The sequence below is a fragment of the Streptomyces sp. NPDC047017 genome, assembly GCF_040644175.1.
Classification (GTDB): Bacteria; Actinomycetota; Actinomycetes; order Streptomycetales; family Streptomycetaceae; genus Streptomyces.
The window spans coordinates 144,893-258,633 of sequence record NZ_JBEYVW010000008.1 but is presented as its reverse complement, the minus strand read 5'-3'; the positions used below and the strand labels follow the sequence as shown (position 1 = coordinate 258,633).

Sequence of the window (113,741 nt, the reverse complement as noted above, 5' to 3'; positions counted from 1 at the left end):
CCGCCCCCTCGGGTGTGAACCGGGTGGCTCACAGTGAGCCGAAGGCTCAGGAGACGCCCAGCTCCTTGGCGTTGTTCTTGAGGTCCTCAAGACCACCGCACATGAAGAACGCCTGCTCCGGGAAGTGGTCGTACTCGCCGTCGCAGATCGCGTTGAACGCCGCGATCGACTCCTCCAGCGGGACGTCCGACCCGTCGACGCCGGTGAACTGCTTGGCGACGTGGGTGTTCTGGGACAGGAAGCGCTCCACGCGACGGGCACGGTGGACGACGAGCTTGTCCTCCTCGCCCAGCTCGTCGATACCGAGGATCGCGATGATGTCCTGCAGGTCCTTGTACTTCTGCAGGATGTTCTTCACCCGCATGGCCGCGTTGTAGTGGTCCGCCGCGATGTAGCGGGGGTCCAGGATCCGGGACGTCGAGTCCAGCGGGTCCACGGCCGGGTAGATGCCCTTCTCGGAGATCGGACGGGAGAGCACCGTCGTCGCGTCGAGGTGGGCGAAGGTGGTCGCCGGGGCCGGGTCGGTCAGGTCGTCGGCGGGGACGTAGATCGCCTGCATCGAGGTGATCGAGTGACCGCGGGTCGAGGTGATGCGCTCCTGGAGGAGGCCCATCTCGTCGGCCAGGTTCGGCTGGTAGCCCACCGCGGACGGCATGCGGCCGAGCAGCGTGGAGACCTCGGAACCGGCCTGCGTGAAGCGGAAGATGTTGTCGATGAAGAACAGCACGTCCTGCTTCTGGACGTCACGGAAGTACTCGGCCATGGTGAGGCCGGCCAGCGCGACGCGCAGACGGGTGCCCGGGGGCTCGTCCATCTGGCCGAAGACCAGCGCGGTCTTGTCGATGACGCCCGAGTCGGACATCTCCTCGATGAGGTCGTTGCCCTCACGGGTGCGCTCACCGACACCGGCGAACACGGAGACACCGTCGTGGTTGTTGGCGACGCGGTAGATCATCTCCTGGATGAGCACCGTCTTGCCGACGCCGGCGCCGCCGAACAGACCGATCTTGCCGCCCTTGACGTACGGGGTCAGCAGGTCGATGACCTTGACGCCGGTCTCGAACATCTCGGTCTTCGACTCTAGCTCGTCGAAGCGCGGGGCCTTGCGGTGGATGGACCAGCGCTCGCCCGTGTACTGCTCGTCGACGTTCAGCACCTCACCGAGGGTGTTGAACACCTTGCCCTTGGTGAAGTCACCGACCGGGACGGTGATGCCGTCGCCGGTGTCCGTGACGGTGGCCTGGCGGACCAGGCCGTCGGTGGGCTGCATGGAGATCGTCCGGACCAGGCCGTCACCCAGGTGCTGGGCGACCTCCAGGGTCAGGGTCTTCTTCTCGCCCGCGTTCGCCGGGTCGGAGACCTCGACGTGCAGCGCGTTGTAGATGTCCGGCATCGCGTCGACGGGGAACTCCACGTCGACGACCGGGCCGATGACCCGCGCGACGCGGCCGGTGGCCACGCCCGACGCAGCGGTCGGCTCAACAGTGGTGGTCATTAGTTGTCACTCCCCGCGGTCGCGTCGGCCAGTGCGCTCGCGCCACCGACGATCTCGCTGATTTCCTGGGTGATTTCGGCCTGGCGGGCCGCGTTGGCAAGACGGGAGAGCGTGTTGATCAGCTCGCCCGCGTTGTCGGTGGCCGACTTCATCGCGCGCCGCGTGGCGGCGTGCTTCGAAGCGGCCGACTGGAGCAGCGCGTTGTAGATGCGGCTCTCCACATAGCGCGGCAGCAGGGCGTCGAGGACGTCCTCCGCCGAGGGCTCGAAGTCGTACAGCGGCAGGATCTCGCCCTTCGGCGCCGCCTCGGCCGCGACCTCTTCGAGGCGCAGCGGAAGCAGCCGGGGGTCGATCGCCGTCTGCGTCATCATCGAGACGAATTCGGTGTAGACGATGTGGAGTTCGTCCACACCACCCTCGTCCGTGTCCTTCTCGATGGCCTCGATCAGCGGTGCCGCCACCTTCTTGGCGTCCGCGTACGTCGGCTCGTCCGTGAAGCCCGTGAACGACTCCACGATCGTGCGCTCGCGGAAGTTGTAGTGGGCGACACCGCGCCGGCCGACGATGTACGTGTCGACCTGCTTGCCCTCGCGCTCCAGGCGCTCGGTCAGCTGCTCCGCCGCCTTGATGGCGTTGGAGTTGAAGGCGCCGGCCAGACCGCGGTCGCTCGTCAGGAGCAGGACCGCGGCACGGGTCGGGTTCTCCGCCTCCGTGGTCAGCGGGTGCTTCGTGTTCGAACCGGTGCCGACCGCCGTGACCGCGCGGGTCAGTTCCTGCGCGTACGGCGTGGAGGCCGCCACCTTGCGCTGCGCCTTGACGACGCGCGAGGCGGCGATCATCTCCATCGCCTTGGTGATCTTCTTGGTCGCGGTGACGGATCGGATGCGACGCTTGTAGACCCGGAGCTGGGCTCCCATGAGTCAGGTCCCTTCCTTACGTCACTTGGCGGCAGCGGCCGGAGTGTCCTCGCCGAGCAGCTTGCCGTCCGAAGTCTCGAACTGCTTCTTGAACTCGGCGACGGCGTCGTCGATCGCCTGGATCGTGTCGTTCGACATCTTGGCGCCCTCCTTGATGGAGGTCATCAGGCCCTGCTCCTTGCGGTGCAGGTACTCGATCAGCTCCTTCTCGAAGCGGCGGATGTCGGCGACCGGCACCTCGTCCATCTTGCCGTTGGTGCCGGCCCACACGGAGACGACCTGGTCCTCGGTGGCCATCGGCTGGTACTGGTTCTGCTTCAGCAGCTCGACCATGCGCTGGCCGCGCTCCAGCTGGGACTTGGAGGCCGCGTCCAGGTCGGAACCGAAGGCGGCGAACGCCTCCAGCTCACGGAACTGGGCGAGGTCCACGCGCAGCCGGCCGGAGACCTGGCGCATCGCCTTGTGCTGGGCGGAGCCACCGACTCGGGAGACCGAGATACCGACGTTCAGCGCGGGGCGCTGACCGGCGTTGAACAGGTCCGACTCCAGGAAGCACTGGCCGTCGGTGATGGAGATGACGTTGGTCGGGATGAACGCCGAGACGTCGTTGGCCTTGGTCTCGACGATCGGCAGACCGGTCATCGAACCGGCGCCCATGTCGTCGGAGAGCTTGGCGCAGCGCTCCAGCAGACGCGAGTGCAGGTAGAAGACGTCGCCCGGGTACGCCTCGCGGCCCGGCGGGCGGCGCAGCAGCAGGGAGACGGCACGGTAGGCGTCGGCCTGCTTCGACAGGTCGTCGAAGATGATCAGGACGTGCTTGCCCTGGTACATCCAGTGCTGGCCGATGGCGGAGCCGGTGTAGGGCGCCAGGTACTTGAAGCCGGCCGGGTCGGACGCCGGGGCGGCGACGATGGTCGTGTACTCCAGCGCGCCGTTCTCCTCCAGCGCGCGGCGGACCGACGCGATGGTGGAGCCCTTCTGGCCGATGGCGACGTAGATGCAGCGGACCTGCTTGTTCGGGTCGCCGGTGCGCCAGTTGTCGCGCTGGTTGATGATCGTGTCGACGGCCAGGGCGGTCTTGCCGGTCTGGCGGTCACCGATGATCAGCTGGCGCTGGCCGCGGCCGATCGGGGTCATGGCGTCGACGGCCTTGTAGCCGGTCTCCATCGGCTCGTGCACCGACTTGCGCTGCATGACCGTGGGAGCCTGCAGCTCCAGGGCGCGGCGGCCCTCGGTGTCGATCTCGCCGAGGCCGTCGATCGGGTTGCCGAGGGGGTCGACGACGCGGCCGAGGTAGCCCTCGCCCACGGCGACCGACAGGACCTCGCCGGTGCGGGTGACCGGCTGGCCCTCCTCGATGCCGCTGAACTCACCGAGGACGATGGCACCGATCTCGCGCTCCTCAAGGTTGAGGGCGAGGCCGAGGGTGCCGTCCTCGAACTTCAGCAGCTCGTTGGCCATGGCCGAGGGCAGGCCCTCGACCTTCGCGATGCCGTCGCCGGCAAGGGTGACCGTACCGACCTCCTCGCGCGAGGCCGCGTCCGGCTTGTACGACTGGACGAAGTTCTCCAGCGCGTCCCGGATCTCCTCCGGCCGGATCGTGAGCTCCGCCATCTGGGTTCCCTGCTCTCCTTGTTGGGCCCGAAGTTTCACTTGGGGGGTTTCCACGAGTTCGGGACTCCCCCCAATAAGAGGTGAATCCTCTGCACGGCCCAACCAGGGCCGTCGTGTACGTCTTGCGTGTTGAGTTGCTGCTAGCTCGCCATGCGGCGGGCGGCGTCGTCGAGCCGGTCCGCGAGCGAGCCGTTGATGATCTCGTCACCGACCTGCACCTGGAGACCGCCGACCAGCTCGGGGTCGACATCCAGGTTGAGGTGCATCTGGCGGCCGTAGAGCTTGCCGAGGGCGGCGCCGAGGCGTCGCTTCTGGGTGTCGCTCAGCGGGACCGCCGAGGTGACGACGGCGACCATGCGGTTGCGGCGGTCGGCGGCGAGCTTGGACAGGGACTCCAGTCCCGCTTCCAGGCTACGTCCGCGCGGCGCGGTCACCAGACGCGTCACAAGACGCTCGGTGACCGGCTTCGCCCGTCCGCCGAGCAGCCGGTGCAGCAGCTCGACCTTGGCCGAGGTGCTCGCGGCCCGGTCGGTCAGCGCGGCGCGCAGCTCGGTGCTGGAGGAGACGATCCGGCCGAAGCGGAACAGCTCGTCCTCGACGTCGTCCAGGGTGCCGGACCGCTCCGCGGTGGTGAGGTCGGCGATGTTCGCCAGCTCCTCCAGCGCGTCGACCAGATCCCGGGACTGCGACCAGCGCGAGCGGACCGTGCCGGACACCAGATCCGCGGTGGTGCCGCCGACCTGGCCGCCGAGCAGGCGCTGGACCAGCGCCGCCTTGGCGTCGCCGGACTGCGCCGGGTCGGTGAGGACCCGGCGCAGGCCGACCTCGCGGTGGAGCAGCGCGGTGACGGCCGCCAGCTCGTCGGCGAGCCGCGCGGCGTCGGCGGACGTGGAGTCCGTCAGCGCGTCGAGTCGCTCGCGTGCGGCGGTCAGGGCCTCGCGGCTCGCTCCGTTCATCGCGCGGCCTCGGCCTTCTCCTCAAGCTCGTCGAGGAAGCGGTCGATCACACGGCTCTGCCGGGCGTGGTCCTCAAGGGACTCGCCGACGAGCTTGCCGGCCAGCTCGGTGGCGAGCTTGCCGACGTCCTGGCGGAGCGAGGACGCGGCGGCCTTGCGGTCGGCGTCGATCTGGGCGTGGCCGGCGGCGACGATCTCCTCGCGCTGGCGCTGGCCCTCGGCCCGCATCTCGGCGATGAGCGTGGCGCCCTGCTCCTGCGCCTCCTGGCGCAGCCGCGCGGCCTCGTGCCGGGCTTCGGCGAGCTGGGCCTTGTACTGCTCAAGGACGCTCTGGGCCTCGGTCTGCGCGGCCTCGGCCTTTTCGATACCGCCCTCGATGGCCTCGCGACGCTCTTCCAGAACCTTGTTGATGTTCGGGAGGAGCTTCTTGGCGAGGAAGCCGAAGACGATGACGAAGGCGATCAGGCCGATGACGAGCTCCGGCCACGGCGGAATGAGAGGGTTCTCCTTCTCCGCCGCAAACTGAACCCATGAGTGGGTCATCTCAGTGCCTTTCGTCGAATGGGCTGTCGCTGTCGTTCGACTCAGGAGTAGACGAACGGCATGACGAGGCCGATGAGGGCCAGCGCCTCACAGAACGCGAAGCCGAGGATCTGGTTGGAGCGGATCAGGCCCGCAGCCTCGGGCTGACGCGCGAGAGCCTGCGTGCCGTTACCGAAGATGATGCCGACGCCGACGCCGGGGCCGATGGCCGAAAGGCCGTAACCGACGGAGCTGAGCGAACCAGTGACAGCGGCAAGGGTCTGGGACATGCCAGTTCTTCCTTTTCTTTACGGACCGGTGGGGGGTTGGCCACCGGACGACCAGGGGTTTCGGGGCGGAGTGGCTCAGTGGTGCTCGGCGAGCGCGCCCTGGATGTAGGAGCAGGTCAGCAGGACGAAGACGTACGCCTGGACGGCCTGGATGAACAGCTCGAAGGCGGTCATGACGATCGTCATCACGAACGAGACGCCGGCGTAGGCGATACCGATGCCGTTCAGCATGTACCAGCTCGCGATCGTGAAGAGCACGATCAGCGTGTGGCCGGCGAACATGTTCGCGAACAGTCGGACGGCGTGGGTGAAGGGGCGGACCAGCAGGTTCGAGAACAGCTCGATGACCATGGCCAGCGGCAGCACCGCGCCGAGCGACTTGTCGTAGCCCGTGAAGTTCTTGAAGGCGCCGACGAAACCGTGCCGCTTGAAGGTGAGCGAGACCCAGAGGACGTAGACGATCGCGGCCAGCGCTGCCGGGTAGGCGATGATCGCCGTCACCGGGAACTGGGCGACCGGGATGATCGACCAGATGTTCATCATCCAGACGAAGAAGAAGAGAGAGACGATCAGAGGTACGTACTTCTCTCCTTCCTTCTTGCCGATGGTCTCGTAGACGACACCGCGGCGCACGAAGTCGTAGCCGGCCTCGCCGACCATCTGGAGCTTGCCCGGAACGACCTTGGCCTTGCCGAAGGCGGCCCAGAAGAAGCCCACGACGATGATGGAGCCGAGCAGGGCGAGGAGCATCGGCTTGTTGAAGTACAGGCCGTTCGTGTCCCCCCAGATCGGCTCGAAGAGGAACGAATGCAGGCCCGGAGCGACGGTCCCGAAGCCGCACCCGCTGAACAGGTGGCAGCTCGAGTCGAAAGCGAGCGTCTGCGTCGGATCAGCACTCACCGCGGGCTCCTTCATCGTGGCGCATAGGTACGGCAACCTCGTTGTGTCGGCGCGGCGTGCGGCCGCGGGTCGGCACGGGACTGGTGTGACGGATGTGAGGGCGGCTGGGGGGCATCTCGCCTCGCGATCGAACAGGCGTCAGCTCAGATGCCCGCGCCCGCGATGCCGCAGTTGGCACCGGACGATAGCAGGAGATCTCACAAGCCTTTATCCCGCCCCTACCCCTCACGAGGACGGCCCCGTCTTCTCGCGCTTCTCGTCCTTCGCGTGGTCCGGATCGATATAGAAGATCTTGGCCTTCATGTGCGCACGGGCCTGCGCGCCCATCCACACGACGGTGGTGGCCACGAGTGCGGCGGCGAACGCCTTCGCGTTGAAGGCGGAGGTGTTCTTGAAGACGGCGACGAAGACGAGGAGGAGCAGCAATTGGGCCATGTACAGCATCAGGCCCATCGCCTGGAACAACTGCGGAAGCGTTTTCGCCGTCCACTGGAGCACGTAGAGGCCGATTCCCATGAACAGGACGGCCAGCACCGTGCCGATGACCGCGCCGAGCGCGCCCTGGCCCCCCGCGACCGCGGCGCTCACGGCGACAGCGATCACACCCGCAGCGGCTGCGGGCGCAGCGATCTGCAGAAGGTTGCGGACGTCATTGGACGGCATGGCGGCAACTCCGCTTTCACAGGGGGCAGGGTGTCGTCATGGACGAGCGTAGTCCCGGTCCCAGAGAGGGATCTCATCACCAAGGGACCTGTGCGTTCGGGTCCTTCGGCTCTGTCCGGGGTTCTCGTGAACGGTATCACAAACTATTTGATGCGGTCTTTACCAAGTGGGTGTGCTTGCTGTCACACATGAGAGTGACGGCGCCCGTCTGTGCAAATACCGAGGTGAGTTGTCTGGTATTTAGGCGCTTTGCTCCCCCATGAACGAGCAACGCTTTAGTCAGATTCTTACCTTGGGCGTCAGCGCGACGTTCCGGCCCTGCGCCTTTCCGGGAGGCGCGAACGGGGGCCCACGGCGGTCGCGCCGTTGACTCCGGACACTCCGGCCGCCACCGGCGCGGAGCACTCGCGGCTCTCGTGCGCCGGGGTGGAGGCGGCCGGCGCGGTGGCCGTCCGGCGCCGGTAGCGCGGCGGCACGAACTGCTGGGCCCAGCGCGGGGCGCGCGGGGTGAACCGCGGCAGCAGGAGCAGCACGAGCCCGAGGGAGCTGAGCAGCACGATGCCCAGCACGATCCACATCGAGGCGGAGCTGACCGAGTAGCCGAGCGCGCCGAAGCCGATCAGCGCCGCCCAGAAGTACATGATCAGCACGGCCCGGCTGTGCGAGTGCCCGATCTGCAGCAGCCGGTGGTGCAGATGGCCGCGGTCGGCGGCGAACGGCGACTGGCCGCGCCAGGTGCGCCGCACCACGGCGAAGACGAAGTCGGCGGCCGGGATCGCGATGATCGTCAGCGGCATCAGCAGCGGGATGTAGATCGGCACCATCTGGTGCACGGTGTTGCGCTCGGAACCGGAGAACAGGTTCATCACGTCCGGGTCGACCTGCCCGGTCACCGAGATCGCGCCGGCCGCCAGCACCAGGCCGATCAGCATCGAGCCGGAGTCGCCCATGAAGATCCGCGCCGGATGCATGTTGTGCGGCAGGAAGCCCAGGCACATGCCCATCAGGACGGCCGCGAAGAGGGTGGCGGGGGCGGCGGCCTCGATGCCGTACGAGTACCAGATCCGGTAGGCGTACATGAAGAACGCGGCGGCGGCGATGCACACCATGCCGGCCGCCAGGCCGTCCAGGCCGTCCACGAAGTTGACCGCGTTGATGGTGATGACGACCAGCGCCACCGTCAGCAGGGTGCCCTGCCACTGGGTCAGCGCGACCGTGCCGACGCCGGGCACCGGCAGCCACAGGATCGTCAGACCCTGCATGACCATCACACCGGCGGCGATCATCTGGCCGCCGAGCTTGATCAGGGCGTCGATCTCGAACTTGTCGTCCAGGACGCCGATCAGCCAGATCAGGGCGGCGCCGGAGAGCAGCGCGCGCGGTTCGTTGGACTTCTCGAAGACCTCGTTGAGATTGGTGAGGTGGTCGGCGGTCAGCAGCCCGGCGCACATGCCGAAGAACATCGCGATCCCGCCGAGCCGTGGAGTGGGTTCCCGGTGCACGTCCCGGGCCCGGATCTCCGGCATCGCCCCCGCCACGATCGCGAACTTCCGCACCGGCCCGGTCAGCAGGTACGTCACCGCGGCCGTGACGCAGAGCGTCAGCAGATATTCACGCACGGGCATTCCCCACAGGTCTCGCTGGCCATCTCAGCCCCACACCCTAGCGACGCGAGCATATGTATGGGGACTTCCGGGTAGCGACGATGGTTGCACGTGTGGCTGTGTACGGGTCTCGCACGTCCGTGCCCGTGCCCCTTCTCATCCCGGATAGGGCGGAAACGCCCCGGTGAGTTCGCGCACATCCTCACGTGCCCGCGCACCGTCCACCTCGCCGCGCAGCACCTTGCCGAACAGCACCGCGATCCGTGCCATCTCCTCCTGGCCCATGCCCTGCGTGGTCACCGCGGCGGTGCCCAGGCGCAGCCCGCGGGCGGCGGAGTGCGGCAGCGCGCAGCAGTCCAGCACGATCCCGGCGGCGGCCAGCCGGCCGCGCGCGGTGCGCCCCTCGACGCCGAGCGGCGCCGGGTCGACGGCGATCAGATGGGTGTCGGTGCCGCCGGTGACCACGGCCAGGCCCTCGGCGGCCAGGTGGGCGGCGAACACGCGCGCGTTGGCGACCACCTGATGGGCGTAGGCGGCGAACGCCGGGGTGGCCGCCTCGCCGAAGGCCACGGCCTTCGCGGCGATGGTGTGCATCTGCGCGCCGCCCTGGGTGAACGGGAAGACCGCCCGGTCCACCCGCTCGGCCAGCTCGCCCCGGCACAGGATCATCCCGCCGCGCGGACCGCGCAGCACCTTGTGGGTGGTGGCGCACACCACGTCCGCGTACGGCACGGGGCTGGGCGCCGCTCCCCCGGCGACGAGCCCCATCGGGTGCGCGGCGTCCGCGATCAGATAGGCGCCCACCTCGTCGGCGACCGCCCGGAAGAAGGCGTGGTCGAGGTGGCGGGGATAGGCGATCGAGCCGCACACGATCGCCTTGGGCCGGTGCGCGCGGGCCAGGGCGCGCACCTGGATGTGGTCGATGAGCCCGCTCTCCGCGTCCACCCCGTAGCCGACGAAGTCGAACCAGCGGCCGGAGAAGTTGGCGGGCGAGCCGTGCGTGAGGTGCCCGCCGTGCGGCAGGCCGAGGGCGAGGACGGTGTCGCCGGGCCGCAGCAGCGCCGCGTAGGCGGCGAGCACCGCGGAGGAGCCCGAGTGGGACTGCACATTGGCGTGCTCGGCGCCGAAGAGCGCCCGCGCGCGGTCCACGGCGAGCCGTTCGGCGGCGTCGACGAGTTCGCAGCCGCCGTGGTGCCGGGCGCCCGGATAGCCCTCGGCGTACTTGTTCGCCAGCGGCGAGCCGAGCGCGGCCAGCACCGCGGGCGAGGTGAAGTTCTCCGCGGCGGTCAGCTGGAGCGTCGTCGACTGCCGCGCCAGCTCGCCCAGCATGATGTCGGCCACTTCGGGGTCCTGCCGGCGCAGGACTTCGGCCTCTGGGGCGGGCAGGACCGACATGGCGGGCTCCGGGCGGTCGACGGTGACGTACGTCCAATGTAGGCCCGGTACGGGCGGTATGCGCGGTTGTCACGTCCGCCCGGGTACGGCACCGGGCCCGCGCCGCGCCGCCCGGTCAGGCGCGCGCGGCGACCCCCGTGAGCGCCGTGACCACCGGGTCCAGCGCCTCGTGTATCTCGTCGCCGATCGACCGGAAGAACGGCAGCGGTGCCCCGTACGGGTCGTACACCTCGTCCGCCTCCACGCTCGGGGCCAGCAGCCAGCCGCGCAGCGCGGCGGCCGCGCGGACCAGGGCGCGGGCGCGTTCGACCACGCCGTCCTCCAGGGGCGGCAGCGTCGCCGGGTCTATCGCCTTGACCAGGCGGGTGAACTCCTTGAGCGTGAAGGTGCGCAGGCCGGCCGAGTGCCCCATGGAGATGACCTGGGCGCGGTGGTCGCGGGTCGCGGTGAGGACCAGATCGGCCGTGATGACGTGCTCGTCCAGGAGTTCGCGGCCCACGAACCCGGAGGCGTCCGCGCCGAAGTCCGCGAGGACCGTCTCGGCGTTGGTCTCCATGGACGCGCCCTCGTGGCCCCAGGTGCCCGCGCTCTCCACGATCAGCCCGCCGCCGGCCGGATCACCGAGCCGGTCCGCCAGGAAATGCCGGGTCAGCCGCTCGGTGATGGGCGAGCGGCACACGTTGCCGGTGCTGACGTGGAGGATGCGGAAGGCACCGCCGGGCGGCCCCGGCTGCGCCGGGAGCCCCGTCATGTCCTCCTCGCCTATGCCACGCATGGGGGTCCCCCCTGCTGGAGCGCGACCGGGAGCGCGGAGGTGTCAGGGGCCGTCAATTCGCCACCTCAAGGTCGGGTACGACCTTGCGCAGCTCCTCCGCCGACAGGGCACCCGCCCGCAGCAGCACCGGCACCTCGCGGGTGACGTCGACGATGGACGACGGCACGTTGCCCGGGGTCGGGCCGCCGTCGAGGTAGACGGAGACGGAGTCGCCCAGCATCTCCTGCGCGGCCTCGCAGGTCTCCGGCGCCGGGTGGCCGGAGAGGTTCGCCGAGGACACGGCCATCGGGCCGAACTCGTTGAGCAGTTCGATGGCGACCGGGTGCAGCGGCATGCGCACGGCCACCGTGCCCCGGGTCTCGCCCAGGTCCCACTGGAGGGACGGCTGGTGCCGGGCGACCAGCGTCAGCGCGCCCGGCCAGAACGCGTCCACCAGCTCCCAGGCCGGCTCCGAGAAGTCCGTGACCAGGCCGTGCAGGGTGTTCGGGGAGCCGATCAGGACGGGAGAGGGCATGTTGCGGCCCCGGCCCTTGGCCGCGAGCAGCTCGCCCACGGCCTCCGCGGAGAACGCGTCGGCGCCGATGCCGTACACCGTGTCGGTCGGCAGCACCACGAGTTCGCCCCGGCGGACGGCGGACGCGGCCTCGCGCAGACCCGTCGTGCGGTCGGTCGCGTCGTTGGTGTCGTATCGCCGTGCCATTGTCAGCGGGCCTCCTCGTACACGTACTGCTGGTCGATGGTCCTGGTGGACGGCTGCGCGTGGGTCACGGCAGCGCCTTGCGGGCGGTGGCGAACCGCGGGCGGTTGTTGAGGTCGGGGTGGTCGGCCGCGTCCGCCCAGCCGCGTTCCTCGGTGAAGATCCACGGCACCTGGCCGCCCTGGGTGTCGGCGTGTTCGATCACGACGACCCCGCCGGGGCGCAGCAGCCGGTGCGCGGTGCGCTCGATGCCGCGGATCAGGTGGAGGCCGTCCTCACCGGAGAACAACGCCAGTTCCGGGTCGTAGTCGCGGGCCTCGGGGGCGACGTACTCCCATTCGGTGAGCGGGATGTACGGCGGGTTGGAGATGACGAGGTCGACCTGGCCGTCCAGGTCAGGGAAGGCGGTCAGGGCGTCGCCCTGGCGCAGGTCCACCCGGGAGCCCTCGACGTTCTTGCGGGTCCAGCGCAGCGCGTCCTCACTCAGCTCCACGGCGTGCACCCGCGAGCGGGGCACCTCCTGGGCGAGGGCGAGCGCGATGGCGCCCGAGCCGGTGCACAGGTCGACGATGCACGGCTCGACCACGTCCATGGCGCGCACGGCGTCTATGGCCCAGCCGACCACGGACTCGGTCTCCGGGCGCGGCACGAAGACCCCGGGCCCGACCTGCAGCTCCAGATAGCGGAAGTAGGCCCGCCCGGTGATGTGCTGGAGCGGCTCGCGCTGCTCGCGCCGGGCGATCACCTCCCAGTACCGGGCGTCGAAGTCCGAGTCCTTCACGGAGTGCAGCTGGCCGCGCTTGACGCCGTGCACGAACGCGGCCAGTTCCTCCGCGTCGTTGCGCGGCGAGGGCACACCGGCGGCGGCGAGGCGCTGAGTGGCCTGTGCCACCTCCGCGAGCAGCACGCTGCGGGGGCTTGGGGGTCGCCCCCCAAAATCTTGCTGCACGCTGGTCCTCCGGGGCTGAGCTGTGGTTTCGGTGCTGTTCTGGGGCCCGGGCGGGCGTCGCCGTCCGCGCCGGGCCGCGTCAGGCGGCCGCGAGCTTGGCGGCCGAGTCCGCGTCGACGCAGGCCTGGATCACCGCGGCGAGGTCGCCGTCCAGGACCTGGTCGAGGTTGTACGCCTTGAAGCCGACGCGGTGGTCCGAGATGCGGTTCTCCGGGAAGTTGTAGGTGCGGATCTTCTCGGAGCGGTCGACGGTGCGGACCTGGCTGCGGCGGGCGTCCGCGGCCTCCCGCTCCGCCTCCTCCTGCGCGGCCGCGAGCAGCCTGGAGCGCAGGATACGCATCGCCTGTTCCTTGTTCTGGAGCTGGCTCTTCTCGTTCTGGCAGGAGGCGACGACTCCGGTGGGCAGGTGCGTGATGCGCACCGCGGAGTCGGTGGTGTTGACGGACTGGCCGCCGGGGCCGGAGGAGCGGTAGACGTCGATGCGCAGGTCGTTCGGGTTGATCTCGACGTCGACCTCCTCGGCCTCGGGGGTCACCAGGACACCGGCCGCGGAGGTGTGGATACGGCCCTGGGACTCGGTGGCCGGCACCCGCTGCACGCGGTGCACGCCGCCCTCGTACTTCAGCCGGGCCCACACGCCCTGGCCGGGCTCGGTGGCGCCCTGGCCGCCCTTGGTCTTCACCGCGACCTGGACGTCCTTGTAGCCGCCCAGCTCGGACTCGGTGGCGTCGATGATCTCGGTCTTCCAGCCGACGCGCTCGGCGTAGCGCAGGTACATGCGCAGCAGGTCACCGGCGAACAGCGCGGACTCGTCGCCGCCCGCGCCCGCCTTGATCTCCAGGATGACGTCCTTGTCGTCGCTGGGATCGCGCGGGACGAGCAGCAGCCGCAGCTTCTCGGTCAGCTCCTCGCGCTGCTTGTCCAGCACCTTGACCTCGGCGGCGAAGTCGGGGTCGTCGGCGGCCAGTTCGCGCGCGGTGTCGATGTCGTCGCCGGTCTGCTTCCAGGAGCGGTACGTGGCGACGATCGGGGTCAGCTCGGCGTAGCGCTTGTTGAGCCTGCGCGCGTTGGCCTGGTCGGAGTGGACCGACGGGTCGGCGAGCTTCTTCTCCAGGTCGGCGTGCTCGGCGACGAGCTCCTCGACGGCCTCGAACATCTTTCGGCTCCTGTACTGCCTGTACTGCTGGGAAGGGGAAGGGCGGGCGACCAAAAACGCCGGTCCCGGACACACCCCGGGCGGGGGCGTGGCCGAGGACCGGCGGATGGGGGCTCGCTACTTCTTGGAGCCGGCGGCAGCCTTGCCGAAGCGGGCCTCGAAGCGGGCCACACGGCCACCGGTGTCGAGGATCTTCTGCTTGCCCGTGTAGAACGGGTGGCACTCGGAGCAGACCTCGGCACGGATGGTGCCGGAGTCGATGGTGCTGCGGGTCGTGAACGACGCGCCGCAGGTGCAGCTGACCTGCGTCTCGACGTACTCGGGGTGGATCTCGCGCTTCAAGGTGTCTCCTAGGTTCCGGGAGGGCGCCGGGTCGCCGCCGCGGGGTGCGGGAGCGTGAACCGGAGCCGACGTACCAGTCTGCCAGGACTGGCGCCATCTCCCAAAACCGGGGGGTGCGGTCGTTTGTTCCCGGGGGCGCCCAGGAACCTACCGGGTGCTCACCACGTTCTTGGCCTCGCCGGTGGCCGTGCCCTCGGTGGCCGTCGCCGGGACCGGCCGGTCGTCCTTGAGGGCCGTCCAGACCTGCCGGGCCTTGGACTGCTCGATGACGACCCGGTTGGGGTTGGCGGGGTCGTACCGCACGGGCATCGTGACCATGTCCATGTGGGTGGAGCTGATGCCCTTGAGGCCGTCGGCGAAGGAGATCAGGGAGTTCACCGAGCCGAGGTCGGAGTCGGTGGTGACCGCCTTGGTGGCGGTGTCGGCGAGGTCGTACAGCTTCTTCGGGTCGGTGAACACCCCGACGTGCTTGACCTGGTCGAGCAGTGCCTTGACGAACGCCTGCTGGAGCTGGATGCGGCCCAGGTCGGAGCCGTCGCCGACGCCGTGCCGGGTGCGGACCAGGCCGAGCGCCTGCTGCCCGTCCAGGGTGTGGGCGCCCGCGGTGAGGTCCAGGTGGCTGTCCGGGTCGTGGATGGCCTTCGTGGTGGTGACCTGGACGCCGCCGAGGTCGTCGATGAGCTTCTGGAAGCCGCTGAAGTCGACCTCCAGGTAGTGGTCCATCCGCAGGCCGGTGAGCGACTCGACGGTCTTGACCGCGCAGGTGGCGCCGCCGGTGCCGTACGACTCGTTGAACATCGCGTCGTGCGCGGCGGGATGCGTGCCGCCCTTGGGGTCGCTGCACTCGGGGCGGTCCACCAGGGTGTCGCGGGGTATGGAGACCACGCTGGCCTTCTTGTGGCCCTCGTACACGTGCACGATCATCGCCGTGTCGGAGCGGGCGCTGCCGTCGTCGGTGCCGCCGCCCAGCTTCTTGTTGCCGCCGGCGCGGGTGTCGGAGCCGAGGACCAGGATGTTCTCGGAGCCGTTGCCGGCCTTGGAGGGCCGGTCGGCGCCCAGGGCCTGGTTGATGTCGACGGTCTTCAGGTTGTCGTTGAGCTTGAAGTACAGGTACCCGGCGCCGGTACCGCCGAGCACGACGATTCCCGCGGCGGTCCAGGCCGTGACCAGCAGCGCCTTGCGCCGCCCGGTGGGCGGCTTGCGGCGGCGGCCCTTCGCGCCTCTTCGGCGGGCGCTCGTGCTGCTGGTCTCCCCGGGTATGCCGGGGTCGGGCGTGCTCTCGGCGGACATGCGCTCCTCAGCTCTCGTATCCGGTCGGTTACCCCCTGTTTCCGGGGTCGGGCCCCGGTACCGGGCCCGGTCTGTCCGTCCTCGGTGGCGAGTACCCCTATCGGGCCATCGTCGCTCTTCCCGGTCAGACGAAGTAACCCGCCGGACGGTTGCACAGGCAACTGTGGCAAAGCTCTCGCCGGGGGGGGTGGGGGCTGCACGGGGGCCTTGAGGGGGCTGCGCGGGGTCGCCGCGCGGCCGAGGGCCGTTCGCGATCATGGCGTCGCCGGCGGGGTGCGGGCGGGCCTCCTGCGAACCGGCCCGGCGGCTGGGCCAGGGGCCGGGGGCCCGGATACCGGCCGGCGGGACCGAGCGCAGCCGGCCGGCCCGGCGGCGGCATCGTACGGCCGGGCGGCCGCGACCGAGCGGCCAGGCCGCGCCCGGCCGGCGTGGCCGGGTACGGCCGGCGTGGCCGGGTACGGCCGGCGTGGCCGGGTACGCCGGAGGGCCGCCCCCGCGATGGGAGCGGCCCTCGTCGTCGGTCCGGGGTGGGTCAGTCGCCGTTGCCCGGGGTCGGCGTCGTCTTCTGGATCTGCATCAGGAACTCGACGTTCGACTTCGTCTGCTTCATCTTGTCGAGCAGCAGCTCGATCGCCTGCTGCTGGTCGAGCGCGTGCAGCACCCGGCGCAGCTTCCAGACGATGCCCAGCTCCTCGGAGTTCAGCAGGATCTCCTCCTTGCGGGTGCCGGACGCGTCCACGTCCACCGCCGGGAAGATGCGCTTGTCGGCGAGCTTCCGGTCGAGCTTCAGCTCCATGTTGCCGGTGCCCTTGAACTCCTCGAAGATCACCTCGTCCATGCGGGACCCGGTGTCCACCAGCGCGGTGGCGAGGATGGTCAGCGAGCCGCCGTCCTCGATGTTGCGCGCCGCGCCGAAGAACCGCTTCGGCGGGTACAGGGCGGTCGAGTCGACACCACCGGAGAGGATGCGGCCGGAGGCCGGGGCGGCGAGGTTGTACGCACGGCCCAGACGGGTGATCGAGTCGAGCAGGACGACCACGTCGTGACCCAGCTCGACGAGGCGCTTGGCGCGCTCGATGGCCAGCTCGGCGACGGTGGTGTGGTCCTCGGCCGGGCGGTCGAAGGTCGAGGAGATGACCTCGCCCTTGACCGACCGCTGCATGTCGGTGACCTCTTCCGGACGCTCGTCGACCAGGACGACCATCAGGTGGCACTCGGGGTTGTTGTGCGTGATCGCGTTCGCGATCGCCTGCATGATCATGGTCTTGCCGGTCTTCGGCGGGGCCACGATGAGACCGCGCTGGCCCTTGCCGATCGGCGACACCAGGTCGATGATCCGGGTGGTCAGCACGCCCGCCTCGGTCTCCAGGCGGAGCCGGTCCTGCGGGTACAGCGGCGTCAGCTTGTTGAACTCCGGCCGTCCGCGGCCGTGTTCGGGCGCCATGCCGTTGACCGAGTCGAGGCGGACCAGCGCGTTGAACTTCTCGCGGCGCTCGCCCTCCTTGGGCTGGCGCACGGCACCGGTGACGTGGTCGCCCTTGCGCAGGCCGTTCTTGCGGACCTGGGCGAGGGAGACGTACACGTCGTTCGGGCCGGGCAGGTAGCCGGAGGTGCGGATGAACGCGTAGTTGTCGAGGATGTCCAGGATGCCCGCGACCGGGATCAGGACGTCGTCCTCGGCGAGCTGCGGCTCCTGCACCTCGTCGCGGCCACGGCGGCCACGGCGGTCGCGGTAGCGCCCGCGACGGCCCCGGCGGCCGCCGTCGAAGTCGTCGTCGTCCTGCGGGCCGTTGTTGCGGTCCTGCCGGCCGCCGCCCTGCTGCTGGCCCTGGCCGCCCTGGCCCTGGCCCGGCTGCTGACGCCGGCCGTCCTGGCCGCCGCCCTGCTGGTCGTCGCCCTTGCGGCGGTCAGCGCCGCGGTCACGGTCGCGGTCGCGGTCACGACCGCGCTCGCGGCGGTCGCGGCGGCGGCCCTCGCCGCCCTCGCCCGCGTCGCCCTTGGCGTCGCCCTGCTGCTGGCCCTGGCCCTGCTGCGCGGCGGTCTCGGCCTTCGCGTCGGCCTTCGGCTCGCTCTTCGCCTCGGCGGCGGCCGTCTCGGGGCTGCCCGCCTCGGCGGTGGCCCGGCGCCGGCGCCGCTCCACGGGAGCGTCGTCACTGGCGGGCTGGCCGGGAATCTCGATCTGCTGCTGGGCCACGGCCTTGTCGGCCGGCGCGTCGGCCGCCTTCTTGCCCGCGGCGGCGCTGTCGTCGCCCGTACGGGTGCGGGAGGTGGCGCGGCGCTTCGGCTTGGCCTCGGTGGCGTCGGCGGCGGTCGCGGCCTTCGCGGGGGCGGCGCCCCCGCCGGCCTGCGCCTCCTTGATGACCTCGATCAGCTGGCTCTTGCGCATACGCGCCGTGCCCCTGATCCCGAGGCCCGAGGCGACCTGCTGCAGCTCGGCCAGCACCATGGCCTCAAGGCCGGTGCCACGGCGACGCCGGGAGCCGGCACCGGTGGCAGGCGCGGAGGCGTCCGTGGCGGGCGCGGCAGCGGTCTCCTCGACACGTGCGCCCATCAGATCGGTGGTGTCGCTCACGAAGGGTCCTTCCCTGGAGCGGACGTCGGCCTGTCTGGCTCGGCGACCGGTTGTGCTGTCCGGCTTCGGTCCTTGCTGTGTGGACCGTGCCGGGGCGGTGGTCCGCCCAAAGCGGCGGAAGAGATATCTGGTGACTGGCGCTGCCGCGACGAGCCGTGGCACCGAGTGTCACAGTGTCACGTGGCGTGGTAGCACCGATTCCGGAGCGTGCCCTGTGGACCGCTCAGCGTCCGCGTACGACGTACTGCCCAGGTACGGCATACGGAACACAGAGTGTCTTGGGGAGCTCCCGGAAGAATGGTGGTCCCGGACGGGGACGCGAAGCACCTCGCCATGGTGAGGTCGGGTGCAGACTTGAGATTAACACTACCGGATCCAACAAACATTCCCCCTCTCCACATCCGGCAATCGCGTGTCAGCCCGACAGCGGCAGCACGCTCGCGCCGTACTGGTCGAGCCGCAGCCGGTTGGCGGCCCAGCCGGTGCCGGCCAGCCGCTCGACCTTGTCGGCGCTGGCGGCGTCGGCCAGCGCCATCACCGTGGGCCCCGCGCCGGAGATGACCGCGGGCACGCCGTCCTGGCGCAGCCGCTCCACCAGCGCCGCGCTCTCCGGCATGGCCGGGGCGCGGTACTCCTGGTGGAGGCGGTCCTCGGTGGCGGGCAGCAGCAGCTCGGGGCGCCGGGTGAGGGCCTCGACGAGCAGGGCGGCACGGCCCGCGTTGACGGCCGCGTCGACGTGCGGCACGGTGCGCGGGAGCAGGCCGCGCGCGGTCTCGGTCAGGACCGGCTTCCCGGGGACGAAAACCACCGGAACGATGGAATCGGAGGGCTCCATCCTGATCGCCCGGGCGGCCCCGGACTCCATCCAGGACAGGGTGAACCCGCCCAGCAGGCAGGCCGCCACGTTGTCCGGGTGGCCCTCGATCTCGGTGGCCAGCTCCAGCAGCGCGGTGTCGTCGAGGCGGACCTCGCCGCCTATGGTCACGGCGCGGGCGGCGACGATACCGGCGCAGATGGCGGCGGAGGAGGAGCCGAGGCCGCGGCCGTGCGGGATGCGGTTGGCGCAGACGATCTCCAGGCCGCGCGGCTGGCCGCCCAGCACGTCGAAGGCGGTGCGCAGCGAGCGGACGAGCAGATGCTTCTCGTCGCGCGGCAGCGTCTCGCTGCCCTCGCCCGCGATGTCGATGTGCAGCCCGGAGTCGGCCACCCGGACCACGACGTCGTCATAGAGCCCCAGCGCGAGGCCGAGGGCGTCGAAGCCCGGGCCGAGGTTGGCGCTGGTGGCAGGGACGCGCACCCGGACGGCGGCGGCGCGGAACGCTGGACCGGCCATCGCTCGTTGACTCTCCTTGAGCTGCGTGATGGTCGAGGGACTTTCGACCGACCTTCGACACGTAAGTCTCGACACGTATGTGAGGACCCTCGGGCCGCGGGGACTGCGCGGCACCGCACATGCGAGGGCATATGCGGCGGGCGGGTTCCCTACAGCCTATCGAAGGAAGGTTCTGTGGCGACATAGGGCGCACAGGAGGCGCACGATGCGTGTCGCGGACCTGCCCGTGCACCCTCGCGGGGGCTCACTGGAGAAGGACGCCCCGGGTGGTCGCGGGGTTGCGCGGGCGCGGGACGCGCCGCGCGCGGGACGTGGACCGGGCCGCACGCGGGACGCGGACCGGCGGCGGTGCGGGAGGGCCGGACCCGTGCCCGTACCGGTTCCCGTGCCGCCGCCGGCGCGAGGGGATCAGGCCAGGCCCAGCCGCTCGGCCGCGGTGGCCGCGTCGACCGGGACGGTGACCGGCTGCGGGGCGCCCGCGACGGCCCAGTCGGGGTCCTTGAGGCCGTTGCCGGTGACGGTGCACACGATCCGCTGGCCCGGGTCCACCTTGCCCTGCTCGGCGGCCTTCAGCAGGCCGGCGACGGACGCGGCGGACGCCGGCTCCACGAAGACACCCTCCTGCGCGGCCAACAGCCGGTAGGCGCGCAGGATCTCACGGTCCGTCACCTCGTCGATGGCACCGCCGGACTCGTCGCGCGCGGCCAGCGCGTACGACCAGGAGGCCGGGTTGCCGATGCGGATCGCGGTGGCGATGGTGGAGGGGTCCTTGACGACCTCGCCGCGCACGATCGGGGCGCTGCCGGACGCCTGGAAGCCCCACATCCGGGGGGTGCGGGTGGCGATGCCGTCGGCGGCGTACTCCTGGTAGCCCTTCCAGTACGCGGTGATGTTGCCCGCGTTGCCGACCGGCAGGACATGGATGTCGGGGGCGTCGCCGAGCATGTCGACGATCTCGAAGGCGGCCGTCTTCTGCCCCTCGATACGCACCGGGTTGACCGAATTGACCAGCGCCACCGGGTAGTTGTCGCTGAGCGCGCGGGCGAGCGTGAGGCAGTCGTCGAAGTTCCCGTCGACCTGGAGGATCTTCGCGCCGTGCACGAGCGCCTGGCCCATCTTGCCGAGCGCGATCTTGCCCTGCGGCACGAGCACGGCGGAGACCATCCCGGCCCGCACGCCGTAGGCGGCCGCCGAGGCGGAGGTGTTGCCGGTGGAGGCGCAGATGACGGCCTTGGCCCCCTCCTCCTTCGCCTTGGAGATGGCCATGGTCATGCCGCGGTCCTTGAAGGACCCGGTCGGGTTCGCGCCCTCGACCTTGAGGTGGACCTCGCAGCCGGTGCGCTCGGAGAGCACCTGCGCGGGCACGAGGGGCGTACCGCCCTCGCGGAGCGTCACGACCGGCGTGCTGCCGGACACCGGCAGCCGGTCCCGGTACTCCTCGATGATTCCGCGCCACTGGTGGGTCATTGCTGGTTACTCTCCTTCAACCCGCATGATGCTGGCGACACCCCGCACGGTGTCGAGGCTGCGCAGCGCCTCGACGGTCCCGGTGAGGGCGGCGTCGGACGCTCGGTGGGTGACGACGACGAGGGAGGCCTCGCCGTCCTTGCCCTGCTGTCGGACCGTGTCGATCGACACGCCGTGCTCGGCGAACACGGTGGCGACCTGGGCCAGGACGCCCGGTTTGTCGGCGACGTCCAGGCTGATGTGGTAACGCGTGACCACCTCGCCCATGGGCGAGACGGGCAGCGCCGCGTACGCCGACTCGCCGGGCCCGGTGGCCCCGCCCCGCAGGTTGCGGCACACGGCGACCAGATCGCCGAGGACCGCGGAGGCGGTGGGCGCGCCGCCCGCGCCGGGGCCGTAGAACATCAGCTGCCCGGCGGCCTCCGACTCGACGAAGACGGCGTTGTACGCGCCGCGCACCGAGGCGAGCGGATGGCTGAGCGGGATCATCGCGGGGTGCACGCGCGCGGTGACGGAGGCGCCGTCGGCGGCCCGCTCGCAGATGGCGAGCAGTTTGATGGTGCAGCCCATCTCCTTGGCGGAGGCGAAGTCGGCGGCGGTGACCTCGGTCATGCCCTCGCGGTAGACGTCGTCGAGGCGTACGCGCGTGTGGAAGGCGATCCCGGCGAGGATGGCGGCCTTGGCGGCGGCGTCGAAGCCCTCGACGTCGGCGGTCGGGTCGGCTTCCGCGTACCCGAGGGCGGTGGCCTCGTCCAGGGCCTCCTGGTAGCCGGCGCCGGTCGAGTCCATCTTGTCGAGGATGAAGTTGGTGGTGCCGTTGACGATGCCGAGGACGCGGTTGACCTTGTCGCCGGCGAGGGACTCGCGCAGCGGCCGGATCAGCGGGATCGCGCCGGCCACCGCGGCTTCGTAGTACAGGTCCCGGCCTTGCTGCTCGGCGGCGGCGTGCAGGGCGGCCCCGTCCTGGGCGAGCAGGGCCTTGTTCGCGGAGACGACCGAGGCGCCGTGCTCGAACGCGGTGGTGATGAGGGCGCGGGCCGGCTCGATACCGCCGATGACCTCGACGACCACGTCGATGTCGCCGCGTTTGACGAGGGCGGTGGCGTCGGTGGTGACGAGGGCCGGGTCGATGCCCTCGCGGACCTTGGCGGGCCGGCGGACGGCGACCCCGGCGAGTTCGACCGGGGCCCCGATGCGCGCGGCGAGGTCGTCGGCGTGCGTCGTCATGATGCGCGCCACCTCTGAGCCGACGACCCCACAGCCCAGCAGCGCCACCTTCAGCGGACGCGTACGCATCATCCGACCTCGTTTCCTCATACCGTCTACGGTGGGACCAGTCTCACTCACCGGACCGGAGTTTCTGCCCTTTGTCCGGATCGTGAGACGTTTATTTCATTTCCGCGGGCCCGGGACGCGGAGATCTTCCGGTCCCCCGGCGCACCTCCCCGCCCCGGTCACCCGGTGCCGTCACCCGACGTCGAGGCGGAGGAGGTCGTCCTCCGTCTCCCGGCGGACGATGACGCGCGCCTCACCGCCGGCGACGGCCACCACCGGCGGCCGCAGCGCGTGGTTGTAGTTGCTGGCCATGGACCGGCAGTACGCGCCCGTGGCGGGCACGGCGATCAGGTCGCCCGGGGCCAGGTCGGCCGGCAGGAACGCGTCCTTCACCACGATGTCGCCGCTCTCGCAGTGCTTGCCGACGACGCGGACGAGCATCGGCTCGGCGTCGGAGGTGCGGGAGACGAGGGCGACGGTGTACTCGGCGTCGTAGAGCGCGGTGCGGATGTTGTCGGACATGCCGCCGTCCACCGAGACGTACGTGCGCAGCCCCGCCAGCGGCTTGATGGTGCCGACCTCGTACAGCGTGAACGCGGTGGGGCCGACGACGGCGCGGCCCGGCTCGACGGAGATCCGGGGCGTACGCAGCCGGGCGGCCTCGCACTCGCGGACCACGATCTCGGTGAGCGCCTTGGCGATCTCGTGCGGCTCGCGCGGGTCGTCGTCGCTGGTGTAGGCGATGCCGAGGCCGCCGCCGAGGTCGATCTCGGGCAGCTCGACGCCGTGCTCGTCGCGGACGTCCTTGAGCAGTCCCACCACCCGGTGGGCGGCGACCTCGAAGCCGGACATGTCGAAGATCTGCGAGCCGATGTGGCTGTGGATGCCGACCAGTTCGAGACCGTCGAGCTGGAGCGCCCGCCGCACGGCCTCGGCGGCCTGCCCGCCGGCCAGCGGGATGCCGAACTTCTGGTCCTCGTGGGCCGTGGCGATGAACTCGTGCGTGTGCGCCTCGACGCCCACGGTGATACGGATCTGGACCCGCTGCCGCTTGCCGAGCGACTGCGCGATGTGCGCGACCCGGACGATCTCCTGGAACGAGTCGAGCACGATCCGCCCGACGCCCTCGCTGACGGCGCGCTCGATCTCCGCGACGGTCTTGTTGTTCCCGTGGAAGGCGATGCGGTCCGCCGGCATGCCCGCGGACAGGGCGGTGGCCAGCTCGGTCCCGGAGCACACGTCGAGATTGAGCCCCTCCTCGTCCAGCCACCGCACCACGGCCCGGGACAGGAACGCCTTCCCCGCGTAGAACACGTCGGCGTCCGGCCCGAAGGCGGTGCGCCAGGCGCGGGCGCGGGCCCGGAAGTCGGTCTCGTCCAGGATGTACGCGGGCGTGCCGAACTCCTCGGCGAGCCGGGTGACGGGGACCCCGCCGACGCTCACGGCCCCCTCCGGGCCGCGCTCCACCGTCTGCGCCCACACCTTGGGGTCGAGGGCGTTGAGGTCGGCGGGCGGGGCGGCGTAGTGGCCCTCGGGCAGGACGTCGGCGTGCCGGGGCCCGGCGGGATGTGCGGAACGGCTCATGGCTGGCTCTCGGTGACTCTCTCAGAGGTGGTCGGGTGCGTCGATGCCGAGCAGGGTCAGGCCGCCGGCCAGCACCGTCCCGGCGGCTTCGGCAAGAGCGAGCCGGGCACGGTGGGCGGCCGAGGGTTTCTCCTCCCCGGCCGGCAGCACACCGGGCAGCAGCGGCAGCAAGTGGTCGGCGACGGTGAGGAGGTGCCGGGCGAGCCGGTCGGGGGCACGGTCGGCGGCGGCGCGGGCGAGGATGCGGGGGTGGTCGGCGAGGGCGGTGAGGAGGGGGCGGACGGCGTCGGTGCCGGCACGGCCGGGCTGTCCGGGCCGGGGGGTGAAGCCGAGGTCGGCGGCGTTGCGGCGCAGCGCCCGGGTGCGGGCGTGGGCGTAACGCACCCGGAAGAGCGGGTTGCTCTCGCGCTGGGCGAGGTGCTCCGCCCCGAGGCGTACCCGGTCGCGGCCGGCGGGATACAGCAGCGCCCAGCGTCCGGCGTCCCGGCCGAGGGAGAGCAGACGGCCGGTGTCGGCAGGGGGGACGGGGAGGGGGCGGATGTGGAGGTCGAGGGGTGCCTTGCCCGGGGAGGTGCCGGCGGCGCTGACGGCACCGGCGGTGATGGTGTCGCCGTCGGCCCGGCACGCGTCGCCGTCGGTCCGGCACCCGAGGACGGCTTCCCACCGCGGCGGGAGCGGCCGGTCGACGCTGATGCCGCGGACCGACGCGCCCTGGGAACGCAGCAGCCGGGCGAGGGCGTCACCGACGACGAGGGCGCGGGGTTCGGCGGCGCAGCGCAGCCGGACGACCTGCCCGGCGGCCGAGTCCCCGTACCCGTAGCGCGTGCCGGTGCGCAGGATGTCGGCCACCAGCCGTTCGAAGCCCGCCCCGGCGTCGGCGCCGCCGAGGCTGATGTTGAGGAAGCCGGGCCCGGTGACGAAGGCGTCGTCGATCCCGTCGAGACCGAGGAGCTGTCCGCGCAGGACTTCGGCGACCCGCTGGGCGGGCTGTCCGGCGGGCCGGGCGAGTTGCAGGGCGACGTTGGTGGCGTAGTCACCGCGCCCACCGGGCCCCGGCGGCACGACCACCGCCCGCTCCGGGACCGGCACGCTCAGCTCCCCCGCGTCGACGGCGCGACGCACCGCGCACAGCACGGTACGGGACAGCTCGACGGGGGTCACGGGACAAGCGTAGGGGAGGAGGGGGGTGGGGAGGCGAGCTGATACGGGCGGGTATCGGGATGTGGACGGTACGTGACGCGGGTCACGTGCGTCGGGCGCATCCGGCGGGGATCAGCCCGTCCCGCGCCGGGCCCGCTCATTCCCTCCGGAACCGGCCCCACCGGAGTCACCGGCGCCGCCGTCCCCACTGGGTCCGGCCCCCTGCTCCCCGGCCGGCCCGGACTGCCGCCCCCTGCCCCGCCCCTGAACCAGCCGGAGCACCATGCGCACCAGCTCGTCCGGCTCGAACGGCTTGGCGAGGAAGGCGTCGACGCCGGCGTCGAGACCGGCCTCGACCTCTCCCCGGGAGCAGGCGCTGACGATGGCGAGGGGAAGGTCACGGGTCCGGGGATCGGCGCGGAGCCGCGCGGCGGTCGAGAGCCCGTCGAGCCGGGGCATCACGACATCGAGGGTGACGACATCCGGCCGGACCTGGTGCACGACGTCCAGGCACTCGGCACCATCGGCCGCGGTCACGACCTCAAGCCCCTCAAGCTCAAGATTGACCCTGATCAGCTGTCGGATGACCTTGTTGTCGTCCACAACAAGCACCCGCCCCGTAGCGCCTGGCACAACTCGAGAGTAGGTCCGCCCCCGCCACCGCGTCCGGGTTTTCCCCACTTCCGCCCCGTCCGGGGGACGCGGCCCCTCCGGGTGGACGGCACCACGCACCACGGCGCCCACGGAAAACGTTCATGACCACCCCACCGGAGCTGGTAGTGTTCTACCCGTCGCCGGGCGCGGACAACGCACCCGACCAGCCCCCGTAGCTCAGGGGATAGAGCAACGGCCTCCGGAGCCGTGTGCGCAGGTTCGAATCCTGCCGGGGGCACTCGCCGGTCAAAAGTTGAAGTAGTGACTTGGCCAGGGCGGATGCCGACAGAAGGAGTGGGACCCGATATCACCGGGTCCCGCTCCTTCTCGTATGAGAATTTTCTCCCGACTCCCACGGGGTCACGAGCCTTCGGTTCGGATGCGTCTCGCGATCTCGATGTCGTCCTTGAGCGCGCTCAGGCGGGGCGGGGTTCTGGAGTCGTCCAGTACGACGGCGTGCAGTCGGTCGCCGACCTCGGGGGGAGCCGTGTCGTCCCACCAAGAGGGATGCTTTCTGAGACCGATGAACCCCTCGGCGTCCCCCGTGTCCACCACCACACCGACCGGGCTGACCAGGGTGAGGGTGACGTCAAGCTCTTCGTGGTCCCGAACCGGCTTGTCGCCCACTCCCGCACTCTCCTTGACGGCGATCCCTGTCCTGGTGCCTCTACCCCACCATCCCCGTCACGATGATGCGAGTGATCTCCACCCGGGACTTCGCGCCGAGTTTGCGGTAGGTGCGGGTGAGGGCTGCTTCTACTGTTTTTACGCTCAGGGTGAGGGCCGTGGCTATTTCGCGGTTGGTGGCGCCCCGGGCGGCTCGGGTGGCTACGTCGCGTTCGGTGGGGGTGAGGTGTTGGGCCCAGGGGGCGGTTTCGGGGCGGGGGTGCTGGGTGTGGTCGCGTTCGGTGCGTACTGCTGTGGCCCAGGAGCGGGCGCCTGTCCTGGTGAAGAGGCGCAGGGCGTCGGCGTACGCGGCGCGGGAGGCCGGTTCGTCGGACAGGTGGCGGTGCAACCGTGCCAGTGCCACGGTGGTGTGGGCTTCCTCCAACGGGTAGCCGGTTGCGCGTAGTCGGGTCGCTGACCTCTCGTAGCCCCGTGCTGCCTGTGCGAGTTCGCCGCGGGCGGCGCTGAGCGTTGCTGCCGCTCGGTCCAGTGTGGCCAGGACGCCGGGGCGGCCCAGGTGTTCGGCCTGGTGGCGGGCGCGGGTGAGGACGGCTTCCGCCTCGTGGGTCGCGCCGGTGCGGGCGAGGGCCTCGGCGAGGTCGGCGTGCCAGCGGCGGGTGGCCGGGTCCCGCTGGCCCTGTGCGGTCTCCAGGCGTGCGGTGCGGGTGAGCAGTTCGGCGGCTCGTCCGTGGTCGCCGCTGAGCAGGGCGATGCGGCCTTCGGCGTGCAGCGCGCGGGGCAGGAAGAGCCGGTCGTCGTCGTCCTCGCTGTGCCGGCGGGCGGTCTCGGCCGCGGTGAGTGCCTGGTCGAGGTTGCCGCCCGCCGTCTCGGCGAGGGAGAGGGCGTACCAGGCGGGGCCCTCGCTCAGGCCCGCCTCCTCGACGATGCGCAGGGCCTGGCGGGCGAGGCTCAGGGCCGGCCGGCAGCGGCCGCGCGCGATCTCGACCTGGGCGAGGCCGATCAGGCACTGGCTGAGGCTGTCCGCCGAGCCGCGTTGGCGCAGAGTGTAGACGAGGGTGCGCAGTTCGGCCCGGGCCTCGTCCAGTTCGTCGCGTGCCAGGTGGAAGCGGTGCTTGAGGTAGAGGGGGCCGTTGTGGTGGGTCATGGCGTGTACGTCGTGGGGTGCGGCGAGGGCGGCGGTCAGGGTCGCCGCCGCCTGCGGCAGGCCCAGGAAGAGTTCCAGGGCGGCCTGCTGGGTCAGCGCCATGAGTTCGGTGCGCCGGTCGCCCGTACGGGCCGCGAGGACGGCGGCGCGGACGGCGTGGCCGTGGGCGCGGGACGCGGAGCCGCCCACCATCCACGCGCGCCAGCTCATCCGGTAGTGCAGCTGGGCCAGGAGGCCGGGGTCCTGGCCGGCGTCGTGCACCGCCTGGTCGAAGACGGCGGAGATCTCGGCCATCGCCTGGCCGCAGGAGTCGATGACCACGTTCCAGGCGCGTACCCGGTCGGCGGGCCGGTCGGCGTCGCCCAGTACCTCGTGGGCGAGTTGTCGCGCGAAGTCGAGGTCACCGGCCTCCAGGCCGTCCTCGGCCGCGGTGAGGCGGCGGTCGATGTCGATGTGCGTCTGGTCGGCCGGGGTGTGCTCGGCGGCCATGCGGCCCAGCCGGGCGGCGGTGCGAGGGGCGCCTCGGCGGCGGGCGGCGCGGGCGGCGTCGGCCAGGCGGGCCGCCACGGCCGGGTCCGGGCCGGCCGTGAGCCGGGCGATGTGGTGGGCGCGTTCGACCGGGTCGGGGGAGGCGTCGGCCAGTGCCCGGTGGGCGTCGGCCAGGAGGTCGTACGGGGTCTCCGTCCGCAGCACCGTGGGGGTCAGCGGGTCGAGGAATCTGATGGTGCCGTGGTCGGGGGCTTCGAGGATGCCGTGGCGTACACAGGTGTCGATGTCCGCGGCGGCACGGTGCCGGCCCGCGCGGCGCAGCAGTTCCACCGTGGGGCGGGCGGCGGCGCCCGCGGTGACCAGGGTGCGCCGGGCTTCCGGGGGCAGGGCGTCGATCCGGTCGAGGATGGGCCGGCGCAGGGAGTCGGGGACGGGCAGCGGTTCCGTGGCGGCGGGCAGGCCGGTGCCGTCGGTGCGGGCGCGCTCGTCGAGGGCGGAGCTGAGTTCCAGTGCCGTACGCGGGTTGCCGCCGCTCGCCTGGTGCAGGCGGGCGAGGAGCGGGCGTGGCCAGGTGGGCTGGTCGTGCGCCTCCAGGAGTTCCGCGACCTCGTGGGCGGTCATCGGCGGTACCGGCACCCTGCGGACCGGCGGCGGGCACAGGTCCGGGGCGCCGGCCGGTCCCGTGGCGTCCGTCCGCAGCGCCATCAGCATCACGGGGGCGGGGGTGGGGGCGGTTCGGCGGGCGAGGAAGGCGAGGAGGTCCGCTGTCGGCCGGTCCAGCCACTGGGCGTCGTCGATGACCAGCAGGAGGGGGGCGCTGTCGCTCAGCCGGGTGAGGACCTTGCGGACGGCGATCCGCAGGACCAACGCGTCGCGGCCGGTCGGCGGTTCGGGGCCGGCGGGCTGCGGGTCGCGCAGCAGGGCGGCTTCGAGTACGGCGCGTTCGTGGGCGGCCAGTGCGGTGAGGGTGTCGTCGCCGATCGTGGCCAGCAGGTCGATGAGGCCGAGGTAGGGGCTGTCCCGTTCGGACGGGGAGGGCGCGCAGCGCAGGACCCGGTGGCCGTGGGCGCCCAGTTCGGCCGCCAGGCGGGACAGGACCGTGGTTCTGCCGATGCCGGCCGGGCCGGTGAGGAGGACGCCGCCGCCCCGGCCGGTCAGGTGGGTCCGTACGGCGTCGTGGAGGGCGGCGCGGGCCACGGCGAGTGGTCGGGGGTGCGGCGCCGGGGCGTCCGTGGGGAGGACCGGGAGGGTCGGGAGGGTGGTCGGCTCGGTCATCGCAAGACCTTTCGGACGCCTTCGGACACCGCTTCGTCCACGGTCCATGGCACGGGTCCCGATCGTCGCGTGAACTGATCATGAACCTGCCATTACGGGGCTGCGGCGCCGAATGTAGGACCGTACGCGAGGAAAGGTCAAGACCAATGGGACGTCAGGGACCCAGACCCGGGAGGGACCGGGGCCGGGGCCGGGCGCTGTCCTCCGTTGCCGGGCGTGTGGACCGGGCCGCCGGTGGGAAACCGACGACCCGGACCCGCAAGTACCGCAAGTCCCGCGAATCCCGCGGAGTGTTGCCTGGTTCAGCAGGCGCCCTGGTCCGTCCACACCGCCCAGGAACCCGGTGCGCCCGGCTCGGCGCCGGTCGAGTACCACTGGGAGAGCCACTTGTGGCCGTTGTACGAGACCTTGTCACCGGGCGCGTAACCGGTGGTCGCGCTCCAGGCCGGCAGGTCGCCGCAGCCGCCCGGCGGGGTGCCGCCGCCGGTGACGGTCCAGGTGAAGGAGGCCGTGCCGGAGGCGTTGTCGGTGTTCTTCGCGGTGACGGTCACGGACGAGGTGCCCGCGGTGGTCGGCGTGCCCGTGACGCGGCCGGTGGCGGAGTCGATCGCCAGCCCGGCGGGCAGGCCGGTGGCGCTGTACGTGAGGGTCTTGCCGGCCGGGTCGCTCGCCTGGATCTGCAGCGAGACGGGGGTGCCGACCGTGCTGTTCTGGTTGCCCGGGCTGGTCACCGAGGGTGCGCCCGGCTGGCTGGTGCAGGTGCCGGGGACCGGGTCGGTGCCGGTGACGCTGATCGCCGCCCAGGCCGCGGCGACGGTGTCGTACTCGGCACAGTGCGCGCCGTACAGGTCGGCGGCGGCGCGCAGCGAGTCGGTGCGGGCCTGGTGGTAGTTCTCGCCGCTGTTGGCGTAGGAGGCCAGCGCCTTGTACCAGATCTTGGCGGCCTTGTCGTTGCCGATGCCGGTGACCGTGGAGTTGTCGCAGGTGGGGCTGTTGCCGTAGCCGTGGTCGCCGCTGCCGACGGCCAGCAGGAAGAACCAGTGGTTCAGCGGGCCCATCGAGTAGTGCGGGTCGAGGCTGCCGTTGCCGCTGTTCCAGCAGTTGGGCGAGTGGCCGTCGAGGGAGGGGTTGTACATGTAACGCAGGGGGCGGTTGTCGCCGTTGATGTTGATGAGTTCGCCCATGGTGTAATCCGGGGTGTCCACGGGGTTGTTGGCGTAGAACTCGACCATGGTGCCGAAGATGTCGCTGGTGCCCTCGTTCATGCCGCCGGTCTCGCCGGTCTCGTCCCAGCCGGTGAGGGCGCCGCTGACGCCGTGGCTCATCTCGTGCCCGGCGACGTCGAGTTCGACCAGCGGGCGGGCGTTGCCCTGGCCGTCGCCGTACGTCATCTGGGTGCCGTCCCAGAAGGCGTTGACGTACGCGTTGCCGTAGTGCGTCCGTGAGGGTACGCCCCGGCCGTCGCCGAAGATGCCGTTGCGGCCCTGGACGTTCTTGTAGTAGTCGAACGTCTTCGCCGCGCCGTAGTGCGCGTCGGCGCCGGCGGAGGCGGGGTCGCTGGTGGAGCCGTTGCCGAAGGTACCGCTGGAGCTGGTGAAGACGGTGCCGGTGCCGTTGGTGGCGTGGTTGAGGTTGGTCGTGTAGCCGTTGCCGTGCGCGGGGTCCTGCAACGTGTAGCCGCTGCCGGACTGGGTGACGTCGAGGGAGACACGGCCGCTGTAGATCGACTGGCCGGTGCCGGTGGCGGCGGGGGCGGCCGTGGTGGGGGCGGCCGGGCGGGTCGTGGGCGCGGGGGTGGCTGCCGGTGCCGGTGGTGGTGCCGGTGCCGGTGCCGCGAAGGTGTCGATCTCGTCGCTGGTCCGTACGACCTTGCCGGTACCGGCGTCCACCAGCACGTGCAGGCGGCTCGGGGTCTGGTCCGGGCGTACGCCGCTGACGACGGTCTCCCAGACCAGGGTGGCGCCGGTGCCCCGCAGCTGGACGGCGAGGTGCGGGGCGGAGACCGAGTCGGCGCGGCCGGTGAACGCGGCCCTGGACACGGCGGCGGCGCGGGCGGCGGCCAGCCGGGGCCGGGTGGAGACGGCCCCGGACGCCTGCGAGCCGGTGGCCAGCGAGTCGTACGAACCGTCCTTGCGCAGGCGCACGACGACATCGCCGCCGTAGGCCGGCAGCCCCTTGTACGTCCGGTCGAAGCGGACGGTGGCCGCACCGTCCCGGTCGACCACCAGATTGCGGACCGAGAACGCGTCGCCGTCGGCCTTGTGGGCGGCGGCCGGGTGGGCCGCCAGCGCCTTCTGCGCGTCGTCCACGACCCGGCTGCGGACGGCGGGCGCGGGGTCGGCGGTGTAGGGGGCCGCGGCGAAGGTGCCGGGACCGGCCGGCACGGGGTGCGCGTGCGGGTGCGGGGCCGGGGACGCCGTCGCGGCGGGCAGGGCGAGGGCGGACGCGGAGACGCAGGCCAGAGTGACCGTCAGGGCTCTCGCGGCTCTTCGTATGTGCATCGGGCGGGGGTTCCTTTCGCCTCATGCCGAAGGGGGCCCGCCGCCGGTTCGCAGGGCGGTGAGGGAGGCGGCGGGCACCCGCGGGTGTGTGCCGGCGCCGCACGTGGGCGGGCGGCGCCGACGCATGAGTGTGGGGAACCGGAGTGCACGGCTGCCAGGCAGTGGGCGAAGGGTGAGGGGTTTCCCTAGGGGCGGTGAACGGTCGCCGGCTGTTCCTTGGCGGGGATCGGAGTGCTGGTCGTCGGGGTGCTGGGGGTCGGGGGCGTGTGGGCGGAGAGGAGGCGGAGGGCCGCTTCCGAGGGGGTGGCGGGTTCTGCCGTGTACGTGATGAGGCGCCGGCCGGCGGTGCCGGGGAGGGAGAGGTTCTCGAAGCTGAGGACCAGGAGGCCGGCCTCTGGGTGGTTCAGCTGTCTCGTTCCGGCGGCGCAGGTGCGGACCGGGTGCCTGGCCCACAGTGCGGCGAACTCCGTTGAGCGTACGGCCAGTTCGCCGACCAGTTCCGCCAGGCGGCGGTCGTCGGGGTGGCGGCCCGCCACCAGGCGCAGGGAGGCCACGGACAGCTGGGCCTCCTCGGTGCGGCCGGCGACCGGGTAGAGCTGCCGGTAGCGGTCGTCCAGGAAGAGCATCCGGGTCAGGTTGGGGCGGTCGGCCGGGGTGGCGGGGCTGTCGTGGGGCAGGTGCGCGGCGAGCAGCGCGTGGCCCAGGCGATTCCAGGCCAGTACGTCGTTGCGCCGGTCCAGGACGAGGGCGGGGATGTCCGTCATGGCCGCGATCAACTGGCGGGTGGAGGCCGAGGCGTGCTCCGCGCGCGGCGGTGCCGGGCGGGCCGGCGTCGCGGGGCGGGCGAGGTTCTTGAGGTGGGCCGTCTCGTCCTCGGTGAGGCGCAGCGTGCGGGCGATGGCGTCCAGGACGGAGTCGGAGGGGCTGGTGGCGCGGCCCTGTTCCAGGCGCGTGTAGTGCGTGATGCTGACGCCGGCGAGGATGGCCAGCTCCTCGCGGCGCAGGCCCGCCACGCGCCGGCGGGAGGCGGGTGGGGTGATGCCGACGTCCTCGGGGCGCAGCGCGGCTCGGCGGGACCTGAGGAACGCCCCCAGTTCAGATCCCTTTGGCTGTTCGGAGCGTCCGGGCCGTTCGAGCCGTTCGGGCCGTTCGAGCCGTTCGGGCCGTTCGAGCCGTTCGGGCCGTTCGGGCCGTTCGGACTGGGCCTGTTCGCGCATCGGCGGGCTCCGGCTCTCGCGGTGGTGGTCGGCGCCGTCCATGATGCCCTCGCCTCGGCGCGGGCGGGGCCGGTGAGGGTGGTGCTGTCATGACCACCCTCGCGGTGACTGCCCAGGACGGGTGTCTGGCTGGGGGGCCGCGGGCGGACGAGTCTCCTTCTCCGTAAGCGTGTTCACGCAGAAGGGAAACGCATCGCCATGTCTGTCACGGATGCTCGGGGCGCCGGCGCGCTGCCCGCGCCGGCCGTCCTCACCCCCCGGCTGCGCCTCGTCCTCGTCGTGCTGCTCGCCGCCCAGTTCATGCTGGCCGTGGACTTCTCCATCCTCAACGTGGCGCTGCCGGTCATCGGCGCGGGGCTCGGTTTCCCGCTGGCGCGGTTGCAGTGGGTCGCCACCTCGTTCGCGCTGTGCGCGGCCGGGTTCACGCTGCTGTTCGGCCGGGTCGCCGATCTGTTCGGCCGGCGGCGGCTGTTCCTGGGCGGCCTGGTGGTGCTGGGCGTGGCCTCGCTGGTGGGCGGTCTGGCCCGGAACCCGGAGATGCTGCTCACGGCCCGGGTCTTCCAGGGGCTGGCCACGGCGGCGGTGACCCCGGCCGGGCTGTCGCTGCTGACCATCTCCTTCCCGGAGGGGCCGCTGCGGGAGAAGGCGCTCGGCCTCAACGGGGCGCTGATGTCGGCCGGGTTCACCGCCGGCGCGGTGCTCGGCGGGCTGCTGACCGATCTGCTGTCGTGGCGGTGGGCGTTCTTCGTCAACGTGCCCGTCGTCGTGGCCGTCCTGCTGGTCGCTCCGCGCGTCATCGCGGAGTCCCGGCCCGCCGGACGCACCCGGCTGGACGTGCCCGGCGCGGTCAGCGTCACGCTCGGGCTGCTGGCGCTCGTGTTCGGTCTCACCCGGGCCGGCGAGCGCGGCTGGGGCTCGGCGGCCGCGCTGGTGCCGATGGCGGCGGGCGCGGTGCTGCTGCTGGTGTTCCTCGCCGTCGAACGCCGGGTGCCCGCGCCGCTGGTCCCGCTCGGGGTGCTGCGCAAGCCGTCGGTGATCTGGGGCAACGCCGCCGGGCTGATCGCCTTCCTCACCGAGACGTCCCTGGTCTTCCTGATGACCCTCTACCTCCAGGAGGTGCCGCGCTTCTCGCCGCTGGCGGCCGGGCTGTCCTTCGGGGTGCTCGGCATCGGCACGGTGCTCGGCGGGTCGTACGCCCCGAAGGTCATCGGGGCGGTGGGCGCGCGGGCGGCGCTGATCGTCGGCGGGATGGCGCAGGCCGTGGCCACCGGGGCGCTGCTCGGGCTGGGCGAGGGTCGCGCGTGGCTGTGGCTGGTGCTGGTCGCCACCTTCGCGGGCGGGGTCGGGAACATGCTGGTCATCGTCGGTTTCATGGTCACCGCGACGTCCCGGCTGGCCGACCGTGAGCAGGGGCTCGCCACCGGTCTGGCCACCATGACGCAACAGGTCGGCATCACGCTGGGCACGCCGGTGATGAGCGCGGTCGCCACCGCGGCGATGACCGGGAGCGGTGCCGCGGCGGTGCTGGGCGGCATCAGGACGGCGGTCGCCGTGAACGCCGCGCTGGTGCTGCTCGGTGTCCTCCTCGCCGCCCTGTTCCTGCGCGGCGACCGCCGTGCGCCGCGCTCGGGGTGACGCGGCCGGTGCGGCGGACAAGTGCGGCGGACAGGTGCGGCGGACGTGGCGGGGCCCGGGAGACGTATCCAGCTCCCGGGCCCCTGGGGTGCCACCCTCTTGCGCACGCCGATGGCGTTTAAGGGGACGGATCGTGTTCAGGCCGCCATATTCTTCCTTTGAACTACCGCACCAGGGAGAAGTGCAGGCGAGATTCGAACTCGCATCCGGCGGCGGTCGTCCGTACCCGGTCGCACCGGCGATCGATGGCGAATGCTGAAGCTGGAGCGAGAGTCTGAGTCTGATCACGGTCACGGTCACCGGTCGTTGCCGGGCGCCGTGGCCGCGTGCTTCAGGCTGAACCTCAGTTTCAGCTTGCGCTCCTGGCGCGTACCGGTCCTCGATCCGGTCCACGTCTGTCGCGCACCCCCGCGCTCGCACGCGGGGGCGATCATGGATTGACCGCCGTGCAGGTCGGCCGTCATACAGCTCGGCCGCCGTATGGGCCGGCAGTCGTACAGGTCGGCCGCCGTCTGTCAGGCGAACAGGTAGCCGAACACCGCGTCCCCCACCCGCCGGTCGGCGACCTCCGTGCCGTTGGCCTCCTCGCGGGCGAACTTCACCGCCTGCTGGAGCTTCTCGACCCGGTCAAGCAGCTCGTTCACCCGGCGCGCGGGCAGCGCGCCGGAGAACTTCACCGTGGTCCAGTAACCGATCGGCACGTCCTCGTAGTACACCTCGACCTGGGCGGGGTGCTTGTCCGTCGCCTCGGCCTTGACGTGGTTGCGCGGCACCTTCTTCGTACGGATGGTGCGGACCGGGTCCGTCTTCCACCAGTCGGTGGACGGGTCGAGCGACCAGGACTCGGCGGCGTCCAGGACCGGGAGCTTCTTGACGAAGGCGTGCAGTTCGGCGAGCTGCTTCTCCAGGAAGAGCAGGTAGCCGACGGGGACTTCGGCCAGGATCGTCCGGCCGTCCACCGTGACGTCCGCGCGGGCCGCGCAGTTCGCCCAGTCCTTCGTCGCGGTCACGTCGAACAGCCGGGTCAGCGAGGCGGACGTCTCGCGCAGGATCTCCTCGGCCTTGACCTGCACCCGGGACGACTCGGGCGGCAGCTGCTCGCCCTCCTCGTCCTTGGGCTGGTACGTCCGCGAGATGCCGGCGAGCAGCGCGGGCTTCTGCACCTTCTGGTGCGCCGCCGCGCCGTCCTGGAGCGCTTTGCTCTTCACGCCCTTCTCGACCGCGATGATCTGATTGAGCTTGGTCACGGTTCCCCCCTTCGAGCAACATCAACGTAGCCCGCCGGGGAGACGGCCCTCATCTGATTTTTCCGGCTCCGGCACGCTCGACCGTGCTCGGCCGCGCCGCCGCCCCACCTGACGTGCACGCGCGTGAGCCGGCCCACATCCCCGCCGCGGCAGCCGGTCAAGTCATGGGCTGTTCACCGCAATTGCGGGTATTCGTACAGGCGTCCTGTTTGGGACCCACGTCTATTTCCGTAGTTTTTCGGCTGTTTGTCCTTTTCACTCAGGATGGTCCGCCGAACGACACCCCGGGTCACAGGAAGCAGTACGAATATGTCCAATTCGCCCGAGATACCAGAAACCCCCCTCACTCCGCACGCAGTTACCGCCGCCGAAGTCGTCCCCGGCGATCTGGTCGCCCTCTCCCGGGACGAGGCCGAACGCCGGCAGTGGTGTGTCGCGATGCACACGCTGCCCGAGTCGCCGGAGACGATCCGGGTCACCCTGCGGCCGCCGCTCGGCGGTCCGGACCGGGAAGCGGTCCTGACGCGGGGGCAGGAGGTGGTCGTCGCCGGGCGGCGGGTCGATGTGACGGCGGTGCCGGCCGTGTCCTCGCCCCGGCTGGACGCGGTCGAGTTCCGGGACGGCGACAGCGTCACCCGGCTGCGGGCCGTCGATCCGGACGGCGTCGAGGTGACGTACCGGCGCCGGTGGGGCGTGTGGCACCGGGACCTGGACACCAGGACCGCGCAGACGGTGACCGACGACACCGTACGGGGCTGGGCCGCCGACGCCGACCGGGCCGGGTATGTCGTACGCCACCACGGGCGGCCGGCACGCGAGCCCTCGGGGGCCGGGCCGCGGCGGGTCGTGGTGACCGGCCTGGGGGCCATGACGCCGCTGGGCGCCGGGGTGGACGAGCTGTGGCAGGGACTGCTCGCCGGACGGCACGGGATACGGAAGCTGACGGGCGAGGAGTTCGCGGAGCTGCCGGTGCGCACCGCGGGTGTCGTGCCCGTGGACCCGGCCGCGCTGCTGCCCCGGGCCGCCGCCCGGCGGATGAACCGGGCGGCGCAGTTCGCGGTGCTCGCGGCCCGCGAGGCGTGGGGCGACGCCGGGTTCGCCGAGGGCGGGACGCGGGAGAGCGGGCTCGATCCGGAGCGGGTCGGGGTCAGCCTCGGGGCGATCCTCGGGGACGCCTCGGTCCTCGTCGGCGGCGACCGCAAGCTGCGGGAGAAGGGGCCGCGGGCCGTGTCCCCGCTCACCACCCCCATGACCGTGCCCTCGCAGGCCGCCTCACAGGTCTCGCTCGACCTGCACATCACCGGCGAGGCGCGGACCGTGACCAGCGCGTGCGCCTCCGGCACCGAGGCGATCGGCGAGGCCGTCGACCGCATACGGTACGGCCGGGTGGACGTCGCCCTCGCGGGTGGCGCCGAGGCGGTCGTCACGCCGGCGATCATGGCCTCCTTCGCGGCCATGCGGGCCCTGTCCGACCTGGACCTGGCGGACGGCGTCTCGCCCTCGCGGCCCTTCGCCGCCGACCGCGCCGGGTTCGTCAACGGGGAGGGCGCCGGGATTCTCGTACTGGAGGCGGAGGAGCACGCCCGGGCCCGCGGCGCGCGGATCTACTGCGAGGCCGCCGGGTGGGGGCTGTCCGCCGACGCCCACCACATGGCCGCGCCGGACCCCTCCGGCAGCGGGGTCGCGCTCGCGCTGCGGCGGGCCGTCCGGGACGCCGGCGGGTACGTCGTCGACGTCGTCCACGTGAACGCGCACGCCACCGCCACCACGGAGGGCGACCTGGCCGAGGCCGGGGCGCTGCGCGCGGTGCTCGGCGAGGGCGGCGGTGTCCCCGTCACCGCGCTCAAGGGACACCTCGGGCACCTCCAGGGCGCCGCCGGCGGCGTCGAGGCCGTCGCCGCCGCGCTCACCCTCCACCACGGGCTCGTACCGCCGACCGTCGGCTGCGCCCAGGTCGACGAGGAGATCGCCCTCGACGTGGTCACGAACGCACCGCGCGCCCTGCCGCAGAACGGCGACCTCGTGCTCAGCAACTCGTTCGGCTTCGGCGGCCACAACGCGGTGCTGGCGCTGCGACGGGTGCGGTAGGGGGCGGAGCACCAGGCGCGGGGCGCCGCTGCCCACCGGGTGCGGCGGCCCGCCCGCGCCGTCCGGCCGAGTGGCGGACCGCAACGCTGGGCGCGGTCGCCGGGCGGACACGGGTCCGCACACTGGGCGGGACACCGGACCGCGCGCCAGGCCAAGTGGCTCGGGTCGAGCGCCGGACCGCACGCTGAGCCGCGCCGCCCGGCCGAGTGACGGACCGCGCGCTCAAGCGCGGGGTCGGTGGTGTGGCAAGCCGCGCGCCGCGCGGGGTACCGCCCCGTACGCCAGGTGTGCCGGATCGCGCGCAGGACGGGGCGCCGGCCCGGAGGCCCGGCCGAGTGGCGGACCGCAACGCTGAGCCGTGCCGCCAAGCCGAGTGGCGGGCCCCGGCCCCCGCCCCGCCCCGCGCCCCCCGCCCCGCGCCCCGCGTGCTAGGCCGTGCGCTTGCCGGACGTCGTCTTCTTCGCCGTGGCTTTCTTCGTGGCCGCCTTGCCGGTCGTCGTGGTCTTCTTCGACTGGGTCGACTTGGTCGTCGAGGCCGGCTTCTTGGGGGTGGAGGTGGTCTTCTTCGCCGAGGAGGCGGTCTTCTTGGCGGTGGCCTTCTTGGCCGGTTCCTTCTGGGCGGCGGTCGTGGTCTTGCGGCGCGGGAGGTGTCTGACCTCGGCCTCCTCGCCGTCCGCCGCCTCGGCGGCCTCCGCCCCGCCCTCCTCCTCGCCCCGGGACCGCTTGGCCGCCTTCACGCTGTTCTCCAGGGCCGCCATCAGGTCGAGGACCTTGCCGCCGGGGGCCGGCTCCGGAGTCTCGGGAGGTGCCTCGCCGGCCGACTTGGCCGCGATGACCTCCTCCAGGGCCTCCCGGTACTCGTCGTGCAGGTCCGCCAGGTCCACCTCGCCGAGGGTGTCCATCAGGGCGTCGGCGAGGTCCAGCTCCTTGTCACGGACCGTGACGTCCTCCTCCGGGGCCACGCCCTGCGGCGCGCGGATCTCGTCCGGCCAGAGCAGGCCGTGCATGGCGATGACGTCGTCCACCACCCGGAGCATGCCCAGGCGCTCGCGGCCGCGCAGGGCGAACTTGGCGATCGCCACCCGGTTGCTGCGCTTGAGCGCCTCGCGCAGCAGCGTGTACGGCTTGGCGGCCGGGGCGCCGCTCGCGGCCAGGTAGTACGCGTGCTCCATCTGGAGGGGGTCGATCCGGTCGGCCGGCACGAAGGCCACGATGTCGATCGTCCGCGCGGTCGGCAGCGGCAGGTGGGCCAGGTCCTCGTCGGTGATCGGCACGATGGTGCCGTCCGCCTCCTCGTACCCCTTGCCGATCTCCCCCGCCGTGACCTCGTGCTCGTCCAGCTCGCACACCTTGCGGTAGCGGATGCGGCCGCCGTCCTCGGTGTGGATCTGGCGGAAGGAGATGGAGTGGCTCTCGGTGGCGTTCACCAGCTTGATCGGGATGCTGACCAGGCCGAACGAGATGGCGCCGTTCCAGATGGATCGCACGTGCAGCACCTTCCGGGGTCGTTCGGGCGGGGGCGTTCGATGTGCTTGCCGTGTGCGGTGCGGTTTGCGTGGTTTTCTTATCGTATGGCGCCGATCACAGAGGTGGAGGGGCGACGGCTCGCGCTCAGCAACCTGGACAAGGTGCTCTATCCCGCGACCGGGTTCACCAAGGGCGAGGTGCTGCACTACTACGCGACCGTCGCCGGCGTCCTGCTCCCCCATCTGCGGGACCGGCCGCTGTCCTTCCTGCGCTATCCGGACGGCCCGGACGGGCAGGTCTTCTTCACCAAGAACGTGCCGCCGGGTACACCCGAGTGGGTGGTGACGGGCGAGGTGCCCCGGTCGGCCGGGCCCGCCCGGATGGTGCTGGTGCAGGACCTGCCGAGCCTGATGTGGGCGGCCAACCTGGTGACCGAGTTCCATACGCCGCAGTGGCCGGCCGGGGCGCCCGGCGAGGCCGACCGGATCGTCTTCGACCTCGATCCCGGGGCGCCGGCGACCGTCGCGGACTGCTGCCGGGTGGCGCTGTGGCTGCGGGACCGGCTGGCCGCGGACGGGATCGCGGCGTACGCCAAGACCTCCGGCTCCAAGGGGCTGCACCTGCTGGCGGCGGTACGGGACGCGACCGGCGAGCAGACCTCCGCGTACGCGAAGGCGCTGGCCGTGGAGGCGGAGCAGGCCGTGCCGGGGCTGGCGCTGCACCGGATGACGCGGAGTCTGCGCCCGGGGAAGGTGTTCGTCGACTGGAGCCAGAACGCGGCGCGGAAGACGACCGCCGCGCCCTACACCCTGCGGGCGCGCCAGGAGCCGACCGTGTCGACGCCGGTGACCTGGGAGGAGGTGGCGCGGGGCGCGGAGGGAGAGCGGCTGGAGTTCCGCGCGCCGGACATCACCGCCCGGGTACGGGACCTCGGCGACCTGCTGGCCCCGCTGCTCGACACGGAACGGGCGCACGAACTGCCGTGACCACGGCCCGCCCCCACCCCTGACAGGCCCCCTCCCCTGGCATGCCCCCACCCCTGGCAGGGGCCTCACCCGTCACACCCACCCCCAGGTCCGCCGGTCCCGTGCCATCGCGTGCAACGCCTCCACGTCCGCCGGTTTCAGGACGCCGCCCAGGCGGGCCAGGGACTCCAGGTCCGTGTCCCGGAGGATGCGCAGGCCCCGCGGCGGAGCCGTCACGCGCAGGTCGGCCGGGCCGGTGAGGGCGAGGAGCGGACGGACCTCGGCGGTGAGGGCGTGCGAGGCGCGGTCGGCGGCGGCGCGGGCCCGGCGCAGCAGGGGCTCGGACTCGTGGCGGCCCAGCGTGATCATCGGGTCGTCGACGCGGACGCGCAGCCGGCGGGCGTACACGGCGTGCACGGCGAACAGGCCGCCGGGGCCGATGGCCAGGTGGTGGATGCGGTCGCCGCCGGGCAGCGGCACGGAGTGCAGGGTGCGCCAGCCGACGCCCTCCAGCCGGTCGAGCGCGCCGCCGGCGGTGCGCTCGGCGGCGAGCGCCCGGCGGCGCGGGTCGGGGCGCAGGCGGTGGGCGGGGGCCGGGTGGCGGTCGAGGGCGATCAGCAGCGCCTCGCCGGGGCGGTTCGGCGCGAGGTCGTCGTCGGGGTGGAGGCTGAGCCGGGCGAGTTCGGCGGGGGTGGGGACGGGCGGCGGGCCCACCGCGACCGGGCCGGCGAGGAAGGGGTGCAGGGCGCGCAGGACGTTCTCCCGCTCGCTCTCGCTGAGGAGGTGGACGCGGGCGGCTTCCCGGTCGTACCAGGCGATGCTCTGCCCGTCGCGCCGGCAGACGTGGAGCCGTTCGTGCCCGGGGTGCCCGCCCGGTATGACGCGCAGGCTGTCCGGCCCGGGGGGTCCGGACGGTCGACGTGGTCCGCTCATGCACCATCACCCCTGTGACCATGGGAACAGCAGGGGTGCTCCCGGGGCAAGAACACGGATACCTTTGGGGGGCGGTGTGGCGGCTGGCAGGGCGGCTGGGGAGGCATCGGTGCGGACCGGCAGGAAGCGACCCGACGTACCGGCTCCGGAGAGCCCGTGGAGCGAGATCGTGCCCGGCCTGTGGATGGGCGGGCACGAGTTCCGGACGCGCTCGGGCCGGGTGGAGTCCGTCGTCGTGCACGACGAGTTCGATCTGGTGCAGACGCTGCTCAGGCTGCCGGATTTCGGTCCCGGTCCCGGGGTGGCGCATCAGGTGTGGCCGATCCCGGACGGGCCCCTGGACGGCACCCAGCTGGCCGGTGTGATGCGGCTGGCGCAGGCCGCGGGCGACGCGCTGGACGCGGGGCGGCGGGTCCTGGTGCGCTGCTGGTCCGGGTACAACCGCTCGGGGCTGGTGGTCGCGCACGCGCTGGTGCGGCGGGGCCGCTCGGCCGACGAGGCGATCCGGCTGATCCGCGCCCGGCGCTCCCCGTGGGCGCTGCACAACGAGCTGTTCGTGGAGTACCTGCGGGCGGGGCTGGCGACGGCGCGGCTGCTGGAGGAGCTGGGGGAACCGGCCGAATGAGCGTCTCACCTTCGGTGCGTACGCTCTGCGGCGGACCGCCGCCCGGCCCGCGGGCTTCCCGGACGAGAACGAGCACGCGTGAGCAAAAGGTACTTCCATACACATAAGGACTTCCTCGCGTATACGGATTTCCGTGTGCGTGAGGACTTCCGCAGGCATGAGGACTTCCCTACGGGCAACGGCTTCCGTACGGGCGAGGACTTCCGTACGCGCGGGGTGTACGCGGTCCTGAGCCGTCGTCGCCCCGCGCCGCCCCCGAACCTCCGGAGAGCAGTGTTCCGCAGCCGTCCCCTCCGCGTCGTCGCCGTCGTCGCCCTGGTGCTGGGCGCGGCGGCGGGCTGTGGTGACGCGGGCGGGCTGCGGGCCGCCGGGACCACGCCGACGGCGGTCAGCCCGGCCCGGCTGTGGCCCTCGCTGCGGCCGGCGGCGAGCCCCGCGTGGCCCTACGACGAGGTGCAGATCGCGACGGTGAAGGGGATCACCGCGCCCGGCGACGACATCCGCGAGGTCGATCCGGTGGCCGTCGTACGGGCCGAGATCGCCGCGCACCCGAGCGACTACAAGGGTGCCAAGGCGCCCTACCGCGACACGGCCGCCGCGCTGGCGAAGTGCGGCCAGGGGCCGGGCCGGGGCGCCTGTCCGGTGCTGCGGCCGTACTACCGCGACCTGACCGGCGACGGGCGCGACGACATGACGCTGGGGTTCCGGCTGCCCCCCACCAACCAGACGGCCGTCCGCGTCTACACCTTCGAGGGGCACCGGCTCGTGCAGGTGTTCGCCAACGACGACGCGGTGACCGGGGTGGAGCTGGCCGGGCGGACGGTGATCATCCGCTCGCCCGCGGGGATCGCCGGGTACGAGTACCGCACCACCTGGTCGTGGGACCCGGAGCAGCGGGCGATGGTCTTCTCCCGCGACGAGTTCCTGCGCATCGGCCCGCATCTGCCCACCCGGCCCCGCACCCGCGCCCCGGCGGCCACCGCCTCGCCCTCGCCGGGGCCCCGGCGATCGCCCACGCCGTCCTCGGCGCCCGGCGCCTCCCCCTCGGCGAGCGGGCGATGAGGGTCGCGCTGCCCCGGTGGACGGGGACGCTGGCGATGAAGGCGGCCGCCTTCATCACGGTGATGTGCTGCGCGCTGGCCGCGCTGCTCGGCGTCCTGGTGCACGTCTCGGTGACCGACCAGACCGTGGGCCAGGCGCGGGCGCTGGCGCTGTCCCGGCTGAAGGACGCGACCAGCGCGTTCGAGGCGGGCGACACGCTGCTGCCCGGCGCGGGCGTCGATCCGCCGGGGCTGCCCCGCTCGCTGCGGCGGCTGGCGGCGGCCGGGCAGCGCGGCACGGTCGTCGCCCGCCACCACGGGCGGCCCACCATGTGGGCGGCCGGCCCCGCCGACCGCGGACGGGCGCTCGCCGTGGAGGTGGACTACTCGCAGCAGGCGAGCACCATCGCGGGCCTGGACAACTCGATCCTGTGGTCCTCGGGTCTCGCGATCGGGGCGACGCTGCTGGTGGGCGCGTTCGCGGTGACCCGGGTGACCCGGCGGCTGCACGCCACCGCGCTGGTCGCGCGCCGGATCACCGGCGGCGACCTGGACGCCCGCGTCGACGATCCGCTGACCCGCGACCGCACCCGCCCGCAGGACGAGGTGGCCGCGGTCGCCGCCGCCCTGGACTCCATGGCGGCCTCGCTGCAGGGCAAGCTGCTGGCCGAGCAGCGGTTCACCGCGGACGTGGCGCACGAGCTGCGCACTCCGCTGACCGGGCTGCACGCGGCGGCCGAGCTGCTGCCGCCGGGCCGCCCGACGGAGCTGGTGCGCGACCGGGTGGCCGCGCTGCGCACGCTCACCGAGGACCTGCTGGAGATCTCCCGGCTGGACACCGGTCGGGAGCGGCCCGCCCTGGACGCCGAGCACGTGAGCGCGATGACGCGGCGGGCGGTGCGGGCGGCCGGGGCCGCGACCGGCACCGACGCCGAGGTCAGGGTCGTACGGGACGTGTACGTGGAGACGGACCGGCGGCGGCTGGAGCGGGTGCTGGCCAATCTGGTGGCCAACGCGCACAAGCACGGGCGCCCGCCGGTGGTGCTGACCGTGGACGGGCCGGTGGTGAGCGTGCGCGACCACGGCGACGGCTTCCCGGCGTACCTGCTGGAGCACGGGCCGCAGCGCTTCCGCACGGAGGGCGGCGCCACCGGGCACGGGCTCGGGCTGACCATCGCGCGGGGCCAGGCGGAGGTACTGGGCGCCCGGCTGGACTTCGCCAACGCGCCGGACGGCGGGGCGGTCGCGACCCTGACACTGCCTCAGCGCCTGCCGGACGCGGCGGGGCGGCGGCCGGACGCGCCCGGCTCCGACACCGGCTCTGGCACGGGCACCGACACCGACAGCGGTACCAGTACCGGTACCGCCCCCGATACCGGCCCCTCCTGATACGGCCTCAGGCCGCGGCGGACGCCCTGCCGGCTCCGATGGCTCAGTGCGGCGCGCGCCCGGGAGGCGCCGATCCTAATGTGGCGGATAGTCAGTTATGTCCGCCACCGCGGATGCCGTCATCCTCGTCGCCTCATCAGGTGGAGGTTCCCATGCCCCTGCGCTCCCCTCTCCCCCGGCTGGCCCTGACCGCCGCCGCCGGGACCCTGCTGGCCACGGCCGCGATCGCGCCCGCCGTCGCCGCCGACGGCCGGGGCGCCACCCCCGCACCCACCCCGACCACCACCGCGCAGCCCCCCACGACCACCGCGCAGACACCCGCCCCCGGCACCACTGCCGCCCCTCAGACTTCCGCCACCAGCACCCCCGCCCCCGACGAGAGCACCCGCTTCTACCGCGGCCGTGTCACCGCCCGCGGCGGGCTCGCCCTGCGCCCGCGGCCCGACCGCGGCAGCCGGGTGCTGCGGGTGGCCCGGCAGGGCGAGGTCGTCTGGATCTACTGCAAGACGAACGGCGGGGAGGTGCAGGGCAACCACCTGTGGTACCTCCTCGCGGACGGCACCTGGGCGTGGGGCTCGGCCCGCTACATCGACACCATCGGGCCCTCGCCACGCTGGTGCTGACCTCCAAGGGGGTCGATAAGCCGCTTTTAGGTAGATTCCCGACATGACCAAGGCCGGAACCACCGGAGCCGCCGGAGCCGCCGGAGCCGCCGGGGCGACTGGAGCCACCGGATCTGCCGGGGCCGCCGGGACCGTCACGGCGGCGACGAGCCCGGCCACGCCCGGCGCCGCCCGTCTCCCCCGGCGCCGCGGCGTCGAGCTGGCCCTCATCGTCCTTGCCGTCCTGCTGTCCGTGTACGGCTACTGCGCCGTCGGGCTGGCCAAGCACGGCAGCGTCCCGCCCGGCGCCGCCGGCTACGGCGCCGGGCTCGGCGTGCTCGCGCTGCTCGCGCACGGCGCGGTGCGCCTGCGGGCGCCCTACGCCGACCCGCTGCTGCTGCCCATCGGCGTGCTGCTGAACGGGCTCGGCCTGGTGCTCATCTACCGGCTGGACCTGGAGACGCCCGACGACCAGGCCGCCCCCGCCCAGCTGGTGTGGTCCACCCTCGGCGTGGGCCTGTTCATCCTGACCGTCCTGGTGCTGCGCGACCACCGCTGGCTCCAGCACTACTCCTACCTCTGGGGCGCCGCCGCGCTCGCGCTGCTCGCCCTGCCGATCTGCTTCCCGGCCGTGAACGGCGCCCGCATCTGGATCCGGCTCGGCGGGTTCTCCTTCCAGCCCGGCGAGTTCGCGAAGGTGCTGCTCGCGGTGTTCTTCGCCGCGTACCTGGCGGCCAACCGCAGCGCGCTGGCGTACACCGGCCGCCGGATGTGGCGCCTCCAGCTGCCCACCGGGCGGGTGCTGGGACCGGTGGTCGCCATCTGGCTGGTGAGCGTGGGCGTGCTGGTCCTGGAGCGGGACCTCGGGACCTCGCTGCTGTTCTTCGGCCTGTTCGTCGTGATGCTGTACGTCGCCACCGGCCGTACCGGCTGGCTCGCGGTCGGGCTGCTGCTCGCCGCGGCCGGGGCGCTGGCCGTCGGCCGGCTGGAACCGCACGTGCACAGCCGGATCCAGGAGTGGCTGCACCCGTTCGCGTCCATCGCGGCCGGGCAGGGGCCGGGGCAGGTGGCGCAGTCGCTGTTCTCGTTCGCGGCCGGCGGGCTGCTGGGCAGCGGGCTGGGCCGCGGCCACTCGATCCTGGTCGGCTTCGCGGCCAAGTCGGACTTCATCCTGGCCACCGCCGGGGAGGAACTGGGACTGGCCGGCCTGTCCGCCGTCTTCCTGCTGTACGCCCTGCTCGTCGAGCGCGGCTACCGGGCGGGCCTGGCCCTGCGCGACCCCTTCGGGCGGCTGCTCGCGGTGGGGCTCGCCTCGATCGTGGCGCTCCAGGTGTTCGTGATCGCGGGCGGGGTGACCGGGCTGATCCCGCTGACCGGCATGGCGATGCCGTTCCTGGCGCAGGGCGGCTCCTCGGTCGTCACCAACTGGGCGATCGTGGCGCTGCTGATCCGGGTGAGCCATGTGGCGCGCCGGCAGTACGACGGGACGGCGGCCCCGTGAGCGGCCGGCCCGCCGGCGGGGAGGCGGCCCGGTGACCCCGTACATCCGGCACGCCGCCGCCTTCTGCGTGCTGCTGCTGGTGGCCCTCCTGGTGAACACGGCCTGGCTCCAGGTGCTCCAGGGCCCCTCCTTCGGCGGCAGCCCCGCCAACCGCCGCCCGGTCATCGCCCGTTACGAGAAGCCGCGCGGCGAGATCGTGGTCGGCGGCCGTCCGGTGACCGGGTCCCGGGACACCGGTGAGCAGCTGCGCTACGAACGCACGTACGTGAGCGGCCCGTTGTACGCGCCGGTCACCGGGTTCGCCTCGCAGCGCTACGGGACGACGTTCCTGGAGCACAGCGAGGACCGGGTGCTTTCGGGGACCGATCCGCTGCTGGCGGGGTTCCCGCTGTGGAACGACTTCACGCGCTCGCGCGGCGCGGGCGGTGACGTGGTGACGACCCTGAACGCGGCGGCGCAGCGGGCGGCGTTCGACGGGCTGGGCGCGCGCAAGGGCGCGGTGGCGGCGATCGAGCCGGCCACGGGCCGGATCCTGGCACTGGTGTCCACGCCGTCGTACGACCCGGCGGAGCTGTCCGGCAACGGGCCCGCGGTGGCGGCGGCCTGGGCGCGGCTGAACGACGATCCGGAGCAGCCGATGCTCAACCGGGCGGTGCGCCAGACGTATCCGCCGGGTTCGACGTTCAAGGTGGTCACCGCGGCGGCGGCGCTGGACTCCGGGCTGGTGACGGACCTGGACGCGCCGACCGGCTCGCCGGACCCCTACCAGTTGCCCGGCAGCACCACGCGGCTGGTCAACGAGGCCGAGGACTGCGAGAACGCCACGCTGCGGTTCGCCTTCGAGTGGTCGTGCAACACCGTGTTCGCCAAGCTCGGCGTGGACGTGGGCGCGCCCGCGATGCGCGAGGCGGCGCAGGGGTTCGGCTTCGACGACACGAACCTGCGGATTCCGTTCGCGGTCGCGCCCAGCACGTTCGGCGGCCCCGCGGACCGGGCGCAGCTCGCGCTGTCCTCGATCGGCCAGTTCAACACCCGGGCCACGCCGCTGCAAATGGCGATGGTGGCGGCGGCGGTCACCGACGACGGGCAGGTGCGGGCGCCCTACCTCGTGGAGCGGACCGTGCGCCGCGGCGGCGGCACGGTGTCGGCGGCCGGTTCCCGGCCGGTGCGGCAGGTGATGCGGGCGACGACGGCGGAGCGGCTGCGGGAGCTGATGTACGACGTGGTCGCCGACGGCACCGGCCGCAACGCGGCGATCCCGGGCGCGGTCGTCGGCGGCAAGACCGGCACCGCCCAGCACGGCGTGGGCAACTCCGGTACGCCCTACGCCTGGTTCGTCTCCTGGGCCCAGGCCCACGACGACCTGGTCCCCCGGGTGGCGGTCGCGGTGGTGGTGGAGGACGCGTCGGCCCGCCGCGGCGACATCAGCGGCGGCGGAACGGCGGCACCGATCGCGAAGGCGGTGATGGAGGCGGTGCTGCGGTCGCCGGTGACGGGGTGAGGCGCGGGCCCGGTCCGGCGGGGCGCGCGTTCCCGGCGCACGCCCCGTTCACCGCGCCGGCGGACGGCGGTCGATCGCGGTGAGGTCGATGTCGACGAGGAAGGGGACGGCCAGCTTGAGCCGGTTGTGGAAGATGCCGGCCAGGCCGTACGACCGGGTCGCGGGATCGAGTTCGTAGACGTAGACGACGGGAAGGCCCTGGTTCTCCTCGACCCGCCAGTAGTGCGGGATGCCCGCTTGCGCGTACTTGCGCGGCTTCACCTCGCGGTCGCGGTCCTCCGATTCCTCGGAGACGACCTCGACGACGATCACGACGTCCTCCGGCCGGTACCAGGTCTGCTTCGGACCGGCGTCGGCGTCCGCCCGGAACACCAGCACGTCGGGCTCCGGGCGGTTGCGCTTGTTGAGCTTGATGGTCATCTCCCGGATGACGTCCAGCTCTTCCGGCGCCTGCCGCAGCAGCATGAGGTCCAGCAGCCGGATGGCACGCGAGTGGAAATTCGTCTGCGGCCTCACGAAGACAAGGCTCCCGTCGATCAACTCCGTGTGCGGAGGAAGATTGGGAAGCTCGTCGAGGTCGTCCGCCGTCCAGCCGCCCTCCGGCGGGCGGGGCCACTGGTAGTCGTCGTCCAGCCCGTAGTCGCGTGCGGCGCTCATGATCGCTCCCATGCGGCGGAGTCTGCCTGGCACACCCAGCGTACCGAGGCACATATGCCGACTCGCCCCGCGATCGGGTGATCACTCAGCGATACGTCGACCCTCCTCGATCGCCTCCCCGTCCTGCATGACGTAGGCGAGGATCTGCTTCGGCAGCGGCTTGTCCGTGGTGTCGCGGATCATGCCGAAGGCGGCCGGCGCCAGGCCCTCGATCAGCACCTGCATGCCGAGGTACGGCATGTCCCAGCGGCTGTGGCGCAGGGTGTCGCCCAGCGGGGACTGGAGGTTGTCGTTGATCGGGTACAGCATCCCGGTCTTCTCGTGCAGGAAGCGGCCGTAGATCTCGGCGTGCCGGGCCTCGTCCATGGTCTGGGTGGCCGAGTAGAACTTGGCGTCCAGGTCCGGCACGGACTCCACGATCCGCGCGGCGCACACCATCGCACCCTGCTCGCCGTGCAGGAACCGGCTGAACCGCCAGGACGCGAAGTGCCGCCGCAGCTCGCCCTTGTCCCGGTCGGTCATCTTCGCCCAGTACGGCGTCCCGTGGAGGACGATCGCCTCGTCGGGCGTGCCGAGCGGATCGTACGGATCGACCGCCAGGTCCCAGTCGATGCGTCCGGCCCCGTCCCACTGCTTGTCCTTGCCCTTCTGGTACAGGGCGAGCAGCCGGTCGCGGCCGTCGTCGTACTCCCAGCTGAAGCGGGCCGCGCCGGAGGCGGGCACCTGCCAGTGCGGCTCGCCGGGCTCCCTGGCGTACAGGTCGAAGGCCGGCATACCCCGCAGGCTCACACGCGGGCGCCGGGCCAACAAGTCCTGCCGCAGGGATTGACGCACTTGCTGACACGCAGTCTTATAAGAGGCGGGACGACCATCCGACGGCCGAGTGACCAGCCGAGCCGGCCACAATCCCGTACGACGAGGTGGGACAGCCATGACGACCGTGACGGAAGCCGACGCGCTCGCCGGACTGCGCGACGCGCTCGGCCTGCTCAAGGACCGGGAGCAGGTGGCCGAGCGGCTGCTCGACTCTTCCGCCAAGCACTCCTTCGACCCGGACAAGGAGCTGGACTGGGACGCGCCCTTCGAGGAGGGCAAGTGGTTCTGGCCGCCGGAGCTGGTGTCGCTGTACGGCACCCCGCTGTGGCGGCGGATGAGCGAGGAGCAGCGGATCCTGCTCTCCCAGCACGAGGCCGCCGCGCTGGCCTCGCTCGGCATCTGGTTCGAGCTGATCCTGATGCAGCTGCTGGTGCGGCACATCTACGACAAGTCGGCCACGAGCGCGCACGTGCGGTACGCGCTGACCGAGATCGAGGACGAGTGCCGGCACTCGAAGATGTTCGCCCGCCTGATCACCCGCGGCGGCACGCCCTGGTATCAGGTGAGCCCCGCCCACCGGCACCTCGGCCGGCTCTTCAAGACCGTCTCCACCACCCCCGGCTCCTTCACCGCGACCCTGCTCGGCGAGGAGGTGCTCGACTGGATGCAGCGGCTGACCTTCCCGGACGAGCGCATCCAGCCGCTGGTGCGCGGGGTCACGCGCATCCATGTCGTGGAGGAGGCGCGGCACGTGCGCTACGCCCGTGAGGAGCTGCGCCGGCAGATGGTGACGGCCCCGAAGTGGTCCCAGGAGTTCACCCGGGTCACCTCCGGCGAGTTCGCCCGCGTGTTCTCGGTGGCCTTCGTCAACCCCGAGGTCTACGCCAACGTGGGGCTGGACAAGCGCGAGGCCATGGCGCAGGTCAGGGCCAGCGGCCACCGGCGGGAGATCATGCAGACCGGCGCCAGGCGGCTCACCGACTTCCTGGACGACATCGGGGTGCTGCGGGGCGTGGGACGGCAACTGTGGCGGTCCTCCGGACTGCTGGCCTAGGGCCCCTCGTCCGGATCGGATCGGATCGGATCGGACCGGACCAGATGGTTCGGACCGGATCGGACCGGATGGTTCGGACCGGATCGGACCGGATGGTTCGGACCGGATCGGACCGGATGGTTCGGACCGGACCGGATCAGACCGGATCAGGCCGGATCAGTTCGGACCAGGCCGCCGGATCAGGTCGGGCGCGGCCGCCGGGCGGCGCCGCGGGGCGGGCTGCGATTACGCTGCCGGTCATGAGCCCTGCCGCCCCGACCCCCGCCTACCGCCGCCTCAGCGTCGAGGAACGGCGTGCGCAGCTGATGGAGGCGGCGCTGTCCCTCTTCGCGCACCGGGCGCCCGAGGAGGTCTCCCTCGACGACGTGGCGGAGGCCGCCGGGGTGTCCCGGCCGCTGGTGTACCGGTACTTCCCCGGCGGCAAGCAGCAGCTGTACGAGGTCGCCCTGCACTCCGCCGCCGACCAGCTGCGGCACTGCTTCGACGAGCCGCACGAGGGCCCGCTGCTGCCCCGCCTCGCCCGCGCCCTCGACCGCTACCTGGCCTTCGTCGACCAGCACGACACCGGGTTCAGCGCGCTGCTCCAGGGCGGCAGCGTGGTGGAGACCTCCCGGACCACCGCCATCGTGGACGGGGTGCGCCGGGCCGCCGCCGAGCACATCCTCAGCCACCTGGAGGTCACCGACCCCGGTCCGCGGCTGCGGATGACCGTGCGGATGTGGATCACGGCGGTGGAGGCCGCCTCGCTGATCTGGCTCGACGAGGACAAGCAGCCGCCGCTGGACGAGCTGCGGGACTGGCTGGTCGAGCAGTTCACGGCCGTGCTGACGGTGACCGGCGCCCGGGACGAGCAGACCGCCGCCCTGGTGCGGGTGCTCGCCTCGGCCGATGGCTGACACTGGTGGCGTGAAGAGCGAAGACACCCCGTTCGAGGGCGGCCCCATGGACGGCCGGGTGCTGCCCGTGCTGGTGGGCCCCACCGGCACCCCTCCCAAGACGTACCGCATCCCGGTCCCGGACGCGGCCGGCGGCCCGCCCACCGTGCTCGTCTACCGGCGGGTGCCGCGCGGCCACAGCAAGCGGCTCGGCCTGCCGAAGGGGTGGAAGTACGAGTTCGACCCCGAGGGCCGGCGCGGCGGGCGGCGGCGGTGGCCGTGGTCCCGGCCCGCACCCCCGGCGGACGCCGGACGCAAGCCGGGTGACACCGGCGGGTGACCGCGTTGCGCCGCACGGCGCACAACCGGCAGACAAATCGGTTCATACGCCGAAACCGCACGGTACGCAGATACGGGACGGACAGCCCGTCCCGTGCGTACCGGAGGTGATGGCGTGTCAGGACGCGTGCTGCGTCTGCTGTGCACGGCGGCGGTGGCGGCGCAGGCCGCCCTCGTACCGGCGGCCGCCACGGCCGTACCGCAGCCGCCGGCGGAACCCGGGAAGCCGTCCGTGGCCGCGCTGCTGACGAGCCTTCAGACGCTGTACCGGCAGGCCGAGCAGTCCGCCGGGACCTACGACGCCACCGCCGCGCAGCTGTCCCGGGCCCGCACCGAGTCCCAGCGGCTGGACGCCGCCCTGGCCCGGGCCCGGCTCGCCCTGCGCGACAGCCGGTCGGCGGCGGCCCGGCTCGCCCAGCAGGAGTACCAGGGCACCAGCGACTTCTCCCCCTACCTGCGGCTGCTGCTGGCCCGCGACCCGCAGCACGCGCTGGAGGAGGGGCACGTCCTCGACCAGCTCGCCCGCCAGCGCGCCGATACGGTACGGCGGCTGGCCGGCGACGAGCGACAGGCGGCAGGGCTGGCCCGCGCGGCCCGCACCGCGCTCGGCACCCGGTTGGCCCTGGCCCGGCGCCGGCAGCAGGCCCGCGACGACGTGCGCGGCCGGCTGCACGACATCGAGAAACTGCTCGCCGGGCTCAGCACCCAGCAGCTGACCGCGCTCGCCACGTTCGAGCAGAGCGGGCTCACCCAGGCACAGACCCGGCTCCTGGCCTCCGGCGCGCTCGGCGAGGAGACACCCCCGACCCAGGAGGGCCAGACCGCCGTGCGCTACGCGGTCCAGCAGCTGGGCAAGCCGTACCAGTGGGGCGCGACCGGACCGGCGGCGTACGACTGCTCGGGGCTGACCTCGCGGGCCTGGGGGCGGGCCGGGACGCCCATCCCGCGCACCAGCCAGGAGCAGTGGGCCCGGCTGCGGCGCGTCCCGCTGAACGAGCTGCGGCCGGGCGATCTGGTGATCTACTTCCCCCAGGCCACCCATGTGGCCCTCTACCTCGGCGGCGGCATGGTGGTGCAGGCGCCGCGCCCCGGCGCCAGGGTGAAGGTGTCGCCGGTGGCCGCCAACCCGGTGCTGGGCGCCGTCCGGCCCGACCCGGCCGGGCAGCCCCTGCCGCGCTATGTGCCGCCGAAGCTCCCCGCGGGCGCGGCGGTCGGACCGGACACGGCCCTTTAGGGCCTGGGGCCTGGGGTCTGGATCCGGGGCCTGGGGCCTGGGGCCTGCTCGCTCGGACTACGCGGCGGAGCCGGTGGCGACCTCGGTCAGGTACGCCTCGGTCTTCGCCGGCTCGTAGAAGAAGTTCTCTAGGTCGGCGGGGTCGTCGAAGGCGTTGGCGAAGCGGTCGGCGACCGGCGGGAGCTGCCCGGCCGCGCCGAGCAGGTTCAGGATGTGCTCCGGCGGCGGGGCGAGCATGGCGTTCGTCCACTTGGTGACGTGCCGGGCGGTGTTCCAGTAGCGGTCGAAGGCCGAGCGCATCCACTCCTCGTCGAACGGCTTGTCACCGTGTTCGAGGATCGCGGCGAGGTAGGCGGCGGCGCACTTGGACGCCGAGTTGGAGCCCTGGCCGGTGATCGGGTCGTTGGCGACGACGACGTCCGCGACGCCCAGCACCAGACCGCCGCCGGGCAGCCGGCCGACCGGCTTGCGCACGGTCGGGGCGTAGCGGCCGGCCAGTGTGCCGCCGGCGTCCGTCAGCTCCACGCCGGTGGCCCGCTCGTACTCCCACGGCGTGAACGTCCGCATCAGGTCCAGCGTCAGCGCCAGATGCCGGCCCGGGTCCTTGACGCCCTGGAAGGCGTCGAGCGGGCCGCCGGGTATGCCCTCCCAGAACAGGATGTCGGCGCGGCCGGAGAGGGTGTGCGTCGGCATGACGAACAGCTCGCCGACGCCGGGCACGATGTTGCAGCGGACCGCGTCGAACTCGGGGTGCTCGGGGCGCGGGCCCAGCCCGTGCACGTACGCCACCGCCAGCGCCCGCTGCGGCTCGCTGTACGGGGAGCGCTCGGCGTCCCGCTCGAACATCGACACCAGCTCGCCCTTGCCGGCCGCGACCAGGACGAGGTCGTAGGCGCGGGAGAAGTAGTCGAGGTCTCCCACGGCGGCGCCGTGGATGACCAGCTGGCCGCCGCGCTGCGCGAAGGTCTCCATCCAGCCGGCCATCTTCACCCGCTGGTCGACGGACTGCGCGTACCCGTCGAGCCGGCCCACCCAGTCGACGGCGCGCTGCGAGGGGCCCGGGTCGAAGGAGCCGGGCGCGGCGACCGAGACGCCGAGGCCCTCGATCCGCGGGGCCTGCGACTCCCAGAAGCCGAGCTGGAGGTCCCGCTCGTGCTGGAGGGCGGTGTGGAACATGCACTGCGTCGACATGACCCGGCCGGCGCGGATCTCGTCCGCGGTCCGGTTGGACATGAGGGTGACCTCGTACCCGTGCGACTGGAGGCCGAGGGCGAGCTGGAGACCGGACTGGCCGGCCCCCACGACGAGTATCTTGCGCATGGCGGGTGGTGCCTCCTACGACTTCTGGACTGCTCGAAGGATCATTCGGGGGTCTCTTCGAGCGCGTGGGCCACGAGGGCCAGCAGGGTCTCGATCACCGAGATCCGGCGCCGCGCGTCCATGATCATGACAGGTATGTGCGCGGGGACCGTGAGGGCCTCCCGGACGTCCTCCGGCTCGAACAGCTCGCTGCCGTCGAAGTGGTTGACCGCGACGACGTACGGCAGCCCGCAGCTCTCGAAGTAGTCGAGGGCCGGGAAGCAGTCCTTGAGGCGGCGGGTGTCGGCCAGCACGACGGCGCCGATCGCGCCGCGCACCAGGTCGTCCCACATGAACCAGAACCGCTGCTGGCCCGGCGTGCCGAACAGGTACAGCACGAGGTCGTCGTCGAGCGTGATCCGGCCGAAGTCCATGGCCACGGTCGTGGTCAGCTTCTGCGGTGTGGCGCTCAGATCGTCGGTCGGCGCGCTCGCCTCGGTCATCAGCGCCTCGGTCTGCAGCGGCGTGATCTCCGAGACGGTGGTGACCAGCGTGGTCTTGCCCACGCCGAACCCCCCGGCCACCACGATCTTCGTGGCGATCGGGGCGCGGGTGCGGTCCGTCTGCCAGGGCCGCAGGGTCTCGTCGGTTTCGTCGACGGTTCCGGCGGCGGTCCCGTCGAGGGGGGAGACACCGGCAGCGAAGGCGGCGGCGTCGGAGACGGCGGAATCAGAGACGGCGGAGTCCACTCAGCACCCTTTCCAGCAGAGCGCGGTCCGGGCGGCCGGTGCCGTGACCGGTTCCGGTGCCGTACACACGGATCTTTCCCTGGTCCGCGAGGTCGCTCAGGAGGACGCGGACCACACCGAGCGGCATCTTCAGCAGCGCGGCGATCTCGGCCACCGTACGCATCCGGCGGCACAGTTCGACGATGGCCCGCAGCTCCGGCATGACCCGGACGGCCAGCGGCGCGCTCGTCAGCTCCTTGCGCTCCTCGGCGGCCTCCAGCGCGGCGGTGCTCGCCACGAACGTCTCCACCAGCAGGACGTGGCCGAAGCGGGTGCGGCCGCCGGTGAGCGAGTACGGGCGGACCCGGGCGGGTTTGCGGACCCCGCCGCGCACCGGCAGCTGCTGCCGGGGCGCCTTGCCCGCCGGGCCGCTGGTCGCACTGCTCATCGGGCACTCCCCGCCGACTCGGACTCCAGGGACTTCCGCAGTTCGCTGCGGAGTTCGGGCGTCAGGACGTGCCCGGCGCGGCCGACGAAGAGCGCCATGTGGTACGCCACCACGCTCATGTCGCACTCCGCGGAGCCGTGCACGCCGAGCAGCGAGCCGTCGCTGATGGCCATCACGAACAGGCTGCCCTCCTCCATCGCGACCATCGTGTGCTTGACGGCACCGGAGTCCATCAGCCGGGCCGCGCCGACGGTGAGGCTGCCGATGCCGGAGACGACGGTGGCCAGGTCGGCGGCGGAGCCGCGGGGCCCGGACCGGGTCGGTGCCCGGCGGGTGCGCCGGGCCTCGTCGATCCGGTCCTGATCGGAGGAGAGGAGCAGCAGGCCGTCGGAGGAGACCACGGCGACGGATTCGATGCCGGGCACCTCCTCGACCAGATTGGTCAGCAGCCAGTGCAGGTTGCGGGCCTCGCTGCTCAGTCCGAAGGTGGTGGGCGCTGTCAACTGCTTGCCTCCTCGACTGTGCCCCCCGTGGGTTCCTCGGCCTGTGCGCGGGCGGCCGGGGCCGGCCGGTGGTGCTGGGCGGTCTGTTCCGCGATCTCCTGCTCCACGTCGCGGTAGCCCGCCTGGGCTCCGCGGCGGAAGCCGCCCAGTCGGCGGCGGAGTGCCTCGGCGTCCACGGAACCGGTGCGCTGGCGCGGGGCGTGGGCGGGGGTGGTGATCTTCGGGGTGCGCTTGGGCAGCCCCTTGGCGGTGAGCGGTTCTTCCGGAGCGCGGGCGTGCTCGGCCTGGTGGGCCACGGTGCGGGGGTGGTCGGCCAGGTCGGCCGCGGTACGGGTGTGGTCGGCCTGGTCGGCCTGGTCGGCCGTGGTACGGGCGTGGTCGGCCTGGTCGGCCGTGGTGCGAGCGTGGTCGGTCCCGGCCGGGTCCTCGGTGGGGGTCCGGTCGTCGTGCGGGTGGGTGGTGCGGGCGAGCGTGTCCTGCGGGTGGGTACCGCGGCCGGGCGTGTCCTCCGGGCGGGGGGCGCCGCCGGGGGCTTCGTCCGCGCGGTCACGGGTGCCGGCGGGGGTGGCCGCCGTGCTGGTCCAAGTGCCGCCGGGCGCGTGCTGGGCTCGGTCGCCGCCACCGGGTGCGTCCGGTGCGGGGTCCGCGAAGCCGGGGGTGTCCGCCGTACTGGTCCAAGTGCCGCCGGGCGCGTGCTGGGCTCGGTCGCCGCCACCGGGTGCGTCCGGTGCGGGGTCCGCGAAGCCGGGGGTGGCCGTCGTGCTGGTCCAGGTGCCGCCGGGCACGTGCTGGGCTCGGTCGCCGCCACCGGGTGCGTCCGGTGCGGGGTCCGCGGCGGGCGGTGCGTCCGCCGGGCGGGCCCCGGCGTCGGGCGTGGCCTCGGCGGGGGGTCGGCCGCCGGTGGCGCGTGCCGGCCGGCCGCTGTCGGCGCCGTCGTCGCCCGTGGGCGGCGTCGGCGGGACGGGCCCGGTGCCGGTGGTCCCGGAGGTGGGCCGGGACGGCGTCGTCGCCTCCGGGGCCGGGAAGGGCAGCAGCAGCTCCATCGTGGTCTCGGCCGGGGACTCCCGCGGGGTCGTCTCCACACCGGACGCGGCGGGCGCGGCCGGTGCGGCGGGCGCGGGGGCCTCCTCGGCCTCCTGGACCGCGCGCTCCGCCAGGGCCACCAGCGGGTCGGTGTCCTTGGTGCGGGCGGGCAGCACGTTGGAGTTGGCCTCGGCGTCCGCGCCCGGCAGGGAGAACGTCCCGGTGCCGCCGTGGGCCGGGCCCGCGACCGGGACGGCGGAGGCGGGGGCGGCGGCCAGCAGCGGCTGGGGCACGACGACGACCGCCGCGGTGCCGCCCTGCTTCTGCTCGCGCAGCTGCACGCGTACCCCGTGCCGGTGGGCGAGCCGGGCCACCACGTACAGGCCGAGCCCGAGACCGTCCTCGCCCCCGTCGCCGTCCTCGCCGTGGAGGGCGTCCGGGTCGGGTGCGGCGAGGCGGGCGTTGAGCCGGGGCAGCCGGTCGCCGGCCACGCCGATGCCCTCGTCCTGCACGGAGAGCATGATCTCGCCGTTCTCCAGCAGCCAGCCGGAGACCTCGACGGGACGGTCGGGCGGCGAGAACGAGGTGGCGTTCTCCATGAGTTCGGCCAGCAGGTGGGAGAGGTCGTCGGCGGCGAAGCCGGCCACGTGGGCGTGCGGCGGCAGCGCGGCGATGCGGACCCGCTCGTAGCGTTCGATCTCGCTGACCGCGGCCCGTACGACGTCGACCAGCGGGACCGGCCCGGCGTGCTGCTGGACGTGCTCGGTGCCGGCCAGCACGAGGAGGTTCTCGCTGTGCCGGCGCATCACCGTGGCGAAGTGGTCGAGCTTGAAGAGGGTGGCGAGGCGGTCGGGGTCCTGCTCGCGCTCCTCCAGGCCCTCGATGACGGCGAGCTGCCGTTCGACCAGGCCGAGGGTGCGCAGCGCCAGGCTGACGAAGGTGGAGCCGATGCCGCTGCGCAGCCGCTCCAGCTGGGCACCGGACTCGGCGAGTTCGGCGCGCAGTTCCTCGCGGGCGTCCGCCATCTTCTGCCGCTGGCCGACCAGGTGCTTGCGGTCGGTCTCCAGCGTGGCGATCCGCTCGGCGAGGGCGGCCGCCTGGGTGTGCAGGGTGTTGACGGAGCGGACGACCTGGGCGTACTCGTCGTCGCGGCCGGTGAAGCGGATGGGTTCCTCGGCGGCCGGGTCCGCGGCGCCGGCCAGCCGGGCCGAGCCCAGGCGCAGCACGGCGAGCGGACGGGTGAGGGTGCGGGCCAGGGCGGTGGCGATGCCGATGGCGACCAGCAGCAGGGCGCCGAGCAGGGCGACGCGCAGCTCCAGCGCGGTGACGTCGTCGTCGCGGAGCTTCGCGAGGCCCTTGGTGCGGTGGTCGTAGAGGGAGGACTCCGCGCCGCGCATGAGGTCGATGCGGGCCGACAGGGCGGCGTCGAGCTTGGCGGCGCTGGTGGACAGGTCGGAGTCGGACAGCTCCGGCTGGTCGGTGAGCTTCTTCAGGTAGTTCTCGGCGGTGTCCGACTCGGAGCCGGTGACGGTGGAGTCGTAGGAGTCGCGGGCCGTCTCGGGCGCGGTCTCGCGGAACGCGGCGAGGGCGGCGTCGGAGCGGACCCGGGCGAGCTGGGCGGCGGCGCTGAGCGTGTCGCGCTGCGCGGCGCCGGACTTCGAGAAGGTGGCCCGTTGCTCGGTCAGGCCGGTGACCGGGTTGTAGACGGTCTCGGTGGAGTGCGGCACGTTCAGGGCGGCGAGCAGCAGTCCGCGGGCGGCGGCGGACTGCTGGACTGCGGTGTCCAGCTCGGCCAGGGCGTGCGCCCCGGAGCCGGCGCGCGCCGGCATCTCGTCGGCCAGCTGCTCGGCGAGCCGGTGCAGTTCGGCGATGGTGGCGGAGTACGCCTGGTGGGCCTGGAGGGCGGTGCTCTGCCCGGTGAGCGCCGAGCGCCGCAGGGCGGCGATGGAGTCCAGGTCGGTGCGCAGCCAGGCCGGTGTGCCGGAGGCGGTGCGCAACTCCTCGACCTGGCGGTCCACGCGGGTACTGCGCTGCTCGGAGGGCGCCTTGGACCGGGGGCGGCCGGCCGCGACGTAGGAGGTGACCTCGTCGCGTTCGTCGGCCAGGGAGTGGGCCAGGGCCAGGGCGTCCTGGGTCTGCCCGGCGAGGGTGACCAGGTTCTGGGAGTCGCTCACCCGGCCGGAGGCGGCGATCACCGAGGGCGCGCCGGCGCCGGCCACGACGGCGGCCACGACGGCGACGGCGGCGATGAGGCGGTTGCGCACATGGGTGGGGCGGCCCTTGCCCACGGGGGCGGCGAGGGGGGCGCCGGACGTGGGCTCCGGTCCCTTCGCGGTGGCCGTCTGCCTGCCTGTGCGCCGAGGCCGCTTCTTCTGCACCGGTGCTCGCATTCCTGTACTCGTGTACTCATGGGCCCGGGTGGCGTTCCGTCAGCTGGTGCGACGGGTGCGCGCACCCTCCCCCGGGTCCCGCGCCGCGGTACCGGCGCGAGCAGGGGGGACCCGCATCGGTTTCCGACCCTCCCAGTGCCGGTGGGCAGTGGTCCCGCATCGTCCGACCGGCCACCCGAAGGAGTGAACCCCGGAGGGTAGTTGGCGGGCAAGTTCCTCCGGCACCCGCCCGGGGGGCGTGCGGCGGGCCGGTTGGACGTCGGCCGCAGGCTTTGGCAGGATGCGCCGCCACGCCTTCCCCGAGCCCGCCATTCCCTCTCAAATCAGGCGCCTGACCTGCGACACTGCGCCAATTCGAAGGTGGTTGCCAGTCTTTGGCAGCCCATGTGAAGGGCTGGTGCAGACTGGCCGGATGCGTACTGAGGTTGTTTCAGAGGCCGGCGCCCCGGATCACCCGAACGAGGACTTCACGGCCCTCGCACTGCCCGCCTCCGGGCAGGGCGGGTGCCTGGTCGTCCTGGACGGGGTGACGCCGTCGCCGGCCGGAACGGGCTGTCTGCATTCGGTCCCCTGGTTCACCGCCCGGCTGGGCGGCGCGCTGACCGAACTGACCGTTTCGCGCCCGGATCTGACGCTGCCGGAGGTGCTCGCGGAGGCGATCGGGCGCACCGCCGCAGCTCACGCGCACACCTGTGACCTTTCTCACCCTCGGACGCCACAGGCAACCGTGGTGCTCGTCCGCTGGTCCGCCGTCACGGTCGACCATCTGGTCCTGTGCGACTCGGCGCTCCTGCTGGAGTCCCCCGACGGCCTGGTCATACCGGTCCTGGACGACCGGCTGGCCCGGCTGCCGAGCGCCGCCCTGGCCACCGACGCGCTCGTCGACGCCAGCGTGCGCAACAAGGAGGGCGGCTTCTTCACCGCGGCGGCCGACCCGTCGGTGGCCGACCGGGCGGTGACCGGGAGCGTGCCGCGCGCGCAGGTGCGCGCCCTGGCCGCGCTGACCGACGGGGCCGCACGCTGGGTGGAGACGTTCCGCGAGGGCGACTGGGCGCACTGCCTGGGCCTGCTGCGCAAGGAGGGCGCGCAGGCGCTCGTGGACCGGGTACGGGACCTGGAGCGGGCCGACCGCGAGGCGCGGACGCACCTGGGGCGCGGCAAGACGCACGACGACGCGAGCGTGGTGTTCGTGGAGCTGTGAGCGGCGGCCGGCGGCCTCGCCCCACGCCCTTGCCGCTTCCCCTCCCCCTGACCGCTTTCCCCGCCCCGGCCTACTTCGCCTTCTCCACGACGCCGTTCAGCTGGTGCAGCAGCCGGGCGAGTTCGGCCACCTCGCGGCGGTCCCAGTGGGCGAGCTGGCTGACGTAGCGCGCCCGGCGGGCGTCGCGCACCCGGCCGACCCGGCGGCTGCCCTCCTCGGTGAGGGCCACCAGCCAGGCCCGGCCGTCCGCGGGGTCCGGTTCGCGGGCGACCAGGCCCAGTTCCTCCAGGGCGCGCAGCTGGCGCGACATGGTGGCCTTGCCGACGCCGACGTAGGCGGCGAGCGCGGTGGCGCGCTGGCCGCCGCTCTCGTCCAGCCGGACCAGCAGTCCGTACGCCGCGGACTCCAGGTCGGGGTGGACCTCGCGGGCCATCTCGCCCTGGTTGGCCCGGGCGCGCCGCAGCAGTACCGTCAGTTCCCGCTCCAGGGACAGGAACTCCCGGTCCTCACCGCCGGGCGCGGCCTCGCCGGATGCGGGTCCACGTCCGCCGCCCTTTGCGTCTTCGTGCACGTCAGCCCCTGCCCTGAGGTTTCCCGGTCCTGAAAGTTTCCGCCGGCCGCCGCCATCGCCGCAGCTCGGCCAGTATTTCGCAGGCGTAGACCAACGGCAGCCCCCGGCCCCCCTTCCCAGGCCCCGGTCTACGTGCGTAGCTTCGTGACAGGCACTGAATGGCATGGCCACGCCATCGACACCCCCGGCGGGTCTCCCGTGCCCCGCCCTCCCCTCGTGCGACCGTGGGCCATGCCCGCGTTTCCCCCCACCGGGCACCACCGACCTTCGGAGGCACGTCATCATGCCCGTGCACAGATCCGGAACGGCCCGCACGCGGCGGCTGACCGCCGCGGGAGTCCTGCTCGCGGCGTTCTCCTGTCTCCTCACGGCCCCCTCCTCCGCCGACAGCGCGCCCGCCCGCGGCTCCGCCTACATGGGCATGGGCGTCCTCGCCCACGACGGCCGCGGCGGCGCGCCCGCCACCACCGCCACCGCCACCCAGACCGAGGGCGTCGACGTCGCCGGCTACCAGGGCAACGTCGCCTGGTCCACGCTGTGGAGCAGCGGTGTCCGCTGGGCCTACACCAAGGCGACCGAGGGCACCTCCTACACGAACCCCTCCTTCACGCAGCAGTACAACGGCTCGTACAACGTCGGCATGATCCGCGGCTCGTACCACTTCGCGACCCCGGACAGCACCAGCGGCGCCGCCCAGGCCAACTACTTCGTCGACCACGGCGGCGGCTGGTCCAAGGACGGCAAGACCCTGCCCGGCGCCCTGGACATCGAGTGGAACCCCTACGGCGCCGCCTGCTACGGCAAGTCCGCGAGCGCCATGGTCAGCTGGATCGCCGACTTCCTGAACACCTACAAGTCCCGCACCGGCCGCGACGCCGTGCTCTACACGGCCACCAGCTGGTGGACCCAGTGCACCGGCAACTACGCCGGCTTCGCCGCGAAGAACCCGCTGTGGATCGCCCGCTACGCCTCGGCCCCGGGCACGCTCCCGGCGGGCTGGGGCTACTACACGATGTGGCAGTACACCTCGTCCGGCCCCACGGTGGGCGACCACGACAAGTTCAACGGCACGCTGGACCGGGTGAAGGCGCTGGCCAACGGCTGATCCGTACGCCCACCGCGGGCGTACGGATCAGCGAAGTGGCCCGGGTCCCTCGTGGGGACCCGGGCCTCCTCTCGTCCGGCGGCGTCCGTCACGCCGCCGCCGGAACCTCCCGCCGCGCCCCGTCCGTCGCGGGGGCGAGGGCGAGTTCCAGGACCTGGCGGACGTCGGTGACGGCGTGGACGTCGAGCTTGTCCAGCACCTCCGCCGGGACGTCGTCCAGGTCGGGCTCGTTGCGCTTGGGGATGATCACCGTGGTGACGCCCGCCCGGTGCGCGGCCAGCAGCTTCTGCTTGACACCGCCGATGGGCAGCACCCGCCCGGTCAGCGACACCTCACCGGTCATCGCCACGTCCGTGCGCACCAGCCGCCCCGAGAGCAGCGAGGCCAGCGCGGTGGTCATCGTGACGCCGGCGCTCGGGCCGTCCTTGGGGACCGCGCCCGCCGGGAAGTGGATGTGCACGCCCCGGTCCTTGAGATCGCCCACCGGCAGCTCCAGCTCGGCGCCGTGGCTGCGCAGGAAGCTCAGCGCGATCCGCGCGGACTCCTTCATCACGTCGCCCAGCTGACCGGTCAGGGTCAGGCCCGCCGCGCCCGTCTCGGGATCGGCGAGCGACGCCTCGACGTACAGCACGTCCCCACCGGCCCCGGTGACCGCGAGTCCGGTCGCCACTCCCGGCACCGCCGTACGGCGCTCGGCCGGGTCCTGGGCGGACTCGGGCACATGGTGCGGCCGGCCGACCAGCGCGGGCAGCCCGTCGGCGGTGACGGTGAACGGCAGCTCCCGCTCGCCCAGTTCGTGCTGGGCGGCCACCTTGCGCAGCAGCCGGGCGACGGACCGCTCCAGGGTGCGCACGCCCGCCTCGCGGGTGTACTCGCCGGCCAGCCTGCGCAGCGCGCCCTCCTCGATCACGACCTCGTCCGCGCGCAGGCCCGCCCGCTCCAGCTGGCGCGGGAGCAGGTGGTCGCGGGCGATGACGACCTTCTCGTCCTCGGTGTAGCCGTCCAGGCGGACGATCTCCATCCGGTCGGCCAGGGCCTCCGGGATCGCCTCCAGGACGTTGGCGGTGGCCAGGAAGACGACGTCCGACAGGTCGAGTTCCACCTCCAGGTAGTGGTCCCGGAAGGTGTGGTTCTGCGCCGGGTCGAGGACTTCGAGGAGGGCCGCGGCCGGGTCGCCGCGGAAGTCGGAGCCCACCTTGTCGATCTCGTCCAGCAGGACCACCGGGTTCATCGACCCGGCCTCCTTGATCGCGCGCACGATCCGGCCGGGCAGCGCGCCCACGTACGTACGCCGGTGGCCGCGGATCTCGGCCTCGTCGCGGACGCCGCCGAGGGCGACCCGGACGAACGCGCGCCCCATGGCGTGGGCGACGGACTCGCCCAGGGACGTCTTGCCCACGCCGGGCGGCCCGACCAGCGCCAGGACCGCGCCGCCGCGCCGGCCGCCGATCACCCCGAGGCCGCGCTCGCTGCGGCGCTTGCGCACCGCGAGGTACTCGGTGATCCGCTCCTTCACGTCCTTGAGGCCCGCGTGCTCGGCGTCCAGGACCGCCTTGGCGCCCTGGATGTCGTACGTGTCGTCGGTCCGCTCGTTCCAGGGCAGCTCCAGGACCGTGTCCAGCCAGGTGCGGATCCAGGAGCCCTCGGGCGACTGGTCGGAGGCGCGCTCCAGCTTGTCGACCTCCTTGAGGGCGGCCTCGCGGACCGTCCCGGGCAGGTCGGCGGCCTCCACGCGGGCGCGGTAGTCGTCGGACTCCTCGGCGGGGTCCTTGCCGCTCTCCCCGTTCAGCTCGCGCAGCTCCTTGCGGACGGCTTCGAGCTGGCGGCGCAGCAGGAACTCGCGCTGCCGCCTGTCGACGCCCTCCTGGACGTCCTTGGCGATGGTCTCGGCGACGTCCTGCTCGGCGAGATGGTCGCGCAGCAGGCGGGTGGCGAGCCGCAGCCGGGCCACCGGCTCCGCGGTCTCCAGCAGCTCGATCTTCTGCTCGGTGGTGAGGAAGGGCGAGTAACCGGAGTTGTCGGCCAGCGCGGAGACGCCGTCGATGGCCTGGACCCGGTCGACGACCTGCCAGGCGCCGCGCTTGCGCAGCCAGGCGGTGGCCAGTGCCTTGTACTCCTTGACGAGTTCCGTCACCTGGCCCGGCAGCGGGTCCGGCACGCTCTCGTCGACCTGCGTGCCCTCGACCCACAGCGCCGCTCCCGGCCCGGTGGTGCCGGCGCCGATCCGCACCCGGCTCCGGCCGCGGACCAGCGCCCCCGGATCGCCGTCGGCCAGCCGCCCGACCTGCTCTACGGTGCCCAGCACGCCGGTCGTCGCGTACGCGCCCTCGACGCGCGGCACCAGCAGCACCCTGGGCTTGCCCGGTTCCGACCGGGCGGCGGCCTGCGCCGCCTCCACCGCGGCCCGTACCTCGGCGTCGCTCAGGTCCAGCGGTACCACCATCCCGGGCAGCACCACCTCGTCGTCGAGCGGCAGCACGGGCAGGGCGAGCGGTGTGAACGCCGTGGACTCAGCAGCCATGATCTCCCCTTCGGCAGTCAAGTTGAGCTATGCCGACTCAATGCGCGTGAGCCGCCGAATGTTCCCCGGCGGGTGTTCGCTGTGAGCGATCGACGGGGAGCGGAGGGAGAAGAACCAAGAACCCGGGAAGACCAGGAGGTCAGCGCAGGGGCCGGAGTCCGCGCCGCAGCACCGGCCAGCTCGCGACGCCGAGCAGCACGGAGATGAGGTGCCCCGCGCCGGTCATCGGGTCGGTGGTGGTGCACAGGTCCGCGAGGACCATCCCGCCGAACCCGGCGAGCAGGGGCCAGCGCAGCCAGGGGCCGAGCAGTCCGGACAGGGCGCCGACGCTGGCGGCGACGCCGAAGCTGATGCCGTAGTCGAGGCGGTGCAGCGCGCTGTCGGGCAGCCGGCCGGCCAGCACCGCGAGCCCGACGGGGACCTCGGTGGCGAGCGTGGCGCACACATGGCCGAAGACGAAGACACCGGCCGTACGCAGTCCGCCCGCGCGGCGCTCCAGCGCGGTCAGCACCAGCAGGAAGCACAGGGAGTACGGCGACACGATCCCGCCCGCCACCCACAGCGCGCTGGCCGACAGCACCAGCAGCGGGGACCGCACCAGATGGGCGACGTCCGTGCTGGAGCCGCGGTAGAAGGCGTCCACCAGCGGGGCGGGCGCGTAGCGGGTGATGAGCGAGGTGAGGGTGAGCAGGACCGCGTAGGTGAAGGTGAACGGGGTGCCGGCCGGGGTGGGCAGCAGCTGCCCGGGGCGCAGCGCGCGCAGCCGTACGGCGAGGGCCGGCGCGAGGGCCCGGGACGCGGCGGCGCCGGACGCGATCACGGCCTGCTCGCCGGCGGCGGCCACGGGCTCCTCGCCCGGCCGCTGGCGCGGCATGGCCTCCGGGAGGGGCGCGGCCTCGACGCCTGCCTGCGCGGTCCGTTCCACCGTGGGGCCCTCCTTCCGACACACCTCAGCCTTCGTCCCGCGCGCACCCATGTCCATGACCGACACCGTCCCGGGGACCGATTCACAGCAACCTATTAACTTCCGGCAGCACGACGCACATCCGCCGCCCGCCCACCACATCCGCCCCGGCCGCACGGCACGCCCGCCAACGCCCGCCCCCGTCGCGGGCGTCCCCGCACGTCACCCGTAATTCATGGGGTGGCCGCGGCCTGTTCGGGCAGGATGACCCCATGAACGCCCCGTACGAGGCTCCTGTGGTGCTGGACCGGCGCGAGGGTCCCCACGGCGAGGTCGCGCTGCGCCGGCACGGCGCGTTGCTGCAGATCATCGCCAACGGCTGCTTTCTGATGGACACCTCCGACGGGCGCTCGGAGCGGCGGCTGGTGGACGCCGCGCTCGGCGCGCTGGACGGACGGCCCGCGCCGCGGCTGCTGATCGGCGGTCTCGGCGTCGGCTTCTCGCTCGCGCACGCCGCCGCGGAGCCGCGCTGGGGCCGGATCACCGTGGTCGAACGGGAGAGCGCGATCATCGCCTGGCACCGCGGCGGCCCGCTCGCCCACCTGACCGCGGCGGCGCTGGCCGACCCGCGCACCGGGATCGCCGAGGCCGATCTGGTCCCTTACGTCAATGAGACATCGGACACGTTCGACGCCCTGTGCCTCGACATCGACAACGGCCCCGGCTGGACGGTCACCGAGGGCAACGAGGTGCTCTACGCACCGGCCGGACTGGCAAGCTGCGCACGGGCGTTGAACCCCGGCGGAGTACTCGCGGTGTGGTCCGCCGGACCGTCTCCGGATTTTGAAGGAACCTTGCGGAATGTCGGGTTCCAACAGGTGCGCACCGAAGAGATCCCGGTTGCCCGGGGCGTACCGGACGTCGTGCACCTCGCCGTCCGGCCTGGATAGCAAAGCCGCAGCGTCTCCCCGTACGCTGCATCCCTGACGCCGATCATTCAAGCGTCAATCGCAACCACGCGCAGTCAAGGAATCACCGGAATCACCCCACGGATTCCGGACAGCACACTCAGGGGCGGGCGATGGAGCAGACACACACCGCGCAGGGCGGCACGACGGCCGGTCCGGGCGCACAGCGCCGGGTGCTGGTGGTCGAGGACGACCAGACCATCATGGACGCCATCGCCACCCGTCTGCGGGCCGAGGGATTCCTCGTGCAGACCGCGGGCGACGGGCCCTCGGCCGTCGACACCGCCGAGGCGTGGCAGCCCGATCTGCTGATCCTCGACATCATGCTGCCGGGCTTCGACGGCCTGGAGGTGTGCCGCCGGGTGCAGGCCCAGCGGCCGGTGCCGGTGCTGATGCTCACCGCCCGGGACGACGAGACCGACATGCTGGTCGGCCTCGGCGTCGGCGCCGACGACTACATGACCAAGCCGTTCTCGATCCGGGAGCTGGCCGCCCGCGTGCACGTGCTGCTGCGCCGCATGGAGCGGGCGGCGCAGGCCGCGGCGACACCGCGCAGCGGCATCCTGCGCCTGGGCGAACTGGAGATCGACCACGCCCAGCGCCGGGTGCGGGTGCGCAGCGAGGACGTCCACCTGACGCCCACCGAGTTCGACCTCCTGGTGTGCCTGGCGAACACCCCGCGCGCGGTGCTCTCCCGCGAGCAACTGCTGGCGGAGGTGTGGGACTGGGCGGACGCCTCGGGCACCCGGACCGTCGACAGCCACATCAAGGCGCTGCGCCGGAAGATCGGCGCCGAGCGGATCCGTACGGTGCACGGCGTGGGCTACGCGCTGGAGACGCCGGCCGCATGAGCGACGGGCGGGCCGCACGCGGGGGCCGGGAGCCCTGGGGCGGGGTGCGCCCGTTCTCGGTCAAGACGAAGCTGGGCGCGCTGGTCGTCATCTCGGTGCTGATCACCACGGGCCTGTCGATGATCGCGGTGCACACCAAGACCGAGCTGCGCTTCATCATGGTCTTCTCGATGATCGCCACCTTGCTGATCACGCAGTTCGTGGCGCACTCGCTGACCGCGCCGCTGGACGAGATGAACGCGGTGGCCCGGTCCATCTCGCACGGCGACTACACGCGCCGGGTGCTGGAGAACCGCCGGGACGAGCTGGGCGACCTGGCCCAGACGATCAACCGCATGGCGGACGAGCTGGCCGCCCAGGACCGCCAGCGCAAGGAACTGGTGGCGAATGTCTCACATGAGCTGCGCACGCCCATCGCGGGCCTGCGCGCGGTGCTGGAGAACATCGTCGACGGGGTCACCGAGGCCGACGCCGAGACCATGCGCACCGCCCTGAAGCAGACCGAGCGGCTGGGGCGGCTGGTGGAGACGCTGCTCGACCTGTCCCGGCTGGACAACGGCGTGGTCCCGCTGAAGATGCGCCGCTTCGAGGTGTGGCCGTACCTGTCGGGCGTGCTCAAGGAGGCCAACATGGTCGCCTCCGCGCGCGCGGGCATGGCCTCCGGCTCCGGCAGCCACACCCGCACCGACGTCCATCTCAGCCTCGACGTGTCCCCGCCGGAGCTGACCGCGCACGCCGACCCCGAGCGCATCCACCAGGTGGTCGCCAACCTGATCGACAACGCGGTCAAGCACAGCCCGCCGCACGGCCGGGTCACGGTGAAGGCGCGCCGCGGGCCGCAGCCGGAGTCGCTGGAGCTGGAAGTCCTCGACGAGGGCCCGGGCATCCCGCGCTCGGAGTGGCACCGGGTCTTCGAGCGCTTCAACCGGGGCGCGGTGAGCCGGCCGCACGGCCCCGGCAGCGACGGCGGCACCGGGCTCGGCCTGGCGATCGCCCGCTGGGCGGTGGATCTGCACGGCGGCCGGATCGGGGTGGCCGAATCCGATCGGGGCTGCCGGATCCTCATCACCCTTCCCGGGCTTCCCTCTGTGCCAAGTTGACGTAAAGTTCGACCCGGAACCACAAGATCCACGAGCGTCCGCGCAGCTCGGCGCGTGTGATCAGGCAGGGGCCCGCGACCCTACGGGGACAGGCCCGGGTGGCCCCTTCCCACGCATGGGCGAACCACGCTTGTTTCCCGCCATTTCAAGCCCCGAAACCCGGGTTTCGATGTGACTTACGCGACGATGAACGGGCTCGACCTGACCTTCACGCTCTTGGGGGCGTAGCCTTTATTCCCGCTGTCCATCACCTTGTGAAGCGGAAGAGGGCGGTTGCCGCCGTGTCGCCACAGTCCCCCAGTAACTCGAGCATCTCCACCGAGACCGACCAAGCCGGGAAGAACCCCGCGGCCGCGTTCGGTGCCAACGAGTGGCTCGTCGACGAGATCTATCAGCAGTACCTCCAGGACCCGAACTCCGTAGACCGCGCCTGGTGGGACTTCTTCGCGGACTACAAGCCGGGGGCCGCCGCCGCGCCGGCTCCGGCGGGTACTGCGGCCACGGGGGCCGCAGGGACCACTCCCGCGGCTCCCCCGGCCCCCCAGGCGGCGCCCGCCGCCCCGGCCCGGCCCGCCCAGGCCCAGGCCGCGCCCGCCGCCGCCAAGCCCGCGCCCGCCGCCCCGGCTCCGGCCGCCGCGCCCGCGCCCGCGCCCGCCGCGGCCAAGCCCGCCGCTCAGGCCAAGCCCGCCGCGCAGGCCCCGGCCCCCGCGAAGCCGGCCCCGGCCGCCGCCAAGGCCGCGCCGGGGGCCGCCGCGAAGGCCGCGCCCGCCACCGAGGCGCCGCAGGGTCCCGAGCTGGTGACGCTGCGCGGCCCGTCCGCCGCGGTCGCCAAGAACATGAACGCCTCCCTGGAGCTGCCCACGGCCACGTCCGTGCGCGCCGTCCCGGTGAAGCTGCTGTTCGACAACCGCATCGTCATCAACAACCACCTCAAGCGGGCCCGCGGCGGGAAGATCTCCTTCACGCACCTCATCGGGTACGCGATGGTGCAGGCCGTCAAGGCCATGCCGGCGATGAACTTCTCCTTCGCGGAGAAGGACGGCAAGCCGACCCTGGTCAAGCCGGAGCACGTCAACCTCGGTCTCGCCATCGACCTGGTCAAGCCCAACGGCGACCGCCAGCTCGTCGTCGCGGCGATCAAGAAGGCCGAGACGCTGAACTTCTTCGAGTTCTGGCAGGCCTACGAGGACATCGTCCGCCGCGCCCGCGACGGCAAGCTGACGATGGACGACTTCACCGGCGTCACCGTCTCCCTCACCAACCCCGGCGGCCTCGGCACGGTGCACTCGGTGCCGCGCCTGATGCCCGGCCAGTCGGTGATCATGGGCGTCGGCTCCATGGACTACCCGGCGGAGTTCCAGGGCACCTCCCAGGACACCCTGAACAAGCTCGGCATCTCCAAGGTCATGACGCTCACGTCGACCTACGACCACCGGGTGATCCAGGGCGCCGCCTCCGGCGAGTTCCTGCGCGTCGTCGCCAACCTGCTGCTCGGCGAGAACGGCTTCTACGACGACATCTTCGAGGCGCTGCGCATCCCCTACGAGCCGGTCCGCTGGCTCAAGGACATCGACGCCAGCCACGACGACGACGTCACCAAGGCCGCCCGCGTCTTCGAGCTGATCCACTCCTACCGGGTCCGCGGCCACGTCATGGCCGACACCGACCCGCTGGAGTACCAGCAGCGCAAGCACCCCGACCTGGACATCACCGAGCACGGCCTCACCCTGTGGGACCTGGAGCGCGAGTTCGCCGTCGGCGGCTTCGCCGGCAAGTCGATGATGAAGCTGCGCGACATCCTCGGCGTGCTGCGCGACTCGTACTGCCGCACGGTCGGCATCGAGTTCATGCACATCCAGGACCCCAAGCAGCGCAAGTGGATCCAGGACCGCGTGGAGCGCCCGCACTCCAAGCCGGAGCGCGAGGAGCAGCTGCGCATCCTGCGCCGGCTGAACGCGGCGGAGGCCTTCGAGACCTTCCTGCAGACGAAGTACGTCGGCCAGAAGCGCTTCTCGCTGGAGGGCGGCGAGTCCGTCATCCCGCTGCTCGACGCGGTGCTGGACTCGGCCGCCGAGTCCCGCCTGGACGAGGTCGTCATCGGCATGGCCCACCGCGGCCGGCTGAACGTGCTGGCCAACATCGTCGGCAAGTCGTACGCGCAGATCTTCCGCGAGTTCGAGGGCAACCTCGACCCGAAGTCGATGCACGGTTCCGGCGACGTGAAGTACCACCTGGGCGCCGGCGGCACCTTCACCGGCCTGGACGGCGAGCAGATCAACGTCTCGCTGGCCGCCAACCCGTCCCACCTGGAGACGGTCGACCCGGTCATCGAGGGCATCGCCCGCGCCAAGCAGGACGTCATCAACAAGGGCGGCACGGACTTCACCGTGCTGCCGGTGGCGATCCACGGCGACGCGGCCTTCGCGGGCCAGGGCGTGGTGGCCGAGACCCTGAACATGTCGCAGCTGCGCGGCTACCGCACCGGCGGCACGGTCCACATCGTCATCAACAACCAGGTCGGCTTCACCGCGGCCCCCGAGTCCTCGCGTTCCTCCATGTACGCGACGGACGTGGCCCGCATGATCGAGGCCCCGATCTTCCACGTGAACGGCGACGACCCGGAGGCCGTGGTCCGCGTCGCGCGGCTCGCCTTCGAGTTCCGCCAGGCGTTCAACAAGGACGTGGTGATCGACCTCATCTGCTACCGCCGCCGCGGTCACAACGAGTCGGACAACCCGGCCTTCACCCAGCCCCTGATGTACGACCTGATCGACAAGAAGCGCTCGGTGCGCAAGCTCTACACCGAGTCCCTGATCGGTCGCGGCGACATCACCCTGGAAGAGGCCGAGCAGGCGCTCCAGGACTACCAGGGCCAGCTGGAGAAGGTCTTCACCGAGGTCCGCGAGGCGACCGCGCAGCCGGCCGCGCCGCAGTCCCCGGACCCGCAGGCGGGCTTCCCGGTCGAGGTCAGCACCGCGATCTCCGCCGAGGTCGTCAAGCGCATCGCCGAGTCCCAGGTCAACATCCCCGATCACATCACCGTCCACCCGCGCCTGCTGCCGCAGATGCAGCGCCGGGCGGCGATGGTCGAGGACGGCACGATCGACTGGGGCATGGGCGAGACCCTCGCCATCGGCTCGCTGCTCCTGGAGGGCGTCCCGGTCCGGCTGTCCGGCCAGGACTCCCGCCGCGGCACCTTCGGCCAGCGGCACGCGGTCCTCATCGACCGGGAGACCGGCGAGGACTACACGCCGCTGCTGTACCTCTCCGACGAGCAGGCCCGCTACAACGTCTACGACTCGCTGCTCTCCGAGTACGCGGTCATGGGCTTCGAGTACGGCTACTCGCTGACCCGCCCGGACGCGCTGGTGATGTGGGAGGCCCAGTTCGGCGACTTCGCCAACGGCGCCCAGTCGGTCATCGACGAGTACATCTCGGCCGCCGAGCAGAAGTGGGGCCAGACCTCCGGCGTCACGCTGCTGCTGCCGCACGGCTACGAGGGCCAGGGCCCGGACCACTCCTCGGCCCGCATCGAGCGCTACCTGCAGCTGTGCGCGCAGAACAACATGACGGTCGCGATGCCGACCCTGCCGTCGAACTACTTCCACCTCCTGCGGTGGCAGGTGCACAACCCGCATCACAAGCCGCTGGTGGTCTTCACCCCGAAGTCGATGCTGCGCCTGAAGGCCGCCGCCTCGAAGACGGAGGAGTTCACGACGGGCCAGTTCCGGCCGGTCATCGGCGACGACTCGGTCGACGCCAACGCCGTCAAGAAGGTCGTCTTCTGCTCCGGCAAGGTCTACTACGACCTCGACGCCGAGCGGAAGAAGCGCGGCGTGACGGACACCGCGATCCTGCGCATCGAGCGGCTGTACCCGCTGCCGGGTGCCGAGCTGCAGGCGGAGATCAAGAAGTACCCGAACGCCGAGAAGTACCTGTGGACGCAGGAGGAGCCGGCGAACCAGGGTGCCTGGCCGTTCATCGCGCTCAACCTGATCGACCACCTGGACCTGGCGGTCGGCGCGGACGTGCCGCACAGCGAGCGCCTGCGCCGCATCTCCCGGCCGCACTCCTCCTCCCCGGCCGTGGGTTCCGCCAAGCGGCACCAGGCGGAGCAGGAGCAGCTGGTGCGCGAGGTGTTCGACGCGTAGCCGCCACGCGGGGCGCCGACGCTCCCGCGGGCCGCACCTGGCCGGGCCGCACCCCCTTCGCGGGGGTGCGGCCCGGCCGTTTGGGCAGGCGCACTTATCCTTGGCCTCATGTACTTCACTGACCGTGGCATCGAGGAACTGGAGAAGCGGCGGGGCGAGGAGGAGGTCACCTTCGAGTGGCTCGCCGAGCAGCTGCGGACCTTCGTCGACCTGAACCCTGACTTCGAGGTCCCGGTGGAGCGGCTGGCCACCTGGCTGGCGCGGCTGGACGACGACGAGGACGACGAGTAGGCACCGGCGAGCGGCCGGTACGCCGGGACGGGCGCCCCTTCGGGGGCGCTTTCGTGTTTCCGGGCGCCTGCGCGCTGCCGCGTCCGCCCGAGTGTGTCTTGACTTTCCGTGTCCGCGATATATCGTGTGTGATGGAGGACGCGATATGGCGTGTCGCGTCGCCGTCCGGTTCCCTCTCCGGTCCTGCGGTCCCTTCGGTCGCGCGTGGTCCGGTCCGTCCCAGGAGGTCTGCACCATGTCCGAGTGGTCCGTGGGCGAGCCCAGGAAGCTCACCTTCGACGAGCCCGTGACCGAGCTGAACGTCCGCATCGTCCACGGAACGGTCAACGTCGTGGGCACCGACGACGGTTCCGCCCGCCTGGAGGTCTCCCGGATCGAGGGGCCGCCCCTGGTGGTCACCCAGCGGGACGGCGTCCTGACCGTGGCCTACGACGACCTGCCCTGGAAGGGCTTCCTCAAGTGGCTCGACCGCAAGGGCTGGCGGCGCAGCGCGGTCGTCTCCCTGGCCGTCCCCGCGGGCACGCACGTCGAGGTGGGCGTGGTCGGGGCCGCCGCGATGGTCTCCGGCATCGACGGGCGCACCCAGGTCAAGGGCGTCTCCGGCGACACCACGCTGGTGGGCGTCACCGGCCCGGTGCGCGCGGACACCGTCTCGGGGAACCTGGAGGCGCAGGCCCTCTCGGGCGACCTGCGGTTCAACTCGGTCTCCGGTGACCTGACCCTGGTCGAGGGCGCCGGCTCCTCGGTCCGGGCCGACTCGGTGAGCGGCTCGATGATCATCGACCTGGACCCGGCGGGCACCCCCACCGACATCAGCCTGACGAACGTCTCGGGCGAGATCGCCATCCGGCTCCCCCACCCGGCCGACGCGGAGGTGGAGGCGAACACCGCGAGCGGCGCGGTGTCCAACGCCTTCGAGGACCTCCGGGTCGGCGGCCAGTGGGGCGCCAAGCGGATCACCGGCCGGCTGGGCACCGGCCGGGGCCGGCTCAAGGCGACGACGGTCTCCGGTTCGATCGCCCTGCTGCGGCGCCCGGCGGCGGAGGACGGCCCCTGGGGCTCCGGTCCGGACGGCGGCGCCCCCGCCGACGCCCCGGCCGACGGCACGACCGACAAGAAGGTGCTCTGACATGGCTCCCGTCTTCGCTCACGGACGACTCCGCCTCTACCTGCTCAAGCTGCTCGACGAGGCCCCGCGCCACGGCTATGAGGTGATCCGCCTCCTGGAGGAGCGCTTCCAGGGGCTGTACGCCCCCTCGGCGGGGACCGTCTACCCGCGGCTGGCCAAGCTGGAGGCCGAGGGCCTGGTCACCCACACCACCGAGGGCGGCCGCAAGGTGTACGCCATCACGGACGCGGGCCGGGCCGAGCTGGCCGACCGCAGCGGTGAACTGGCCGATCTGGAGCTGGAGATCCGCGAGTCCGTCGCCGAACTCGCCGCCGAGATCCGGGCGGACGTGCGCGGCGCGGCCGGCGATCTGCGGCGCGAGATGCGCGCGGCGGCCTCCCACGCCCGGCAGGGCTCCGCCGGGGCCCATGGCTCCGGGGCGCACCCCGACGGCGGTCCGCACGCCTCCGGGGACAGCGAGGCGTGGACCGCCGCCAAGGAGGAGATGCGGCGCGTCAAGCAGGAGTGGAAGGAGCAGGCCCGGCGCGCCAAGGACGAGAGCCGGCGGGCCCGTGAGGAGGCCCAGCGGGCCCGGCGCCAGGCCAAGGAGGCGCAGGAGCGGGCGCGGGCGCAGGCGCAGGAGGAGGTCCAGCGCATCGCCCGGCACATCCAGGACCAGGTGCAGGACCACTTCGCGCGCGGCGACTGGCCGACGGGGGTGCGTGAGGGCCTGACCGAACTGGCCAAGGAGTTCGGCGACTTCGGCAAGGACTTCGGCAAGGGCCTGGGCCGGGAGTTCGGCTTCGGCACCGGGGCGCCGGGCGGCGCGCCGGGGACCGGTCCGGAGTACTCCGAGACCCCGGAGGACTTCCCCGCCGGCTATGAACCGGCCTGGGCGCACGAGGAGTCGACCGGCGATCCCTCCCGCGACCTGGACCGGCTGCTGGACCGCTTCCGGGACGAGGTCCGCGACGCGGCCCGCGACCACGGGGTCACTTCCGACCAGTTGCGCGACACCCGCCGCCAGCTGTCGACGGCCGCGGCCCGCATCGGGGCGGTGCTGCGCAAGCCGAAGGTCTGAGGGACGGCTCGCCGCCGGGGCGGCTCGCACGCGTGTGCGGGCGCTCCAGGGGTGCGGGCGGCCCTCAGCCGGTCGCCCGCGCCTCCCCCTCGCCGTACAGCACGCGGGTCAGCGCCTCGTAGGTCACGCCGTGGTCGGCGAGGATCTCGCCGGCGATGCCCGGCCGGGCGGCCAGGGCGAGCAGGATGTGCTCGTCCCCGATGTGCTGGTGGCGGCGGGCCACCGCCATGCGCAGCGCCTTTTCGAGCGTGTGCTTGGCGTCCGGGGCGAAGGCGCGGCGGCCCGACCACCAGGCCCGGTCCTTCCGGTCGCCGGACAGCGCCCCGACGCCGTGCGTCTCCTCCACCCGGGAGACGATCCGCGAAACGTCGATGCCGAGTCCGGCCAGGGCGTCGGTGTCGGCCCGGGACAGACCGGCGTGCCGCCGCGATTCGTCCAGTGCCCGGCGTACGGAGTCCTTGCGGGCGTCCAGGCCCAGGGCCGCCAGGGCGAAGGAGGCGCGGCTCGCCTCGCGGTCGAGGAGGGCGAGCAGCAGCTGCCCGGCGTCCACGGACCGCGACCCCTGGCGCTCGGCGTGCTCGACCGCCGCTCGCACCACGGCGCGGGCGTCCTTGGTGAACCGTTCGAACATCACTGCCTCCCGTACTTCTTGTGCACGGCCTGCCTGCTGACACCGAGTTCGGCGGCGATCTCCTGCCAGGACCAGCCCTGGTCGCGAGCGCTGCGCACCTGCACCGCCTCCAGCTGCTCCAGCAGCCGGCGCAGTGCGGCGACGGCCCGCAGCCCGACGCGCGGGTCGCGGTCGCCCGCCCGCTCGGCGAGATCCGTTGCTTCGGTCATGGCGTCAACGTACATTGACACTCCCCGGGCGTCAACCGTGGTTGACAGGCGGGGAGTGTCCGGGAGGCGGAGCGGATCAGGCGGCGGTGAGCACGATCTTGCCGAACTGGCCGCCCGTCTCCAGCCGCGCGAAGCCCTCCCGGGCCCGGTCCAGCGGGAGCACCTCGTCGATGACGGGGCGGACACCGGTGGTGGCGCAGAAGGAGAGCAGGTCCTCCAGCTCGTCCTTGGTGCCCATGGTGGAGCCGACCACCTTCAGCTCCAGGAAGAAGATCCGGGTCAGCTCGGCGTGCGAGGGCCGGTCGCCGCTGGTGGCGCCGGAGATGACGATCGTGCCGCCGGGGCGCAGCGACTTCACCGAGTGGGACCAGGTGGCCGCGCCGACGGTCTCGATCACGGCGTCCACCCGCTGCGGCAGCCGCGCCCCCGGCTCCACCGCCTCCACCGCGCCGAGTTCCAGCGCCCGCTTGCGCTTGGCCTCGTCCCGGCTGGTGGCGAAGACCTTGAGGCCGGCCGCCCGGCCGAGCACGATCGCGGCCGTGGCGACCCCGCCGCCGGCGCCCTGCACCAGGACGGAGTCACCGGGCCGCACCCCGGCGTTGGTGAAGAGCATCCGGTAGGCGGTGAGCCAGGCCGTGGGCAGGCAGGCGGCCTCCTCGAAGGAGAGCCCGGCGGGCTTGGGCAGCACGTTCCAGGTGGGCACGGCGACCCGCTCGGCGAAGGTGCCCTGGTAGCGCTCGGTCAGGATGGAGCGGGGCTCGCGGGGTCCGACCCCGTGCCCGCTCTGGCCGATGACCGAGTGCAGGACGACCTCGTTGCCGTCCTCGTCGACACCGGCGGCGTCACAGCCGAGGATCATGGGCAGCCTGTCCTCGGACAGGCCCACACCCTTCAGCGACCACAGGTCGTGATGGTTCAGGGAGGCGGCCCTGACGTCGATCGTGCTCCAGCCGGGGCGGGCCCCGGGGGCCGGGCGCTCACCGGACTCCAGCCCGTTCAGCGGCTGGTCGCGGTCGATTCGGGCGGCGTAGACAGCGAACATGACCTTGACGATAGGGGCGGGCCCGCCCCGGCGGAACCACGCGGCCCTGTGACACACGCCCTCTTGCCAACCGGGCCGCCCGGCGGACGCCGGACAGCGCAACGGCCCCGCCCGGGTGGGCGGGGCCGTTCGCATCGGCCGGGTGGGGTCCGCGTCAGCGACGGGCCACGCCCTCGGCGCGCGCGGCCGCGGCGACCGCCGCCGTCACCGCGGGGGCGACCCGCTCGTCGAACGGCGAGGGGATCACGTAGTCCGCGGCGAGGTCGTCGCCGACGACCCCGGCCAGCGCCTCGGCCGCCGCGATCTTCATGCCCTCGGTGATCCGCGACGCCCGCACCTGCAGCGCGCCCGCGAAGATGCCGGGGAACGCCAGGACGTTGTTGATCTGGTTGGGGAAGTCCGACCGCCCGGTCGCCACGACGGCCGCGTACTTGTGCGCGACGTCGGGGTGCACCTCCGGGTTCGGGTTGGCCATGGCGAAGACGAACGCGCCCTCGGCCATCGACGCCACCGCCTCCTCGGCGACCGTGCCGCCGGAGACGCCGATGAAGACGTCGGCACCGGCCAGCGCGTCCTCCAGGGAGCCGGTGAGGCCGGCCTTGTTGGTGAACTCGGCCAACTCCCGCTTGACCTGCGTCAGGTCCGCGCGCCCGGCGGAGACGATGCCCTTGCGGTCGGCCACCGCCACATCGCCGATGCCGGCCTCGACCAGCATCTTGGCGATGGCGACACCGGCCGCGCCGGCGCCCGAGATCACGGCCCGCAGCTCGCCGATCCCCCGGCCGCTCAGCCGGGCCGCGTTGCGCAGCGCGGCGAGGGTGACGACGGCCGTGCCGTGCTGGTCGTCGTGGAAGACCGGGATGTCAAGGCGCTCCTGGAGCTTGCGCTCGATCTCGAAGCACCGGGGCGCAGAGATGTCCTCCAGGTTCACGCCGCCGAAGGACGGCGCGAGGCGCACCACGGTCTCGATGATCTCGTCGGCGTCGGTGCAGTCGAGTGCGATCGGCACCGCGTCCACGCCGCCGAACTGCTTGAACAGGATCGCCTTGCCCTCCATCACCGGGAGGGAGGCTTCAGGACCGATGTCCCCGAGGCCGAGGACGGCCGTGCCGTCGGTCACGACGGCGACCACGGACGATTTCCACGTGTAGTCGTGGACCAGTTCCGGCTGCTCGGCGATGGCGGTGCACACCCGCGCGACGCCGGGCGTGTACGCCAGGGACAGGTCGTCCTTGTCACGGACGGGCACAGTGGCCTGCACGGCCATCTTCCCGCCACGGTGCAGCGCGAAGGCCGGATCGAAGGAATCGAGCGGCTCTGCCCCGCCGTCCTGATCCGTACCGCTGTCGCTGCGAGGATTGACGATCTCCGCTGCCACTTGGTTTTACCCCTTAATTGTTCATGGATTTGAGGGTTGCCACTCCTGGTGAGGGGTGGGCGGGACCGCACCCGGCCGGTGAGTGTTGCGTTCGGGCCGTGCGCGACGGGCGCGCCGCACACGCGCCCTGAGCCCCGGATGAGGGGTGTAAAGAACCTTCTTACCGGACGGACGGCGCCGACGACGAGTCCATAACGCGAAGGTCACATGACGAGGCACCGACACTTGGCCCAATATGGGGACAAGCCCGCGCCGAAGACTCCAGAAGGCGGCGAATTCCCGCCAAAGCCGCGCGTCGAGGAGGCGGGGCCCCGGACCGACCGGAGATCTTCCGGCCGGAAGGAGGCATTCCCGCAGATGGTCCGCCCTTCGGGGTCGGCCGAGCGCGGTGCGGGAATCGCCCGTTATCCGATTTTGACATCGTGACTGCCCTGAATGGCGTATCCCGAATGGCAAGATGCGTCAATCACACGAGGTCGCGACACCCGAAGGTGTGTGTTCTCGTCGACCCATCGGCAACTCCACCCACCCGCCGGAGGAACCCACCATGACCGCACGCTCCACCCGTCGTACGACCGCCGCGCACTCCCGTCTGGCCGCGGTCGGTGCGATCGCGGTCGCCGGCGCCCTGCTGCTCACCGGCTGCGGTGACCAGACCAAGGACAAGGACAAGTCCGCCGGCAGCTCGTCCGCCGGTTCCGCCCCGCTCGCCGGCAAGCTCCCGGCCTCGATCCGCGACAAGGGCGTCATCAAGGTCGGCTCCGACATCGCCTACGCGCCGGTGGAGTTCAAGGACAAGTCCGGCAAGGTGGCGGGCATCGACCCCGACATAGCCGCCGCTCTGGGCAAGCAGCTGGGGGTGTCCTTCCAGTTCGAGAACGGCACCTTCGACGCGCTGCTCACCGGCATCCGCTCCAGCCGGTACGACATCGCGATGTCGGCGATGACCGACAACAAGAGCCGCCAGCAGGGCGTCGACCCCACCACCGGCAAGAAGGTCGGCGAGGGCGTCGACTTCGTCGACTACCTCAACGCCGGCGTGTCGATCTACACCCGCAAGGGAGACACCCAGGGCATCACCTCCTGGTCCGACCTGTGCGGCAAGAAGATCGCCCTGGAGCGCGGCACCGTCTCCGAGGACCTCGCCAAGGCCGAGGCGAAGAAGTGTCCGGCCGGCAAGACGCTCTCCATCCAGCGGTTCGACGACGACCAGCAGGCCCAGACCCGGCTGCGCTCGGGCGGTGCGGACGCGGCCTCCTCCGACTTCCCGGTCGCCGCGTACGCCGTGAAGACCTCCGGTGGCGGCAAGGACTTCCAGGTCGTCGGCGACCAGGTCGAGGCGGCCCCGTACGGCATCGCCGTCGGCAAGAGCAACACGCAGCTGCGGGACGCGCTGCAGGCCGCGATGAACGCCATCATCAAGAACGGCGAGTACCAGAAGATCCTCCAGAAGTGGGGCGCCCAGGACGGCGCCGCCAAGGAGTCCGTCATCAACGGCGGCAAGTGACCGCGCCCGCGCGGCCACCGAGAGGCAACATCCGTGACTGCTGACATCGACAAGACGGCGGGTCCCGAGGACACGCCCTCCGCCGGACCCCAGGCGATCAAGGCCATCCCGGTCCGGCACTACGGGCGCTACGTCACCGCCCTCATCGCGATCGCCGTCCTGTTCGCGATCGTCTACGCGTTCGGCCAGGGCAAGATCAACTGGCACGCGGTCCCCGACTACTTCTTCGACGACCGGATCATGACCGGCGTCGGCAAGACCCTCCTGCTGACCGTCCTGTCGATGCTGATCGGCATCGTCGGCGGTATCGGCCTGGCGGTGATGCGCCTGTCGAAGAACCCGGTGACCTCGGCGATCGCCTGGTTCTACATCTGGTTCTTCCGCGGCACCCCGGTCCTGGTCCAGCTGTTCCTCTGGTTCAACCTGGGCCTGGTCTTCGAGTACGTGAACCTGATGCCGTTCTACAAGGACTACTGGTCGAACTTCATGACGCCGCTGCTGACGGCGCTGCTCGGCCTGGGCCTGAACGAGGCCGCGTACATGGCGGAGATCTGCCGGGCCGGCCTGCTCGCCGTCGACGAGGGCCAGACCGAGGCCGCCCACGCGCTGGGCATGAGCCACGGCAGGACCCTGCGGCGGATCGTCATCCCGCAGGCCATGCGGGTGATCGTGCCGCCGACCGGCAACGAGGTCATCAACATGCTGAAGACGACCTCCCTGGTGGCGGCCGTCCAGTACCCGGAGCTGTTCCGCTACGCCCAGGACATCGGTCAGGTCTCCGGCGCCCCGGTGGAGATGTACTTCCTCGCCGCCGCCTGGTACCTGATCATGACCTCGGTGCTGAGCGTGGGCCAGTACTACATCGAGCGGTACTACGCCCGCGGCTCCAGCCGCAGCCTGCCGGCCACCCCGTGGCAGAAGGTCCGAGCACACCTGACGTCCTTCTCCAGCAGGAAGGTCACGGCATGACCGACAAGGCCACCCAGCAGGACTCCCCCGGGCGCGAGAGCGGCGCGGCGATGGTGAAGGCCGAGGGCGTGCACAAGTCCTTCGGCCAGGTCGAGGTGCTCAAGGGCATCGACCTGGAGGTCCGGGCGGGCGAGGTGTTCTGCCTGATCGGCCCCTCCGGCTCCGGCAAGTCGACGTTCCTGCGCTGCATCAACCACCTGGAGAAGATCAACGCGGGCCGGCTCTGGGTGGACGGCGAGCTGGTCGGCTACCGCGAGCACGGCGACAAGCTCTATGAGCTGCGCGACCGCGAGGTCGCCATGAAGCGCCGGGACATCGGCATGGTCTTCCAGCGCTTCAACCTGTTCCCGCACATGACCGCCCTGGAGAACGTCATCGAGGCGCCGGTCCAGGTCAAGGGCCTGAACAAGGGGCAGGCCCGGGAGCGGGCCATGCAGCTCCTGGAGCGGGTGGGCCTGGCCGACCGGGCGGGGCACTACCCCTCGCAGCTCTCCGGCGGCCAGCAGCAGCGCGTGGCGATCGCCCGCGCGCTGGCCATGGACCCCAAGCTCATGCTGTTCGACGAGCCGACCTCCGCACTCGACCCGGAGCTGGTCGGTGACGTCCTCGACGTCATGCGCGACCTCGCCGAGTCCGGCATGACCATGGTCGTCGTCACCCATGAGATGGGCTTCGCCCGCGAGGTCGGCGACAGCCTGGTCTTCATGGACGAGGGCGTGGTCGTCGAATCCGGCCACCCGCGCGAGGTGCTGACCGACCCACGGCACGAGCGCACCCGGTCGTTCCTGTCGAAGGTGCTCTAGCCCGTACGTGTGCCAGCCCGTACGTGAACGGAAGGGGCGGTACGGAGTCCCCGTACCGCCCCTTCCGCGTCCGGTGACGTCACCGTCCGGTCATGTCACCGTCCGGTCACTTCACCGCGAGCAGCAGGGTGTCCGCGGGTGAGCACCACACCGGGCGGGCCTCCCCGAAGCCCTTCTCGCGCAGCACCCGCGCGTGCCAGGCGGCGGAGGGCGTGTCGCCCTCGGCGTGCTCGCCGTAGATCTCGAAGCGCTCGGCCGTCGGACCGGCCAGGACCGGGTCCTTCGCGGCCAGCTGCCACCACTGGGACCAGTCCAGGACGCCGTCCCGCTTGGCCTGATCCATGCGGGCGTGCCGCTGGGCGCCCTCCGCCGCGTTGATCCGGGGCGTCGTCTCGTCGATCATGTGGTCCGCGTTCATGAAGACACCGCCGTCGCGGACGAGTCCCGCGACCGAGCCGTAGAGGTCCGCGAGGGGTTCGCTGTGCAGCCAGTGCAGGGCCGTGGCGGTCAGCACGGCGTCGTAGGAGTCGTACGGCAGCCGCTCCCGCCAGGTGGGGTCCTTCAGGTCGGCGGTGACGAAGGAGACCCGCTCGTCGCCCTCGAAGGTGCCCCGGGCGATGGCGAGCAGCGCCGGGTCGAGGTCGACGCCGGTGCTGGTGGCCCCGGGGAAGCGGGCCAGCAGCCGCGCGGTGATGGTGCCGGTGCCGCAGGCGAGGTCCAGCACGCGCGGCGCGGTGCCGGTGAACGCCTCCACCATGTCCAGCATGATGCGGAAGCGGTCCTCGCGGTCCGGCATGTACCACTCCTGCTGGCGGTCCCAGCTCTCCTGCCAGGCCGCCCAGTCGGCACCCGCCGCCGTGATGCCCGTGCCCGTGCCCGTCTCGGTCATCGCTGCCCTCCCTGACCCCTAGGTCGCGTAATACCCTGGAACCACGACCGGCTGTTACCGACCGCACCCAAGACCATAGAGCCCCCTCGTAAGGACTACAAGTGGAACTGGCCTATTACTCGGACTACGCCGTACGCCTCGTCAACACCGAGGAACCGGCCCGGGGCAAGGACACCCTGACGTCGGTGGAGGCGGTGCGGGACCTGTTCGGCGCCAACGGGTCGGCGGCCCGCCGCGCCACCGACGCCGACGTGACGCGGTTCCGCTCGGTGCGGGCCCGGCTGCGCGCGGTCTTCGAGGCGGCCGACCAGGGCGACGAGACCCTGGCGGTGGCCCTGCTGAACTCGCTGCTCCTGGAGTTCCCGGTGAGCCCGCAGATCTCCGGGCACGACCACCGCGACGAGGACGGCCGCCCGCTGTGGCACATGCACCTGGCGGACCACCCGTCCAACGCGACCGCCGGCTATGCCGCCATCGCGGCGATGGGCCTGGCCTTCCACCTCACGGAGTACGGCGTGGACCGGCTGGGCCTGTGCGAGGCGGCACCCTGCCGCAACGCCTACCTGGACACCTCGACCAACCGCTCGCGCCGCTACTGCTCCGACCGCTGCGCCACCCGCGCCAACGTGGCCGCCTACCGCGCGCGCAAGCGCCTGGAGGCCGACCGGTCGGTGAAGACGGGTCTGGCCGCCGACAGCGCCCAGCGCGCCAGCGCCAGCGGCGAGCGCTGACCCTCCTTGCGGGGCCGGTAGCGCAACCACACCTTCCCGAGCACCAGCTCCTCGGGCACGGTGCCGTAGTCGGTGCTGTCCCCGCCCGCGTACGCGTTGTCGCCCAGCACCCACCAGCCGCCCTCGCGCCGCTCCGCCGCGCGCTTGACGACCAGCAGGTCCTGCTGGAAGGGGTGGCGCAGCACGACCACGTCACCCGGCCGGACCCGGGCGCCGTACTGCACCAGCAGCCGGTCCCCGTGGTGCAGCGTGGGCACCATCGAGGGCCCGGTCACCTCGGCCAGCCCGAAGGGCACCACGGCGGCCCTGCGCTCGGTCTCCTGCGACAGCTCCGGCATCCCCGGCACCTCCCCGGTCCGTTCCTCCACCAGTCTCAGTCTGACCCTGGACTTTTGTCCTAAGCCCAAGGGGGCACTCGCGAAAACACGCCTTGCAGGGAGTAATGTCCCACCTGAGAAGACGATCACGAGGAAGGAATGCTCCATGCTTTCCCGCCTGTTTGCCCCCAAGGTCAAGGTCAGCGCGCACTGCGACCTGCCCTGCGGTGTGTACGACCCGGCCCAGGCCCGCATCGAGGCGGAGTCGGTGAAGGCCGTCCAGGAAAAGATGGCCGGCAACGACGACCCGCACTTCCAGGCGCGTGCCACCGTCATCAAGGAGCAGCGCGCCGAGCTGGCCAAGCACCACGTGTCGGTCCTGTGGAGCGACTACTTCAAGCCCCCGCACTTCGAGAAGTACCCGGAGCTGCACCAGCTGGTCAACGACACGCTGAAGGCCCTCTCCGCCGCCAAGGCGTCCACGGACCCGGCCACGGGTCAGAAGGCCCTGGACTACATCGCCCAGATCGACAAGATCTTCTGGGAGACGAAGAAGGCCTGACCTTCTTCCGCACCCTCGACCGCACCCGGTCCGCGGGCCGCCGAGCACGGCGTCCCCGCGGGCCGGGTGCGGTCTTTCGCGCACCGGACGCCCGCGGCGGACGTTCCGTGCCATGCTGGCGCGGTGACGTCCCTGGAGGATCTGGCCCGGCTGCGGCGGGCGCGCGATCGTATGGACCGGGAGTACGCCGAGGCCCTGGACATGGCCGCGCTCGCCCGGACCGCCCTGATGTCGCCCGGGCACTTCCAGCGCAGATTCCGCGCGGCCTTCGGGGAGACCCCGTACGGCTATCTGATGACCCGGCGGATCGAACGGGCGAAGGCGCTGCTCAGGCGGGGTGACCTGAGCGTGACGGAGGTGTGCCTGGCGGTCGGCTGCACCTCGCTGGGCTCGTTCAGTTCGCGCTTCACCGAGCTGGTGGGCGAGACACCCAGCGCCTACCGGGCCCGGTCGCACGAGGAGAGCGCGGTCATCCCGGCCTGCGTCACCCGCTCCTTCACCCGTCCCCACCGCACGGGACCGCCGCCCGCGCCCTAGCCTGGTGGCATGGACCTCAAGCTCCACCAGTGCTTCATCGCCGTCGACGACCACGACAAGGCGCTGACCTTCTACCGGGACGTGCTGGGCCTGGAGGTCCGCAATGACGTCGGGTTCGAGGGGATGCGCTGGGTGACCGTGGCCTCCCCGCTCCAGCCGGACGTGGAGATCGTCCTGGAGCCGCCCGCGGCGAGCCCCGACTTCTCCGCCGCCGACAAGGAGGCCGTGGCCCGGCTGCTGGCCAAGGGCGTGCTGCGCGGGGTCATCTTCACCACCGCCGACTGCGACGCCCTCTTCGCCCGGGTCAGGGAGCATGGCGCCGACGTCGTCCAGGAGCCGATGGACCAGCCCTACGGGGTACGGGACTGCGCCTTCCGCGACCCGGCCGGCAACCTGCTGCGCTTCCTGGAGCGGCCGGCGCGGTAGCGGCGCCTGCCCGAGGAGTTGTCGTGAAGTGCGGGTCCCGCACCCTGTGGGGCGGCACGGGACCCGCCCGGCCGGGTCCACCGGCGGCCGTACGGGGTCAGGAACCGCACAGCCCGGTGGCCCGGGGTCTGTGATGACCGCCGGTGGCCGCCGCCCCTGGTGACGGCCTCAGCTGGTGCGCCGGGTCACGAACTCGGCCAGGGCCAGCAGCCCGTCCGCGGCGGCCGGGTCCGGGACGGCGCGGGACAGTTCGTGCACCGCCCGGGCCATCCGGTCGGCCGCCTGGGACTGCGCCCAGTCCCGGGCGCCGGCCCGCTCCACCGCCAGCGCGGCGCGCTCCTCCTCCCCTTCCTGGTGGGGCCGGGCGTACAGCTCGGCGAGTTCCGCCGCGGCGGGGGTGCCGGAGGTGAGCGCGGCCACCACCGGCAGCGACTTCTTGCGGGCGGCGAGGTCGGCACCGGCCGGCTTGCCGGTACGCCCGGGGTCGCCCCATATGCCGATCACGTCGTCGATGAGCTGGAACGCCAGCCCCGCCTGCCGGCCGAACGCGTCCAGCGCCTCCACTTCCTCCCCGGCCGCCCCCGCGTACAGCGCACCCACCGCGCAGGCGCAGCCGATCAGCGCACCCGTCTTGGCCTCGGCCATGGCGAGCACCTCGTCGAGGGCGACCTCTTCGGGTGCGCGCCGCTCCAGCGCCGTGTCCGCCTGCTGCCCCTCGCACAGTTCGACGACGCAGGCCGCCAGCCGGGCGGTGGCCGCCGCGGCCGCGGGATGCGGGTCCGCGGCGAGCAGCCCCAGGGCGAGCGCCTGCAGGGCGTCCCCGACGAGGATGGCGCCGGCGTCGCCGAACACCGTCCAGGCGGTGGGCCGGTGCCGACGTGTGGCGTCCCGGTCCATCACGTCGTCGTGCAGCAGCGTGAAGTTGTGGACCAGCTCCACCACCGCGGCGGCCCGCGCCGCACCCGCCGCGGCCCGCGGGCCGCCGAGCGCGGCGGCCGCGGTGAGCACCAGCGCCGGACGGATCGCCTTGCCGGCGTGCCCCGCCGCCGGGGTGCCGTCCGCTTGCTCCCAGCCGAAGTGGTAGCTCGCGATGCGGCGCATGGCGGCGGGCAACGAGGCGATGGCCGAGCGCAGTTCGGGATCGACCGCGGCCCGCGCGCGGTCGAGGATCAGCGCCGCGTCCTGCCCGTCGGGCACGCCCGCCGTCCCGCTGTCGCCCTCACCGCCCCCCGGTGGCCGGGACAGCGGTCCGGCCGGGGCCGCGCTGCCCGGCCGCTGCGTCGCCGCCGCGCGCTGCGGCTGCGCACCCGGCGTGCGTGGTGTCGTCTCCGTCATGGACTCGGCCATCCGCTCCCCCTCGGAGAATCCGCGAACAGTGGCTCCCGCGCCGCCGGAACCGGGCGTGCACCGCCGGGGTGTACTACCCGGGCCGACGGGGCGGAACACCGTGCGCGGGCGCGGGAGGTCAGCGCCAACGACCGACCTCGACGTTCTCCAGGACCCCCAGCGCGTCCGGGACCAGTACCGCCGCCGAGTAGTACGCCGTCACCAGGTACTTGATGATCGCCTGCTCGTTGATGCCCATGAACCGCACGGACAGACTGGGTTCGATCTCGTCCGGGATGCCCTTGGCGCGCAGCCCGATGACGCCCTGGTCCTCCTCCCCGGTGCGCAGCGCGATGATCGAGCTGGTCCGCGCCTCGGTGACCGGGATCTTGTTGCACGGGAAGAGCGGCACCCCGCGCCAGGTGGGGATGCGGTTGCCGCCCATGTCGATGGTCTCGGGCACCAGTCCCCGCTTGTTCAGCTCGCGTCCGAAGGCGGCGATCGCCCGCGGGTGGGCGAGGAGCAGCTTGGTGCCGCGGCGCCGGCTGAGCAGCTCGTCCATGTCGTCGGGGCTCGGCACGCCGTCGTGCGGCTGGATCCGCTGGTCGTACTCGCAGTTGTGGAGCAGGCCGAAGTCGCGGTTGTTGACCAGCTCGTGCTCCTGGCGCTCCTTCAACGCCTCGACGGTGAGCCGGAGCTGCTGCTCCGTCTGGTTCATCGGCTGGTTGTAGAGGTCGGCCACGCGCGAGTGGATGCGCAGGACGGTCTGGGCGATGCTCAGCTCGTACTCGCGGGGCCGGGCCTCGTAGTCGACGAAGGTGTGCGGGATGTCCGGCTCACCGCTGTGTCCGGCGGCGAGCTGGACCTCCTTCTCCCCGTACTTGTTGGTGCGCTGCCCGGGGATCGAGCGCAGTTGCCGCAGGTGGGCACGGAGCGAGTCGGCTCGCTCGGCGACCTGCTCGAAGTCGTGCCGGGACAGGACCAGCACGGTGCACGTGGTGTCGGCGCGGGCCGTGTACTCCCAGATGGCGTCCGGGTCCAGGAGTGCCTGGTCCCCGAAGTGGGCGCCGTCGGCGAGGAATCCGAGGACCTGGTCGTCGCCGTAGGGGCCGGTGCCGACCTTCTCGACCCTGCCGTGCGCGAGCAGGTACACCTCCTCGGCCTGGTTGCCGAAGGAGGCGATCACCTGCCCGGCGCCGATCTCCCGCTGGCGGCAGCGCTGGGCGAGTTCGGAGAGCACTTCGTCGTCCTCGTACCCCCGCAGGACGGGCAGTTCACCGAGTTCGGCGGGGATCACCTCGACGCGGTCGCCGGTCTTCACGAAGGTGATCCGGCCGTCTCCGACGGCGTAGGTGAGCCGCCGGTTCACCCGGTACGTGCCGCCCTGCACCTCGGTCCAGGGCAGCATGCGCAGCAGCCAGCGCGAGCTGATCTCCTGCATCTGGGGTACGGACTTGGTGGTGGTGGCCAGGTTCCGCGCGGCCGCGGTGCCGAGGCTCTGCTGCGGCCGGTCCTGCTCCGTGCGGACCTCATCGCCTACCGACATAGAGAATTCGCCCTCCCGCTCATGCCCGGCTCGGTCGGCGCCGGGCATCGATTTGCAGGCACCAGCGTTCCATCACGCACCGTGCCCGTGCTATTACCCGAAAGAGCGGGAATGGATCATTGTCCGACCGGGCAAAAGGGGGGCCGTCGTCCGGCGGGTAAGGCGCGATTTCGGCCAGGGACGGGCCGCGTTCCGGTCCGGCGCGGAGACCGGCGTCCCGTCCCGGGTCCTGGCCGGGACGGGACCCGGTACGGCCGGGCGGTGCCGGGGACAATGGCCTCGTGACCAGCTCCGCCGTTCCCGATCCCGCCGCGCTCTCCCCCCGGCTGCCCTCCCCCGTGCAGGAACTGGCGGACGACCGGTTCGCCCGCCGCGGGCTGCGTCTGCTGCTCAAACGCGACGATCTGATCCACCCGGAGCTGATCGGCAACAAGTGGCGCAAACTCGCCCCCAACCTCCGCGCCGCCGGGGGACGGACTCTCGTCACCTTCGGCGGCGCCTACTCCAACCATCTGCGGGCCACCGCCGCCGCGGGCCGGCTGCTCGGCCTGCCCACGATCGGCGTGGTCCGCGGCCAGGAGCTGGCCGGCCGGCCCCTCAACCCCTCCCTGGCCCGGTGCGCGGCCGACGGGATGCGGCTGCACTTCGTCGAGCGGTCCGTGTACCGGCGCAAGGCCGAACCGGAGACGCTCGCCGCCGTGCTGCGCGCGGCCGGGGCCGAGGACGCGTACGTCGTGCCCGAGGGCGGCAGCAACGCCCTCGCGGTGCGCGGCTGCACGGCGCTGGGCCGGGAGCTGGGCGACCGGGCCGATGTCGTCGCCGTCGCCTGCGGCACCGGCGGCACCCTCGCCGGGCTCGCCGCCGGACTGCCCGCCGGCCGGCGCGCCCTCGGCATCCCGGTCCTCAAGGGCGGCTTCCTGACGGCCGCCGTGCAGACGCTCCAGGAAGAAGCCTTCGGCGCCCGCCGCGGCAGCTGGTCCCTCGACGAGCGCTTCCACTTCGGCGGCTACGCCCGTACCGCCCCCGAACTGGACGCCTTCGCCGAGGACTTCACGGCCCGCCACGGGATCGCCGTGGAACGCCACTACGTCGCCAAGCTGCTGTACGGGCTGGCCGCCCTGGCCGAGGAGGGGGCGTTCCCGCGCGGGACGACGATCGCCGCGGTCGTGACGGGCCGCCCCTTCCCGGCGGGGCCCTGACACCGTCCGGCGCGAGACCTCTCACGTACCGGCCGCGACGGGTGCGCACGCGCGCGTGTGCGGCCCCTCTCGCTCAGGCCGCCTCCCGGTAGGCGGCCGCTTCCTCCAGGTCGAGCCTGCGCAGCAGGGTGCGCAGCATCTCGTCGTCGATGTAGCGGCCGTCCCGCAGGCGCACGAAGACGGTGCGCTCGGCGCTGATCATGTCCCGGGAGAGCCGGCGGTAGGTGTCGTCGACCGACTCGCCGGTGACGGGGTTGGTCTGGCCGAGGCGCTCCCAGACGGCGTTGCGGCGGCGCTCCAGGACCGCGCGGAGGCGGTCGGCCAGCGGCGGGGGCAGGGTGTTGCCCTCGTCGGCCAGCAGTTCCTCCAGACGCTCCTCGGCGGCCCGGGACGCCTGCGCCTGGGCGTTGGCCTCGGCGAGCGTGGCGGCCCGCGCGTCATGGCCGGGGAACCTCAGCAGGCGGATCAGCGGCGGCAGGGTCAGCCCCTGCACCACCAGGGTGCCGATGACCGTCGTGAAGGTCAGGAAGAGCAGCAGGTTGCGCTGCGGGAAGGGGGCGCCGCCGTGCACCGTGAGCGGGATCGAGAAGGCGATGGCCAGCGACACCACGCCCCGCATTCCGGCCCACGCGGTGACCATCGCGCCTCTCCAGGTGGGGTTCTCCTCCCGTTCGCGAACCCGCCGCGACAGCAGCCGGGGCAGGAACGCCGCCGGGTAGACCCAGACGAACCGGGCCGCGACGACCACCAGGAAGAGGGCGAGCGCGTACCAGGCGGCGCGGGCGCCGGCGTACTCGTCGAGCCCCTTGAGGACGACGGGCAGTTGCAGGCCGATGAGGGCGAACACCGCCGACTCCAGGATGAAGGCGACCATCTTCCACACCGCCTCCTCCTGGAGCCGGGTGGCGAAATCGACCTCCCACGCGCGGTGCCCGAGATAGAGGGCGACGGTGACGACGGCGAGCACCCCGGAGGCGTGCACCTGCTCGGCGACGCCGTAGGCGACGAACGGGATCAGCAGGGAGAGGGTGTTCTGGAGCAGCGCTTCCTTCAGGTGGGCGCGCAGCCAGTGCAGCGGCGCCATGAGCACCAGCCCGATCCCCACCCCGCCGACCGCCGCGATCAGGAACTCCTCCACCCCGCCGGACCAGGTGGCGCCCTCGCCGACGGCGGCGGCGAGGGCCACCTTGTAGGCGGTGATCGCGGTGGCGTCGTTGAGCAGGGACTCGCCCTGCAGGATGGTGGTGATCCGCGAGGGCAGTCCGACGCGGCGGGCCACCGCCGTGGCCGCGACCGCGTCCGGCGGGGCCACCACGGCGCCCAGGACCAGCGCCGCCGTCAGCGGCAGCCCCGGCACGATCACATAGGCGGCCCAGCCGACCACGAAGGTCGCGAAGAGCACGTAGCCGACCGAGAGCAGTGCCACCGGCCGCAGCTGCGCGCGCAGGTCCAGGTAGGAGCTGTCGATCGCCGAGGTGTACAGCAGCGGGGGCAGCAGCAGCGGCAGGACCACCTTCGGGTCGAGCGTGTAGTCCGGCACCCCGGGGACGTAGGAGACCGCCAGTCCGGCGGCGACCAGCAGCAGCGGGGCCGGCACCGGGGTGCGCCGGGCGGCACCGGCCACCACGGCACTGCCCGCCACCAGCAGCAACAGCGGCATCACGTCCATCGTCCTCGCCCACCCATCGTCTCGTCCCACCCGCTTTTTCCGCGCCGTCACCCGCGCGCCCGTCGTAACCTGGCAATCATGAAACAGTGCACGCACGCCGACGCGCTGCCGCACCCGGAGCCCGAGCCCCGTAGCGAGACGTGCCCGGAGTGCCTGGCGGACGGCACCCACCCGGTGCAGCTGAGGCTGTGCCTGGCCTGCGGCCATGTGGGATGCTGCGATTCGTCACCGAACCAGCACGCCACCAAGCACCACAAGGACACCGGACATCCGGTGATGCGGTCCTTCGAGCCCGGCGAGGACTGGCGCTGGTGCTTCGTGGACCACGTGCTGGTGTGACCGGATTCCCGGACGGTTCGGCCCTCTGACGTCTGGGTACGTCAACCCGGCGCGTGCTGTTCCCATTTGGGCCCGCCCAACCCCTAGCCACGGAGCGTATTCGTGGGTTTACTATGAGTGACAGAAAGGGGTCGGGGTCCCGGAACACGAACGCCGGGAGCGCGGTAGCGTCACGGCTGAACCACGAATCGCGTGACCCGGGGGGCGACCCTCGGCCCCGAGAATTCTTGTACCACCTTGGAGGTGAGGGTGTCCCAGATCGCAGGCGAGCCCGCGGCGAACCAGGACTTCGTGGAAGTCCGGCTGCCGGCTGCGGGTGCCTACCTGTCGGTGCTGCGGACGGCCACGGCCGGCCTCGCTGCCCGTTTGGACTTCACCCTCGACGAGATCGAGGACCTGCGCATCGCGGTGGACGAGGCCTGCGCGATCCTGCTCCAGCAGGCCGTGCCCGGCTCGGTGCTCAGCTGTGTCTTCCGGCTGATCGACGACTCGCTCGAAGTCACCGTCTCGGCCCCGACCACGGACGGGCACGCCCCCTCGCGGGACACCTTCGCCTGGACCGTCCTGTCCGCCCTGGCGGGCAAGGTCTCCTCCGCCGTGGACGAGGACAAGACCGTTTCGATCAGCCTCTACAAACAGCGCGGCGCGGGACCCGGGCCGGCGTGAGGAACGGGGACGGGCCGGTGCGGGACGAAGAGCGCGGCACACGAGAGCTGCCGGCCGAGGGCGGGACTCCGCCCCGCGCGGACGCGGCCGCGACCCCGGGCGGGACCGCCCCGGGCTCGCCGGCGGCGGCCGCACGGCCTGCGGACGGCATCGACGGCATCCCCGAGCAGGCCAGACCGCACCCGGACGACGACGCCCTGCGGCCCGGCCCCCGGGGCGAGGGTCCGGCCGGCCCGGCCGGACCGGCCGGGCCGGAGGAGACCGTGCGGGGCACGCCACCGGCTCCGGGCGGGGCCCCGGCCCCCCATGGGGGTCCCCCCGCCCGCCCCGGACCGGGGACGGGAGAGGGGGCGAGGGCTCGGGGAAGGGCGACGGGCGGGACGATGAGCGAGCACGAGCGGTACGCCGGGGACGGCACGCAGAGCGCCCCGCGTGTGCGCGGCACACAGCACGACCCGCATGACCGCAGTGGCGCCCGTGCGAAGTTCGTCGAGCTGCGCGCGCTGCCGGACGGCAGCCCGGAGTACGCGGAGCTGCGCAACCAGCTGGTCCGGATGCACCTGCCGCTGGTCGAGCACCTCGCGCGCCGGTTCCGCAACCGCGGCGAGCCGCTGGACGACCTCACGCAGGTGGCCACCATCGGGCTGATCAAGTCGGTCGACCGGTTCGACCCGGACCGCGGCGTGGAGTTCTCCACGTACGCGACCCCGACGGTCGTCGGCGAGATCAAGCGGCACTTCCGGGACAAGGGCTGGGCGGTGCGGGTGCCGCGCCGGCTGCAGGAGCTGCGGCTCTCGCTGACCACGGCGACCGCCGAGCTGTCCCAGCTGCACGGCCGCTCCCCCACGGTGCACGAGCTGGCGGAGAAGCTCGCCATCTCCGAGGAGGAGGTCCTGGAGGGCCTGGAGTCGGCCAACGCGTACTCCACGCTGTCCCTGGACGTCCCCGACACCGACGACGAGTCCCCCGCGGTCGCCGACACGCTCGGCGCGGAGGACGAGGCGCTGGAGGGCGTGGAGTACCGCGAGTCGCTCAAGCCGCTCCTTGAGGACCTCCCGCCGCGCGAGAAGCGCATCCTGCTGCTGCGCTTCTTCGGCAACATGACCCAGTCGCAGATCGCGCAGGAGGTCGGCATCTCCCAGATGCACGTCTCCCGCCTGCTGGCCCGCACCCTGGCCCAGCTGCGGGAGAAGCTGCTGGTCGAGGAGTAACCGCGGCGGTCGTCGGACCGCCGCCCCCTCCCCGGTGCGGCCACCGCGGCGTACCACCGGCGCGGCGGATGGCCGTCGCGACGTACCGCCTACCGCGACACGCGGACGCCCCGGCACACCGCCGCCCCGACGCACGGTCTGCCCCGACGTACGGCTTATCGCTGCTCGGTCTCCCGGGCGCGGCCCGGGCCCTTGATGCCGAGTGCCAGGGTCGTCGCCGGGTGCACGAGCAGGACCAGGGACACCACCGCGACCAGGGCGAGCGCGATGCCCGCCGGGACGGCCACGCTGCCGGATTGGAGCAGGCTGTAGGCGACCGGCAGCGCCATGATCTGGGTGATGACGGCCGGCCCCCGGCTCCAGCCGCGCCGCAGCAGCAGCCCGCGCGCGGCGAGCAGCGGCAGCAGCGCCAGCACGAGGACGGTGACACCGCCGGTGACGGCCTGCTGCCGGTCACCCGCGTCGCCGGTGAGGCCGAGGACGAGCATCCAGGCGCCGCCGGCCAGCAGCGCGAGCCCCTCCAGCCCGCACAGCGCCGCCGCGGAGGTCAGCCGTGGCGGGCGCGGTCCGGCGGCGTCCGTGGTCTCGGGAGTGGGGGTCTGCTCGCTGCTCACCCCATGAAGGGTAGCCCGCACGACCGGCCGCACCACGGCCCGGCGGCCCGGCGCGGCACGGCCGGGCGCCCCGCACACGTGTCCAGGCTCACCCCCGTGCCTCTTACCCGATCCCTACCTCGGCCTGGGCCGAGTACTGCCCAGTAGGTACCCTGCAACCCATGCGTGCACTTCTCGTGGTCAATCCGGCGGCAACCACCACAAGCGCACGTACGCGCGATGTCCTGATCCACGCGCTCGCCAGCGAGATGAAACTGGACGCGGTCACCACCGAGTACCGCGGCCACGCCCGCGACCTGGGCCGGCAGGCGGCGGACAGCGAGGACATCGATCTGGTGGTGGCCCTCGGCGGCGACGGCACCGTCAACGAGGTCGTGAACGGCCTGCTGCACCGGGGCCCCGATCCCGAGCGGCTGCCCCGGCTCGCGGTGGTGCCCGGCGGCTCCACCAACGTCTTCGCGCGCGCCCTGGGCCTGCCCAACGACGCCGTGGAGGCCACCGGCGCGATCCTGGACGCGCTGCGGGAGGGAAGCGAGCGCACGGTCGGCCTGGGCCTGGCCTCCGGGACACCGGGCACCGACGACGCGGCGGTCCCCGAACGCTGGTTCACCTTCAACGCCGGGCTCGGCTTCGACGCGGGCGTGGTGGGACGCGTGGAGCAGCAGCGCGAGCGCGGGAAGAAGTCCACGCACGCCCTGTACGTACGCCAGGTGATGCGCCAGTTCCTCGGCGAGCCCAACCGCCGGCACGGCGCCATCACCCTGGAGCGGCCCGGCGAGGACCCGGCCGCCGATCTGGTCGTGGCCATAGTGTCGAACACCTCGCCGTGGACGTATCTGGGCAATCGCCCGATGTACACGTCCCCTGACGCGTCGTTCGACACGGGGCTCGATGTGCTCGCCCTCAGCCGGCTGTCCACGGCCGCGGTTGCCCGGTATGGCACCCAGTTGCTCACTTCGTCCCCGGAGCGCGGACCGCGGGGCCGGCACGCCCTCTCCCTGCACGACCTGAGCCACTTCGCCTTGCATTCGAAGGTGCCGCTCCCCCTCCAGATGGACGGTGACCATCTGGGGCTGCGAACGAGCGTGACGTTCACAGGCGTACGCCGTGCACTGCGTGTGATTGTGTGAGTGGAAGAGGCCAAAGTCCTTTCACTCGAACGTTTAGACCAGGGTCCACCCCATGGAAGTACGGCTGTGACCTAGTCGACACCGAGGAATCCAAAAAAACTTTCCGGAAGGGGTTGTATCCGCCGCTGAGGTTTGCGAGTCTCTACATGGCGATCGGGGCGGCCCACCACACAGGGCCCCAGAGATCACCGGAACCCCTCTTCAATCCACAGGACCACGCCAGGGAAACCTGACGGTCGGCCCTTCACTTGTTGAGGGATTCGTGAAAGCGTTCACATTCACAAGCAACTTGCACGTAATACCAAGGAGAGGTAGCAGCCATGGACTGGCGTCACAACGCCGTTTGCCGCGAGGAAGACCCCGAGCTCTTCTTCCCCATCGGCAACACCGGTCCTGCGCTGCTGCAGATCGAGGAAGCCAAGGCCGTCTGCCGTCGCTGCCCGGTTATCGAGCAGTGCCTGCAGTGGGCGCTTGAGTCCGGCCAGGACTCCGGCGTCTGGGGTGGTCTCAGCGAGGACGAGCGCCGTGCGATGAAGCGCCGCGCCGCCCGCAACCGGGCTCGTCAGGCCTCCGCCTGACCACAGCCACCCCGCTGACAGCCTGAGCTTGGCGGCGCGTGCAGCGAGCACGCATCTCCCGCCCCCGAGCCGCAGCGCGCAGTACCCCCGATGCTCCCCCAGGCTCTTCGAGCAAGGGGTACCCCATCCCGATGGGCAGCACGAGCGACTGGCCCCGGACCTTTCGAGGTCCGGGGCTCTTTGCTGTCCGCCCGCGCCGGCCGCTACTTGTGCACCTGCACCGGGATGTCGAGGATCACGCGCGTGCCGCCCCCCGGAGCGGGCACCATGTCGAAGGCGCCGCCCAACTCCCCCTCGACCAGGGTGCGTACGATCTGCAGGCCGAGGTTGCCGGAGCGGCTCGCGTCGAAGCCCTCGGGCAGGCCCACGCCGTCGTCCTGGACGGTCACGAGCAACCGCCCCTCGCGCGTGGTGCCGCCGCGCACCGCCGAGACCTCGACCGTGCCGGTGTCGCCCTCGCGGAAGCCGTGCTCCAGGGCGTTCTGCAGGATCTCGGTCAGGACCATCGACAGCGGGGTGGCCACCTCGGCGTCCAGGATGCCGAACCGGCCACTGCGCCGACCGGTCACCTTGCCCGGCGAGATCTCGGCGACCATCGCCAGCACCCGGTCGGCGATCTCGTCGAACTCCACCCGCTCGTCCAGGTTCTGAGACAGCGTCTCATGCACGATCGCGATCGACCCGACCCGGCGCACCGCCTCCTCCAGGGCCTCCCGGCCGCGCTCGGAGTCGATGCGCCGGGCCTGGAGCCGCAGCAGGGCCGCCACCGTCTGGAGGTTGTTCTTGACCCGGTGGTGGATCTCCCGGATCGTCGCGTCCTTGGTGATCAACTCACGTTCGCGGCGGCGCAGTTCGGTCACGTCCCGGAGCAGGACCAGCGAACCGATGCGGGTGCCCTTGGGCTTGAGCGGGATGGCCCGGAACTGGATCACCCCGTCATGGGCCTCGATCTCGAACTCGCGGGGCGCCCAGCCGCTGGCCAGCTTCACCAGCGCCTCGTCCACCGGGGCCCGGGACGGGGCGAGTTCGGCCGTCGCCTCACCGAGGTGGTGGCCGACCAGATCGGCGGCGAGGCCGAGGCGGTGGTAGGCGGAGAGCGCGTTCGGGGAGGCGTACTGGACCAAGCCGTCCGCGTCCAGCCGGATCAGCCCGTCGCCGACGCGCGGCGAGGCGTCCATGTCGACCTGCTGGTCCGGGAACGGGAAGGAACCGGCCGCGATCATCTGCGCCAGGTCGGAGGCGCTCTGCAGATACGTCAGCTCCAGCCGGCTCGGGGTGCGCACGGTGAGCAGGTTGGTGTTGCGCGCGATGACACCGAGGACGCGTCCCTCGCGCCGGACCGGGATCGACTCGACGCGGACCGGGACCTCCTCGCGCCACTCCGGGTCGCCCTCGCGGACGATCCGGCCCTCGTCCAGCGCCGCGTCGAGCATCGGCCGGCGGCCGCGCGGGACGAGGTGGCCGACCATGTCGTCCTGGTAGGAGGTCGGGCCGGTGTTGGGCCGCATCTGGGCGACGGACACGTACCGGGTGCCGTCCAGCGTCGGAACCCACAGGACCAGATCGGCGAAGGAGAGGTCGGAGAGCAGTTGCCACTCCGAGACCAGCAGGTGGAGCCATTCGAGATCGGAGTCGTCGAGGGCGGTGTGCTGGCGTACGAGTTCGTTCATGGAGGGCACGTCTGCGAGCGTACCCGGGCGTTTGTACGGTTCTGAAATACCGGGCGGCGTACGGCTGCGGAGGGCCTGGAACACCCGTCGGCGTACGGGGCTGCGGGGCCCCGGAGACACCCGCGGGCCGCGGCGCCTGAGAGGGACCCTCAACCCTCCCGGCACCGCAGCCCGGAGCAATATCGGCCGTGGGGTGTGCGGTCCCGGTCGGCCGAAGGATGAGGAGCCGGGGCAGTCAGGGCAGAGAGCACCGGTTCCTCGGTCCGTCCTCCTGTGCGGGGAGGGCGGAGGCTTGTGCGTTCACCCAGGGGGCACGGACGGTGTCGCGTACGTTCCGTCGTTCCGTGGTGCGAGTCGTTCCCTCGATTGTGGACTAGACCATTTGTGCCTGTCCATGAGCGGGACGAGGTTGTTGTGCATTGTTCACGGAGAACGGCCGCACCAGCCGAGCCGGAGGGCCCGCCGGTCGAGGGCCCCGGCGTTCGCCACGCTGCAGCCTAGCCCGCCCGGCTCAGCCACGGGGCCAGTTGGCCATGGCAATTTCCGCGAGCGCCTCCAGCTCCGCGCGGCTCGCACCGTCCCGGGCCTGCTGGGACATGCCCTGGATCATGGCGCCGACGTACCGGGCGAGCGCGCGGGTGTCGGTGCCGGCGGGCAGCTCGCCGGCGGCGACGGCCGCGTCCATGCGGCGCTCGAACGCGGCGATGGAGGCGTTGCGCCGCTCCCGCAGCGACTCCCCCACCTCCGGCGTGGTGCAGTTCGTCGCCGCGTGGACGACCAGGCAGCCGGGCGGGCGGCCCGGAGCCGTGTACTCGTACGCCGCCTCGCGCAGGGTCCGGGCGACGGCGGCCCGGGCGGTGGGCTCCTCGGCCAGCGCACGGGCACCGAAGGCCCCGTACCGCTCGCCGTAGTCGCGCACGACCTCGGCGAAGAGCGCCTGCTTGTCGCCGAAGGCCGCGTACAGACTCGGCGCGCCGATACCCATGGCACGGGTGAGGTCGGAGACGGACGTCGCCTCGTACCCGTGTTCCCAGAAGGCCAGGACGGCCTTCTCCAGCGCGGTCGCCCGGTCGAAGGAACGGGGGCGGCCGCGGCGCCCGGACGCCGGCGCACCGCTCGCGTCTCTCGTGACACCGGCGCCGACCTGCGTCTTCGCCTGCTTCTTCGTTTCCTGCTCGACCTCCATGGGTTGATTTTATAGCGAGCACTAGAGAAATGACAGCCGCGTGCTGTACGGTCTTTCTGTAGCGCTCGCTATGGAATGGCGGAGGGGATCGTTATGAGCACGGACAGGACCGGGACGACGGGCACCGGGGCGACGAGTGTGGGGGCGGCGAGCGGCGGCGCGGGTCCGCTCGCGGGCAGGACCGCGCTGGTCACCGGGGCGAGCAGGGGGATCGGTCGGGGCATCGCCGAGCGGCTGGGCCGGGACGGGGCGCGGGTCGCCGTGCACTACGCCAGCAACGAGGCGGCGGCGAAGGAGACGGTCGCCGCGATCGAGGCGGCGGGCGGCTCGGCGTTCACGGTCGGCGCGGAGCTGGGCCGCGGCGGCGGCGTCGAGGAGCTGTGGACGCGGTTCGACGAGCACGCGGACGGCCTGGACATCCTGGTGAACAACGCCGGCATCGGCATGTCCTCGCCCCTCGACCAGATCGGCGAGGAGGAGTTCGAGCGGGTCTTCGCGGTGAACGTGAAGGCGCCGTTCTTCCTCGTCCGGCACGGCCTGGACCGGCTGCGCGACGGCGGCCGGGTCATCAACATCTCCTCCGGCCTCGCCCGCACCGCCGTCATGCCTCACGCGATGGCGTACGCCATGACCAAGGGCGCGCTGGACGTCTTCACCCGGGATCTGTCGAAGGTGCTGGGCCCCCGCGGCATCACGGTCAACTCGGTCGCGCCGGGCATCATCGACACGGACTCCAACGCCGAGATGCTGCACGGGACGCCCGGCGGCTGGGAGAACGCGGCGGCGATATCGGCGCTCGGCCGGGTCGGGGAGCCGGCCGATGTGGCGGACGTGGTGGCGTTCCTGGCCTCGGACGCGGGACGGTGGGTGACGGGGAGCTGGATGGACGCGACGGGAGGTTCACTGACCTGACGGGGCACGTCGAGAGAGACCGATTCTGCTAGATTGGTCTAAACCACATGACCCCTCCTTACCGGGTCCGGTCCTCTTCTCGGCTCTCCTCAGATCGGCAGGCCCAGCGTGGAAGTTGTCATCGTTCCGGATGCCGCGGCCGGCGGCGAACTCATCGCCGAGGCCATGGCCCAGCTGCTGCGGCGCAAGCCCGACGCGCTGCTCGGCGTGGCCACGGGTTCGACTCCGCTGCCTGTCTACGAGGCGCTGGCGGCCAAGGTGCGTTCCGGTGCCGTGGACACCGCGCGGGCACGGATCGCCCAGCTCGACGAGTACGTGGGGCTGCCCGCCGACCACCCGGAGTCCTACCGCTCCGTGCTGCGGCGCGAGGTGCTGGAGCCGCTCGGGATCGGCATGGAGGCGTTCCTCGGGCCCGACGGCACCGCCGAGGACGTGCAGGCGGCCTGCGCGGCGTACGACAGGACGCTGACCGGGTCCGGCGGCGTGGACCTGCAACTGCTCGGCATCGGGACGGACGGGCACATCGGGTTCAACGAGCCGTGTTCCTCGCTGGCCTCGCGGACGCGGATCAAGACGTTGACCGAGCAGACCCGCGTGGACAACGCGCGCTTCTTCGACGGTGACGTCGATCAGGTGCCGCATCACGTCATCACCCAGGGCATCGGGACGATCCTGGAGGCACGGCACCTGGTGCTGCTGGCCACGGGCGAGGGCAAGGCGGACGCGGTCGCCGCGACCGTCGAGGGACCGGTCGCCGCGGTCTGCCCGGCCTCGGCCCTGCAGCTCCACCCGCACGCCACGGTGGTCGTCGACGAGGCCGCCGCCGCCAAGCTCAAGCTCGCCGACTACTTCCGCCACACCTACACCCACAAGCCGGAGTGGCAGGGCATCTAGCCCGGGAAACACGCGCACGCACACCAAAGGTGCCGGCCACCCCGGGGAGGGGGTGACCGGCACCTTTGGCGTTCCGGTGGGTCGCATGCGCCGTCCGGTGGGCGGCACCGGGTTGTCCGGTGGGTGGCCCTGGGGCGTCGGGGGGATGCCGCCGGTTCGTCCGGTGGCTACCGCCGTGCCGCCGTGCCGCCCGGTGGCCCCCGGCCTCCCCGGTGCCGCCCAGTTCCCGCCCGCGCGGCGGGGCCCACCGCTCCGGGGCCGGGCTCGCGGTGCGGTGGGCCGGGATCGGTGCTCCGCGATCGGCGGCGGCCCGAGACCGGTGGATCGGTAGCGGCGGACCAGTAGCGGTGAGCCGGTGGCAGTGGCCCCGGGCCAGTGAGCCCGCATCAGTCGGCCCGGGTCCACTGACCACGGGGTCGGTGGACCCGGATCAGTGGACCCTGGATTGGTGGGCCCGGATCAGTGGGCCCGGATCAGTGGGTCGGGCCCGGCGAAGCCGGTTCGACGGGGCACGCGCCCGCGATGGATTCCGCCGCCGCGCGGCCGCAGACGCGGGCCGCGCCGTGGGTGGCGAGGTGGAGGGCGCCTCGTGGGGGCGCCTGGGGGACGCCCATCTCGACGACGATGGTGTCGGGGCGGGCCGCGAGGAGGGTGTCGAGGGCGGACGCCATCCAGGGGTGGCGGTGCTCGTCGCGGACGACGGCCACCACGCGCCGGTCGCCGGCCGCGCGCAGGACCGCGGGTCCGGCGTCCTCGCCGGTGAAGCTGCCGGTCTGGGTGCCGGGCAGCAGGCGCAGCAGTTCGGCGGCCACGCCCCAGGGGGTCTCGTCGCCGACGGCGATGTTGGCCACCGGGGTGAGGGCGGCGACGTAGGGCGGTTCGGTGAGGGGGGTGAAGGTGTCCGCGACGGTGGCCCGCAGCGCGCGGCGGGCCGCCCGCAGCCCGACCTCGGGATCGGCGCCGTCCGCGGCCGGGGCGGCGGTCGTGGTCCAGCGGGTGAGGGCGCGGACGCGTGCGGCGGCGTCGGCCAGCCGTTCCTCGGGGAGTTCGCCGGAGCGGACGGCGGCGACCAGGGCGTCGCGCAGCCCGCGCACGGTCTCGTCGTCGGCGAGTCCGCCGCCCACGCAGATCGCGTCGGCACCGGCGGCGATGGCGAGGACGCTGCCGCGTTCGATGCCGTAGGTGTCGGCGATGGCCCGCATCTCCATGCCGTCGGTGACGATCAGGCCCTGGTAGCCCAGTTCGCCGCGCAGCAGTTCGGTCAGCACCCGGCGGGACAACGTTGCCGGGAGGTCCGCGTCCAGGGCCGGGACGAGGATGTGGGCGCTCATCACGGCCTTGCTGCCCGCCGCGATCGCCGCGCGGAAGGGAGCCAGTTCGCGGCCCTCCAGGACGTCGGTGTCCACGTCGATGCGGGGCAGCGCGTGGTGCGAGTCGACCGCGGTGTCGCCGTGTCCGGGGAAGTGCTTGGTGCAGGCGGCGACACCCGCGGACTGCAGGCCGGTGACGTAGGCGGCGGTGTGCCGGGCGACCAGATCGGTGGCGGCGCCGAAGGAGCGGACGCCGATGACGGGGTTGTCCGGGTTGGAGTTGACGTCGGCGGAGGGGGCCCAGTTGAAGTTCACCCCGCAGGCGGCGAGGCGCCGGCCCAGCTCGCGGGCGACGTCCTCGGTCAGTGCCGTGTCGTCCACCGCGCCCAGCGCGTGGTTGCCGGGGAAGCTGGAGCCGGTGCGCACCTCCAGGCGGGTGACGTCGCCGCCCTCCTCGTCGATGGCGACCAGGACGTCCTCGCGTTCCGCGCGCAGCTGGGCGGTCAGGGCGGCCAGTTGCTCGGGCGAGGCGATGTTGCGGCCGAACAGGCCGACGGAGGCCAGTCCCTCGCCCAGGCGCCGCAGCAGCCAGTCGGGGGCGGTGGTGCCGGTGAATCCGGGCTGGAGGACGGTCAGCGCGTCCCGCGTGAGCGTGTCGGTACCGCTGGCGAATGTCGTCATCGGGTGGCGTTATCCCTTCACGGCGCCCGCGGTCAGGCCCGCGGCCATCTTGCGCTGGACGAGGAGGAACAGAACGACGATCGGCACGGCCATCATGGTGGCGCCGGCCATCATCGGGGCGTACTCGGTGCCGTGCTTGGTGGTGAAGTTGCCGAGCCAGACGGTGGCGGTCTCGTGCTCCTGGCTCATCAGCATCAGGGCGTAGATGTACTCGTTCCACGCCTGGATGAAGCCGTAGACGGAGGTCGCGACCATGCCGGGGGCGAGCAGCGGGAAGACCACCCGGATGAACGCGCCGGTGCGGGAGCAGCCGTCGACCATGGCCGCCTCCTCCAGCTCCTTGGGGATGTTGGCGATGAAGCCGCGCAGCGTCCACACCGTGAAGGGGAGCACGAAGGTCAGGTAGGTGATGATCAGGCCGGTGAGCTTGTCGTACTGGCCGAGGTCGTTCAGCAGCAGGAAGATCGGGATGATCATGGCGACCAGCGGCACCATCTGCACCGCCAGGATGCCCACGATCACTATCTTGCGGCCCCGGAAGGCGAAGCGGGAGATGGCGAGCGCGGCCAGGGTGCCGACGATCATGCCGACCACCACGACGGTCAGCGACACGATCAGGCTGCGCCCGACCGGGCCCCAGAAGTCCGCGATGTCCAGCGCCCGCCGGAAGTTGTCCAGGGTGGCGCCGGTCGGCAGCAGGCTCGGGTCCGGGTCGATGGCGTCCTTGGCGGGCTTGAACGCCGTGTTGAGCATCCAGTAGAGGGGGAAGCCCAGCACGACGAAGACCAGCAGGCCGATCAGGTTCCAGCCGAGCTTCGAGGTCCGGCGGCGGCCCGCCGCGGGGGCGGTGGTGATCGAGCCGCTCATTCGACTTCTCCGATCTTCAGCATCTGACGCATGTAGACGGCGACCACGCCGAGCAGCAGCACCACGGTGATCAGGGCGATCGCCGAGCCCTGCGCGTAGTCGTTGACCTGGAAGGCGCGCTCGTAGGAGTAGGTGGTGAGGAGCTGGAACTCCTCTTCGGGGTGGCCGCCGCGCATGACGAGCACCTGCGGGAAGACGCCCATGTCCCAGATCACCGACAGGGTCGTGAGCATCACGATGACCGGCTTGAGGATCGGCAGGGTGACATGGCGGAAGACGCCCCAGGAGCCGGCGCCGTCCAGGCGCGCGGCCTCCTCCAGTTCCTTGGGCACCTGGGTCAGGCCGGCGCTGAGCGTGATGACGACGAAGGGCACGGCGCCCCACACCACCAGGAGCATGATCACCGCGAGGCCCTGGGTGCCGCTGGCGAACCAGTTGTGGCCGATCATCTCGACCCCGGGCAACTTGCTGAGCAGCGCGTTGAGGATGCCGTAGTCGGAGTCGAAGAGCCACTTGAAGACGGTGGTGGCCACGATGACGGGCATGCCCCAGCTGGCCACCAGGACGATGTTGATGAGGGTCTTCACCCAGCCGGAGACCCGTTGCTGGAGCAGGGCCAGCGCCATGCCGATCACCATGGTGAACACGACGCAGCCGACGGCGAAGATCACCGTGCGCAGCACGACGGCCCAGAAGTCACTGTCGCCGAGCACCTCGGCGAAGTTGTCGAAGCCGACCCAGTCGGCCGGCTGGAAGCCCCACAGCTGCGGCTGGCCGAACTTCTGGAAGGACAGGGTGACCAGCCGCACCAGCGGGTAGGCCATCACCACGGCCAGGATCAGCAGACAGGGCGCCAGCAGCAGCCAGGGGGTGGCCGCGCCGCCCGAGGTGCGTGGTCTGCGTGACGCTCGCGGAGCGGCCGGTGGCGGCGCCTGCCGCGGTGGCGGCACCTTGGCAGGGGTGGTCGTGTCTGCGGCACTCATCGCGCGCTCCTCAGCGGTCCCTCAGCTCGTACTCAGGTCGTACGAAGGCACAACCTCGTACTCAGGTCGTACGAAGGCAAAGCAAGGCATGGCCGTGCACGGCCGCACGGGGCCGGGGCCCCGCCGAACGGCCGTGCGAGAAGCAGGGCCCCGCCCGTCGGCAGGGCCCTGCGCTCAGGTCACTTGGTGTTGATGACCTTGTCGATCGCGGCGTCCGCCTCCTTGGCGGCGTCCTCGACCGACTTCTTGCCGGTGCCGATGTTCTGCAGCATGGTCTGCAGCACCTGGGCCTTCTCGACCTGGCCCCAGCCCGGCGCCATCGGGACGAACCAGCTGGACTCGGCCGCGATGGCCGGGACGGCGGTCTTCGGGTCGCTCTTCAGCGTGGCGAGGTCGGTCTTGTTGTTGGGCAGGTTGCCCTTGGCGATCAGACCCTTCTGGCCGGTGGAGCCGGTGAAGGCGTTGATCCACTCGGCGGCCAGGCCCTGCGCCTTGGACTTGACCGGGACGGCCAGGTCCGAACCGCCCAGGAAGACCGGCATGTTCTTGCCGGACGGGCCGGGCATCACGAAGCTCTCGATCTTGTCGGCCAGCTTGCCGACCTTGTCGTTCTTCGGGTCGGCGGCGGTCGCGCCCTCCCAGGCGGCGGCGAAGATCATGCCGGACTTGCCCTGGCCGTAGACGATCGGCCGGTCGGCCTCGTCCTTGGTCTTGTCGCCGTGCATGTACTTGTCGAGGACCGTCTTGTACTCGTTGAGGCCCTTGAGGGACTCCGGCGAGGACAGGGCGGCCTTCCACTGGCCGCCGTCCTCCTTGGCGATGGCGCCGCCGGCGTCGTAGACGTAGGACATGGCCGCGTACCAGTCACGGCTGGGCTGGTACCAGGCGCTGAACTTGTCGCCCTCCTTGGCCTGCACCTTGTCCAGGTCGGCGGTCAGCTCCTGGTAGGACTTCGGCGTCGCCTTCACACCGGCCGCGGTGAAGACGTCCTTGCGCCAGTTGGCGACCCGGCCGCCCGCGTAGTAGGGGACGCCGTAGGTCTTGCCCTCGTACGTCACCGACGCCTTGAGACCGTCGAGCCAGGCCGAGGAGTTGTCGAACTTCGACGCGTCCAGCGGGGCGAAGGCGCCCTTGACCATGTAGCCGAGCATCTCGGTGTTGCCCATCTCGACCACGTCGGGGGCCTTGTCGGTGGCGAGGACCGCGTCGAGCTTGGTGTTCTTGTCCGGCCAGCCGTAGTACTCGTGCTTGACCTTGAGACCCGGGTGCTTCTGGATCACCGCGTCGTCGGCCGCCTTGACCAGGTTCGGCCAGTTGTTCTGCGCGTCGACGGTGAGCCAGACGGTCAGCTCCTTGGCGTCGTCCGAGCCCCCGCCCTTGTTGTCACTACCGCACGCCGCGACGGAGACCATCATGCCCGCGATGCCGATCGCGGCTGCCAGCTTGCGCTTCACGCCACCCTCCTCAAGGGATGCCACAAACCCCCCTGCCTCCCCGCGGTTGAGTGACAGTGGAAGCGTCAGCGCATACCGCCCATGGGGCCGGGACCTGGACCAATGGTGTAGACCAGTACCGGGAGCTTGGCCCAGACCAATAGGGCTGTCAAGGGTGCGCAGAGCCGCTCAGGTGCTCCGTTATGGGACCGCGATATGCAGGGACCTTTCATTGCTCATGCGGTCAAACGGACGCCCGCACTCCACTGGACCACTCGCGGCCGACTCCCGCACACCGGACGCCTGTTCGTGTGGACCACAGGTTCCACGGCGGGGCTATGGACTAGACCAACGGGGGTCACGGCGGTATACAGAGGAGATCACGGAGCGTGCGGGGTGCCGTCCCGGCACATGAAGCCGTGCCACGATGTGAGCCGTGGCCGAGGGGATTCGGCCACTTCGGCACTGGAGCCGGGAAGGCGGAGCATGAGCACCGACGTCAGCAGTGCGGAGAACGAGGGTGGGGCGACCGTCCGTACCGCGCGCGTGCCCAAGTACTACCGTCTGAAGAAGCATCTGCTCGACATGACCCGGACCCAGGCACCCGGCACCCCGGTGCCGCCCGAGCGCACGCTCGCGGCCGAGTTCGACACCTCGCGCACCACCGTGCGCCAGGCGCTGCAGGAACTGGTGGTCGAGGGCCGGCTGGAACGCATCCAGGGCAAGGGCACCTTCGTCGCCAAGCCCAAGGTCTCCCAGGCGCTGCAACTCACCTCCTACACCGAGGACATGCGTGCCCAGGGCCTGGAGCCGACCTCGCAGCTGCTGGACATCGGTTACATCACCGCCGACGACCGGCTCGCCGACCTGCTCGACATCACGGCCGGCGGCCGCGTGCTGCGCATCGAGCGGCTGCGCATGGCCAACGGCGAGCCGATGGCCATCGAGACCACCCATCTGTCGGCCAAGCGCTTCCCGGCGCTGCGCCGCAGCCTGGTGAAGTACACCTCCCTCTACACCGCCCTGGCCGAGGTCTACGACGTCCATCTCGCCGAGGCCGAGGAGACCATCGAGACCTCGCTGGCCACCCCGCGCGAGGCGGGCCTGCTCGGCACCGACGTGGGCCTGCCGATGCTGCTGCTCTCCCGGCACTCGCTGGACCGCACGGGCCGGCCGGTGGAGTGGGTGCGCTCGGTGTACCGCGGCGACCGCTACAAGTTCGTCGCGCGCCTGAAGCGGCCGATGGACTGAAGGCGCCGCGCCTGCCAACCGACATACGGACGAGGGGTTCCGTCCGCCGCACGCCGTGACCTAGATTGCCTGCGCATTACACAGGTGATCAGCGAACGATCACGGTGCTCAGCGAGGGGACGGAGCCGGACATGTCGGATGAGGCGCCAGGAGGCGGCAGCGGGCTGGTGACACCCGTACGGGTGATCATCGCCCTCTGTCTCGTCGCACCGTTCGTGGCGATGCTGTGGGTCGGTTCCTACGCGAAGACCGATCCCGTGTTCATCGGCATCCCGTTCTTCTACTGGTACCAGATGCTGTGGGTGATCGTCTCCACGGCGCTGACCATGATCGCGTACCGGCTCTGGCAGCACGACCAGCGCGGCCGCGGCGGCGCCCGCACGTCCCCGAAGGGCGGTGCGGCCAAGTGAAGGACGGCGTCAACGGCGTCGCACTCGGCGTCTTCATCTTCTTCTTCCTGGCCGTCACGGTCTTGGGTTTCCTCGCCGCCCGCTGGCGCCGGGCCGAGAACGAGCACTCGCTGGACGAATGGGGCCTGGGCGGGCGGTCGTTCGGCACCTGGATCACCTGGTTCCTGCTCGGCGGCGACCTGTACACGGCGTACACCTTCGTCGCCGTGCCCGCCGCGATCTACGCGACCGGGGCGGCCGGCTTCTTCGCGGTGCCGTACACCATCCTCGTCTACCCGATGATCTTCACCTTCCTGCCGCGCCTGTGGTCGGTCTCGCACAAGCACGGGTACGTGACGACCTCGGACTTCGTGCGCGGCCGGTTCGGCTCCAAGGGGCTGTCGCTGGCGGTGGCGCTCACCGGCATCCTCGCGACCATGCCGTACATCGCGCTCCAGCTCGTCGGCATCCAGGCGGTGCTGGACGTGATGGGCGTCGGCGGCGGCGAGAACACCAACTGGTTCGTGAAGGACCTGCCGCTGCTGATCGCCTTCGGCGTGCTCGCGGCGTACACCTACTCGTCGGGGCTGCGCGCCCCGGCACTGATCGCGTTCGTGAAGGACGCGCTCATCTATCTCGTCATCGCGGTCGCGATCATCTACATCCCGATCAAGCTGGGCGGGTTCGACGACATCTTCGCGGCGGCGGGCGCCAAGTACAGCAAGGCGGGGGCGGGCGGCCTGGTGCCGGCCGCGGGCGGCCAGTGGACGTACGCCACCCTGGCGCTGGGCTCCGCGCTCGCGCTGTTCATGTATCCGCACTCGATCACCGCGACGCTCTCCTCGCGCAGCCGGGAGGTGATCCGCCGCAACACCACGATCCTGCCGCTGTACTCGCTGATGCTGGGCCTGCTGGCGCTGCTGGGCTTCATGGCGATCGCGGCGGGCGTGAAGGTGAAGAACGGGCAGCTGGCCATCCCGCAGCTGTTCGAGGACATGTTCCCGGACTGGTTCACGGGCATCGCCTTCGCGGCCATCGGCATCGGCGCGCTGGTGCCGGCGGCCATCATGTCGATCGCGGCGGCGAATCTGTTCACCCGCAACATCTACAAGGACTTCATCCGGCCCCAGGCCACGGCCGAGGAGGAGACCCGGGTCTCCAAGCTGGTGTCGCTGCTGGTGAAGGTGGGCGCGCTGGTCTTCGTGCTGACCATGGACAAGACGGTCGCCATCAATTTCCAGCTGCTGGGCGGCATCTGGATCCTGCAGACCTTCCCGGCACTGGTCGGCGGCCTGTTCACCCGCTGGTTCCACCGCTGGGCGCTGCTGGCCGGCTGGGCGGTCGGCATGGTCTACGGCACGGTCGCGGCCTACGGGGTCGCCTCGCCGACGCAGAAGCACTTCGGCGGCTCGGCCAAGGAGATCCCGGGCATCGGCGAGGTCGGCTACATCGGCATGACGGCGTTCGTGCTCAACGTGCTCGTCGCCGTGGTCCTGACCGTCGTCCTCAAGGCGCTCAAGGCCCCCGACGGCGTCGACGAGACCCGGCCGGAGGACTACACGGCGGACGCGGGCGACCCGGGCGTGTCGGCGGAGCTGCCGCCGGCCACGGCGGGCAGCTCGCACTAGGGCTGCCCGGCCACAGGCCGGGCCGTACGCGCGGGGGCGGGCCGGGCCGTATGCGCGGGAGCGGGCCGGGCCGTACGCCCGGGAGCGGGCCGCCGGGAGCACCCGGCGGCCCGTCGCCGTGCCCGGGACAGGCCCCGCCGGTGTCCGGCCGCTCACTCACGTGTGGGCACGCGTACACGCTCTGCAGTCGCCGCGACACTAGATATGGGGGTGGCTTTCTCACCCGGCACAAGATGTATGCTCATGCTCGCTGTCGCCGCAGGGGAATCCGGTGCGAATCCGGAACTGTCCCGCAACGGTGTACTCGTACACGTATACCCATTTCGTCGTGTACGGGCGTCAGTCCGAGGACCTGCCGACAGTGCGCCCGGCCGTCCGGTCCGGGTGCCTGACGTCCGGGCCTCGTGGAATGGGCCGGTGGGTGCGGCGCCGCGTGCGCTCGCGTGCCGCCGTCCGCCCTCGGCGAGGTCCCGTGCCGAGCGAGGGAGAGCCACACGTGACCATCGCGCCAGCCGCTCCGGTCTCAGTCGAAGCCCGCCTGGAGACCGACGGTCCGGGAGCCGCGCTGCTGCGGACCCTGACCGAGCTGACCGCCGACCTCCCCGACGCCGACCCCGGGCGGGTCGCCGCCGCGGCGCTGCGCGGCCGTTCGGCGCACGCCGACGAGGCGGAGCTGCGCGAGCTGGCCACCGAGGCCGCCGCCGGGCTCATCTCCGAGGACCCCGCCTACTCCCGGCTGGCGGCCAGGCTGCTGACCCTCACCATCCGCGCCGAGGCCGCCTCGCAGGGCGTCACCGCCTTCACCGAGTCCGTCGCCGTGGGCCACCGCGAGGGGCTGATCGCCGACCGGACCGACGCCTTCGTCCGGCTGCACGCCGCCCGCCTCGACGCGCTGGTGGACCCGGCCGCCGACGACCGCTTCGGCTACTTCGGCCTGCGCACCCTGCACAGCCGCTACCTGCTGCGGCACCCGATCACCCGCAAGGTGATCGAGACGCCCCAGGACTTCATGCTGCGGGTGGCCTGCGGTCTGGCCGAGGACGACAGCGCCCGGGCCGTCGACGAGGTCGCCGCGCTCTACGGGCTGATGAGCCGCCTGGACTACCTCCCCTCCTCCCCCACGCTCTTCAACTCCGGCACCCGCCACCCCCAGATGTCCTCCTGCTACCTGCTCGACTCCCCCAAGGACGAGCTGGACAGCATCTACGACCGCTACCACCAGGTGGCCCGGCTCTCCAAGCACGCCGGCGGCATCGGCATCGCCTACTCCCGCGTCCGCTCCCGCGGTTCGCTGATCCGCGGCACCAACGGGCACTCCAACGGCATCGTGCCGTTCCTGAAGACCCTGGACGCCTCGGTCGCCGCCGTGAACCAGGGCGGCCGGCGCAAGGGCGCGGCCGCCGTGTACCTGGAGACCTGGCACTCGGACATCGAGGAGTTCCTGGAGCTGCGGGACAACACCGGCGAGGACGCGCGCCGCACCCACAACCTCAACCTGGCGCACTGGATCCCGGACGAGTTCATGCGCCGGGTGAACACCGACGGCCCGTGGTCGCTGTTCTCCCCGGCGGACGTACCGGAGCTGGTGGACCTGTGGGGCGCTGAGTTCGACGCCGCCTACCGCCGGGCCGAGGCGGCCGGGCTGGCGAAGAAGACCCTGCCCGCCCGCGAGCTGTACGGCCGGATGATGCGCACCCTCGCGCAGACCGGCAACGGCTGGATGACCTTCAAGGACGCCGCCAACCGCACCGCCAACCAGACGGCCGAGCCGGGCCACGTCATCCACTCCTCCAACCTCTGCACGGAGATCCTGGAGGTCACCGACGACGGCGAGACCGCGGTCTGCAACCTGGGCTCGGTCAACCTCGGCGCGTTCGTGACCGGCGGGGACATCGACTGGGAGCGGCTGGACGAGACGGTCCGCACGGCCGTCACCTTCCTGGACCGCGTGGTCGACATCAACTTCTACCCGACCGAGCAGGCGGGCCGCTCCAACGCCCGCTGGCGCCCGGTGGGCCTGGGCGCGATGGGCCTGCAGGACGTCTTCTTCCAGCTGCGCCTGCCCTTCGACTCCCCCGAGGCGAAGGCCCTGTCCACGCGGATCGCCGAGCGCGTCATGCTCGCCGCCTACGAGGCCTCCACCGACCTCGCCGAGCGCCACGGGCCGCTGCCGGCCTGGGAGAAGACCCGCGCCGCCCGGGGCGTCCTGCACCCCGACCACTACGACGTCTCCCTCACCTGGCCCGAGCGGTGGGCCGCGCTGCGCGAGCGGATCGCCGCCGTCGGCATGCGCAACTCGCTGCTCCTGGCGATCGCGCCGACCGCCACCATCGCCTCCATCGCGGGCGTCTACGAGTGCATCGAGCCGCAGGTCTCCAACCTGTTCAAGCGCGAGACGCTGTCGGGTGAGTTCCTCCAGGTCAACTCCTACCTGGTGCGCGAGCTGAAGGCGCTCGGCGTGTGGGACGCCCGCACCCGGGAGGCGCTGCGCGAGGCCAACGGCTCGGTGCAGGGCTTCGCGTGGATCCCCGAGGAGGTGCGGGCGCTGTACCGCACGGCGTGGGAGATCCCGCAGCGCGGCCTGATCGACATGGCCGCCGCCCGCACCCCGTTCCTGGACCAGGCCCAGTCGCTGAACCTGTTCCTGGAGACACCGACCATCGGCAAGCTCTCCTCGATGTACTCCTACGCCTGGAAGCAGGGCCTGAAGACCACGTACTACCTGCGCTCGCGCCCGGCGACCCGGATCGCCCGCGCCGCCGGACGGGCCACCGTCCCCGCCCAGCAGCCGGCCCCCGAAGAGGCCGTCGCCTGCTCCCTGGAAAACCCCGAGTCCTGCGAGGCCTGCCAGTAATGACGACCAAGAACCTGCTCGACCCCGGCTTCGAGCTGACGCTGCGTCCCATGCGCTACCCGGACTTCTACGAGCGCTACCGGGACGCGATCAAGAACACCTGGCACGTCGAGGAGGTCGACCTCCACTCGGACGTCGCCGACCTCGCCAAGCTCAGCCCCGAGGAGCAGCACCTGATCGGCCGCCTGGTGGCCTTCTTCGCCACCGGTGACTCGATCGTCGCGAACAATCTGGTGCTGACGCTCTACAAGCACATCAACTCCCCCGAGGCGCGGCTGTACCTGTCCCGCCAGCTGTTCGAGGAGGCCGTGCACGTCCAGTTCTATCTGACGCTGCTCGACACCTACCTGCCCGACCCGGAGGACCGCGCGGCGGCCTTCGCGGCCGTGGAGAACATCCCCTCCATCCGGGAGAAGGCCGAGTTCTGCTTCACCTGGATGGACTCGGTCGAGCAGCTCGACCGGCTGGAGTCGCAGGCCGACCGCCGCCGCTTCCTGCTCAACCTGATCTGCTTCGCCGCGTGCATCGAGGGCCTGTTCTTCTACGGGGCCTTCGCCTACGTCTACTGGTTCCGCAGCCGCGGCCTGCTGCACGGCCTGGCCACCGGCACCAACTGGGTGTTCCGCGACGAGACGATGCACATGTCGTTCGCCTTCGACGTGGTGGACACCGTCCGCAAGGAGGAGCCGGACCTCTTCGACGACCAGCTGGAGCAGCAGGTCAAGGACATGCTGCGGGGGGCCGTCGAGGCCGAGCTGCAGTTCGCGCGCGACCTGTGCGGTGACGGCCTCCCGGGGATGAACACCGACTCGATGCGCCAGTACCTGGAGTGCGTGGCCGATCAGCGGCTGACCCGGCTCGGTTTCGCTCCGGTGTACGGCTCGGAGAACCCCTTCTCCTTCATGGAGCTGCAGGGGGTTCAGGAGTTGACCAACTTCTTCGAGCGGCGTCCGTCGGCGTACCAGGTGGCGGTGGAGGGCACCGTCGACCTGGACGAGGACTTCTGAGCCTCCTTGCGTTCCAGGGCCTCACGGGTCTCCTGGTCCGCGCGCTCCCGCCGCGCCCGGCCGATCTGGCGGTCGATGCGCCGGTCGCGCACGACGCCGAGCGCCGAGGGGAGCGCCATCAGGACCAGGAGCCCGAAGGTCGCCAGCATGCCGATCAGTCCTTGAATCTGGTCTGCGTTCATGCACACCACTGTCGCGCCGGACACTCCTGACCGGGAGTGGCAGGACTGCCGTAGGGCCTCGAATTCCTGCCACTTGTGCGGCACACTGGCGGCATGCTGCAGAACGTGGCGGCCGTCCTGCTGGACGGCGTGCACCCTTTCGAGCTGGGCGTGGTCTGCGAGGTCTTCGGGATCGACCGCAGCGACGACGGACTGCCGCGGTACGACTTCGCGGTGGTCTCGGCGGAGGGCCCGGCGCTGAGCACCCATGTCGGCGGGCTGACGGTCAGCACGCCCTACGGGCTCGACCGGCTCGACGAGGCGGACCTGATCGCCGTCCCGGCCGGTGACGGCTTCGCCGGCCGGTCCTACCCGCCCGCCCTCCTGGCCGCGCTGCGGCGGGCCGTGGACCGGGGCGCGCGGGTGCTGAGCGTGTGCTCGGGGGTGTTCGTGCTGGGCGCCGCCGGGCTGCTGGACGGGCGGCGCTGCGCGGTCCACTGGCACCACGCGGCCGAGCTGCGGCGGCAGTACCCGCGCGCGACGGTCGAGCCGGACGTGCTCTACGTCGACGAGGACCCGGTGATCACCTCGGCGGGCACGGCCGCCGGCATCGACGCCTGTCTGCACATCGTGCGCAAGGAGCAGGGGCCGGAGGTCGCCAACAAGATCGCCCGGCGGATGGTGGTGCCGCCGCACCGGGACGGCGGGCAGGCCCAGTACATCGAGCGGCCGCTGCCCAGGTCCCGGTGCGACACCGTGGGCGAGGTGCTGGTGTGGATGGAGCAGCACCTCGACGAGGAGGTCACCGTCGAGCAGCTCGCCGCCCGCGCCCACATGTCGCCGCGCACCTTCGCCCGCCGCTTCCAGCAGGAGACGGGCACGACCCCCTACCGGTGGGTCCTGCGCCAGCGGGTGCTGCTGGCGCAGCGCCTGCTGGAGGGGACCGACGAGACGATGGACGCGATCGCGGACCGGGCCGGGTTCGGGACGGCGGCGGCGCTGCGGCACCAGTTCGTACGGGCGCTGGGCACCACCCCGCACGCCTACCGGCGCGCGTTCAGGGGCCCGCAGGCCGCCTGAACGCGCGGGGCACGGCCCGGGCGCCGGGCCGGCGCCGGGTCAGCGGGGCAGCGCCCGCAGCAGCAGCCGGCGCGGGCGCAGCGTGATCCCGATCCGGGGCCGG

General features: G+C 72.1%; 100 protein-coding genes, 1 tRNA gene, 1 pseudogene and 1 riboswitch (1 of these 103 cut by a window edge). Of the genes and pseudogenes, 44 read left to right on the top strand and 58 right to left on the bottom strand.

Going from position 1 to position 113,741, the window contains the following annotated elements:
- Window positions 1–46: 46 nt before the first annotated feature.
- The 23 genes from atpD to ABZ858_RS16375 form a co-directional block, all read right to left on the bottom strand.
- Window positions 47–1,495, bottom strand: a complete 1,449-nt coding sequence (gene atpD, locus ABZ858_RS16485; RefSeq protein WP_361377828.1) for a F0F1 ATP synthase subunit beta — start codon at window positions 1,493–1,495, stop codon at window positions 47–49.
- Entirely contained in the window at window positions 1,495–2,412 is a 918-nt protein-coding gene (locus ABZ858_RS16480; RefSeq protein ID WP_361377825.1) for a F0F1 ATP synthase subunit gamma, read from the bottom strand. Before ABZ858_RS16480 ends, atpD begins: the two co-directional genes overlap by 1 nt.
- Window positions 2,413–2,433: 21 nt before the next feature.
- Complete coding sequence (gene atpA, locus ABZ858_RS16475; protein WP_361377822.1) at window positions 2,434–4,026, bottom strand: F0F1 ATP synthase subunit alpha; 1,593 nt, start codon at window positions 4,024–4,026, stop codon at window positions 2,434–2,436.
- A gap of 140 nt (window positions 4,027–4,166) precedes the next feature.
- Window positions 4,167–4,982: a F0F1 ATP synthase subunit delta gene (locus tag ABZ858_RS16470; protein ID WP_361377819.1), complete on the bottom strand. Its 816-nt coding sequence runs from the start codon at window positions 4,980–4,982 to the stop codon at window positions 4,167–4,169.
- The gene (locus ABZ858_RS16465) at window positions 4,979–5,524 is read right to left on the bottom strand and encodes a F0F1 ATP synthase subunit B (RefSeq protein WP_361377816.1); all 546 of its coding nucleotides are present in this window, start codon (window positions 5,522–5,524) and stop codon (window positions 4,979–4,981) included. Before ABZ858_RS16465 ends, ABZ858_RS16470 begins: the two co-directional genes overlap by 4 nt.
- A 41-nt stretch (window positions 5,525–5,565) precedes the next feature.
- On the bottom strand, window positions 5,566–5,793 hold the full coding sequence (gene atpE / locus ABZ858_RS16460; RefSeq protein WP_037656501.1) for an ATP synthase F0 subunit C: 228 nt from the start codon (window positions 5,791–5,793) through the stop codon (window positions 5,566–5,568).
- 75 nt (window positions 5,794–5,868) lie between these two features.
- Window positions 5,869–6,708: a F0F1 ATP synthase subunit A gene (gene atpB, locus ABZ858_RS16455; protein WP_153813145.1), complete on the bottom strand. Its 840-nt coding sequence runs from the start codon at window positions 6,706–6,708 to the stop codon at window positions 5,869–5,871.
- Between the two features lie 210 nt (window positions 6,709–6,918).
- Window positions 6,919–7,356: a hypothetical protein gene (locus tag ABZ858_RS16450; protein ID WP_361377812.1), complete on the bottom strand. Its 438-nt coding sequence runs from the start codon at window positions 7,354–7,356 to the stop codon at window positions 6,919–6,921.
- Between the two features lie 299 nt (window positions 7,357–7,655).
- Complete coding sequence (locus tag ABZ858_RS16445; protein WP_361377809.1) at window positions 7,656–8,975, bottom strand: MraY family glycosyltransferase; 1,320 nt, start codon at window positions 8,973–8,975, stop codon at window positions 7,656–7,658.
- A 141-nt stretch (window positions 8,976–9,116) separates the two neighbouring features.
- Complete coding sequence (glyA, locus tag ABZ858_RS16440; protein WP_361377806.1) at window positions 9,117–10,355, bottom strand: serine hydroxymethyltransferase; 1,239 nt, start codon at window positions 10,353–10,355, stop codon at window positions 9,117–9,119.
- A 115-nt stretch (window positions 10,356–10,470) separates the two neighbouring features.
- Window positions 10,471–11,106 (bottom strand): protein-tyrosine-phosphatase, encoded by a 636-nt coding sequence (locus tag ABZ858_RS16435; RefSeq protein ID WP_361377803.1) that lies wholly within the window; start codon window positions 11,104–11,106, stop codon window positions 10,471–10,473.
- 76 nt (window positions 11,107–11,182) lie between these two features.
- Entirely contained in the window at window positions 11,183–11,830 is a 648-nt protein-coding gene (locus ABZ858_RS16430; RefSeq protein ID WP_361377800.1) for an L-threonylcarbamoyladenylate synthase, read from the bottom strand.
- A 64-nt stretch (window positions 11,831–11,894) separates the two neighbouring features.
- Entirely contained in the window at window positions 11,895–12,734 is an 840-nt protein-coding gene (prmC, locus tag ABZ858_RS16425; RefSeq protein ID WP_361377797.1) for a peptide chain release factor N(5)-glutamine methyltransferase, read from the bottom strand.
- Between the two features lie 121 nt (window positions 12,735–12,855).
- Window positions 12,856–13,932 carry a peptide chain release factor 1 gene (gene prfA, locus ABZ858_RS16420; RefSeq protein ID WP_361377794.1) on the bottom strand — a complete coding sequence of 359 codons (1,077 nt, stop codon included), beginning with the start codon at window positions 13,930–13,932 and terminating at the stop codon, window positions 12,856–12,858.
- Between the two features lie 117 nt (window positions 13,933–14,049).
- On the bottom strand, window positions 14,050–14,274 hold the full coding sequence (rpmE, locus tag ABZ858_RS16415; RefSeq protein ID WP_164587688.1) for a 50S ribosomal protein L31: 225 nt from the start codon (window positions 14,272–14,274) through the stop codon (window positions 14,050–14,052).
- A 147-nt stretch (window positions 14,275–14,421) separates the two neighbouring features.
- A complete protein-coding gene (locus ABZ858_RS16410) occupies window positions 14,422–15,564 on the bottom strand; it encodes an LCP family protein (RefSeq protein WP_361377791.1) in 1,143 nt (380 codons plus the stop codon).
- A 532-nt stretch (window positions 15,565–16,096) separates the two neighbouring features.
- A complete protein-coding gene (gene rho / locus ABZ858_RS16405; RefSeq protein WP_361377788.1) occupies window positions 16,097–18,136 on the bottom strand; it encodes a transcription termination factor Rho in 2,040 nt (679 codons plus the stop codon).
- A gap of 415 nt (window positions 18,137–18,551) precedes the next feature.
- Window positions 18,552–19,469, bottom strand: coding sequence for a homoserine kinase (gene thrB / locus ABZ858_RS16400; protein ID WP_361377785.1), 918 nt, complete (start codon window positions 19,467–19,469; stop codon window positions 18,552–18,554).
- Between the two features lie 408 nt (window positions 19,470–19,877).
- Window positions 19,878–20,936 (bottom strand): threonine synthase, encoded by a 1,059-nt coding sequence (gene thrC / locus ABZ858_RS16395; RefSeq protein ID WP_361377782.1) that lies wholly within the window; start codon window positions 20,934–20,936, stop codon window positions 19,878–19,880.
- Between the two features lie 6 nt (window positions 20,937–20,942).
- On the bottom strand, window positions 20,943–22,232 hold the full coding sequence (locus ABZ858_RS16390; RefSeq protein WP_361378038.1) for a homoserine dehydrogenase: 1,290 nt from the start codon (window positions 22,230–22,232) through the stop codon (window positions 20,943–20,945).
- Between the two features lie 171 nt (window positions 22,233–22,403).
- Window positions 22,404–23,795: a diaminopimelate decarboxylase gene (lysA, locus tag ABZ858_RS16385; RefSeq protein WP_361377779.1), complete on the bottom strand. Its 1,392-nt coding sequence runs from the start codon at window positions 23,793–23,795 to the stop codon at window positions 22,404–22,406.
- A 21-nt stretch (window positions 23,796–23,816) separates the two neighbouring features.
- Window positions 23,817–24,956 carry an ArgS-related anticodon-binding protein NrtL gene (nrtL, locus tag ABZ858_RS16380; RefSeq protein WP_361377776.1) on the bottom strand — a complete coding sequence of 380 codons (1,140 nt, stop codon included), beginning with the start codon at window positions 24,954–24,956 and terminating at the stop codon, window positions 23,817–23,819.
- Window positions 24,957–25,067: 111 nt separating this feature from the next.
- A complete protein-coding gene (locus ABZ858_RS16375; protein ID WP_361378035.1) occupies window positions 25,068–25,616 on the bottom strand; it encodes a response regulator in 549 nt (182 codons plus the stop codon).
- Between the two features lie 139 nt (window positions 25,617–25,755).
- Here ABZ858_RS16375 and ABZ858_RS16370 point away from each other — a divergent pair.
- Window positions 25,756–25,827 (top strand) — tRNA-Arg (locus tag ABZ858_RS16370).
- Between the two features lie 122 nt (window positions 25,828–25,949).
- On the opposite strand, the gene ABZ858_RS16365 is transcribed toward ABZ858_RS16370, so the two are convergent.
- From ABZ858_RS16365 to ABZ858_RS16350, 4 genes are all read right to left on the bottom strand, one after another.
- Window positions 25,950–26,216: a hypothetical protein gene (locus tag ABZ858_RS16365; protein ID WP_361377773.1), complete on the bottom strand. Its 267-nt coding sequence runs from the start codon at window positions 26,214–26,216 to the stop codon at window positions 25,950–25,952.
- Between the two features lie 40 nt (window positions 26,217–26,256).
- Window positions 26,257–29,124, bottom strand: a complete 2,868-nt coding sequence (locus tag ABZ858_RS16360) for an AAA family ATPase (protein WP_361377770.1) — start codon at window positions 29,122–29,124, stop codon at window positions 26,257–26,259.
- A 302-nt stretch (window positions 29,125–29,426) separates the two neighbouring features.
- Window positions 29,427–31,625, bottom strand: a complete 2,199-nt coding sequence (locus ABZ858_RS16355; RefSeq protein ID WP_361377765.1) for a M4 family metallopeptidase — start codon at window positions 31,623–31,625, stop codon at window positions 29,427–29,429.
- A 185-nt stretch (window positions 31,626–31,810) separates the two neighbouring features.
- A complete protein-coding gene (locus ABZ858_RS16350) occupies window positions 31,811–32,884 on the bottom strand; it encodes a helix-turn-helix transcriptional regulator (protein WP_361377762.1) in 1,074 nt (357 codons plus the stop codon).
- A 156-nt stretch (window positions 32,885–33,040) separates the two neighbouring features.
- Between ABZ858_RS16350 and ABZ858_RS16345 the strand changes: the two genes are divergently transcribed.
- Entirely contained in the window at window positions 33,041–34,477 is a 1,437-nt protein-coding gene (locus ABZ858_RS16345; protein WP_361377759.1) for an MFS transporter, read from the top strand.
- Window positions 34,478–34,992: 515 nt separating this feature from the next.
- Here the strand turns inward: ABZ858_RS16345 and ABZ858_RS16340 are convergent.
- Complete coding sequence (locus ABZ858_RS16340) at window positions 34,993–35,724, bottom strand: hypothetical protein (RefSeq protein WP_361377756.1); 732 nt, start codon at window positions 35,722–35,724, stop codon at window positions 34,993–34,995.
- Window positions 35,725–36,033: 309 nt separating this feature from the next.
- Between ABZ858_RS16340 and ABZ858_RS16335 the strand changes: the two genes are divergently transcribed.
- Entirely contained in the window at window positions 36,034–37,812 is a 1,779-nt protein-coding gene (locus tag ABZ858_RS16335; RefSeq protein WP_361377753.1) for a beta-ketoacyl-[acyl-carrier-protein] synthase family protein, read from the top strand.
- A 428-nt stretch (window positions 37,813–38,240) separates the two neighbouring features.
- Here the strand turns inward: ABZ858_RS16335 and ABZ858_RS16330 are convergent, their stop codons facing one another.
- Window positions 38,241–39,299, bottom strand: a complete 1,059-nt coding sequence (locus tag ABZ858_RS16330; protein WP_361377750.1) for a Ku protein — start codon at window positions 39,297–39,299, stop codon at window positions 38,241–38,243.
- A gap of 84 nt (window positions 39,300–39,383) precedes the next feature.
- On the opposite strand from ABZ858_RS16330, the gene ligD reads away from it, so the two are divergent.
- Window positions 39,384–40,265 carry a non-homologous end-joining DNA ligase gene (gene ligD / locus ABZ858_RS16325; RefSeq protein ID WP_361377747.1) on the top strand — a complete coding sequence of 294 codons (882 nt, stop codon included), beginning with the start codon at window positions 39,384–39,386 and terminating at the stop codon, window positions 40,263–40,265.
- A 72-nt stretch (window positions 40,266–40,337) separates the two neighbouring features.
- Here ligD and ABZ858_RS16320 read toward each other — a convergent pair whose 3' ends face one another.
- Window positions 40,338–41,177, bottom strand: a complete 840-nt coding sequence (locus ABZ858_RS16320; RefSeq protein WP_361377744.1) for a nuclease-related domain-containing protein — start codon at window positions 41,175–41,177, stop codon at window positions 40,338–40,340.
- Window positions 41,178–41,286: 109 nt separating this feature from the next.
- Here ABZ858_RS16320 and ABZ858_RS16315 point away from each other — a divergent pair, with 109 nt between their 5' ends.
- The 6 genes from ABZ858_RS16315 (at window position 41,287) to ABZ858_RS16290 (ending at window position 47,835) form a co-directional block, all read left to right on the top strand.
- Complete coding sequence (locus ABZ858_RS16315) at window positions 41,287–41,802, top strand: dual specificity protein phosphatase family protein (RefSeq protein WP_361377741.1); 516 nt, start codon at window positions 41,287–41,289, stop codon at window positions 41,800–41,802.
- 273 nt (window positions 41,803–42,075) lie between these two features.
- Window positions 42,076–42,864, top strand: a complete 789-nt coding sequence (locus ABZ858_RS16310) for a hypothetical protein (RefSeq protein WP_361378032.1) — start codon at window positions 42,076–42,078, stop codon at window positions 42,862–42,864.
- On the top strand, window positions 42,861–44,231 hold the full coding sequence (locus ABZ858_RS16305; RefSeq protein ID WP_361377738.1) for a HAMP domain-containing sensor histidine kinase: 1,371 nt from the start codon (window positions 42,861–42,863) through the stop codon (window positions 44,229–44,231). Before ABZ858_RS16310 ends, ABZ858_RS16305 begins: the two co-directional genes overlap by 4 nt.
- Window positions 44,232–44,383: 152 nt before the next feature.
- Window positions 44,384–44,854 (top strand): SH3 domain-containing protein, encoded by a 471-nt coding sequence (locus tag ABZ858_RS16300; RefSeq protein ID WP_361377735.1) that lies wholly within the window; start codon window positions 44,384–44,386, stop codon window positions 44,852–44,854.
- A gap of 43 nt (window positions 44,855–44,897) precedes the next feature.
- Window positions 44,898–46,334, top strand: coding sequence for an FtsW/RodA/SpoVE family cell cycle protein (locus ABZ858_RS16295; RefSeq protein ID WP_361377732.1), 1,437 nt, complete (start codon window positions 44,898–44,900; stop codon window positions 46,332–46,334).
- 31 nt (window positions 46,335–46,365) lie between these two features.
- Complete coding sequence (locus ABZ858_RS16290; RefSeq protein ID WP_361377729.1) at window positions 46,366–47,835, top strand: penicillin-binding transpeptidase domain-containing protein; 1,470 nt, start codon at window positions 46,366–46,368, stop codon at window positions 47,833–47,835.
- Window positions 47,836–47,883: 48 nt separating this feature from the next.
- Here ABZ858_RS16290 and ABZ858_RS16285 read toward each other — a convergent pair whose 3' ends face one another.
- Complete coding sequence (locus ABZ858_RS16285; RefSeq protein WP_361377726.1) at window positions 47,884–48,492, bottom strand: Uma2 family endonuclease; 609 nt, start codon at window positions 48,490–48,492, stop codon at window positions 47,884–47,886.
- A 120-nt stretch (window positions 48,493–48,612) separates the two neighbouring features.
- Window positions 48,613–49,266: pseudogene (locus ABZ858_RS16280) on the bottom strand (aminobenzoate oxygenase); the annotation flags it as partial.
- Window positions 49,267–49,423: 157 nt separating this feature from the next.
- On the opposite strand from ABZ858_RS16280, the gene ABZ858_RS16275 reads away from it, so the two are divergent.
- The 4 genes from ABZ858_RS16275 (at window position 49,424) to ABZ858_RS16260 (ending at window position 52,810) form a co-directional block, all read left to right on the top strand.
- Window positions 49,424–50,362 carry a diiron oxygenase gene (locus ABZ858_RS16275; RefSeq protein WP_361377723.1) on the top strand — a complete coding sequence of 313 codons (939 nt, stop codon included), beginning with the start codon at window positions 49,424–49,426 and terminating at the stop codon, window positions 50,360–50,362.
- Between the two features lie 239 nt (window positions 50,363–50,601).
- Window positions 50,602–51,258 carry a helix-turn-helix domain-containing protein gene (locus tag ABZ858_RS16270; RefSeq protein WP_361377720.1) on the top strand — a complete coding sequence of 219 codons (657 nt, stop codon included), beginning with the start codon at window positions 50,602–50,604 and terminating at the stop codon, window positions 51,256–51,258.
- Window positions 51,251–51,577, top strand: coding sequence for a hypothetical protein (locus tag ABZ858_RS16265; RefSeq protein WP_361377717.1), 327 nt, complete (start codon window positions 51,251–51,253; stop codon window positions 51,575–51,577). The genes ABZ858_RS16270 and ABZ858_RS16265 overlap by 8 nt, the downstream gene beginning before the upstream one ends.
- Window positions 51,578–51,691: 114 nt before the next feature.
- Window positions 51,692–52,810 (top strand): C40 family peptidase, encoded by a 1,119-nt coding sequence (locus tag ABZ858_RS16260; protein ID WP_361377714.1) that lies wholly within the window; start codon window positions 51,692–51,694, stop codon window positions 52,808–52,810.
- Window positions 52,811–52,867: 57 nt separating this feature from the next.
- Here ABZ858_RS16260 and ABZ858_RS16255 read toward each other — a convergent pair whose 3' ends face one another.
- Genes ABZ858_RS16255 through ABZ858_RS16235 form a run of 5 tightly spaced genes read right to left on the bottom strand, consistent with a single transcriptional unit; the run spans window position 52,868 to window position 59,189 of the window.
- A complete protein-coding gene (locus ABZ858_RS16255) occupies window positions 52,868–54,130 on the bottom strand; it encodes a styrene monooxygenase/indole monooxygenase family protein (RefSeq protein WP_361377711.1) in 1,263 nt (420 codons plus the stop codon).
- A 41-nt stretch (window positions 54,131–54,171) separates the two neighbouring features.
- The gene (locus tag ABZ858_RS16250) at window positions 54,172–54,858 is read right to left on the bottom strand and encodes an ATP/GTP-binding protein (protein WP_361377708.1); all 687 of its coding nucleotides are present in this window, start codon (window positions 54,856–54,858) and stop codon (window positions 54,172–54,174) included.
- Window positions 54,839–55,285 carry a DUF742 domain-containing protein gene (locus ABZ858_RS16245; RefSeq protein ID WP_361377705.1) on the bottom strand — a complete coding sequence of 149 codons (447 nt, stop codon included), beginning with the start codon at window positions 55,283–55,285 and terminating at the stop codon, window positions 54,839–54,841. The genes ABZ858_RS16250 and ABZ858_RS16245 overlap by 20 nt, the downstream gene beginning before the upstream one ends.
- Window positions 55,282–55,788 carry a roadblock/LC7 domain-containing protein gene (locus tag ABZ858_RS16240; RefSeq protein ID WP_361377702.1) on the bottom strand — a complete coding sequence of 169 codons (507 nt, stop codon included), beginning with the start codon at window positions 55,786–55,788 and terminating at the stop codon, window positions 55,282–55,284. The genes ABZ858_RS16245 and ABZ858_RS16240 overlap by 4 nt, the downstream gene beginning before the upstream one ends.
- On the bottom strand, window positions 55,785–59,189 hold the full coding sequence (locus ABZ858_RS16235) for a nitrate- and nitrite sensing domain-containing protein (RefSeq protein ID WP_361377699.1): 3,405 nt from the start codon (window positions 59,187–59,189) through the stop codon (window positions 55,785–55,787). Before ABZ858_RS16235 ends, ABZ858_RS16240 begins: the two co-directional genes overlap by 4 nt.
- A 424-nt stretch (window positions 59,190–59,613) precedes the next feature.
- Between ABZ858_RS16235 and ABZ858_RS16230 the strand changes: the two genes are divergently transcribed.
- Complete coding sequence (locus ABZ858_RS16230) at window positions 59,614–60,402, top strand: hypothetical protein (protein ID WP_361377696.1); 789 nt, start codon at window positions 59,614–59,616, stop codon at window positions 60,400–60,402.
- Window positions 60,403–60,472: 70 nt separating this feature from the next.
- Here ABZ858_RS16230 and ABZ858_RS16225 read toward each other — a convergent pair whose 3' ends face one another.
- Window positions 60,473–60,973 carry a MarR family transcriptional regulator gene (locus ABZ858_RS16225; RefSeq protein ID WP_361377693.1) on the bottom strand — a complete coding sequence of 167 codons (501 nt, stop codon included), beginning with the start codon at window positions 60,971–60,973 and terminating at the stop codon, window positions 60,473–60,475.
- 283 nt (window positions 60,974–61,256) lie between these two features.
- Between ABZ858_RS16225 and ABZ858_RS16220 the strand changes: the two genes are divergently transcribed.
- On the top strand, window positions 61,257–62,078 hold the full coding sequence (locus ABZ858_RS16220) for a lysozyme (RefSeq protein WP_361377690.1): 822 nt from the start codon (window positions 61,257–61,259) through the stop codon (window positions 62,076–62,078).
- 88 nt (window positions 62,079–62,166) lie between these two features.
- Here the strand turns inward: ABZ858_RS16220 and lon are convergent, their stop codons facing one another.
- On the bottom strand, window positions 62,167–64,599 hold the full coding sequence (lon, locus tag ABZ858_RS16215) for an endopeptidase La (RefSeq protein ID WP_361377687.1): 2,433 nt from the start codon (window positions 64,597–64,599) through the stop codon (window positions 62,167–62,169).
- A 139-nt stretch (window positions 64,600–64,738) separates the two neighbouring features.
- Window positions 64,739–65,524 carry a rhomboid-like protein gene (locus ABZ858_RS16210; protein ID WP_361377684.1) on the bottom strand — a complete coding sequence of 262 codons (786 nt, stop codon included), beginning with the start codon at window positions 65,522–65,524 and terminating at the stop codon, window positions 64,739–64,741.
- Between the two features lie 251 nt (window positions 65,525–65,775).
- On the opposite strand from ABZ858_RS16210, the gene ABZ858_RS16205 reads away from it, so the two are divergent.
- The 7 genes from ABZ858_RS16205 (at window position 65,776) to ABZ858_RS16175 (ending at window position 75,053) form a co-directional block, all read left to right on the top strand.
- On the top strand, window positions 65,776–66,453 hold the full coding sequence (locus ABZ858_RS16205; RefSeq protein WP_361377681.1) for a spermidine synthase: 678 nt from the start codon (window positions 65,776–65,778) through the stop codon (window positions 66,451–66,453).
- Window positions 66,454–66,584: 131 nt separating this feature from the next.
- Complete coding sequence (locus ABZ858_RS16200; RefSeq protein WP_361377678.1) at window positions 66,585–67,322, top strand: response regulator transcription factor; 738 nt, start codon at window positions 66,585–66,587, stop codon at window positions 67,320–67,322.
- Window positions 67,319–68,422: a HAMP domain-containing sensor histidine kinase gene (locus ABZ858_RS16195; protein WP_361377675.1), complete on the top strand. Its 1,104-nt coding sequence runs from the start codon at window positions 67,319–67,321 to the stop codon at window positions 68,420–68,422. The genes ABZ858_RS16200 and ABZ858_RS16195 overlap by 4 nt, the downstream gene beginning before the upstream one ends.
- A 281-nt stretch (window positions 68,423–68,703) precedes the next feature.
- On the top strand, window positions 68,704–72,573 hold the full coding sequence (locus ABZ858_RS16190) for a multifunctional oxoglutarate decarboxylase/oxoglutarate dehydrogenase thiamine pyrophosphate-binding subunit/dihydrolipoyllysine-residue succinyltransferase subunit (RefSeq protein WP_361377672.1): 3,870 nt from the start codon (window positions 68,704–68,706) through the stop codon (window positions 72,571–72,573).
- 108 nt (window positions 72,574–72,681) lie between these two features.
- Window positions 72,682–72,864, top strand: a complete 183-nt coding sequence (locus ABZ858_RS16185; protein ID WP_019058231.1) for a DUF6104 family protein — start codon at window positions 72,682–72,684, stop codon at window positions 72,862–72,864.
- A 235-nt stretch (window positions 72,865–73,099) separates the two neighbouring features.
- Window positions 73,100–73,993: a hypothetical protein gene (locus ABZ858_RS16180; protein WP_361377668.1), complete on the top strand. Its 894-nt coding sequence runs from the start codon at window positions 73,100–73,102 to the stop codon at window positions 73,991–73,993.
- A 1-nt stretch (window position 73,994) separates the two neighbouring features.
- A complete protein-coding gene (locus ABZ858_RS16175) occupies window positions 73,995–75,053 on the top strand; it encodes a helix-turn-helix transcriptional regulator (protein WP_361377665.1) in 1,059 nt (352 codons plus the stop codon).
- A gap of 64 nt (window positions 75,054–75,117) precedes the next feature.
- Here the strand turns inward: ABZ858_RS16175 and ABZ858_RS16170 are convergent, their stop codons facing one another.
- From ABZ858_RS16170 to ABZ858_RS16155, 4 genes are all read right to left on the bottom strand, one after another.
- Window positions 75,118–75,684: a Clp protease N-terminal domain-containing protein gene (locus tag ABZ858_RS16170; protein WP_361377662.1), complete on the bottom strand. Its 567-nt coding sequence runs from the start codon at window positions 75,682–75,684 to the stop codon at window positions 75,118–75,120.
- Window positions 75,684–75,893: a helix-turn-helix domain-containing protein gene (locus ABZ858_RS16165; protein WP_361377659.1), complete on the bottom strand. Its 210-nt coding sequence runs from the start codon at window positions 75,891–75,893 to the stop codon at window positions 75,684–75,686. Before ABZ858_RS16165 ends, ABZ858_RS16170 begins: the two co-directional genes overlap by 1 nt.
- Window positions 75,894–75,969: 76 nt before the next feature.
- On the bottom strand, window positions 75,970–76,935 hold the full coding sequence (locus tag ABZ858_RS16160) for a zinc-binding dehydrogenase (RefSeq protein WP_361377656.1): 966 nt from the start codon (window positions 76,933–76,935) through the stop codon (window positions 75,970–75,972).
- A 154-nt stretch (window positions 76,936–77,089) separates the two neighbouring features.
- On the bottom strand, window positions 77,090–78,313 hold the full coding sequence (locus ABZ858_RS16155; RefSeq protein WP_361377653.1) for an NADP-dependent malic enzyme: 1,224 nt from the start codon (window positions 78,311–78,313) through the stop codon (window positions 77,090–77,092).
- Between the two features lie 547 nt (window positions 78,314–78,860).
- On the opposite strand from ABZ858_RS16155, the gene ABZ858_RS16150 reads away from it, so the two are divergent.
- The 3 genes from ABZ858_RS16150 to ABZ858_RS16140 are packed head-to-tail and all read left to right on the top strand — an operon-like array spanning window position 78,861 to window position 81,592.
- Window positions 78,861–79,820: an ABC transporter substrate-binding protein gene (locus ABZ858_RS16150; RefSeq protein WP_361377650.1), complete on the top strand. Its 960-nt coding sequence runs from the start codon at window positions 78,861–78,863 to the stop codon at window positions 79,818–79,820.
- Window positions 79,821–79,853: 33 nt separating this feature from the next.
- Entirely contained in the window at window positions 79,854–80,789 is a 936-nt protein-coding gene (locus ABZ858_RS16145) for an amino acid ABC transporter permease (RefSeq protein ID WP_361377647.1), read from the top strand.
- Between the two features lie 50 nt (window positions 80,790–80,839).
- Window positions 80,840–81,592: an amino acid ABC transporter ATP-binding protein gene (locus tag ABZ858_RS16140; RefSeq protein ID WP_361378029.1), complete on the top strand. Its 753-nt coding sequence runs from the start codon at window positions 80,840–80,842 to the stop codon at window positions 81,590–81,592.
- 106 nt (window positions 81,593–81,698) lie between these two features.
- Here ABZ858_RS16140 and ABZ858_RS16135 read toward each other — a convergent pair whose 3' ends face one another.
- Window positions 81,699–82,481, bottom strand: coding sequence for a class I SAM-dependent methyltransferase (locus ABZ858_RS16135; RefSeq protein ID WP_361377644.1), 783 nt, complete (start codon window positions 82,479–82,481; stop codon window positions 81,699–81,701).
- 101 nt (window positions 82,482–82,582) lie between these two features.
- Here ABZ858_RS16135 and ABZ858_RS16130 point away from each other — a divergent pair, with 101 nt between their 5' ends.
- Complete coding sequence (locus tag ABZ858_RS16130) at window positions 82,583–83,212, top strand: CGNR zinc finger domain-containing protein (RefSeq protein WP_361377641.1); 630 nt, start codon at window positions 82,583–82,585, stop codon at window positions 83,210–83,212.
- On the opposite strand, the gene sodX is transcribed toward ABZ858_RS16130, so the two are convergent.
- The gene (sodX, locus tag ABZ858_RS16125; RefSeq protein WP_361378026.1) at window positions 83,116–83,550 is read right to left on the bottom strand and encodes a nickel-type superoxide dismutase maturation protease; all 435 of its coding nucleotides are present in this window, start codon (window positions 83,548–83,550) and stop codon (window positions 83,116–83,118) included. The genes ABZ858_RS16130 and sodX overlap by 97 nt on opposite strands.
- A 145-nt stretch (window positions 83,551–83,695) precedes the next feature.
- Here sodX and sodN point away from each other — a divergent pair, with 145 nt between their 5' ends.
- From sodN to ABZ858_RS16110, 3 genes are all read left to right on the top strand, one after another.
- Window positions 83,696–84,091: a superoxide dismutase, Ni gene (gene sodN, locus ABZ858_RS16120; RefSeq protein ID WP_004983535.1), complete on the top strand. Its 396-nt coding sequence runs from the start codon at window positions 83,696–83,698 to the stop codon at window positions 84,089–84,091.
- Window positions 84,092–84,262: 171 nt separating this feature from the next.
- The gene (locus tag ABZ858_RS16115) at window positions 84,263–84,628 is read left to right on the top strand and encodes a helix-turn-helix transcriptional regulator (RefSeq protein WP_361378023.1); all 366 of its coding nucleotides are present in this window, start codon (window positions 84,263–84,265) and stop codon (window positions 84,626–84,628) included.
- A 9-nt stretch (window positions 84,629–84,637) separates the two neighbouring features.
- Window positions 84,638–85,054 carry a VOC family protein gene (locus tag ABZ858_RS16110; protein WP_361377638.1) on the top strand — a complete coding sequence of 139 codons (417 nt, stop codon included), beginning with the start codon at window positions 84,638–84,640 and terminating at the stop codon, window positions 85,052–85,054.
- A gap of 168 nt (window positions 85,055–85,222) precedes the next feature.
- On the opposite strand, the gene ABZ858_RS16105 is transcribed toward ABZ858_RS16110, so the two are convergent.
- Entirely contained in the window at window positions 85,223–86,401 is a 1,179-nt protein-coding gene (locus ABZ858_RS16105) for a family 2 encapsulin nanocompartment cargo protein polyprenyl transferase (RefSeq protein ID WP_361377635.1), read from the bottom strand.
- A gap of 118 nt (window positions 86,402–86,519) precedes the next feature.
- Window positions 86,520–87,926, bottom strand: coding sequence for a family 2B encapsulin nanocompartment shell protein (locus ABZ858_RS16100; RefSeq protein WP_361377632.1), 1,407 nt, complete (start codon window positions 87,924–87,926; stop codon window positions 86,520–86,522).
- Window positions 87,927–88,207: 281 nt separating this feature from the next.
- On the opposite strand from ABZ858_RS16100, the gene ABZ858_RS16095 reads away from it, so the two are divergent.
- Entirely contained in the window at window positions 88,208–89,125 is a 918-nt protein-coding gene (locus ABZ858_RS16095; RefSeq protein WP_361377629.1) for a pyridoxal-phosphate dependent enzyme, read from the top strand.
- 73 nt (window positions 89,126–89,198) lie between these two features.
- Here ABZ858_RS16095 and ABZ858_RS16090 read toward each other — a convergent pair whose 3' ends face one another.
- Window positions 89,199–90,794 (bottom strand): Na+/H+ antiporter, encoded by a 1,596-nt coding sequence (locus tag ABZ858_RS16090; protein WP_361377626.1) that lies wholly within the window; start codon window positions 90,792–90,794, stop codon window positions 89,199–89,201.
- Between the two features lie 78 nt (window positions 90,795–90,872).
- On the opposite strand from ABZ858_RS16090, the gene ABZ858_RS16085 reads away from it, so the two are divergent.
- From ABZ858_RS16085 to ABZ858_RS16075, 3 genes are all read left to right on the top strand, one after another.
- Entirely contained in the window at window positions 90,873–91,133 is a 261-nt protein-coding gene (locus ABZ858_RS16085; protein WP_361377623.1) for a UBP-type zinc finger domain-containing protein, read from the top strand.
- A gap of 249 nt (window positions 91,134–91,382) precedes the next feature.
- A complete protein-coding gene (locus tag ABZ858_RS16080) occupies window positions 91,383–91,799 on the top strand; it encodes an anti-sigma regulatory factor (RefSeq protein WP_361377620.1) in 417 nt (138 codons plus the stop codon).
- Window positions 91,800–91,816: 17 nt separating this feature from the next.
- Entirely contained in the window at window positions 91,817–93,010 is a 1,194-nt protein-coding gene (locus ABZ858_RS16075; RefSeq protein ID WP_361377617.1) for an RNA polymerase sigma factor SigF, read from the top strand.
- A 155-nt stretch (window positions 93,011–93,165) separates the two neighbouring features.
- Here ABZ858_RS16075 and ABZ858_RS16070 read toward each other — a convergent pair whose 3' ends face one another.
- Window positions 93,166–93,624 carry a hypothetical protein gene (locus ABZ858_RS16070; RefSeq protein WP_361377614.1) on the bottom strand — a complete coding sequence of 153 codons (459 nt, stop codon included), beginning with the start codon at window positions 93,622–93,624 and terminating at the stop codon, window positions 93,166–93,168.
- Between the two features lie 161 nt (window positions 93,625–93,785).
- Here ABZ858_RS16070 and ABZ858_RS16065 point away from each other — a divergent pair, with 161 nt between their 5' ends.
- On the top strand, window positions 93,786–94,754 hold the full coding sequence (locus tag ABZ858_RS16065) for a diacylglycerol kinase family protein (RefSeq protein ID WP_361377611.1): 969 nt from the start codon (window positions 93,786–93,788) through the stop codon (window positions 94,752–94,754).
- A 320-nt stretch (window positions 94,755–95,074) separates the two neighbouring features.
- Window positions 95,075–95,332 (top strand): WhiB family transcriptional regulator, encoded by a 258-nt coding sequence (locus tag ABZ858_RS16060; protein ID WP_003992873.1) that lies wholly within the window; start codon window positions 95,075–95,077, stop codon window positions 95,330–95,332.
- Between the two features lie 203 nt (window positions 95,333–95,535).
- Here ABZ858_RS16060 and ABZ858_RS16055 read toward each other — a convergent pair whose 3' ends face one another.
- Together ABZ858_RS16055 and ABZ858_RS16050 are read right to left on the bottom strand one after the other, a co-directional pair.
- Window positions 95,536–97,002 (bottom strand): PAS domain-containing sensor histidine kinase, encoded by a 1,467-nt coding sequence (locus ABZ858_RS16055; protein ID WP_361378020.1) that lies wholly within the window; start codon window positions 97,000–97,002, stop codon window positions 95,536–95,538.
- 511 nt (window positions 97,003–97,513) lie between these two features.
- Entirely contained in the window at window positions 97,514–98,188 is a 675-nt protein-coding gene (locus ABZ858_RS16050) for a TetR/AcrR family transcriptional regulator (RefSeq protein ID WP_361377608.1), read from the bottom strand.
- 93 nt (window positions 98,189–98,281) lie between these two features.
- Here ABZ858_RS16050 and ABZ858_RS16045 point away from each other — a divergent pair, with 93 nt between their 5' ends.
- Window positions 98,282–99,100, top strand: a complete 819-nt coding sequence (locus ABZ858_RS16045) for an SDR family oxidoreductase (RefSeq protein ID WP_361377605.1) — start codon at window positions 98,282–98,284, stop codon at window positions 99,098–99,100.
- A gap of 108 nt (window positions 99,101–99,208) precedes the next feature.
- Window positions 99,209–99,994 carry a glucosamine-6-phosphate deaminase gene (nagB, locus tag ABZ858_RS16040; RefSeq protein ID WP_361377602.1) on the top strand — a complete coding sequence of 262 codons (786 nt, stop codon included), beginning with the start codon at window positions 99,209–99,211 and terminating at the stop codon, window positions 99,992–99,994.
- Window positions 99,995–100,467: 473 nt separating this feature from the next.
- Here the strand turns inward: nagB and ABZ858_RS16035 are convergent, their stop codons facing one another.
- The 4 genes from ABZ858_RS16035 to ABZ858_RS16020 form a co-directional block, all read right to left on the bottom strand.
- Window positions 100,468–101,985 carry a glycoside hydrolase family 3 protein gene (locus ABZ858_RS16035; protein WP_361377599.1) on the bottom strand — a complete coding sequence of 506 codons (1,518 nt, stop codon included), beginning with the start codon at window positions 101,983–101,985 and terminating at the stop codon, window positions 100,468–100,470.
- 9 nt (window positions 101,986–101,994) lie between these two features.
- A complete protein-coding gene (locus ABZ858_RS16030; RefSeq protein WP_361377596.1) occupies window positions 101,995–102,852 on the bottom strand; it encodes a carbohydrate ABC transporter permease in 858 nt (285 codons plus the stop codon).
- The gene (locus tag ABZ858_RS16025; protein WP_361377593.1) at window positions 102,849–103,835 is read right to left on the bottom strand and encodes a sugar ABC transporter permease; all 987 of its coding nucleotides are present in this window, start codon (window positions 103,833–103,835) and stop codon (window positions 102,849–102,851) included. The genes ABZ858_RS16030 and ABZ858_RS16025 overlap by 4 nt, the downstream gene beginning before the upstream one ends.
- Before the next feature lie 179 nt (window positions 103,836–104,014).
- Window positions 104,015–105,289: an extracellular solute-binding protein gene (locus tag ABZ858_RS16020; protein ID WP_361377590.1), complete on the bottom strand. Its 1,275-nt coding sequence runs from the start codon at window positions 105,287–105,289 to the stop codon at window positions 104,015–104,017.
- Between the two features lie 465 nt (window positions 105,290–105,754).
- Between ABZ858_RS16020 and ABZ858_RS16015 the strand changes: the two genes are divergently transcribed.
- From ABZ858_RS16015 to ABZ858_RS15995, 5 genes are all read left to right on the top strand, one after another.
- Window positions 105,755–106,519: a GntR family transcriptional regulator gene (locus ABZ858_RS16015; protein WP_361377587.1), complete on the top strand. Its 765-nt coding sequence runs from the start codon at window positions 105,755–105,757 to the stop codon at window positions 106,517–106,519.
- Window positions 106,520–106,650: 131 nt separating this feature from the next.
- On the top strand, window positions 106,651–106,929 hold the full coding sequence (locus ABZ858_RS16010) for a DUF3311 domain-containing protein (protein WP_361377584.1): 279 nt from the start codon (window positions 106,651–106,653) through the stop codon (window positions 106,927–106,929).
- Entirely contained in the window at window positions 106,926–108,536 is a 1,611-nt protein-coding gene (mctP, locus tag ABZ858_RS16005; protein ID WP_361377581.1) for a monocarboxylate uptake permease MctP, read from the top strand. Before ABZ858_RS16010 ends, mctP begins: the two co-directional genes overlap by 4 nt.
- A 262-nt stretch (window positions 108,537–108,798) precedes the next feature.
- Window positions 108,799–108,889: riboswitch (cobalamin riboswitch) on the top strand.
- A 143-nt stretch (window positions 108,890–109,032) separates the two neighbouring features.
- Window positions 109,033–111,390 carry a ribonucleoside-diphosphate reductase subunit alpha gene (locus tag ABZ858_RS16000; RefSeq protein ID WP_361377578.1) on the top strand — a complete coding sequence of 786 codons (2,358 nt, stop codon included), beginning with the start codon at window positions 109,033–109,035 and terminating at the stop codon, window positions 111,388–111,390.
- Window positions 111,390–112,397, top strand: coding sequence for a ribonucleotide-diphosphate reductase subunit beta (locus ABZ858_RS15995; RefSeq protein WP_361377575.1), 1,008 nt, complete (start codon window positions 111,390–111,392; stop codon window positions 112,395–112,397). Before ABZ858_RS16000 ends, ABZ858_RS15995 begins: the two co-directional genes overlap by 1 nt.
- Here ABZ858_RS15995 and ABZ858_RS15990 read toward each other — a convergent pair.
- Window positions 112,310–112,579, bottom strand: coding sequence for a hypothetical protein (locus tag ABZ858_RS15990; protein WP_361377572.1), 270 nt, complete (start codon window positions 112,577–112,579; stop codon window positions 112,310–112,312). The two genes, ABZ858_RS15995 and ABZ858_RS15990, sit on opposite strands and share 88 nt — an antisense overlap.
- Window positions 112,580–112,672: 93 nt before the next feature.
- Between ABZ858_RS15990 and ABZ858_RS15985 the strand changes: the two genes are divergently transcribed.
- On the top strand, window positions 112,673–113,638 hold the full coding sequence (locus ABZ858_RS15985; RefSeq protein ID WP_361377569.1) for a helix-turn-helix domain-containing protein: 966 nt from the start codon (window positions 112,673–112,675) through the stop codon (window positions 113,636–113,638).
- A 39-nt stretch (window positions 113,639–113,677) separates the two neighbouring features.
- Here ABZ858_RS15985 and ABZ858_RS15980 read toward each other — a convergent pair whose 3' ends face one another.
- Window positions 113,678–113,741, bottom strand: the final stretch of a protein-coding gene (locus tag ABZ858_RS15980) for a cytochrome P450 (protein ID WP_361377566.1). 1,310 nt of this gene lie beyond the right edge of the window; the window shows 64 of its 1,374 coding nt (coding positions 1,311–1,374); its start codon lies off the right edge, out of view — the gene reads right to left on this strand; the stop codon is at window positions 113,678–113,680.

Coding starts and splice junctions, on each gene's coding strand:
- ABZ858_RS16135 (WP_361377644.1), bottom strand. CDS start 82,481: ATGACCGAGACGGGCACGGGCACGGGCATCACGGCGGCGGGTGCCGAC.
- sodN (WP_004983535.1), top strand. CDS start 83,696: ATGCTTTCCCGCCTGTTTGCCCCCAAGGTCAAGGTCAGCGCGCACTGC.
- ABZ858_RS16185 (WP_019058231.1), top strand. CDS start 72,682: ATGTACTTCACTGACCGTGGCATCGAGGAACTGGAGAAGCGGCGGGGC.
- ABZ858_RS16355 (WP_361377765.1), bottom strand. CDS start 31,625: ATGCACATACGAAGAGCCGCGAGAGCCCTGACGGTCACTCTGGCCTGC.
- ABZ858_RS16480 (WP_361377825.1), bottom strand. CDS start 2,412: ATGGGAGCCCAGCTCCGGGTCTACAAGCGTCGCATCCGATCCGTCACC.
- ABZ858_RS16410 (WP_361377791.1), bottom strand. CDS start 15,564: ATGTCCGCCGAGAGCACGCCCGACCCCGGCATACCCGGGGAGACCAGC.
- ABZ858_RS16345 (WP_361377759.1), top strand. CDS start 33,041: ATGTCTGTCACGGATGCTCGGGGCGCCGGCGCGCTGCCCGCGCCGGCC.
- ABZ858_RS16160 (WP_361377656.1), bottom strand. CDS start 76,935: ATGTTCGCTGTCTACGCCGCCCGAATCGACCGCGACCAGCCGCTGAAC.
- thrC (WP_361377782.1), bottom strand. CDS start 20,936: ATGACCCACCAGTGGCGCGGAATCATCGAGGAGTACCGGGACCGGCTG.
- ABZ858_RS16470 (WP_361377819.1), bottom strand. CDS start 4,982: ATGAACGGAGCGAGCCGCGAGGCCCTGACCGCCGCACGCGAGCGACTC.
- ABZ858_RS16220 (WP_361377690.1), top strand. CDS start 61,257: ATGCCCGTGCACAGATCCGGAACGGCCCGCACGCGGCGGCTGACCGCC.
- ABZ858_RS16110 (WP_361377638.1), top strand. CDS start 84,638: ATGGACCTCAAGCTCCACCAGTGCTTCATCGCCGTCGACGACCACGAC.
- ABZ858_RS16265 (WP_361377717.1), top strand. CDS start 51,251: ATGGCTGACACTGGTGGCGTGAAGAGCGAAGACACCCCGTTCGAGGGC.
- ABZ858_RS15985 (WP_361377569.1), top strand. CDS start 112,673: ATGCTGCAGAACGTGGCGGCCGTCCTGCTGGACGGCGTGCACCCTTTC.
- ABZ858_RS16035 (WP_361377599.1), bottom strand. CDS start 101,985: ATGACGACATTCGCCAGCGGTACCGACACGCTCACGCGGGACGCGCTG.
- lon (WP_361377687.1), bottom strand. CDS start 64,599: ATGGCTGCTGAGTCCACGGCGTTCACACCGCTCGCCCTGCCCGTGCTG.
- ABZ858_RS15990 (WP_361377572.1), bottom strand. CDS start 112,579: ATGAACGCAGACCAGATTCAAGGACTGATCGGCATGCTGGCGACCTTC.
- ABZ858_RS16090 (WP_361377626.1), bottom strand. CDS start 90,794: ATGGACGTGATGCCGCTGTTGCTGCTGGTGGCGGGCAGTGCCGTGGTG.
- ABZ858_RS16245 (WP_361377705.1), bottom strand. CDS start 55,285: ATGAGCAGTGCGACCAGCGGCCCGGCGGGCAAGGCGCCCCGGCAGCAG.
- ABZ858_RS16295 (WP_361377732.1), top strand. CDS start 44,898: ATGACCAAGGCCGGAACCACCGGAGCCGCCGGAGCCGCCGGAGCCGCC.
- prfA (WP_361377794.1), bottom strand. CDS start 13,932: ATGTTCGAGGCCGTCGAGGAGCTCGTCGCCGAGCACGCCGACCTGGAG.
- ABZ858_RS15995 (WP_361377575.1), top strand. CDS start 111,390: ATGACGACCAAGAACCTGCTCGACCCCGGCTTCGAGCTGACGCTGCGT.
- ABZ858_RS16300 (WP_361377735.1), top strand. CDS start 44,384: ATGCCCCTGCGCTCCCCTCTCCCCCGGCTGGCCCTGACCGCCGCCGCC.
- ABZ858_RS16320 (WP_361377744.1), bottom strand. CDS start 41,177: ATGAGCGGACCACGTCGACCGTCCGGACCCCCCGGGCCGGACAGCCTG.
- atpD (WP_361377828.1), bottom strand. CDS start 1,495: ATGACCACCACTGTTGAGCCGACCGCTGCGTCGGGCGTGGCCACCGGC.
- ABZ858_RS16175 (WP_361377665.1), top strand. CDS start 73,995: ATGGCTCCCGTCTTCGCTCACGGACGACTCCGCCTCTACCTGCTCAAG.
- ligD (WP_361377747.1), top strand. CDS start 39,384: ATGGCGCCGATCACAGAGGTGGAGGGGCGACGGCTCGCGCTCAGCAAC.
- ABZ858_RS16060 (WP_003992873.1), top strand. CDS start 95,075: ATGGACTGGCGTCACAACGCCGTTTGCCGCGAGGAAGACCCCGAGCTC.
- ABZ858_RS16305 (WP_361377738.1), top strand. CDS start 42,861: ATGAGGGTCGCGCTGCCCCGGTGGACGGGGACGCTGGCGATGAAGGCG.
- sodX (WP_361378026.1), bottom strand. CDS start 83,550: ATGCCGGAGCTGTCGCAGGAGACCGAGCGCAGGGCCGCCGTGGTGCCC.
- ABZ858_RS16030 (WP_361377596.1), bottom strand. CDS start 102,852: ATGAGCGGCTCGATCACCACCGCCCCCGCGGCGGGCCGCCGCCGGACC.
- ABZ858_RS16025 (WP_361377593.1), bottom strand. CDS start 103,835: ATGAGTGCCGCAGACACGACCACCCCTGCCAAGGTGCCGCCACCGCGG.
- atpA (WP_361377822.1), bottom strand. CDS start 4,026: ATGGCGGAGCTCACGATCCGGCCGGAGGAGATCCGGGACGCGCTGGAG.
- ABZ858_RS16050 (WP_361377608.1), bottom strand. CDS start 98,188: ATGGAGGTCGAGCAGGAAACGAAGAAGCAGGCGAAGACGCAGGTCGGC.
- ABZ858_RS16230 (WP_361377696.1), top strand. CDS start 59,614: ATGCGTACTGAGGTTGTTTCAGAGGCCGGCGCCCCGGATCACCCGAAC.
- ABZ858_RS16205 (WP_361377681.1), top strand. CDS start 65,776: ATGAACGCCCCGTACGAGGCTCCTGTGGTGCTGGACCGGCGCGAGGGT.
- ABZ858_RS16195 (WP_361377675.1), top strand. CDS start 67,319: ATGAGCGACGGGCGGGCCGCACGCGGGGGCCGGGAGCCCTGGGGCGGG.
- ABZ858_RS16270 (WP_361377720.1), top strand. CDS start 50,602: ATGAGCCCTGCCGCCCCGACCCCCGCCTACCGCCGCCTCAGCGTCGAG.
- ABZ858_RS16200 (WP_361377678.1), top strand. CDS start 66,585: ATGGAGCAGACACACACCGCGCAGGGCGGCACGACGGCCGGTCCGGGC.
- ABZ858_RS16255 (WP_361377711.1), bottom strand. CDS start 54,130: ATGCGCAAGATACTCGTCGTGGGGGCCGGCCAGTCCGGTCTCCAGCTC.
- lysA (WP_361377779.1), bottom strand. CDS start 23,795: ATGAGCCGTTCCGCACATCCCGCCGGGCCCCGGCACGCCGACGTCCTG.
- ABZ858_RS16335 (WP_361377753.1), top strand. CDS start 36,034: ATGTCCAATTCGCCCGAGATACCAGAAACCCCCCTCACTCCGCACGCA.
- ABZ858_RS16105 (WP_361377635.1), bottom strand. CDS start 86,401: ATGGCCGAGTCCATGACGGAGACGACACCACGCACGCCGGGTGCGCAG.
- ABZ858_RS16140 (WP_361378029.1), top strand. CDS start 80,840: ATGGTGAAGGCCGAGGGCGTGCACAAGTCCTTCGGCCAGGTCGAGGTG.
- atpE (WP_037656501.1), bottom strand. CDS start 5,793: ATGTCCCAGACCCTTGCCGCTGTCACTGGTTCGCTCAGCTCCGTCGGT.
- ABZ858_RS16165 (WP_361377659.1), bottom strand. CDS start 75,893: ATGACCGAAGCAACGGATCTCGCCGAGCGGGCGGGCGACCGCGACCCG.
- ABZ858_RS16430 (WP_361377800.1), bottom strand. CDS start 11,830: ATGGCACGGCGATACGACACCAACGACGCGACCGACCGCACGACGGGT.
- ABZ858_RS16100 (WP_361377632.1), bottom strand. CDS start 87,926: ATGTCGGTAGGCGATGAGGTCCGCACGGAGCAGGACCGGCCGCAGCAG.
- ABZ858_RS16465 (WP_361377816.1), bottom strand. CDS start 5,524: ATGACCCACTCATGGGTTCAGTTTGCGGCGGAGAAGGAGAACCCTCTC.
- ABZ858_RS16065 (WP_361377611.1), top strand. CDS start 93,786: ATGCGTGCACTTCTCGTGGTCAATCCGGCGGCAACCACCACAAGCGCA.
- atpB (WP_153813145.1), bottom strand. CDS start 6,708: ATGAAGGAGCCCGCGGTGAGTGCTGATCCGACGCAGACGCTCGCTTTC.
- ABZ858_RS16435 (WP_361377803.1), bottom strand. CDS start 11,106: ATGACGGGGCTCCCGGCGCAGCCGGGGCCGCCCGGCGGTGCCTTCCGC.
- ABZ858_RS16055 (WP_361378020.1), bottom strand. CDS start 97,002: ATGAACGAACTCGTACGCCAGCACACCGCCCTCGACGACTCCGATCTC.
- ABZ858_RS16285 (WP_361377726.1), bottom strand. CDS start 48,492: ATGAGCGCCGCACGCGACTACGGGCTGGACGACGACTACCAGTGGCCC.
- ABZ858_RS16350 (WP_361377762.1), bottom strand. CDS start 32,884: ATGGACGGCGCCGACCACCACCGCGAGAGCCGGAGCCCGCCGATGCGC.
- ABZ858_RS16150 (WP_361377650.1), top strand. CDS start 78,861: ATGACCGCACGCTCCACCCGTCGTACGACCGCCGCGCACTCCCGTCTG.
- ABZ858_RS16045 (WP_361377605.1), top strand. CDS start 98,282: ATGAGCACGGACAGGACCGGGACGACGGGCACCGGGGCGACGAGTGTG.
- ABZ858_RS16450 (WP_361377812.1), bottom strand. CDS start 7,356: ATGCCGTCCAATGACGTCCGCAACCTTCTGCAGATCGCTGCGCCCGCA.
- ABZ858_RS16180 (WP_361377668.1), top strand. CDS start 73,100: ATGTCCGAGTGGTCCGTGGGCGAGCCCAGGAAGCTCACCTTCGACGAG.
- thrB (WP_361377785.1), bottom strand. CDS start 19,469: ATGGCCGGTCCAGCGTTCCGCGCCGCCGCCGTCCGGGTGCGCGTCCCT.
- ABZ858_RS16010 (WP_361377584.1), top strand. CDS start 106,651: ATGTCGGATGAGGCGCCAGGAGGCGGCAGCGGGCTGGTGACACCCGTA.
- ABZ858_RS16115 (WP_361378023.1), top strand. CDS start 84,263: ATGGACCGGGAGTACGCCGAGGCCCTGGACATGGCCGCGCTCGCCCGG.
- ABZ858_RS16015 (WP_361377587.1), top strand. CDS start 105,755: ATGAGCACCGACGTCAGCAGTGCGGAGAACGAGGGTGGGGCGACCGTC.
- ABZ858_RS16390 (WP_361378038.1), bottom strand. CDS start 22,232: ATGCGTACGCGTCCGCTGAAGGTGGCGCTGCTGGGCTGTGGGGTCGTC.
- ABZ858_RS16170 (WP_361377662.1), bottom strand. CDS start 75,684: ATGTTCGAACGGTTCACCAAGGACGCCCGCGCCGTGGTGCGAGCGGCG.
- glyA (WP_361377806.1), bottom strand. CDS start 10,355: ATGTCGGTCCTGCCCGCCCCAGAGGCCGAAGTCCTGCGCCGGCAGGAC.
- ABZ858_RS16360 (WP_361377770.1), bottom strand. CDS start 29,124: ATGACCGAGCCGACCACCCTCCCGACCCTCCCGGTCCTCCCCACGGAC.
- ABZ858_RS16085 (WP_361377623.1), top strand. CDS start 90,873: ATGAAACAGTGCACGCACGCCGACGCGCTGCCGCACCCGGAGCCCGAG.
- ABZ858_RS16275 (WP_361377723.1), top strand. CDS start 49,424: ATGACGACCGTGACGGAAGCCGACGCGCTCGCCGGACTGCGCGACGCG.